Source organism: Bifidobacterium choerinum (assembly GCF_000741135.1).
Taxonomy (GTDB): Bacteria; Actinomycetota; Actinomycetes; order Actinomycetales; family Bifidobacteriaceae; genus Bifidobacterium; species Bifidobacterium choerinum.
Genome location: NZ_JGYU01000002.1, coordinates 403,700 through 501,879 on the forward strand (window position 1 = coordinate 403,700; position 98,180 = coordinate 501,879).

The 98,180-nt window shown below is 67.5% G+C and carries 72 protein-coding genes, 1 other RNA gene and 6 pseudogenes; 24 read left to right on the forward strand and 55 right to left on the reverse strand.

The annotated features are described in order from the left end of the window. Positions 1 to 62: 62 nt before the first annotated feature. The 6 genes from BCHO_RS02650 to dtd all read left to right on the forward strand — a co-directional run bounded on the left by BCHO_RS02650 (position 63) and on the right by dtd (position 6,192). Positions 63 to 1,646, forward strand: a complete 1,584-nt coding sequence (locus tag BCHO_RS02650; RefSeq protein WP_024540607.1) for an aminopeptidase P family protein — start codon at positions 63 to 65, stop codon at positions 1,644 to 1,646. Next, on the forward strand, positions 1,643 to 2,170 hold the full coding sequence (locus BCHO_RS02655; protein WP_024540608.1) for an NUDIX hydrolase: 528 nt from the start codon (positions 1,643 to 1,645) through the stop codon (positions 2,168 to 2,170). Before BCHO_RS02650 ends, BCHO_RS02655 begins: the two co-directional genes overlap by 4 nt. A gap of 356 nt (positions 2,171 to 2,526) precedes the next feature. Beyond that, positions 2,527 to 3,126 carry an NAD(P)H-binding protein gene (locus BCHO_RS02660; RefSeq protein ID WP_335617956.1) on the forward strand — a complete coding sequence of 200 codons (600 nt, stop codon included), beginning with the start codon at positions 2,527 to 2,529 and terminating at the stop codon, positions 3,124 to 3,126. A gap of 251 nt (positions 3,127 to 3,377) precedes the next feature. After that, positions 3,378 to 4,601 (forward strand): ROK family transcriptional regulator, encoded by a 1,224-nt coding sequence (locus BCHO_RS02665; protein ID WP_024540609.1) that lies wholly within the window; start codon positions 3,378 to 3,380, stop codon positions 4,599 to 4,601. Between the two features lie 102 nt (positions 4,602 to 4,703). Further along, positions 4,704 to 5,603 carry a carbohydrate kinase family protein gene (locus BCHO_RS02670; protein ID WP_024540610.1) on the forward strand — a complete coding sequence of 300 codons (900 nt, stop codon included), beginning with the start codon at positions 4,704 to 4,706 and terminating at the stop codon, positions 5,601 to 5,603. A gap of 109 nt (positions 5,604 to 5,712) precedes the next feature. Further along, positions 5,713 to 6,192, forward strand: coding sequence for a D-aminoacyl-tRNA deacylase (dtd, locus tag BCHO_RS02675; RefSeq protein WP_024540611.1), 480 nt, complete (start codon positions 5,713 to 5,715; stop codon positions 6,190 to 6,192). A gap of 333 nt (positions 6,193 to 6,525) precedes the next feature. On the opposite strand, the gene BCHO_RS08720 is transcribed toward dtd, so the two are convergent. The 5 genes and pseudogenes from BCHO_RS08720 to BCHO_RS02700 all read right to left on the reverse strand — a co-directional run bounded on the left by BCHO_RS08720 (position 6,526) and on the right by BCHO_RS02700 (position 14,973). Then, on the reverse strand, positions 6,526 to 7,203 hold the full coding sequence (locus BCHO_RS08720; RefSeq protein ID WP_157775254.1) for a DUF4190 domain-containing protein: 678 nt from the start codon (positions 7,201 to 7,203) through the stop codon (positions 6,526 to 6,528). 168 nt (positions 7,204 to 7,371) lie between these two features. Further along, positions 7,372 to 8,550, reverse strand: coding sequence for a DUF3322 and DUF2220 domain-containing protein (locus tag BCHO_RS02685; RefSeq protein WP_024540613.1), 1,179 nt, complete (start codon positions 8,548 to 8,550; stop codon positions 7,372 to 7,374). Beyond that, the gene (locus BCHO_RS02690) at positions 8,550 to 12,125 is read right to left on the reverse strand and encodes an ATP-binding protein (RefSeq protein ID WP_024540614.1); all 3,576 of its coding nucleotides are present in this window, start codon (positions 12,123 to 12,125) and stop codon (positions 8,550 to 8,552) included. Before BCHO_RS02690 ends, BCHO_RS02685 begins: the two co-directional genes overlap by 1 nt. Before the next feature lie 449 nt (positions 12,126 to 12,574). Next, positions 12,575 to 13,330: pseudogene (locus BCHO_RS09520) on the reverse strand (DUF4194 domain-containing protein); the annotation flags it as partial. 86 nt (positions 13,331 to 13,416) lie between these two features. Continuing rightward, entirely contained in the window at positions 13,417 to 14,973 is a 1,557-nt protein-coding gene (locus BCHO_RS02700; protein ID WP_024540616.1) for a DUF3375 domain-containing protein, read from the reverse strand. Positions 14,974 to 15,154: 181 nt separating this feature from the next. On the opposite strand from BCHO_RS02700, the gene BCHO_RS02705 reads away from it, so the two are divergent. Next, positions 15,155 to 15,517, forward strand: a complete 363-nt coding sequence (locus BCHO_RS02705) for a DUF488 domain-containing protein (protein ID WP_024540617.1) — start codon at positions 15,155 to 15,157, stop codon at positions 15,515 to 15,517. A gap of 18 nt (positions 15,518 to 15,535) precedes the next feature. On the opposite strand, the gene BCHO_RS08725 is transcribed toward BCHO_RS02705, so the two are convergent. The 5 genes from BCHO_RS08725 to BCHO_RS09525 form a co-directional block, all read right to left on the reverse strand. Further along, a complete protein-coding gene (locus BCHO_RS08725; RefSeq protein ID WP_024540618.1) occupies positions 15,536 to 16,168 on the reverse strand; it encodes an HAD family hydrolase in 633 nt (210 codons plus the stop codon). Between the two features lie 44 nt (positions 16,169 to 16,212). Then, positions 16,213 to 16,704: a DUF4186 family protein gene (locus BCHO_RS02720; RefSeq protein ID WP_162146635.1), complete on the reverse strand. Its 492-nt coding sequence runs from the start codon at positions 16,702 to 16,704 to the stop codon at positions 16,213 to 16,215. A 501-nt stretch (positions 16,705 to 17,205) separates the two neighbouring features. Next, the gene (locus BCHO_RS02725; RefSeq protein WP_024540620.1) at positions 17,206 to 17,517 is read right to left on the reverse strand and encodes a hypothetical protein; all 312 of its coding nucleotides are present in this window, start codon (positions 17,515 to 17,517) and stop codon (positions 17,206 to 17,208) included. Continuing rightward, entirely contained in the window at positions 17,508 to 19,457 is a 1,950-nt protein-coding gene (locus BCHO_RS08730) for a nitrilase-related carbon-nitrogen hydrolase (RefSeq protein WP_051354849.1), read from the reverse strand. Before BCHO_RS08730 ends, BCHO_RS02725 begins: the two co-directional genes overlap by 10 nt. A 21-nt stretch (positions 19,458 to 19,478) precedes the next feature. Further along, positions 19,479 to 19,907: a carbon-nitrogen hydrolase family protein gene (locus BCHO_RS09525; RefSeq protein ID WP_237743019.1), complete on the reverse strand. Its 429-nt coding sequence runs from the start codon at positions 19,905 to 19,907 to the stop codon at positions 19,479 to 19,481. Positions 19,908 to 20,412: 505 nt separating this feature from the next. On the opposite strand from BCHO_RS09525, the gene BCHO_RS02735 reads away from it, so the two are divergent. The 3 genes and pseudogenes from BCHO_RS02735 to BCHO_RS02745 all read left to right on the forward strand — a co-directional run bounded on the left by BCHO_RS02735 (position 20,413) and on the right by BCHO_RS02745 (position 23,461). Continuing rightward, entirely contained in the window at positions 20,413 to 20,841 is a 429-nt protein-coding gene (locus BCHO_RS02735; protein ID WP_024540621.1) for a hypothetical protein, read from the forward strand. A gap of 62 nt (positions 20,842 to 20,903) precedes the next feature. Next, positions 20,904 to 22,980, forward strand: a pseudogene (locus tag BCHO_RS02740) (beta-galactosidase). A gap of 49 nt (positions 22,981 to 23,029) precedes the next feature. Next, positions 23,030 to 23,461: a PH domain-containing protein gene (locus tag BCHO_RS02745; RefSeq protein WP_024540622.1), complete on the forward strand. Its 432-nt coding sequence runs from the start codon at positions 23,030 to 23,032 to the stop codon at positions 23,459 to 23,461. Between the two features lie 67 nt (positions 23,462 to 23,528). Here BCHO_RS02745 and BCHO_RS08980 read toward each other — a convergent pair. The 16 genes and pseudogenes from BCHO_RS08980 to mraZ form a co-directional block, all read right to left on the reverse strand. Then, positions 23,529 to 23,912: pseudogene (locus BCHO_RS08980) on the reverse strand (ATP-binding cassette domain-containing protein); the annotation flags it as partial. A gap of 329 nt (positions 23,913 to 24,241) precedes the next feature. Continuing rightward, positions 24,242 to 25,345: an ABC transporter permease gene (locus tag BCHO_RS02755; protein ID WP_024540624.1), complete on the reverse strand. Its 1,104-nt coding sequence runs from the start codon at positions 25,343 to 25,345 to the stop codon at positions 24,242 to 24,244. 119 nt (positions 25,346 to 25,464) lie between these two features. Next, on the reverse strand, positions 25,465 to 27,081 hold the full coding sequence (locus BCHO_RS02760) for an ABC transporter substrate-binding protein (RefSeq protein WP_160271600.1): 1,617 nt from the start codon (positions 27,079 to 27,081) through the stop codon (positions 25,465 to 25,467). 369 nt (positions 27,082 to 27,450) lie between these two features. Further along, positions 27,451 to 27,853, reverse strand: a transfer-messenger RNA (tmRNA) gene (gene ssrA, locus BCHO_RS08985). 608 nt (positions 27,854 to 28,461) lie between these two features. Further along, positions 28,462 to 29,664, reverse strand: coding sequence for a cell division protein FtsQ/DivIB (locus BCHO_RS08990; protein WP_237743020.1), 1,203 nt, complete (start codon positions 29,662 to 29,664; stop codon positions 28,462 to 28,464). A gap of 335 nt (positions 29,665 to 29,999) precedes the next feature. Beyond that, positions 30,000 to 31,574, reverse strand: a complete 1,575-nt coding sequence (gene murC / locus BCHO_RS02775; protein ID WP_024540626.1) for a UDP-N-acetylmuramate--L-alanine ligase — start codon at positions 31,572 to 31,574, stop codon at positions 30,000 to 30,002. A 72-nt stretch (positions 31,575 to 31,646) separates the two neighbouring features. Further along, positions 31,647 to 32,853: pseudogene (gene murG / locus BCHO_RS02780) on the reverse strand (undecaprenyldiphospho-muramoylpentapeptide beta-N-acetylglucosaminyltransferase). A gap of 55 nt (positions 32,854 to 32,908) precedes the next feature. After that, the gene (locus tag BCHO_RS02785) at positions 32,909 to 34,054 is read right to left on the reverse strand and encodes an FtsW/RodA/SpoVE family cell cycle protein (RefSeq protein WP_081707924.1); all 1,146 of its coding nucleotides are present in this window, start codon (positions 34,052 to 34,054) and stop codon (positions 32,909 to 32,911) included. 184 nt (positions 34,055 to 34,238) lie between these two features. Continuing rightward, positions 34,239 to 35,678: a UDP-N-acetylmuramoyl-L-alanine--D-glutamate ligase gene (gene murD / locus BCHO_RS02790; protein WP_024540629.1), complete on the reverse strand. Its 1,440-nt coding sequence runs from the start codon at positions 35,676 to 35,678 to the stop codon at positions 34,239 to 34,241. Positions 35,679 to 35,790: 112 nt separating this feature from the next. Next, entirely contained in the window at positions 35,791 to 36,897 is a 1,107-nt protein-coding gene (gene mraY, locus BCHO_RS02795; RefSeq protein ID WP_024540630.1) for a phospho-N-acetylmuramoyl-pentapeptide-transferase, read from the reverse strand. Positions 36,898 to 36,943: 46 nt separating this feature from the next. Then, on the reverse strand, positions 36,944 to 38,431 hold the full coding sequence (locus BCHO_RS02800; RefSeq protein WP_024540631.1) for a UDP-N-acetylmuramoyl-tripeptide--D-alanyl-D-alanine ligase: 1,488 nt from the start codon (positions 38,429 to 38,431) through the stop codon (positions 36,944 to 36,946). A gap of 62 nt (positions 38,432 to 38,493) precedes the next feature. Then, complete coding sequence (locus BCHO_RS02805; RefSeq protein ID WP_024540632.1) at positions 38,494 to 39,369, reverse strand: hypothetical protein; 876 nt, start codon at positions 39,367 to 39,369, stop codon at positions 38,494 to 38,496. Positions 39,370 to 39,409: 40 nt separating this feature from the next. Further along, positions 39,410 to 41,209, reverse strand: coding sequence for a peptidoglycan D,D-transpeptidase FtsI family protein (locus tag BCHO_RS02810; protein WP_024540633.1), 1,800 nt, complete (start codon positions 41,207 to 41,209; stop codon positions 39,410 to 39,412). A gap of 6 nt (positions 41,210 to 41,215) precedes the next feature. Beyond that, on the reverse strand, positions 41,216 to 41,680 hold the full coding sequence (gene ftsL, locus BCHO_RS02815; RefSeq protein WP_024540634.1) for a cell division protein FtsL: 465 nt from the start codon (positions 41,678 to 41,680) through the stop codon (positions 41,216 to 41,218). A gap of 2 nt (positions 41,681 to 41,682) precedes the next feature. After that, positions 41,683 to 42,768 carry a 16S rRNA (cytosine(1402)-N(4))-methyltransferase RsmH gene (rsmH, locus tag BCHO_RS02820; protein WP_024540635.1) on the reverse strand — a complete coding sequence of 362 codons (1,086 nt, stop codon included), beginning with the start codon at positions 42,766 to 42,768 and terminating at the stop codon, positions 41,683 to 41,685. 8 nt (positions 42,769 to 42,776) lie between these two features. Further along, complete coding sequence (gene mraZ, locus BCHO_RS02825) at positions 42,777 to 43,298, reverse strand: division/cell wall cluster transcriptional repressor MraZ (RefSeq protein WP_024540636.1); 522 nt, start codon at positions 43,296 to 43,298, stop codon at positions 42,777 to 42,779. A 228-nt stretch (positions 43,299 to 43,526) separates the two neighbouring features. Here mraZ and BCHO_RS02830 point away from each other — a divergent pair, with 228 nt between their 5' ends. Together BCHO_RS02830 and serA are read left to right on the forward strand one after the other, a co-directional pair. Beyond that, positions 43,527 to 45,773, forward strand: coding sequence for a HelD family protein (locus BCHO_RS02830; RefSeq protein ID WP_024540637.1), 2,247 nt, complete (start codon positions 43,527 to 43,529; stop codon positions 45,771 to 45,773). A gap of 10 nt (positions 45,774 to 45,783) precedes the next feature. Beyond that, on the forward strand, positions 45,784 to 46,986 hold the full coding sequence (gene serA / locus BCHO_RS02835) for a phosphoglycerate dehydrogenase (protein WP_024540638.1): 1,203 nt from the start codon (positions 45,784 to 45,786) through the stop codon (positions 46,984 to 46,986). A gap of 113 nt (positions 46,987 to 47,099) precedes the next feature. Here the strand turns inward: serA and nrdR are convergent, their stop codons facing one another. Continuing rightward, positions 47,100 to 47,546: a transcriptional regulator NrdR gene (gene nrdR / locus BCHO_RS02840; RefSeq protein ID WP_024540639.1), complete on the reverse strand. Its 447-nt coding sequence runs from the start codon at positions 47,544 to 47,546 to the stop codon at positions 47,100 to 47,102. 1,127 nt (positions 47,547 to 48,673) lie between these two features. Here nrdR and BCHO_RS09175 point away from each other — a divergent pair. After that, entirely contained in the window at positions 48,674 to 48,961 is a 288-nt protein-coding gene (locus BCHO_RS09175; RefSeq protein WP_152595895.1) for a hypothetical protein, read from the forward strand. A gap of 63 nt (positions 48,962 to 49,024) precedes the next feature. Here the strand turns inward: BCHO_RS09175 and BCHO_RS02850 are convergent, their stop codons facing one another. Further along, entirely contained in the window at positions 49,025 to 49,483 is a 459-nt protein-coding gene (locus BCHO_RS02850) for a LysM peptidoglycan-binding domain-containing protein (protein ID WP_160271594.1), read from the reverse strand. Between the two features lie 140 nt (positions 49,484 to 49,623). Between BCHO_RS02850 and lexA the strand changes: the two genes are divergently transcribed. After that, positions 49,624 to 50,316 carry a transcriptional repressor LexA gene (lexA, locus tag BCHO_RS02855; protein ID WP_024540642.1) on the forward strand — a complete coding sequence of 231 codons (693 nt, stop codon included), beginning with the start codon at positions 49,624 to 49,626 and terminating at the stop codon, positions 50,314 to 50,316. 32 nt (positions 50,317 to 50,348) lie between these two features. Here lexA and BCHO_RS02860 read toward each other — a convergent pair whose 3' ends face one another. From BCHO_RS02860 to hflX, 3 genes are all read right to left on the reverse strand, one after another. Next, the gene (locus BCHO_RS02860; RefSeq protein WP_024540643.1) at positions 50,349 to 51,290 is read right to left on the reverse strand and encodes a cation diffusion facilitator family transporter; all 942 of its coding nucleotides are present in this window, start codon (positions 51,288 to 51,290) and stop codon (positions 50,349 to 50,351) included. 261 nt (positions 51,291 to 51,551) lie between these two features. After that, a complete protein-coding gene (locus BCHO_RS02865; protein ID WP_024540644.1) occupies positions 51,552 to 52,514 on the reverse strand; it encodes an L-lactate dehydrogenase in 963 nt (320 codons plus the stop codon). A gap of 266 nt (positions 52,515 to 52,780) precedes the next feature. After that, positions 52,781 to 54,274 (reverse strand): GTPase HflX, encoded by a 1,494-nt coding sequence (gene hflX, locus BCHO_RS02870; RefSeq protein ID WP_024540645.1) that lies wholly within the window; start codon positions 54,272 to 54,274, stop codon positions 52,781 to 52,783. 102 nt (positions 54,275 to 54,376) lie between these two features. Between hflX and BCHO_RS02875 the strand changes: the two genes are divergently transcribed. The 3 genes from BCHO_RS02875 to BCHO_RS02885 all read left to right on the forward strand — a co-directional run bounded on the left by BCHO_RS02875 (position 54,377) and on the right by BCHO_RS02885 (position 60,467). Then, complete coding sequence (locus BCHO_RS02875) at positions 54,377 to 55,009, forward strand: class I SAM-dependent methyltransferase (protein WP_029675373.1); 633 nt, start codon at positions 54,377 to 54,379, stop codon at positions 55,007 to 55,009. Positions 55,010 to 55,195: 186 nt separating this feature from the next. Then, positions 55,196 to 59,233 (forward strand): ATP-dependent RNA helicase HrpA, encoded by a 4,038-nt coding sequence (hrpA, locus tag BCHO_RS02880; protein WP_024540647.1) that lies wholly within the window; start codon positions 55,196 to 55,198, stop codon positions 59,231 to 59,233. Positions 59,234 to 59,651: 418 nt separating this feature from the next. Beyond that, positions 59,652 to 60,467, forward strand: coding sequence for a hypothetical protein (locus BCHO_RS02885; protein ID WP_024540648.1), 816 nt, complete (start codon positions 59,652 to 59,654; stop codon positions 60,465 to 60,467). 188 nt (positions 60,468 to 60,655) lie between these two features. Here the strand turns inward: BCHO_RS02885 and glnA are convergent, their stop codons facing one another. Then, a complete protein-coding gene (gene glnA, locus BCHO_RS02890; protein ID WP_024540649.1) occupies positions 60,656 to 61,993 on the reverse strand; it encodes a type I glutamate--ammonia ligase in 1,338 nt (445 codons plus the stop codon). 182 nt (positions 61,994 to 62,175) lie between these two features. Between glnA and BCHO_RS02895 the strand changes: the two genes are divergently transcribed. Beyond that, on the forward strand, positions 62,176 to 63,633 hold the full coding sequence (locus BCHO_RS02895; RefSeq protein WP_420306366.1) for a DUF2252 domain-containing protein: 1,458 nt from the start codon (positions 62,176 to 62,178) through the stop codon (positions 63,631 to 63,633). A gap of 85 nt (positions 63,634 to 63,718) precedes the next feature. Here BCHO_RS02895 and priA read toward each other — a convergent pair. From priA to BCHO_RS02970, 15 genes and pseudogenes are all read right to left on the reverse strand, one after another. Continuing rightward, positions 63,719 to 64,451: pseudogene (priA, locus tag BCHO_RS02900) on the reverse strand (bifunctional 1-(5-phosphoribosyl)-5-((5-phosphoribosylamino)methylideneamino)imidazole-4-carboxamide isomerase/phosphoribosylanthranilate isomerase PriA). 69 nt (positions 64,452 to 64,520) lie between these two features. Then, positions 64,521 to 65,168, reverse strand: a complete 648-nt coding sequence (hisH, locus tag BCHO_RS02905) for an imidazole glycerol phosphate synthase subunit HisH (RefSeq protein WP_024540652.1) — start codon at positions 65,166 to 65,168, stop codon at positions 64,521 to 64,523. A 53-nt stretch (positions 65,169 to 65,221) separates the two neighbouring features. Then, positions 65,222 to 65,923, reverse strand: coding sequence for a hypothetical protein (locus tag BCHO_RS02910; RefSeq protein ID WP_024540653.1), 702 nt, complete (start codon positions 65,921 to 65,923; stop codon positions 65,222 to 65,224). After that, the gene (gene hisB / locus BCHO_RS02915) at positions 65,923 to 66,522 is read right to left on the reverse strand and encodes an imidazoleglycerol-phosphate dehydratase HisB (RefSeq protein ID WP_024540654.1); all 600 of its coding nucleotides are present in this window, start codon (positions 66,520 to 66,522) and stop codon (positions 65,923 to 65,925) included. Before hisB ends, BCHO_RS02910 begins: the two co-directional genes overlap by 1 nt. Positions 66,523 to 66,588: 66 nt before the next feature. After that, positions 66,589 to 67,770: a histidinol-phosphate transaminase gene (locus BCHO_RS02920; RefSeq protein WP_024540655.1), complete on the reverse strand. Its 1,182-nt coding sequence runs from the start codon at positions 67,768 to 67,770 to the stop codon at positions 66,589 to 66,591. Beyond that, positions 67,767 to 69,167, reverse strand: coding sequence for a histidinol dehydrogenase (gene hisD / locus BCHO_RS02925; protein ID WP_033491412.1), 1,401 nt, complete (start codon positions 69,165 to 69,167; stop codon positions 67,767 to 67,769). The genes BCHO_RS02920 and hisD overlap by 4 nt, the downstream gene beginning before the upstream one ends. A gap of 111 nt (positions 69,168 to 69,278) precedes the next feature. After that, a complete protein-coding gene (gene dnaE / locus BCHO_RS02930) occupies positions 69,279 to 72,842 on the reverse strand; it encodes a DNA polymerase III subunit alpha (protein WP_024540657.1) in 3,564 nt (1,187 codons plus the stop codon). Between the two features lie 115 nt (positions 72,843 to 72,957). Next, positions 72,958 to 73,899 (reverse strand): RluA family pseudouridine synthase, encoded by a 942-nt coding sequence (locus BCHO_RS02935; protein ID WP_024540658.1) that lies wholly within the window; start codon positions 73,897 to 73,899, stop codon positions 72,958 to 72,960. Continuing rightward, complete coding sequence (locus tag BCHO_RS02940) at positions 73,893 to 74,420, reverse strand: signal peptidase II (RefSeq protein ID WP_024540659.1); 528 nt, start codon at positions 74,418 to 74,420, stop codon at positions 73,893 to 73,895. Before BCHO_RS02940 ends, BCHO_RS02935 begins: the two co-directional genes overlap by 7 nt. Before the next feature lie 53 nt (positions 74,421 to 74,473). Then, positions 74,474 to 76,021 (reverse strand): DivIVA domain-containing protein, encoded by a 1,548-nt coding sequence (locus BCHO_RS02945; protein WP_024540660.1) that lies wholly within the window; start codon positions 76,019 to 76,021, stop codon positions 74,474 to 74,476. Between the two features lie 132 nt (positions 76,022 to 76,153). Continuing rightward, positions 76,154 to 76,444, reverse strand: coding sequence for a YggT family protein (locus BCHO_RS02950; RefSeq protein ID WP_024540661.1), 291 nt, complete (start codon positions 76,442 to 76,444; stop codon positions 76,154 to 76,156). Positions 76,445 to 76,497: 53 nt separating this feature from the next. Further along, positions 76,498 to 76,968, reverse strand: coding sequence for a cell division protein SepF (locus BCHO_RS02955; RefSeq protein WP_024540662.1), 471 nt, complete (start codon positions 76,966 to 76,968; stop codon positions 76,498 to 76,500). 31 nt (positions 76,969 to 76,999) lie between these two features. Further along, complete coding sequence (gene ftsZ, locus BCHO_RS02960) at positions 77,000 to 78,274, reverse strand: cell division protein FtsZ (protein WP_024540663.1); 1,275 nt, start codon at positions 78,272 to 78,274, stop codon at positions 77,000 to 77,002. A 165-nt stretch (positions 78,275 to 78,439) separates the two neighbouring features. Then, on the reverse strand, positions 78,440 to 79,681 hold the full coding sequence (gene dusB / locus BCHO_RS02965; RefSeq protein ID WP_081707919.1) for a tRNA dihydrouridine synthase DusB: 1,242 nt from the start codon (positions 79,679 to 79,681) through the stop codon (positions 78,440 to 78,442). Positions 79,682 to 79,896: 215 nt separating this feature from the next. Then, positions 79,897 to 81,372, reverse strand: a complete 1,476-nt coding sequence (locus tag BCHO_RS02970) for a glycine--tRNA ligase (protein WP_024540665.1) — start codon at positions 81,370 to 81,372, stop codon at positions 79,897 to 79,899. Between the two features lie 220 nt (positions 81,373 to 81,592). Here BCHO_RS02970 and thiM point away from each other — a divergent pair, with 220 nt between their 5' ends. The 3 genes and pseudogenes from thiM to BCHO_RS02985 all read left to right on the forward strand — a co-directional run bounded on the left by thiM (position 81,593) and on the right by BCHO_RS02985 (position 84,447). Beyond that, positions 81,593 to 82,486, forward strand: a complete 894-nt coding sequence (gene thiM / locus BCHO_RS02975) for a hydroxyethylthiazole kinase (RefSeq protein WP_024540666.1) — start codon at positions 81,593 to 81,595, stop codon at positions 82,484 to 82,486. Positions 82,487 to 82,509: 23 nt separating this feature from the next. Then, positions 82,510 to 83,928 (forward strand): annotated as a pseudogene (gene thiD / locus BCHO_RS02980) (bifunctional hydroxymethylpyrimidine kinase/phosphomethylpyrimidine kinase); the annotation flags it as partial. A 138-nt stretch (positions 83,929 to 84,066) separates the two neighbouring features. Beyond that, entirely contained in the window at positions 84,067 to 84,447 is a 381-nt protein-coding gene (locus BCHO_RS02985) for a thiamine-binding protein (RefSeq protein WP_024540668.1), read from the forward strand. Between the two features lie 96 nt (positions 84,448 to 84,543). Here BCHO_RS02985 and BCHO_RS02990 read toward each other — a convergent pair whose 3' ends face one another. The 3 genes from BCHO_RS02990 to BCHO_RS03000 all read right to left on the reverse strand — a co-directional run bounded on the left by BCHO_RS02990 (position 84,544) and on the right by BCHO_RS03000 (position 88,907). Continuing rightward, a complete protein-coding gene (locus BCHO_RS02990; RefSeq protein ID WP_024540669.1) occupies positions 84,544 to 86,124 on the reverse strand; it encodes a glycoside hydrolase family 32 protein in 1,581 nt (526 codons plus the stop codon). Positions 86,125 to 86,197: 73 nt separating this feature from the next. Further along, the gene (locus tag BCHO_RS02995) at positions 86,198 to 87,529 is read right to left on the reverse strand and encodes an MFS transporter (RefSeq protein ID WP_029675376.1); all 1,332 of its coding nucleotides are present in this window, start codon (positions 87,527 to 87,529) and stop codon (positions 86,198 to 86,200) included. A 280-nt stretch (positions 87,530 to 87,809) separates the two neighbouring features. Next, positions 87,810 to 88,907: a LacI family DNA-binding transcriptional regulator gene (locus BCHO_RS03000; RefSeq protein ID WP_024540671.1), complete on the reverse strand. Its 1,098-nt coding sequence runs from the start codon at positions 88,905 to 88,907 to the stop codon at positions 87,810 to 87,812. A gap of 245 nt (positions 88,908 to 89,152) precedes the next feature. Here BCHO_RS03000 and BCHO_RS03005 point away from each other — a divergent pair, with 245 nt between their 5' ends. From BCHO_RS03005 to BCHO_RS03015, 3 genes are all read left to right on the forward strand, one after another. After that, the gene (locus tag BCHO_RS03005) at positions 89,153 to 89,971 is read left to right on the forward strand and encodes an ABC transporter permease (RefSeq protein ID WP_024540672.1); all 819 of its coding nucleotides are present in this window, start codon (positions 89,153 to 89,155) and stop codon (positions 89,969 to 89,971) included. 115 nt (positions 89,972 to 90,086) lie between these two features. Continuing rightward, a complete protein-coding gene (locus BCHO_RS03010; RefSeq protein WP_024540673.1) occupies positions 90,087 to 91,190 on the forward strand; it encodes an ABC transporter substrate-binding protein in 1,104 nt (367 codons plus the stop codon). A 39-nt stretch (positions 91,191 to 91,229) separates the two neighbouring features. Then, positions 91,230 to 92,495 (forward strand): nucleoside hydrolase, encoded by a 1,266-nt coding sequence (locus BCHO_RS03015; RefSeq protein ID WP_024540674.1) that lies wholly within the window; start codon positions 91,230 to 91,232, stop codon positions 92,493 to 92,495. Between the two features lie 22 nt (positions 92,496 to 92,517). Here BCHO_RS03015 and BCHO_RS03020 read toward each other — a convergent pair whose 3' ends face one another. From BCHO_RS03020 to BCHO_RS03040, 5 genes are all read right to left on the reverse strand, one after another. Then, positions 92,518 to 93,312: an isoprenyl transferase gene (locus BCHO_RS03020; RefSeq protein WP_024540675.1), complete on the reverse strand. Its 795-nt coding sequence runs from the start codon at positions 93,310 to 93,312 to the stop codon at positions 92,518 to 92,520. Between the two features lie 4 nt (positions 93,313 to 93,316). Further along, positions 93,317 to 94,036: a DNA repair protein RecO gene (gene recO, locus BCHO_RS03025; protein ID WP_024540676.1), complete on the reverse strand. Its 720-nt coding sequence runs from the start codon at positions 94,034 to 94,036 to the stop codon at positions 93,317 to 93,319. A gap of 97 nt (positions 94,037 to 94,133) precedes the next feature. Beyond that, the gene (locus tag BCHO_RS03030) at positions 94,134 to 95,756 is read right to left on the reverse strand and encodes an alpha/beta hydrolase family protein (protein WP_024540677.1); all 1,623 of its coding nucleotides are present in this window, start codon (positions 95,754 to 95,756) and stop codon (positions 94,134 to 94,136) included. 92 nt (positions 95,757 to 95,848) lie between these two features. Then, positions 95,849 to 97,048: a flavodoxin-dependent (E)-4-hydroxy-3-methylbut-2-enyl-diphosphate synthase gene (gene ispG, locus BCHO_RS03035; protein WP_024540678.1), complete on the reverse strand. Its 1,200-nt coding sequence runs from the start codon at positions 97,046 to 97,048 to the stop codon at positions 95,849 to 95,851. A gap of 149 nt (positions 97,049 to 97,197) precedes the next feature. Then, positions 97,198 to 98,180, reverse strand: a 983-nt coding sequence (locus tag BCHO_RS03040; protein WP_034256147.1) for a 1-deoxy-D-xylulose-5-phosphate reductoisomerase, incomplete at its 5' end; no start/stop codon positions are given.

A 98,180-nucleotide genomic window follows, 5' to 3' on the forward strand; every position in this document is an offset into this window, starting at 1 on the left:
TCGGACGACTACGATGTGGGGCGAGGACGACAACATTCGCGAACTTCGCAGAAAGGACCGATATGAGCGAAGTGATCACCGACCAGGACAAGGCATACGAGGCGTGCGAGCAGGCCGCCGCACCCGGCGACGACCAGCCGATGGGAGACCGCGTCAACAACCGTTCGCTGCGTCCGCGCTCCGAGGCGTTCGTCGAGTTCATGAGCAGCGGCTGGGACGACAACGAGCCGAAGATCGAACGTCTCGAATCCGCCGCGTACATCCCGGCGCGTCTGCAGGCGCTGAGCGAGGCGTTCCCCGGCGAACGCCTCGTGATCCCGGCCGGCCAGCCGAAGGTGCGCAACAACGACTGCGATTACGCATTCCGCCCGGATTCGGCGTTCTCGTACTACACCGGTCTCGGCCAGGACTACGAGGCGGGCGCCGTGCTCGTGCTCGATCCGAACGCCGACGGCACGCACACGCCGATGCTGTTCGTGGCGCCCCGCGCCGACCACTACACGCAGGACTTCTTCAAGGACCCGCACTACGGCGAGTACTGGGTGGGCCCGCGCGCGGGATTGAAGGAACTCGAGGCGATGACCGGCATCGAGACGCATGACATCGCACAGCTGGCCGACATGCTCGGCAAGGACGTCGGCGACGAGGCCGGCGCCGTTCAGCTGCGCGTGATCCGCGAGACCGACCCGCAGATCACGGCGACGGTGAACGGGCTGCGCGCCGAGCACGGCTTCCCCGACGAAGCCGACAACACGGTGCGCGACGACAAGCTGCACGAGTTCGCCTCCGAGGCGCGCATGGAGAAGGACGACTTCGAGGTGCGCGAGATCCGCCGCGCCGTCGACGCGACGAAGCACGGCTTCGACAACATCCTGCGCAAGCTGCCGGGCGCGCTCGGCAAGCCGCGTTCCGAACGCATCCTCGAAGGCGCGTTCAATGCGATCTCGCGCGAGGAGGGCAACGAGGTCGGTTACGACACGATCATCGCCTCCGGCGCGCATGCGCCGATCCTGCACTGGATCCGCAACACCGGCACCGTCAACGCCGGCGAGCTGCTGCTCATCGACGCCGGCGTCGAGGTCGACTCCCTGTACACGGCCGACATCACGCGCACGTTCCCGACGAACGGCAAGTTCACCGATTTCCAGAAGAAGCTGTACCAGGCCGTGCTCGACTCGCAGCAGGCCGGCTTCGAGGCCGCGAAGCCGGGTGCGACCTATTCGGACATCCACCACGCCTGCATGCGCGTCATCGCCGAACGGCTGCATGACTGGGGCATCCTGCCGGTGGACGTCGAGGAGAGCCTGTCGCCCGAAGGCCAGCAGCACCGCCGTTGGCTCGCCTGCGGCGTCGCCCACCATCTCGGCCTCGACGTGCACGACTGCGCGCAGGCCCGCTACGAGTCGTATCAGGGCGCGAAGATCACGCCGGGCATGGTGTTCACGATCGAGCCGGGACTCTACTTCCGCGAGGACGACCTGATGATCCCGCCGGAGTACCGCGGCATCGGCATCCGCATCGAAGATGACGTGCTGATGACCGAGGACGGCCCCGAATGGATCTCCGCCGGCATCCCGAAGCAGATCGACGACGTCGAGGCGTGGATGGCGCAGATGGCCGCCGAAGGCGCGAAGGACGCTCGATGACGACGCCCGGGTTCATCCTCGAGCTGCGCGAGCACATCGGCCACGCGCCGCTGTGGCTGATGGGCGTCTCCGCGTACATCGTCGACGACAGCGGCCTGCTGCTGCTCGAGCAGCGTGCGGACACCGGCAAGTGGGCGCTCGTCTCCGGCATCATCGAGCCCGGCGAGCAGCCCGCGGACACCGTCGCGCGCGAGACGAAGGAGGAGACCGGCATCGACGTCATCGTCACCGACCTCGTCGCCGTCAAGGCCGACGACCGCGTCATCACCTACGCCAACGGAGACCGGACGCAGTATCTCGACCATCTGTTCGTCGCCGAGATCGACCCCGACGGCCGCAGCGAACCGCATGTCGCCGACGACGAGTCGCTGTCGGTCGGCTGGTTCGACCCCGACGAGCTGCCCGAACCGATGACGGCGAGCTCGCGCGAGCGCATCGCGGCCGCACGCGACTTCCTGCGTCGCCGCGACGACGGCGACGCCCGTGCACAGTTCACGTTCCGCGGCACGGCGATCCACCGCTGAGCGGCGCACCGCCCATCACCCGAGGGCAGGAACCGGGGATACGCATCGATATTCCCGGTTCCTCCCCTCGGCATAACCGACCGCGTGTTCTTCGGACATCGCGCACATAACGCCCCGGTTTCGCCGGAGCGAATGAGCCGAGAGCAAGCACGACGCCGGCGGCGGCGAATCTTCCTATGATGAACGGCGCAAGGCGCAGGCGCCCCTGGGGGCCTGCGCCGCACGGGCGCCCGGACGGGGCGTCCCACCAACAACCGAGGTGAGCACATATGAAGATCACGATTCTGGGAGCGAGCGGACGCATTGCGCGTCTCGCCGAGCGGATGCTGCTCAAGTAGGGCGACGTCGACCTGACGCTGTTCATCCATCGCGACAACGAGCTCGGCGCCGACATCCTCGACGATGAACATGTGACCGTCGTCACCGGCGACGCGAAGTCCGAGGCCGACGTGGCGCAGGCGATCGAAGGCGCCGACGCCGTCTACGCGAATCTGTCCGGCGGACGCGGCAGCAGCGAGGACATCATCCCGATGGCGCAGGCGACGGTGGCCGCGATGGACAAGGCCGGCGTCAGGCGCCTGATCTGGATCTCGTCGCTCGGCATCTACGGCGAGGTGCCCGGCGAGTTCGGCGCATGGAACACGAAGGTGCTCGGCGACTATCTGACCAACTACCGCAAGGCCGCCGACGTCATCGAGGCGAGCGACCTCGAGTACACGATCATCCGTCCGGCATGGCTGACCGACAACGACGAGGTGGACTTCGAGGTCACCGAGAAGGGCGAGCTGTTCCGCGGCACCGAGGTGTCGCGCAAGTCCGTCGCGAGCGAGGTCGTCAGGCTGCTGCTCCATCCGGGCGAGGAGCTTCGCTCCTCGATCGGCCTTGACAAGCCGGGCACCGAAGGCGACCGCCCGTCGTGGATGCTGTCGGATTCGACCGAGCATCTGTCCGAGTAGTCCGGACATCCCACGCGAATCCATGCGGTTCGCGCGATTCGTTCCTCCGATCATCCTCCGGCGGAAGAAAACGGCCGGTGTCACGTCATGCGCAATGCGGGCGTGACGCCGGCCGTTTTCATGCCTTCCCGACTTCGGCGTGTCGATTTGCCATCATGAGTTAACGACGTTAACATTTAACGCAGTTAATCAATCAATGCCCGCGACTACGGCAGCCACGGGGACTCGATGCATGGACACAGGGAGGTGTGATGGCGGACGAACAAACCAGCCAGTCGGAATACAACCGTTCACGCGTCATGCGCTTCCTGTACGGCAACGGCGTCTCCTCGCGCGCGCAGATCGCGAAGGCGCTCGGGCTGACGCCGGCCGCGATCACGAAGATCACGGCGAAGCTCATCGAGGAGGGCCTCATCGCCGAGACCGGCGAGATCGAAGGCGCGCGCAACCGCCGTTCAATCGGACTGCGGATCGACCCGGAACGCTTCCACGTCATCGGCGTCAAGTTCGCGCGCAGCCTCATCCAGGTCGGCCTGTTCGACCTTGCCGGCGATGCGCAGCAGATCTGGGTGGACATAACGACCGACCATCCGTCGATCGACGATGCGATCGCCTCGCTCAAAGCGCGCATCGACCGAATCATGGCGCGTTTCGGCACCGTCGTCGCGATCGGCATGGCCGTGCCCGGACCTTACCTGCGCGACGACGGGCATACGGCCGTCGTCTCGTCGATGCAGCAGTGGCGCGACGTCGACTTCCCCGCCGAGTTCGCCGATGCCTTCGACGTGCCGGTGTTCATCGAGCAGGACGCGCGCGCAGGCGCGCTCGCACAGCAGCTGTTCGGCGACGACGGCGCGCAGGACGACCTCGCCTACTATCTGATCGGCGAGGGCGTCGGCCTCGGCGTCATCGAACGCGGACACACGATCGACGGCACGCGCGGCACCGCCACCGAGATCGGCCACGTGAGCATCGACGTCAACGGCAGGCGCTGCGACTGCGGCAACCACGGCTGCCTCGAGCGCTACTGCTCGGCCGTCGCGATACACGAGGCGCTCGACGCGACGCTCGACGAGGACGGCGGCATCGTCGCGGACTCCGACCGGATGACGCACATCGAGGCGTGCGAGGCGCTGTTCGCGCTCGCAGCGCACGGCGACGCGCGCGCACTCGAACTCGTGCGCCATGTCGGCACCTACGTCGGCTACGGGCTCGTCACGATCATCAACGCCTTCAATCCGCGGCGCATCATCATCGGCGACATCGTCGCGCACGCCGGCGTACCGCTGCTCGACGCGGCGATGCATGTCGTCGAAAACCGTGTGCTCCCCGAACTTGCCGCGACGACGACGGTCACCCTGTCCGACCTGCCGACCGACGCCGCCGTCACCGGTGCGGCGGCCGTCGCGATCACCGCGTTCCTCGACCAGCCGTCGCGCTTCGCCGACGTCGCGCGGCGAAGACGCGGGGACTGACGCGGACGCACCGATCGGCCGATTCAACCAACCGACCAACTCAACCAACCAACCAATCTCCAACCAAACCAACATCAACCAACAGCAGAAAGAAGGGTCATCATGGCCAAGCCAATCGTCGTCTCCCTCGGTGAGCTCCTGTGGGACATGTTCCCCACCGGCAAGCGCGCGGGCGGCGCGCCGGTCAACTTCGCCTACCATGCGATGATGAACGGCGCCGAAGCGTACTCGATCAGCGCGGTCGGCGAGGACGACCTCGGCGACGAGCTCGCGATCGCCGCCGAGAAGTCCGGCATCCACGCCGTCCTGCAGCGCAACGCCTGGCCGACCGGCACCGTCGAGGTCGCGCTCAAGAACGGCATCCCCGAGTACACGATCGTCGAGAACGTCGCCTGGGACCACATCTCCTATACGCGTCAGCTCATCGACATCGTCGAGCAGGCCGATGCCGTGTGCTTCGGCACACTCGCGCTGCGCTCCCCCGAATCGCATGACACGATCATCGAGCTGCTCAAGCACACGAAGGAAGGCGCGCTCAAGTTCTTCGACATCAACCTGCGCGGCGACATGTATTCGAAGGAGCTCATCGAGGAGATGCTCGGCTACGCGAACGTCTTCAAGATCAACGACGAGGAACTGCTGCTGCTGCGCGGCATGTTCGGCATCGAGAACACCTCCGACGAGGAGGCCTGCAAGTGGTTCATCGACCAGTACGACCTGCGCTACCTGATCCTGACCGGCGGCGCGACGTTCTCGACGATCATGTCTAACGACGGCGAGATCTCGACGCTGAACACGCCGCGCGTGACCGTCGTCGACACGGTCGGCGCCGGCGACTCGTTCTCCGGCACCTTCACCGGCCGCATCCTCTCGGGCGAGTCACTCGGTCTGGCGCACCGCGCCGCCGTCAACACGGCCGCGTTCGTGTGCACGCAGGAAGGCGCATGGCCGACCTACCCGGCGACGATGCCCGACTACCTCAGGGACATCCTCGGCCAGTGAACCGTCCGCGTGCATCGCGTGCGACGTACTCTCATCCGCACGATGGCGTCCGCGGCACCTCCGGCCGCGGACGCCATCGTCGTTCCGCAACGCGCGCTACAGTGCAGGCATGCGCGTTGTACTGCAGAGAACGAGTCGGGCGGCCGTGACCGTGACCGACGAGACGACCGGCGAACTCGACCCGACCTTCCCCGAACAGCAGATCGGCGTCGGCTACATGCTGCTCGTCGGCGTCGGCGATGCGGACGGCGAACGGCAGGTCGCATGGCTCGCCCATAAGATCGCGAGCCTGCGCGTCTTCGAGGACGAGGACGGCAAAATGAACCGTTCGATCCACGACGTCGGCGGCGCGATCCTGTCGATCTCGCAGTTCACGCTCTACGGCAACGTGCGCAAGGGCAACCGTCCGAGCTTCGTCACCGCCGGCGCGCCCGAACACGCCGAGCGCGTCTGGCTCGCGTTCAACGACGCGCTGCGCGCGCAGGGACTCGACGTGAAGACCGGCCGCTTCGGCGCGCATATGAACGTCTCACTGACGAACGACGGCCCCGTCACGATCCTCTTCGACACCGAGGAACTCGGCATCTGATGCAATTCGGGCGGCGACCGTCGCCGGTTGCCGCCCGAATTCCCGTACTTCTTCCCGCGGTCGCCCGCGGGAACGCGGATGCCCGCCATTGTACACCGTCGCAGCCCCGTATGCGTCCCAGACAGCGCACGCATGCGCAATCCAGAACGCTGCCTCGCACTTCAGCGTCCCACGCAGCGTACACATGCGCAGACCGTGACACGTTCCGGCACCTCAGCGTCCCACATTGCGTACGCATACGCTGTGCGGCACGCAATCACGCACTTCAGCGTCCCACACAGCGTACACATGCGCAGACCGTGACGCACACAGCGCGACGCATGACGCGGCGAATCACATCAGGGCGTTCATCATATGCTGCAGCATGCCGGTGCTCAGCATCATGAACGACATAAGGAACGACAGCACGCTGATGATGATGCCGGCGATCGCGAATCCGCGGCCGCGCTTGCCGGTGCGCTGCACGTTCACGAGTCCGACGATCGAGAAGATGAGGCCGAACAGCGGAATGATCAGCGACATCACGAATCCGGCGATGCACATGCCGTCGTAGCCGTTGCCCTCCGGCGTCCCGGTGCGCTGCTCGTACTCCTGGTAGCGCTGGCGGTTCGTGCCGTACGGATTCAGCTGCCCGTAGTAACCGCCGGGCTGCTGCTGGCCGTAGGGCGCGCCCTGTTGCTGCCCGTAAGGGTTGTCGCCCGACGGGTACCGCATGCCGGGATACGGCGCCGACGGGTACGCTCCCGGCTGTCCAGGCTGGCCGAATTGTCCGGGCTGCGCCGACATGTCCGGCTGCGGTTCGTCCGGTTTGCCGAAGGGATAGCGTTCGTCGTCGCTCATCCCCGGATCGGCGTAGGCGCCGTATTCCGGCTGTCCCTGCGCGCTCGTCATGCCGGCTGCATCGCCCGCATCCGCGTTGTTCGTCTGCTGTCCGTTCGCCGCATCGCCGTAGGGGAGCTGGGCGTCGCCGCCCGCCACGTCCATCGGCGTGGGTTCGTTCTCGTTTGCCATATCCCCCATCCTAGAGGACCGCCGCGAATCCGATGACATGCCGTACGAATCCCGTGCACGACCCGCACAATCCGTCGATTCCGCGCAATCCGCCGTTCCGCACGATTCACTCATAGCCCGCGCCTCCGTCGAGCGCGGCGGTCCGCGGCGGGCAGCCCTCTCCGACGTTTACCAGCCAATCGCCCGCAGCGCGGCGACGGCGTGCGCGATCGGGATGCGCTCCTGCTCGATGCGCGGCACCTGCGACTCCCCCGCTGCACACAATGTGCGATACAGCGCGTATTCGTCGTCATCGAGCCGCATCGCCGTGCGCGCAAGCGGCTCATGCGCGCCGATCATGTGGCTGCGCGCGTCGAGCCTCGTGCCAAAGCGCATGAAGCGCATATAGGTTGCCCGATCCATCAGGATGCTCGTGCAGTCGATACCCGATGCGCGCACGGCCGAGAGGATCTCGAAGCCGGCCGCGTCGACATCGCCCCAGTAGACGACGTCGCAGTCGGCGAGGAACGGCAGCAGCCGCGCGACGCGCGTCGCCGCGAAGCCGGAGCCGAACACGCACACCGCGCCGACGAAGGCCGGCATCGCCTGATAGGTGTCCTTGTTCTCGACGATGATCGCGCGTCGCACCGGCCGTTCCGGCTCGTGCTGCGGCGTCACGGCGATGCGGTCGGGGTCGCCGGCCGCCGCCGGGTCGAGATGGCGATAGCGCAGCTCCTCGGGACGTTCGCGCAGCGGCAGCGCGTCGACGCCGAGCACCGTGCAGATCGCCGACCGCCGCTGCGAGCGCGCGCCGCCGAGCCATTTCGCCGAGAATCCCTCAAGCGGCACCTCGCGCGCCGTCATCGCCGCGATGTCGCCGCGATGCGCGCCGAACCATGCGGCCGCCGCCGTGAACAACGCGAAATCGACGTCCGTCTCGTCACGCAGCCGACGCACCGCCGGCATCGCGACCTCCGGCGTCACGCCGCACGTCTCCTCGAGCTGCGCCGCGCGTGCGAGCGTCCGTTCGCGTTCGCGACGCAGCCGATGACCGGCGATCGCGAGTGCGACGCGCTCGTCCGGCACGGTGACATGGTCGACGAGCATGACGCGCGCGCCGACCCGGCGCGCCGTGCACGTCACACCGCAGCCGTGGCGCGCCGCGAAGTCCTTGAGCGCGTTGTTCGCGTCGTGCACGGCGTTGACGTCGGCGAGGAGCTCCGATTCCTTCGGCCAATGCACCGCCTTCGTGCGCGGCCACGGGTCGTCGGCGGCGAACATCTCGCGTTCGACGATCCCCGCGACCCATGCGCGCAGCTCGTCGGGCGTCGCCGTGCCCCGCGGATGCGCGACGCGCGCGGCGCCCACTACGCGTCGTCCCCGTCGTGTGCGGCGGCAGCGTCGGCATCGTCGACTTCGGCGGCAGCAACGTCGTGCGCGACCGTCTCGCCATCGCCGCCGCTGCCGTCGTCACTGTCGCCATCGCCGCCGTTGCCGTCGCCGTCGATGCGCGCGATCTCGAGCACGGTGCGGCCACTGTCCGGGTCCTTCCGCGCGACGACGACCTTCGACGCCGATCCCATGATCTCGTTCGTCTTCGATTCGGGCGCCGAGACGATGACCTGGAATCCGAGGCCGGGCAGCACGCTCAGCGCGCGGCGTGTGTACTGGCCGTCGGCCTTGATGAGCGCCTCGTCGAGGAAGACGGTCGCGTAGGACGGCTTCGTCGCGTTGTCGTTGGCGAGCAGATACATCAGCGCCGCGCCGTAGGCGAAGGACGTGAGCTCCTGCAGATAGCCGCCGGAGCCGCCGCCGGTCGAGTTGATGTGCTCGATCTGGCCGTCGGGGTGCGCGACCGATCCGAAGAAGCGCGAACGGCGGCGCGGGTCGAGGTTCGTGTTGCCGCGTCCGACGCCGGCGTAGTCGTCGAAGCTGCCCTTGAGCTGCGCGATGAACGACGCGCATCCGGTGAACAGCCGCTTGCAGCGTTCGACGTCGCGGCTGCCGCTTTCGCGGAACGCGCTCATCTGCTCGACCTGCCTGCCAAGTGCGGCGATGAACGCGGCGTCCGGGTTGCGCACCTGCACGACGATCGACAGCCTGCCGCGCCGCGCGCCGAAGGGATAGCGTTCGAGCAGCCGGTTGATCTTGTTGGTCTGCTCGCGGATGCGCTGCGTGTCGACCTTGAGCATCTGCTGCAGCTCGGCGAGGTCCTGATAGATCTTGTTGAGCGAGTTGAAGTATTCGACGTGCACCGCCTCGTCGCTGATCATGTTCGGCTTGAGCTCGTCGAGGTCGTGCATGAAGTACTGCGCGTTCTCGACGTCGGCGTCGATGCGCGTATCGCCGGCCGCGTACTGGTCGAGGTAGGCGCGCATGCTCGCCTCGCACGAGCGGCGGCGGGCGTCGCGCTGCCCGGCTAGTTCGCCGAGCCTGGCGCGCACGCCGTCGGCGACCGACGTCTTGAGTTCCATGAATCGCCGCGCCGACGTCGCGTTCGCGCGTGCATGGCCGCCGTGCGAGCCGTTCGCCTGGTCGTCGAGGGCGAGCAGACGGCGCACGCGTTCGCCCGCCTCCTTCGTGCCATCGCCGAAATAGGCGAGGTAGCAGCGTTCGAGCAGCGTCGCGCACGCCTCGTCGACGGCCGGGGCGTCGCTCCCCCGCTGCCTGCGGTCGGCGATCCACTGGCGTGACGTGGCGAGCGCCGCCTGCGCGCATCGCCGGTCGTCCTCGGCGCCGTATGCGGCGGCGCGCGCCGCCGCGAGCTCCTTGTTGGCGGCGCCGAGCGCTGCGCTGATCTGCGCGATCTGAGGGTCGCTCTTCAGTTCGTCGATCCTCGCGAGCAGCTCCTCAATCCGCAGCTGCACGCCGTTCGCGTCGACGTCCTGCCAGTCGTAGTCGCGCAGTCGTTCGGCGAGCGCGTGGGCGGCGTCGAGTCCGCGCGCCTCGGCGTCGAGTTCCCCGACGCGGGCATCCGCGTGCGCGAGCGCGTCGCCGGCCTGCACGATCTCATGGCGCAGTTCGGCGAGGTAGCGTTCGGTGACGAATCCGATGACCGCCGCCATGCCCTTCGTGCCGTGGCTGCCACGCCGGCCGTCCTTGATCTGGCCGTCGCGCTGCACCTGGCGTCCGTCCTCGTCGAGGTCGTCGATAGCCTCGACGCAGCGCGCGTCGGTGCGCGGGTCGGCGACGCGCCGGCGCACCCATGCGGCGAACGGCGACTCGTCGTTGAACGTGAGTCTGCCGGAGAGCCAGCCTTCGCGCGGCGCGGCGTCCGCGTCGTCGTCGACGTCGACGAACTGCCAGTTGCGCCGCGGCATCGCCTCGCGCGGGATCGTCGAGACCTTCGCCGCGAAGCCGTCCTCGTGGCGGCGGTCGACGAGCAGGATCGGCGCGATCGACGCGTAGACGACGTTCATCGCGGCACGCCAGTCCTCGGCGTCGTCGGCGACGTCCATCAGCTCGGCCACGTACGGCAGTTCGGACACCTTGAGTCCGGTGGCGCGCGCGATCATCGCACGCGTCTCGTCCATCTCCTTCGTGATGCGCGTGCGCGAGCGTTCCTTGCGCGTGTAGTCCCTGTTGAGCTCGTCGAGCCGTCCCTGCGCCTGCTTGTGCGCGTCGAAGGCCTCGTACTGCCGCCGTTTGAGCGTCTCGCGGCACGTCTCGTATTCGCGGTCGCGCGCCATGTAGTCGTCGGCGAGCCGCCGCCATTCGTCGCCCGTCGCGGGCAGCTTCTCGCCGGCCTTCGTGAAGTACGGCGCGAGCCTCTCGGCGCGTTCGACGACGCGTCCCATGTCCTGCTTCGCCTGCGCGAGGTCGTGTTCGAGCCCTTCGATCTCGTCGCCGCCGGAACCGTTGAGCTGACGGGTGAGCGAGGCGACCTCGTCCTCGAGCCGCGCGACGCGTGCCTGCGTCGTGTCGACGGCTTCGGCGCTGCGTTCGGCGAGGGCCTCGTGCGCCGGCAACACGTCGACGACGTCCTGCGTCAGGCGCATGTCGAGCCACTGCGCGCGCAGATCGGCGGCCTCGTCGCGTTCCGGGTCGATCGCGCGCAATGCGCGCACGCCGGAGTCGGCGGCCTCGTACTGGTCGTATTCGTCGACGATCGCCTCGAGCTGGCGCACGCGCGTGCGATTGCGTTCCATGCTCGAGAAGTTCTGCGCGTACTGCTCGTAGTCGTCGACGGCGTCGCGGCCGGAGCGGATCGCGCGCGGCTCGTCGAGCACGCCCTTGCGGAAGATGTCGTCGAGCTGCGACGGCGCGTCCGACGCCTGCATGCGGTGCAGCAACCTGCACGCGGCCTCGGTCAGCCCGAAGCGTTTCCAGACGTCCTCGTGGAACTGCCGGGCGGAATTGTAGGCGACGATGCCCGGATAGAGCTGCCTGAGCATCGGGATCGTGAACTTCTCATCGCGCCGCGCATCGAGCAGTCCCGGGTCGATCGGCGCCTCGCGCACGGCGTACAGCTTCGTCATCGACTCCGACGCGCCATCCGCCGGCAGCCACATGAACTTCGCGATCCACAGCGAGCCGCTGTTCGCCGTGTCCTCGTATTCGTCGACGATCGCGCCCCAGACGGCATAGGGGTCGCCGTTCGCGTCGTGTCCGCGCAGATACAGCGGCTCGTCATGGCCGTTGTTGTTGCGGATGCCGCGCAGGCCGAGCAGGTACGAATAGTCGGAACGGTCGGAGCGGCCGGCGTTCGACGCCTTGTTGAACGCCGCGTTCGCTGGGTACAGCAGCGAGACCTGCGCGTCGACGAGCGTCGACTTGCCCGATTCGCTCTGTCCGGTCAGCAGCGTCACCGTGCCGTCCTCGGCCATCGACGGCCGGAAGATGTGGCGGCCGTCGTACGACCCCCAGTTGACGAGCTGGCGTTCCTTGAGCATCCAATGCCTCGGCAGCAGCTCGATCGGCGAGTACAGGTCATCGGTCGTCATGTTCAAAACAGCACCTCCTCCGTCATGTCGCTCCCGTCGTTTGCGGATTTGCCGTCGCCGGCGGCGGTTCCTCCATCCGCTCCGCCGCCGGCGTCGGAGTCGTCGTCCGCAACGACGATGTCCGCGGCGCCGTCGTCCGCAGTGGTTTCCGCGGTCGTCTCATTGTCGGCTGCGGCATCGTCGATCTCGTCATCGCCGATCTCGGCCGTGCCGATGGCGATGCCGCCGGCGCCGGCCGCGCCGGTCGTATCATCGTCCTCATCGTCCTCGCCGCGCTCGTCGAGTGCGACGTCGGACGCGCCGATGATACCGAGGATGTCACCGAAATTGCCGTCGGCGTCCACGTAATCCGCATGCGACGACGCCCGCGACGCGCGCGTCGCGGCCATGTCGGCGACCATGTCCGGCGCCGCGGCTTGCGCGTCGACATGTCCGTCGCCGCCGACGTCAACGGCGTCGCGGTCGGCGTCGCCGTTGACGGCACCGCCATCCGCGTCGCCGTGTCCATCCACGCCATCGCCGTGTTCGTCGTCCAGGCCGAGCCAACGGTTGATGCGATCGGCGTTGAGCACGACCGGCACGAGCTTCGTAATCACGTACATCGCGTCGTCGTCGCCGTCCTCGAGGAACCCGTAGGTGCGCATCGCGCCGATGAGCCGGTCGGCGCGCTGCACGACCGCCTCCTCGCTGTTGCGGCCGGCGAAGGGACCGCCGCCGACGCTCAGCGCCTGCACGATCTCCTCACGCGAGACGATCCACGAGGCCGCGTCGACGCCCACGTTCTCGTATTCGAGCACCTTGCGGCGCAGCATCGCGACGACGACGGCCTCCTCGGCGCTGAGCGTCACGCGCGTCTTGAGCGAGCGCAGCCCGTATTCGTCGGCGCGGATAGGCTCGGCGTACATGACCTCGTAGTATTCGTCGACGACCGGCACGAGCATGTCGTTGTTGAGCGAACGGCGCACGTCGTCCATGTAGTCGCGCGCCTGCCGGTACAGGTCGCCGCTGATCGCGCGGTTGCGCTTGAGCGCGATCGCCGCCTCGCGCGCCGGCGCCGGCATGTCGCCGATGTCGCCGTCGAACAGCGCGTGCACGTTCGCGAGGTCGGCGACGCCGGCCCCGTCCTCGACCCCCTCACGCCAGTCGTCGCCGCTCGCCGCGGAGACGACGCCGGCGTCCGTGTCGGCATCGTTCGGCTTCGTCATCGTCCTGCCACCTTTCCGTCCATCATCGTCGGCCCTGTCAGCCGACCTTTCGTCGTATCGGTCATCGTCGTTCATGTCGCCGCCCATCATGCCGTCCGCCCGCGCACAGCCGCCGTCATCGGCGCCGCGGCCGTCTCCTTGAGGAATTCGTCGAGCGCCCCGCACGGCACGAGCAGCGCGCGCGTGCGCCAGCGGCGCTCCCGACCGTCGGAGCCGACGCAGCACCATACATGCTCGCCGACGCCATCGGACTTCGTCGCGTCGTCGTCGCCGCCGAAGTAGCTGAGGAAGCCGACGACCTCGCTTTCCCTGCGCTCGTCGGCGGGCAGCGCGTTGAAGCTCGCCGCCATGTCCACGTCGTCGCCGCGGCGCACCGGATTCGCGGCGATGAGGCCGACCATGTGGCGCACGCGCGGGCCGCCGGCCGCGACGATTGCGGCCAGGTCGGCGGCGGGCGCGACCGTCGTCTCGGCGAGCGCGGGCGCGACGACGCGCGCCGGCGTCTGCCTCGGGCGGCGGCGCAGCGTCGGCAGCGACGCCTCGGCGATGCCGGCGTCGAAACGGCGTTTCGATTTCGTGCGAGCCTCGTCGCTCAGCCGGGTGAACAGTTTCGCGAGGCTGCGCGACATCGTGCGGAACTGCATGTCGGTCTGCTGGCGCACGATCAGGCGGATGCTTTCGTCGGTGACGCGGATCTGGCGGCGCACGTCGTCGATACCGCGGTAGATGTCGTCGAATTCGCGGTTGACGACGCTCATCAGGTCGTCGGCCTCGCCGTGCAGCCATTCGCTGTTCGAGATGTCCTGCAACGCCTCGTTGAGTTCGGCGCGGCTCTCCGGCGCGTACATCACCTGGAACGCGTCGTTGAAACGGCGACCCTCGTCGCTGAGGTTGTAGATGCGGCCGAACTGCTCATGGTAGAACGTGAGCATCTCGTCGCCGCTCATCGTGCCGTCGTCGATGCGACGGCGCAGCGCGTCGCCGCTGTCGCGTTCGGCGATGACGAGCTCGCGCAGGTCCACCGGCACGCCGCGCAACGTGTTGTAGACGACGTTGATGATGTCGGAGACCTGTTCGCGCGTCGGACGGTCCTCGATGCCGTGCGCCCTGAGCTCGTCGATCTGCCGCTGGCGCTGCGCGATCTCATGCTCCAGCAGCTCGATGCGCTCGCCGACGTTCACGGTGAGCTGCTTGCGCGCGTTCTCGATCTCCATGATGATCGAGTTGACCTGCGCGCCGGACATCGAGACGGTGCGCTGCTGCAGCGTCGCGAGCGCCTCGATCGCACGGTGCGCGCGCTGCGTGAGCCGGCACATGATGCGGTGCTGGCGGCGGTCCAGCGAGTCGGCGATCCACGCGTAGTCGCCGGCGTCCTCGGATTTGAGCTCCTTGAGGATGCGGCGGGCGGCCATCATGTCGTCCTCGCCTTCGCGCGGCGCGTATTCGCCGGCGGTGGCCAGCTCGCCGATCGCCTCGCGCATCCGCGACAGCAGACGTTCCTGCGGCACTTCAGCGGTCAGCGGGTCGAAGCAGGAGCGCAGCATCGCGATGTAGACGTCCGCGTACTTATGCAGCAGCATGCGCAGCACGCCGGTCTCGTACACCGGCCGCAGCTGCGCGAGCTCGGTCCTCACATCCGCCATCGGCCGCCTTTCTCGAGTCGTCCCGTCCGCCCGTTCACCTGCGGGCGTACCGCCTTCCATTGTAGCGAAACGGCGATGCGCGGTCCGTGGCGGCGTTGGAATACGGGAGAGGGGGGTGGGCCGTTGCGTGGCAGGCGAACATCGGTTGCGCGGCCGGATGCGGTTCCTAGACTGGGTGGGTATGACTGAACTGACGATCAAGCGCGCATATGCGCCGGCAGATGAGAACGACGGCTTTCGGATCCTCGTGGACCGGCTGTGGCCGCGCGGCATGTCCAAGGAACGCGAGCATCTCGACCTGTGGATGAAGCAGATCGCGCCGAGCGCCGAGCTGCGCAAGGCGTGGAACCACGATCCGAACCGGATTCTCGAGTTCGCGGAAAGCTACCGGCGCGAGCTCGACGAGAACCCGGCGGTCGAGGAGCTCGAGCAAATCATCCGCGACCATCCGAAGGTCACGCTCGTCTACGGCGCGCGCGACCCCGACGTCAACCACGCCCGCCTGCTGCGCGACTACCTCGAGGAGCGCATGGCCGCAGAGTAGGCGGTTGAGACGGGTTTCCTACGCCAGTCCCACGAATCCCCCTGTTCGTCCCTTCCCCGTCTGTGCGAGGAATCGGGCGGTGTCACCGGCAGTCAGCCCGGCGTGCGCGAGGGCGTCGGCACGGGAGGGGTCGGCAGTGACGAATGTGGTGGAGGCGGGATCGAGTTCGAAGGCGGTGATGGTCTCCTCGGGCGTCAGGCGGCCGTCGATCGTGCCGTCGAGCAGGCTCAGCCAGGGGTATTTCGCATGCATGAGGTCGACGGCGCGGCCTGAGCAGTTCGCGAAACCGTACAGACGCACGCCGGCGCGGTGCAGTTCGCGAAGCCGCGTCGGGACGCCTTCGGGCATGTCGTAGAAGCCCAATGTGCGGTTCTCGAGCAGCAGCCGCATGATCCAGCCGACGGCTGGGCCATGTTCGAGTGAGTATGCGTCGATGATCCGCTTGTCGTCCCAGCCTTCGATGGCACGGCGGCGATAGTAGTCGTAGCCGTGCGGATCGTCGGGATCGAAGAACATCGCGGTCACGCCGTCCGGATAGAACATGCCGACGATGCGTTCGGGACGCCAATCGACAAGCGCGCCGAAGTAATCGAAGACGACGGCCGTGAGTGGAGGTTCACGAAGTTCGCTGTGCTGGGATTCGTTGGACACAACCGTCATCGTAGCAGCGGCATGGCGCACCGGTCGGGCACGAATCAGAACAGCGGCTCCATCGTCGCGGTCGGCGTCGCCTTCTGCTGCGGCGGCGCAGCGGTTTTCTCGGTCTCGATCGGCAGTTCCGGCTGCGCGGGATGGTCGCGCAGGTCACGGTCGATCCACGCCATGACGAGCGCGGCGAGACGGTTCACTTCGGCATCGGTGAGCGCGCGGCCTTTGGGGATGTGGTGCCAGCGCATGATGCAGCCGCGGCAGCAGGTGGCCGTCGCATGCTGCGCCGTGAACACCGGATGGCCTTTCCACGGTGTCTGCTTGCCGTCCTTGAGCGGATGGGCGGCGCCGATGCGAGCGCGCAGCATCTCATGGGCGTGGCGGTAGATCGTCGCTCTGCCCTTCGCGCGCGCATAGGCGCGGTCGGCGTCGGCCAGCCGGAACTTCGCGCGGAACGGCGAACCGGACAGTCGTTGCAGCATCCACGCGATCCACTGCGCTTCCTCGACGGGTTCGGGCGTCGTTCCCTCGACCGGCATGTCATGTCCCATAGGTCCTCAAGCGTAGTCCGTTAGCCGGGGCAGACAAGCGACCGCAACGCGACATACGCCCCGCAACGCGGACACGTCTCCTGCGATTCCCCTGCCCTCATACGGACCTCCTCCACTGCTCGACGCGCCTTGCATCTTACCGGCGACTTCGTCGTATCGTCCTCTTTTTCTACCCCAATCGCGTATCCCCCAAGGCATTCCGGAGCCCTATCTGCGATTGTGGGGTGGGTATCCCCGGACACCGCCCTTCCTGAAGACCCAATCTGTGCGGTTAGCGCACAAAACCGATAAGAGCCGAACAGAACGGTAGGTATTCTCAAGGAGCACCCACCCCACAATCGCAGATACGCCCTGACCCATCCCCCAGCGGAGTGACAACGATGGGCATGCACGGACGGCAGGAACCGGTTTCCGGAAACATCATCCTGGAGACCGGTCCCTGCCGTCAGTCGCCGATGCGCCTTCCGCACCTCAGCCATCAAGCGCCTTTCAGCCTCGTTGCGTGCGACGTCGGATCATCAACAGCGTCACGCCGGCGCCGGAGGCGGCGAGCGCGAGCGCCGCGACGGCCCCGGCCGACGAGCCGGTGTAGGACAGCAGCGCCTGCGTCGCGTCACCATCCCACGCGGCGGTGGCCGCATCGTTCGAGCCCATGCCGTCGGCGCCCGGCTTATCGGAAGTGGCGGGCCGGTCCGACGTCGTCGCGCCGTCGTCCGGATCCTTGACGGGATTCTTGGCTTCCGCGTTGTCCGTGCCGTCGGCCGGCCCGTCGCCGGGCTCCGGCTCTGCGCCTACCGGCACGAGCGCGGCATAGTCCGATCGAGCATGTCCTTCGCCGCGGTCACGAGCGGCTGCTGCTCGGCGCTGAACGTCGTGTTGTCCGCGAGCGCCTGCGCCGTGAGCAACGCGTCGGCGAGCGCGGCCACCGACTCCTCGGTGTAGGAGGGGTTCGCACCGTCGGCTGCGTCCATGACCTCCCGGGCCTTCATGATCGGTTCGGCAAGTGCGCTGACGTCGAGCGCGCCGCCGGCCGTGTACATCGGCGTGTAGCCGTCGATCGTGCGCGCCGCGAGCGCGTCGTACATCTTCGAGTACAGCCTCGCCTGGGAGTTCGTGATGCGGAAGCCGGCGCTCCTGAGGTTCATCGTGCGCGTTTCGAGGTTGTCGGGATCGTAGAGGCCCTCGCCGAACGCCCAGTCCTTCGTGATCTGCGGCGTCGCGCCGCCGCCGGTGCCGGAGGTGTCGGGCGCCGAACCGGTCGCGTAGTCGAACGGCGTGCCGTCCTTGCCGTTCCATGCGGTGATGATCAGGCTCGTCGAGCGGAACGCGTCGCGTCCGACGCCCATGTAGTTGTAACCCTTGATCTCCTTGCCGGAGCTGACCGTGTCGCCGTCCGCGTCGACCGAATAAATCGGCTTGCCGTCCGCATCGAGCGGATAACCGTCCTGCCCCCACAGGTTCGCGGTGACGGCGGCGAGGCCGTCGCGGTCGGTGTAGCTGCCGATGCGCGATTCGCGGTACCACGGGTCGCCCGTCGTGGCGGTCGGGTGGATGAGCAGTTCGGCGCCGCTCGCCGCGTAGTAGCGGCCGAGTTCGGGATAGAAGTGGCCGTCGCGGCAGATGCTGACGCCGGCCTTGAGCGCGCCGCCGTCGGCTCCGGTGAGCTCGGGCATCTCGAAGATGAGCGGCGTGTTCCCCGGCACCAACCAGACCTTCTCCTCCTGTCCGGCGCGGTGCATCTTCTGGAACGATTCGGTGTGGCCGTCCGGGAAGGCGACGGCGGCCGAATTGTAGACCTTCCGCACGCCGTCGGCGTCGACGATCGGTCCGCCGTCGGGCATTTCCGGCAGGCCGAACACGATGTACATGCCGAGCCGCTTCGCCGTGTCCGCCATCGCCTTCACCGACGCGGCGCGCGTGGCGTCGCCGTCGGCGCCCTTGACCTTTTCGGCGAGCAGCACCTGCATGTAGTCGTCGCTTGCCGCGAGCGCGCGGTTGACGTCGGCGTTCACGCTGTGCGCGTCCGCATCGCCCTTCGGATCGGTGCTGTCGTAACCGGTGAGCACGGTCTCCGGGAACACGAGCAGGTCGACGTCGTCGGCCGCGGCCTGTTCGGCGTAGCGGACCATCATGTCGACGTTCGCCTGCTTGTCCGCCCATACGCCGGCGACGTTGGCGACGGCGACGCGCGGACCGTCCGCCGAACCGTAGCGGTTGTTGAGCGACATGTCCGATTCCTGCCTGTCGGCGAGTTCGGCGTACCACTTGGCGTAGTAGTCGGGATGGAAGTCGTTGGCGACGCGCGTCGTCGACGGATAACTCACCCGCAGGTCCTTCGTATTCGACAATGCGCCTTCGGTGCCGACGACGAGCGTGCCGTCGGCGTTCTGTCCCGCAGAGTAGTCGGCGGAGCCGCGCACGATGACGCTGCCGCCCGGGAAGTCGCAGGGTTGTTTGCCGTCCTTGTCCGCGCATCCGTCGGCGCCGACGAGGTCGGCGGAGGCGATGGCAAGGCCGTCGCGCGACGCTATCGATTCGAGGCGGTTGCGGTAGTACCATTCCCATCCCTTGCCGTCCTTGACGCCGTCGCCGTCGATGTCGCGGTAGCTGCGGGAGGTCGCGGTCGGATTGATGAGGATGCCCGCGCCCTGCGCGGCGTAGTAGCGTTCGATCTCCGGATTCGCGTAGGTGTCGTAGCAGATGCTCAAGCCGGCGAGCCCCCATTCGGTCTGCAGCAGCACCGACGTCGTGCCCGGGGTCGCTCACGACCCTTCGACCGGCGCGATCTTCTGGTAGCTGATGACCTTGCCGTCCGGGGATGCGGCGAACGCGGAGTTGTATGCGTGCTCGGCATCGCCCGGGATGCGTTCGGACGTGCCGAAGATGACCCACATGCCGGTTGCGGCGGCCTTGTCGGCGAGCTCGCGGGTGATCGGACTGGAGATCGTCTCGGCCTGGGACACGGCCATCCTGTATGCGGCCGATTCCGGGTCGCTCGACGAGACGTAGCCGGTGAGCGCCATCTCCGGGAACACGATCATCCTGACGCCGGCGGCGTGCGCCTCGTCGATGTACCTGAGCATGCTCGCCTTGTTCGTCTCCTTGTCTCCCCACGTCGGGTGGAAGTTGACGACGCTCAGCGCGCCTGCGGGGATGACGCCGTTCGTCACGACGCTCGGCGCCGTAGCCACGGCCGTGCTGGAGGTGGTGTCGGCGAACGCGGCGGGACGCCGAACGCGCCGAACGACGCGCACATCGCCATCGCACCGACGCCCGCCGCCATGCGCCGCCATATCGCAGCGCGGCGGACGCCGCCGTCGGAACGCATCGGATTCGCGGTCTTGCCATGCACAAGCATACGGTTGCCTCTCTCTTCACGTCCGCACCGAAACGACTTCGCTCAACGGACCCCATCTACGACATGCCGGAAACGGCCATGGGTGAGCTGCGGACGACGACCACGCTAGGGACGCCGGGTTTCGCGCAGCCGACCGTCAGGTTTCCGTCGCGCTCCCTCGCGGTTACGAAACGGTTTCGACGGCCGTCGACCATTTGCCGGCGCACATCGTTTGGAAACATCGATGCTGGTATCGCGCGCGGCCGCGCGGGCGGGCATGGTTCGGCGCGGCGCATCGGTGTATCGTGGTGCGCAGGTGCGTGTCCCCGCGCGCCCGACGTCACATGGAAGGACTGACTATGACGCGACTGACGGACATGCTCGATGATTTCAAGAAGGACGACTGCCTGACGTCGCTGGCCTACGCGGGCGCACGCGCTTGGGATCTCGTCAAGCTCAACGTCTCGCTCAGGGCCTATGACGGCGGCGGCACGATCGTCTTCACGCAGAAGGGCGACGAGATGCCCGACGCCGACGTGCATGCGCTGCTCGAAAGCGAGGTCCCCTATCTGGTCATGTTCGTCTCGAAGCCGTGGCTCAAGGCGTACGTGCGCACGCGCTACGCGAACGACGCGAGCGTCTTCCGCTGGGACGTCGTCGGCCCCGAAGGCGGCGACGTCAAGGACGAGGCCGTGCAGCGCGCGGCCGCCGTCACCTTGCCCGGCCTGCTCTACGCGACCTTCGGCTATTCGCCGCAGTACTACGAGACGAACGGCTACCAGATCTGACGCCGTCGCGCGCGGCGCCCGCCGACTCATATCTCACGCATCCCCACGAAACGAAGCCCCGCATGACCGACATCCCCGCACGCCGTCCCCACCGCTGGCCGCAGCCGCTCGCCGGCCATGGTCCCGCGATCTGGTACGGCGCCGACTACAACCCCGACCAGTGGCCCGAAGAGTTCTGGGACGAGGACGTGCGCCTGATGACGAAGGCCGGCGTCAACATCGTCTCCCCTCGCGATCTTCTCGTGGGGCAACATCGAGGTCGCCGACGGCCGTTTCGAATTCGACTGGCTCGACCGCATCATCGACAAGCTCTTCGACGCCGGCATCGCCGTCGACCTCGCGTCGGCGACCGCCTCGCCGCCGATGTGGCTGACGCAGGCGCACCCGGAGGTGCTGCCGCGCGATGAACGCGGCGACGTCGTCTGGCCGGGCGCACGCCAGCATTGGCGTGCCACGAGCCCGGTCTTCCGCGAGCACGCGCTGCGGCTGTGCCGCGCGATGACCGAGCATTACCGCGGCCATCCGGCGATCGTCTCATGGCATGTCGGCAACGAGTACGGCTGCCACAACCGCTTCGACTATTCCGACGACGCGATGCATGCGTTCCAGGACTGGTGCCGTGAGCGCTACGGCACGATCGACGCCGTCAACGAGGCGTGGGGCACGAGCTTCTGGTCGCAGCGGCTGACGGATTTCGGCCAGATCCTGCCGCCGCGCTTCATCGGCGAGGGCAACTTCCCGAATCCCGGCCGTCTGCTCGACTTCAAGCGCTTCTCCTCCGACATGCTCAAGCGCTTCTACTGCGCGGAACGCGACGTGCTCGCCGAGATCACACCGGACATCCCGATCACGACGAATTTCATGATCAGCGCGAACCAGAGCGCCCTCGACTACGACGACTGGGCGCGCGAGGTCGATTTCGTCTCGAACGACCACTATTTCACGCCCGGCGCGCAGCATATCGACGAACTCGCCTATTCGGGCTCGCTCGTCGGCGGCTTCGCGCGCAGGCGACCGTGGTTCCTGATGGAGCAGTCGACGTCGGCCGTCAACTGGCGCGGCGTGAACCCGCGCAAGCAGCCGGGCGAGCTGATCCGCGACTCGCTGCTGCACACGGCGATGGGCGCGGACGCGATCTGCTACTTCCAGTGGCGGCAGTCGCGCGCCGGCGCCGAGAAGTTCCATTCGGCGATGCTGCCGGCCGCCGGCGAGGATTCGCGGATCTTCTACGACGTGTGCGAGCTCGGCGCCGATCTGCGCGCGCTCGCGCAGGCCGGCGTCCTCGGCTCGCGACTGCGTCGTTCGTCGGTCGCGATCGTCTACGACGTGCAGTCGCAGTGGGCGAGCGAGCATCCGACGACGCCGTCGCGGGACGTGCGCGAATGGACGGAGCCGCTCGACTGGTTCGTCGCGTTCGCCGAGCACGACGTCACCACCGACGTGACGCCGGTGCATACGACGTGGGACGACTACGGCACCATCGTCATCCCCTGCGTCTACCTGTTCGACGAGGATGTCGCCGACCGTCTGCGCAAGCATGTGCGCGGCGGCGTACGCGCAATCGTCACCTACTACAGCGCGATCGCCGACATGAACGACCGTCTGTTCCTCGGCGGCTGGCCAGGGCTGATCGGCGACGTCGTCGGCGTGCGCGTCGAGGAGCACTGCCCTCTCACGTCGATGTATCCGGGCGCGCTCGACCATCTCGACCTGAGCAACGGCGCATGCGCGCATGACCTCGCCGACGTCGTCACGTCCGTCGACGATGACACGCAGGTGCTCGCGACGTTCACGGCGCCGCCGACGAGTGGCACGGACGGCCTGCCCGCGCTGACCGCGCACCGTTACGGCGACGGCACGGCCGCCTACGTCGTCGCAGGCAAGCTCGGCGCCGACGGCATCGCGCGCAGCCTGCCGTGTCTCTTCGACGCGCTCGGGCTGCCGCTCGCCGACGACGACGCCGCGGGCGACGTGCTGCGCGTCGTGCGCGAGCATGAGGACGGCGCGGTCTTCGAATTCCTGTTCAATAGACGCGACCACGACGTGGCCGTCCCCGACATCGACGGCGACGTCATCATCATGTCGCACGCGACGCGAACGACGCTCGCGCCCACCGGCGCCATCGTCGTTCGACGGTGAGCGCCGGGGCGCGGATTGACGAAACAATCGACCATCATATGAGGTGACCATGGGACTTTTCAATGCATTCGCCGGTAATCTGCAGCAGGTCAGCAACGACCAGCTCATGCAGCAGTACGGACCGTTCCTGTTCAGCGGCGAGCAGATCACGAACGGGTATCAGCTGATCCGTGACGCCGTCGTGTTCACGAACATGCGCATCATCTTCATCGACAAACAGGGCGCAACCGGCGCGAAGGCCCGCTACAAGACGATCCATCTCGACTCGATCGTCGACGTGGAGGTGGAGACGGCCGGCGCGATCGCCGACGACAGCGAGATCAACATCACGTATCTCAAGGACGTCTACCAGCGCAAGACCGGCGCTGAGACGCTCGGCGAGGTCACGTTCGAGTTCCCGCGCAAGTTCGACATCGCGCCGGTCTACCGCTATCTGGGCGAGCTGGCGATGGCGAACCGGCAGCGCATCAACGCGAAGTGAGCAAAGCCGTCCGCGCGGCGCAGATGGCGACCCCGATGAACGGGTGCTCGTGCCGCGCGGACCGAGCTCACGCCTCCTTGGCGAGCAGCGCGCGCAGCTCCTCGCGGTGCACGGCCTGCTCACGCGGATCGAGCACCGGCAGCGAGGCCAGCAGCTTCTTCGTGTATGGATCGGACGGGTGGCGCATGATCTGCGATGCATCGCCGTGCTCGACGATGCGTCCCTTGTGCATGACCATGATGCGGTCGGCGAGCATGTCGACGACGGCGAGGTCATGGGTGACGAACAGGCATGCGAAGCCAATCTCCGCCTGCAGCACCTTGAACAGTTCGAGCACCTTCGCCTGCACCGAGACGTCCAATGCGGAGGTGGGCTCGTCGGCGATGAGCAGGCTCGGCTTCAACGCGATCGCGCGCGCGAGCGATGCGCGCTGACGCTGGCCGCCGGAGATCATAATCGCCATCAGGATCGCCAGCAGCAGCGACGGGAACGAATAGACCGCGCCGGCGATGACGACGAGCACACGGTCGATCCAGCCGCCGAAATAACCCGAGACGAGACCAAGGAACACGCCGGCGAAGATCGACAGCAGCACGGCCACAATCAGGAAGAATGCCGTCAGGACGAGGCCGGTGACGAGCATGCCCTTCTGCCAGCCGACGGCGATCTTCAGGTCACGCACGACCGGCAGCTTCGCAAACCAGGATTTCGGGGGTTCGACGTTGAGCTTCTCCAGACGCGTGTCCCCCGGCACGCCGACTTTCAGTTCCGTGCTCTCGCTCATGTCCAGTACCTCACTCGCGGATCAATCAACGCGCTGATCACGTCGACGATGAAATTGACGACGGAGACGATGATCGCGATCAGGATGACGATGCCCTGCACCGCGACGAAATCGCGCGCCTTGAGATAGTTGGAGAGCATGAAGCCCAGTCCCTTCCATTCGAAGGTCGTCTCGGTGAGCACGGCGCCGGCGAGCAGCAGCGCGATCTGCATGCCCATGACCGTGATGATCGGGATGAGCGCCGGTCGCCACGCATGCTTGGACATCAGGCGTTTCTCACTGACGCCGCGGGAACGGGCCGCATCGATGTAGCCGGCGTTGAAAGTGGAGATGACGTTCGTGCGCACAAGCCGGATGAAGACGCCAGCCGTCAGCAGACCGAGCGCAAGCGCCGGCAGCACCGCATGCCTGAGGACGTCACCGAGTACCTTCATGTCGCCGAGCTGCAGCGCGTCGACGATGTACAGGCCAGTGGGCGAGACGAGTCGGGAGAACTGCATCTCCGACTGCAGCGACGAGCGACCGGAACTCGGCAGGATGCCGAGGCCGACGGAGAACACGAGCTTGAGCACAAGGCCGAGAAAGAACACCGGCGTCGCGTAGCACAGGATCGCGAACAGGCGGATGCCGGCGTCCTGCGCGCGGTCGCGGTGTCTGGCGGCGATGCGTCCGAAGCCGATGCCGACGAGCAATGCGACGACGAGCGATAGCAGCGCGAGCTCGAGCGTGGCGGCACCGTATCGTGTCAGCACCGAGATGACCGGTTGGTTGTCGGTGAGCGTACGACCGAGGTCACCGTGCAGCAGACCGCCGAGGTAATCGAAGTACTGTACGAGGAGCGGACGGTCGTAGCCGGCCTCGTGGATGCGACGCTGCAGCTCCTCGGGTGTGAGTCGTCCGCCCATGGCGGCCGAGATCGGGTCGCCGGTAGCACGCATGACGAAGAACACGATCGTGACGAGAATGAATACGGTGGGAATGATGAGCAGGAAACGACCGAGGATGAAACGGAAGAATCCTGCGGAAAGTCTGTTCTTATGCGCGCTGACGGTCGGCTTCGACGAGGTGGAATCGGCCGGCGATGCTGTTGCTTGGGACACCGGAGCTCCTTGGTGCTTATGGATATGGGGAATGCGCGGCCTAGGGCGCCGCGGGAACGCAGAGGGTCGACCTGATGCGTTCCCATGGGGACGCATCAGGTCGACGACGGTGCGTTGTCTCAGTTCTTGATGACCGAGGCGTAGCGGAAGCGGAACGAAGGGTCGAGCACGACACCGGAAATGTTGCTGCCGGTGACAGCCACCTGATTGCCCTGCAGCATCGGCAGCGTCGAAAGATCGTCCGTCTCGGTCTTCTGGATGTCCTTGAGCATCTGCTCGCGCTTGGCCGCGTCCTTCTCGCCGGCTTGCGCGACGATGGCATCGTTGACGTCCTTGTTGGCGTAGCCGTTGTTGACGAAGTTGCCGTCGCGGAAGAACGGGGACAGATAGTTGTCCGGATCAGAATAGTCCGGGAACCAGCCGAGCTGGTAGACCGGATAGCTGCCGTCGGATTCGTCGGTGACGACGCGTTCCTTGTTGTACTGCGTCCATTCGGTTTGCTGCAGATCCACCTTGAACAGGCCATCGGATTCGAGCTGGCTCTCGATCGCCGCATATTCGTCGGCGGAGCTCGAACCGTAGTGGTTGCCGTTGTACTGGAGCTTGAGGTCGACCGGAAGGCTCACGCCGGCGTCCGCGAGGGGTCTTCTTGGCCTTGGCCGTATCCGGCTTGCCGTCCTTCGTGTACGCCTTGAGCGTGTCCTCATGGCCGGAGAGTCCGTCCGGGATGAACGAATACACGTGCCCTTGTAGACCTTCTCGGAGAGCTCGTCGCGGTCGATGAGGCTCGCCACCGCCTGACGCACGGCCTTCGCCTTGTCCGCGTCGGCGTCCTTCTGCGATTCGCCGTAGGGCTGCAGCTTGAAGTTGAAGGCGAGCATGCGCACTTCGCCACCGGGTCCCTTGACGACCTTCACCTTGTCGTTCTTGCCGAGATCCTCAATGTCGGTCGGCGACAGCGAACGGTACGCGACATCGACCTGCCCCTGCTCGACCGCCATCTTGAGGTTCGACACGTCGGCGAAGTACTTCACCTGCACGCCGGAGTTCTTCACTGGCGTCAAGCCTTGGTAATTGGCGTTCTTCGCGTAGCTGACGGCCTCGTTGAGCTTGAACGAGTCAATTTGGTACGGGCCTGCGAAAGCCTTGCCGTTCACGATTGCGTCCGCATCGGTGACCTTGTCCGTGTCGAACACCTCCTCGTCGACGATCGGACCGGCCGGCGAGCTCATGACCTGCTTGAGTGTGACGTCGAACGGCACCTTCGCGTTGAAGACAACGGTCGTGTCATCCGGCGTCTCGATGGAATCGATGTTGGCGAGCAGCGAGCTCGGACCATTCGGATCGTTGATCGTGTTGATGCGGTCGTAGGAGAACTTCACATCCTTCGCGTCGAGCGTGTGGCCGTTCGCAAACTTGAGTCCTTCCTTGATCTTGACGGTGAACTGCTTGCCATCATCGCTCCATGTGCCGTCGTCCGTCGCAATGTCCGGGGACAGCTCCGACGTGTTGTAGTCCTGCGCGTACAGGAACGGGAACACCTGGATCTGCACGGCGTACGAACCGTTGTCGTATGATCCTGCGGGATCGAGCGAGGTCACCTTGTCGGTGGCGCCCACCAGCACGGTGTTCTCGTTGGCGGCGTCGGCCACGTCATCCTTCACGCCTCCGCATGCGCTCACCGAGGCGAGCGCCGCCACGGCTGCCGCGGCTGCGATGATCTTCTTTGCGTTCACAGTGCACCTTCGCTCTGTGCGTTTTGCCCCGCTCTCTTCGGGGCATCGTTCACAGCACATTGTTAGTTTCATGCATTACCGGCACGTTTCATCTCAGCATCCGACCAACGCGAACGCACGGTGATTATCCTCAAAACCTTTGCGGTTCCAGCGATTGGCGGCGTCTGCATCCAGAGTCACATGCTGAGACCGTTCTCCGTGCCGCCCGTATGGCGCGTGTTCGGCTTGGATGATCTGCGGTCCGCCGTGACCACATCCTGCCCACATCTCGCGCTGGAATACGCCGGATTCGGTCAGGCCACCCATGCCCGACATGTCCGGAACACGCCGCAGATACAAGAAAACCCGCCGTTTCCGGCGGGTTTTCATTCGTGGAGCCGCGGGGAATTGAACCCCGGTCCGGTGACCGTACCCTCGTACTTCTACGTGCGTAGTCTGCTGACCACTGGGGTGGTTTTTCGGCCCCCATCAATGTCGCAGACGACTGATGGCGAGCCTAGCCACAGTCAAAGTCCCTACGTCACCCTGCGGTTCAGTGACGTAGGCAAGTCCTCTAACGACGCCCGACCTCTTCCCGAAGACCCGGAAGAGCGGACGGAGCCACGCTCGCTGGATTAGATCTGATTACGTTTAAAATCAGGCAGCGAGAGCGAACTCAGTGCGGTTAGATTTAGCACTTAATTTAAATTGCAGAGCACATCACGAGCGGACTCTACATTCTCGGCACGCTTCTCCGAAGCGAACAGATCACCGTCGAAACCATATCGGCCCCTTTTGAATTATCAAGCCCCGGCGATGAGACCTTACGGCCTTCTCGAACCGGACTTCTCAATATAACACGACCGCCCCGAATCGGCAAGCCCCGCGATGCCGTCAGCGCAATCCGCTCCTGTTCAGCCGTCCCTCCTCGTCGCTTGTCCGTGTCCGCATATGCGATTCCCCCGGAGCTCGAAACCGTTTCGATTACCATCAGTTCCATAACCGGTCGCCAGTCGCATCAGCTCAGCATCCCCATCTGCGGAAATCGGCGCAAAATCGATGTTCTAAGTACACGATAAGGTGCATACGCACCCTGAGGAGACTCGAAAACGCGCCTCATCCACGTCCAACGCCCCTTCCAGCGCCTTGCACACACTCAGCAACGTGCACGTCTCCCCCAACGTCCCAATCCGCACACCTATGCGCCATCCGTGACGCATGCAGCTTTCCCGGCATCACATTCTGCGTACGCCTACGCAGCCCGGGTCGCGCACACGCTTCCCAGCGTCTCGCGCCGCGTGCGTATACGCAATCCGGGTCGCGCACACGCGCTCCAACGTCCCGCCCCGCGTACGCATACGCAGCACGCACGCAGCACGCACGCAGCACGCACGCGCCCCGCTACTTGATGATCGGACGGTTCGGGGCGGAGACGTTGATCTGCTTCTTGTCGCCGATCACCTTCGGGTCGTTCATGACCTTGTCGGCGATCGCCATCTTGAGCTTGAGGTCGGTGTCGTCGCCCCAGACGACGGTGATGCCGTTCGCGAAGGTCGTCGTGATCGAATCCTGCGTCGGCGCGCTCACGGCGGTGACGTCCTTGCGCCACCCTTCGGGGAACGCGTCGAGGATGACGACGGCCGAACGCAGCGCGCGGCTGCTGACGGCGCCGTCGACCGACGTCACGTCGATGACGGGGATGCCCTTCGCCGACTTCGCGTCGACGGCGTTGAGCACGCGCGCCTTATTGTCGACGGCCGTGAGCGTGTCGGCGCCCTTGACGCGCAGCATCGCCGCCGGCCGCTGCGCCTCGACGTGCACGTCGAACCCGTTCGGGAAGCGCTTCGTCGCCTGCGCCGACGAGACGCCCGGGATCTGCGAGAGCTGCTCCTCGACGGCCGCGTCGGAGACGAGCAGCAGCGACTTGCCCGCCTGTCCGCGCGCGATCGCCATGATCTGCTGGTCGCTCACCCATTGGTTCGCGCCGGACACGCTGATCTTGTCCTGGTTGAGCCGCAGCACCGGCGAGAAGAACAGCAGCCAGACGATGGCCGCGACGACGGCGATCGCGCCGACGGCCGCCGCGACATGCGTCACCGTCTGCCGCAGGTTCGCGCGGCGGCGTTCCTTCTGCCGTTTCGTGAAGTCGACGACCTTCGGACGCGTCGCCACGCCGACGGTGCCGGCGGTCTGTCTGAGCGTCTTCGCGACGATGTCCTCGCTGCGCATGTTGTTCGCGTCGACGAAGGATCCCGGTTCGCTGCGGCTAATCGGTTCGTCGATGATGCGCGTGCGGCGCACCTGGTTCGTCTGCCTGCCGCGCTTCGGCAGCAGGTCGCGCATCCGCGCGACGAACGACGGTCCACCGGACTTCGTCTTCCCTGGCGTCTTCGCTGCCGGACGCATCGCGACCGCGTTCTTCTTCGACGACGAAGACGCCGACTTGCCCGACGACACGGTGCGCGCGCCGTCATGCCGCGCGCCCGCGTTCGATGCGACGCGCGGACGCGACGACGTCGTCTCGAGCGGGAAGCGATGCTCCCCCGTCGGCGGCGACGCCGCGGCGCGACGCCGCCCGGACGCCGACGACGCTTTCGGTTTCACGGACCGTTTCACATCGCCGGTGCGCTGCGACGCCGAAGCGGAGGCAGTGCCTGCCGCCGACCTACGGACGCGGCCGTGCTGTGACGTGTCCGCCGTCCCGTCCCGATGCGACGAAATCGTCCGTCCGCGTCGACCGCCGTCTGATGCGCCGTGGGCGCCGTCATGCGAGCCGCCCGCGCCCGACGAGATGGTCCGGCCGCCGCGGGTCATGCGCGGCTCGCCGGCGCCGCCGCCCGACGCCTTCCTGCGTGTGCCGCCGCCGGCGCCCCCGCCGACGTTCTTGCCGCCGCCGCGCGAGCCGGCCGCACCCGATGATCTGACGCTGCGCCCGGCCATCAGTCGTCCTTGCCGGCGTGCGCCTCGAGCACATGCGCGATGACCGGCGCCATCTTCGTGACGTCGCCGGCGCCGACCGTGAAGATCACGTCGCCGGGCTTCGCGCGCATCGCGATCATCTGCGCCGCCGTCTCCATACGTTCCTCGACGTCGATCGACGCATCGTCGCCGGCCTCGTCGGCGATCGTCGACGCGTCCACGTCCGGGAAGTCCTGCTGCTTCTCGCGCGCCGGGAACACGCCGGTGACGATGACGTCGTCCGCCTTGGCGAGCGCGTCGGCGAACTCCCTCGCGAAGAACTTCGTGCGGGAGAACAGATGCGGCTGGAAGAGCACATGGATCGTCGCGCCCGGGTAGCGTCGGCGCGCCGCGTCGAGCAGCGCGCCGATCTCGGTCGGATGGTGCGCATAGTCGTCGACGACGGTCACGCCGTTCGCCGTCGCGCGGATCTGGAAGCGGCGCGCGGCGCCGCGGAAGGTCGAGACGGCCTGCGCGGCGACGTGCGGGTCCATGCCAAGCAGCGTCGCAGCGACGATCGCCGCCGTCGCGTTCCTCGCGTTGTGCAGTCCCGGCACGGCGAGCGTCACCGGCACCCGCACAACCGTCCCGTCGTCGCCGGCGGCGTCCGTCCGTCCTTCGGCGACGCTCGCCGGCATCTCGAGCATGAAGCTTTCGGCGCCGTCGCCGGCATGCTCGCGCTCGGCGGCGATGTGCACGTAGCGTGCGCCGTTGAGTTCGCCGACGTCCTCGCGCGGCGTCGTGCCGTAGGCGATCGCATGCGCCGCGCTCGTCGCGTCGAGCCGACGGAGCACGGCGAGCGCGCTCGCGTCGTCGGTGCACACGACGATCGCGCCGCGCGCGTGTCCGAGGTGGTCGACGAAGGCGGCGCGGTAGGTGTCGGCGTCGCCGTAGTGGTCGAGATGGTCGGGTTCGGCGTTCGTGACGATCGCGATCTGCGGCGTGTACTTCGCGAAGCTGCCGTCGGATTCGTCGGCTTCGGCGACGAGCACGTCGCCTTCGCCGGCGTGGCCGCCGTCGATCGTCGTGCCGTCGGGTCCCTGAATCGATCCGCCGATCGCGTAGCTCGGGTCGGCGAGCGCGCCGTCGCCGGCGTGCGTGAGGATGTGCGCGAGCATCGAGCTCGTCGTCGTCTTGCCGTGCGCGCCGGCGACGGTGACGGCGCGGCGGCCGTGCATGAGCAGCGCGAGGATGTCGCTGCGGTGCACGATCCGCGAACCTTGCGCGGCGGCGGCGACGATCTCCGGGTTATCCGCCTTGATCGCGCTCGAGTAGACGACGACCTGCGCGTCGCGCACGTTATCCGCCTGCTGGCCGATGCGCACCGGGATGCCGAGCGCGGCGAGACGCTCGGTCTTCGCGCCCTGCTGCATGTCCGAACCGTCGACGTCGACGCCCTGCTGGTGCAGCATCTCGGCGAGGACGGACATGCCGGCGCCGCCGATGCCGATGAAATGCGTCCGTCCGAGGTCGGCCACCTGCGCCGTCGGCGCGAAACGCGCGGCCGTCGGGTCGAGGTCGGTAGGCTGCGGGGTCTGCGGGGTCTGTTCGTTCACTGGGAAACACGCTCCTATTCGTTGTGATGGATGATGCCGTGTCGTGCGATGCGGATGATGCCGTGCGGGTGCCTATGCGGCGTCGGCCTGCACGTCGGCGATGTCGAGGATATGGCTCGCCATGCGATCGGCGGCGTCGCGGATGCCGTAGCGCCATGCGCGCTCGCCGTAGCCGCGCAGCGTCGCCGGGTCGGCGAGCAGCGCCGGGATGTGCTCCTCGACCCATGTCGTCGTGAAGTCGTGATCGTCGACGAGCAGGCCGCCGCCGGCGTCGACGACCGGTTTCGCGTTGAAGCGCTGTTCGCCGTTGCCGATTGGCAGCGGCACGTAGACGGCGGGCAGTCCGAGCGCCGTCAGCTCGCTCACCGTGCCCGCGCCGGAGCGGCAGATGACGAGGTCGGCGCAGGCGAAGGCCTTGTCGATCCGTTCGAGGTACTGCGCGACGTGGTAGTCGCGTCCCGGCTGCGAGTCCTCGCCGAGTCCGGTGAGCACCTGCGCACCGGCCGACTGCACGACGCGGTCGCGCACCTCGTCGATCTTGCCTTTGCCGGTCAGGTGGACGATCTGCGCGTGCCGCACGAGCGTGCCGGCGGTGCCGGCGACGGCGCGGTTGAGGTTCGCCGCGCCGAGCGAGCCGCCGGTGACGACGATGACGGGGGCGCTCGGGGTCGAGGCCGAGCTCGCGCGCGTTGCATTCGCGGGCGCCGGCGCGGTCGTGCCGCAGCTGTTCGGCGAGCGCGGCGATCGCCGGGCGCAGCGGCAGGCCGACGCGTTCGACGCTGCCGTCCTTCGCCGGCTTGAGTCCGGTGCCGTCGTAGGCGGTGCCGATGAACTGCGCCCAGCGCGAGCCGAGCTTGTTCGCCATGCCGGCGCGCGCGTTCTGCTCGTGGATGACGATGGGGACGCCGAGCTTGTGCGCGGCCGCGTACGCCGGCGCCGACGCGTAACCGCCGAAGCCGACGACGACCTGCGAGCCCTGCGTGCCGATGAGTTCCCTGACCTTCGCCGTCTCGCGGCGCCATTTCGCCGGGAACTGGAACATGTACGCGCCGGGTCGGCGCGGGAACGGCACCTTCTCGATCGTCGCGAGACGGTAGCCGGCGGCCGGCACGAGGTCGGCCTCGAGGCCTTTCTCGGTGCCGAGCGCGATGATGTCCGCGTCCGGCTCCCTGCGGCGGATCGCGTCGGCGACCGCCAGCAACGGGTTGACATGGCCGGCGGTGCCGCCGCCGGCGAGGATGATGCGATGCGGCGTCGCCGCGCTCTTCGTGCTGCTCATATTGCCTTCGTTCCTGCCTTCGTTCATGCCTTCACTGTAGTCGACGCGCCCGAGCTCAGGCCTTCGCCCGCTCGGCGCGGATCTGCGGCTGGCTGCGCATCGCGTTCATGCACACGCCGGCCGCCGCCAGGCACATGATCAGCGACGTGCCGCCCGCCGAGACGAAGGGCATCGGCAGTCCCATGACCGGCAGCAGGCCGAGCACGACGGCGATGTTGACCAATGCCTGGCCGACGATCCAGATCGTCATGCACATGATGAGCGACGACGCGAACCTGTTCGGCGTCTTCACGGCCACGACGAGCATGCACCAGCCGATGACGACGAACAGCAGCAGCACGAGCAGGCCGCCGACGAAGCCGAGCTCCTCGCAGATGATCGCGTAGATGAAGTCGTTGTGCGCGGCCGGCAGATAGTTCCATTTCTCGCGCGAGTTGCCGATGCCGACGCCGAACATGCCGCCGGAGGCGATCGCGTAGCGCGCGTGCGTCGACTGGTAGCACACGGTCTGCGCGCCGTCCTCGCAGCCGCGGTAGGTTGCGAGGATGCGGTTCATGCGGTTGGAGCTCGTCACGACGAACACGGTGATGAACGCGAGCGCGACGAGGCCGCCGGCGACGAGCCATTTCTTCGGGAAGTCGCTCGTCGCGAAGGCGACGAGGCCGATGAACACGAGGATCATGCAGGTGCCGAGGTCCTTGCCGCAGATGACGAGGCCGACGGCGGCGACGAACAACGCGAGCGGCAGCAGGTAGTCCTTCAGCGTCGGCTGCCTGCCGCTCCTGCGGTGGATGGCCCGCACGCGCTGCAGCGCGAGCGGCAGCACGATGCACAGCATGAGCTTGAGCGATTCGGCCGGCTGCAGCTGGATCGGGCCGAGCTTGATCCATCCGCGGTTGCCGTACACCTCGACGCCGAACGGCGAGAACGTGAGCAGCTGCATCACCATGCAGACCCCGTACAGCCCATACATGAACCTGGGCGTCTCGAAGACTCTCAGCGGCAGGAACCGGCCTATGGCCATGAACACGAAGCCGATGAGCGCGAAGACCATCTGGCTGACGAACTGCGCCCACGGCGAGGCGCCGGCGGCGACCATCGTGACCGACGAGCTCGAGAACACCATGACAAGGCCGAAGAACGTCAGCGCGAGCACACTCGCGAAGAAGCCGTGGTAGCACCACAGCGGGTTGAGGAACATGCGCCAGCCGCGGTACTGGGCGAAGTCGAGCGACTCGTCCCTGTTCTTGCCCGATGTGGCGCGGCGCGGCTGCACGCCGCCGTCGCGCGCCGTGGCCTGCGAGCGTTTGCGTACCGCGTACTGCCGGCGCGGCGCCTCGATCGCGCCGTTCGACGACGTCGTGCGCGGCTTGCGCCGCTTGCGTTCAGTCTCGGCCATACTCGCTCACCCACCGCCGTGCCTCGTCGGCGAAACGGTCGCCGCGTTGCGCGTAGGAGCGGAACTGGTCCATCGACGCGCAGGCGGGCGCGAGCAGCACGACGTCGCCGCCCTGCGCCATCGACGCGGCTGCCGTGACGGCGTGCGCCATGACGTCGTCGGCATCCTTCGGGTCGATGACGGCGACCGGCAGGTCGGGCGCGTTTGTGCGCAGCGCGTCGAGCATCGGCCGCTGGTCGACGCCGATGACGACGGCTCCCCTGAGCCGGTCGCGCATGTCGGCGACGAGCTGTTCGAAACGACCGCCCTTCGCCAGGCCGCCGGCGATCCACACGACGCTGCCCGGCGCGAAGCTGCTCAGCGAGGCGCGCGCCGCATGCGCGTTCGTCGCCTTCGAATCGTCGACGAAGCGGATCGCGGAGCCGTCGGGCAGCGTCAGCCGGGCGACCTCCTCGATGCGGTGGCCGCCGGGCCTGAAGCGCTTGAGCGCGTCGAGTGCGACGTCGACGTCGACGTCCATCGCCGTCACGAGGATGAGCGCGGTGAGCGCGTCGGCGACCAGATGCGGGTAGAGCGTGCCGTCCGGCTCCATCAGGTGCGGGAAGTCGGCGAGCGCGGCGAGGCGGTGCTCGACGCCGACCGGCATGCCGGTGACGCCGGCCATGTCGACGATCCAGCCGTCCTTGACGCCGATCTGGCCGGCGACCGGTTCGGCGAGCGTGAAGCCGACGGCGACGCATCCTTCGGCCGTCTTCGCCTCGCGCGCCAGTTCGCTGACGCGTTCGTCCTGCGCGTTGTAGGCGATGACGCGGCGCGCGCCGTCGAAGACCTTCGACTTGTCCTCGGCGTAGGCCTCGATGCCGCCGTGCCAGTCAAGGTGGTCGGCGGCGATGTTCGTGATCGCGGCGCCGGCGAGCGCGAGCGAATACGTGAAGTGCAGCTGGAACGAGCTCAGTTCGACGCACAGCACGTCGTTGTCCGGGTCGAGCGCGGCATGCGAGACGGCCTTGCCGATGTTGCCGACGGCCGGCGCCGTCAGACCGCATGCGGTGAGCATCGCCGAGGTCATCTCGGTCGTGCTCGTCTTGCCGTTCGTGCCGGTGATGCCGATCCACGGCGCGGGGAGGCCGGTGCGCGCGTTGTCCACGCGCATGAGCCAGGCGAGCTCGACCTCGCTGATGACCGGAATGCCGCGGCGGCGCGCCTCGAGGATGAACGGCGTGCGCGGGTTGAACACCGGAGACGTGCAGACGAGGTCGACGCGGTCCCACGGGATGTCGTCGAAGGAGTTGAGGTCGGCGTCCTCCTTGTGCTCGTCGACGCCGATGACCTCCTTGGCGCGCGGGCGCAGGATGTCCACGATGCTGCGTCCGGAGATGCCGAGTCCGGCCACCACCACCGTCATATGTTCAAGATCGAGTTCCATTGTTGCTGTCCTTCCGTCCCGTGGCACGGATCGTCCCGGGTCCGCGTCGCGCATGCATGCCGCCGGTGATGGCGCGCGCCCGCCGGCGGCGTGCGGACGCGCGTGGCCGCCGTCAGGCGTGCCACAGGCCCGAGCGGGCCACCCAGTCGCCGTAGAAGATGACGAGGCCGACCATGACGAACATGAGCTCGACCATCCAGAAGCGCACGACGACCTTGCTTTCGGTCCATCCCTCGAGTTCGAAGTGGTGGTGGATCGGCGCCATCTTGAACACGCGCCTGCCGGTCGCCTTGAAGTAGCCGACTTGGATGACGTCGCTCATCGCCTCGATGACGAACAGGCCGCCGATGATGATCGCGAGGAACTCGGTGTGCGTCTCGATCGACAGCGCCGCGAACAGGCCGCCGAGCGCGAGCGAGCCGGTGTCGCCCATGAAGATCGACGCCGGATTGCAGTTGTACCACAGGAAGCCGAGGCACGCCATCGCCGCGCAGCAGGCGATGATCGCCAGGTCAAGCGGGTCGGAGACGGCGTAGGCGAAGCCGGAGTGGCCGGCGCCGGCCAGATGGTAGCTCTCCCAGATCGCGATGATCGCATAGCCGACGAAGGCGACCATCGACGAGCCCGCGCACAGGCCGTCGAGGCCGTCGGAGAGGTTGACGGCGTTCGTCCACGCGGCCATCAGGAAGTTGACCCAGATGACGAAGAGGATGATCGCGAGCGCGCGGCCCGCGAAGTCGAAGCTGACGAAGGGCTTCTCAATGAAGCTCATGCCGGCCTGCGCGCTCGGGAACCCGGACTTCGTCGGCAATACGAGCGCAAGCACGGCGAACAACGTCGCGAAGATGATCTGGCCGAGGAACTTGCCGCCGACGGTCAGACCCTCGTTCTGCTTCTTGCGCACCTTCGCGAAGTCGTCGATGAAGCCGAGCAGGCCCATCGACGCCATCGCGAACAATGCGAGGACGGCCGACCAGGACGGCACGACGCCGTGGCAGCAGTAGCGGTACAGCGCGCTCGCGCCCCAGCCGAGCAGCACGGCGAGCACGATGACGACGCCGCCGAGCGTCGGCGTGCCGCGCTTGACGAGATGCGACTGCGGGCCGTCCTGGCGGATGTACTGCCCGTAGTTGAGCCTGTGCACGATGCGGATGAGCAGCGGCGTGCCGACCATCGTCACGATCAGCGAGACCAAGATGCCAATGATGAGTGCGATCACCTGAGGTTCTCCATTCGGTTGCGTGGTTGCCGTGGGTTGCGTGGCCTCACTGCGCGCCGCCAGTCCAGCGCGTCGCGAGCGCGCTCAGTCCGGAGGCGTGGGAGCCTTTGAGCAGCACGACCATGTCGGCGTGCGCGGCGTTGAATCGGCGCACCGCCTCGTCGGCGTCGTCGGTGTTCGTGACGGCGGCGACGGGGTTCGCATCGCCGTCGCCGAACGCCTCGCGCGCGCCGTCGGCGATTGCCTGCGCCAATGCGTTGAGATGCTCGTCGCCGGCCGCGCCGACCGCGACGACGGCGTCGGCGCCGGCCTTCGCCGCGTAGGCGCCGACATCGTGGTGCGCGCGCGCCTCGTCGGCGCCGAGCTCGAGCATCGCGCCGAGCACGGCGACGCGGAACGGCTGCGCGTCCTCCTTGGCGCGCCATGCGGCGAGGCCGTCGAGTCCGGCGCGCATCGAGTCGGGGTTCGCGTTGAACGAGTCGTCGATGAGCGTGAAGCGCTCGCCGTCGCGTTCGACCTCGCTCACGGCCATGCGGTGCGGGCTGACGGACGTGACGTGGGAGAGCACGTCGGCGATCCGTTCGAGCGGCATCCCCTCGAGGCGCGCGACGGCGGCCGCGGCGAGCGCGTTCATGACGTTGTGCGCGCCGCCGATGCCGAGCGTGACGCGCTGTTCGACGCCGCCGTCGTCGACGATCGTGAACACCGGACGTCCCAGATCGTCGAGCGTGACGTCGTCGGCGGCAACGTAGCCGTCCTCGTCGTGCGCCTGCGCGTGTTCGAGGCCGAACCAGACGACTCTGCCGGGCGCGATCGGGCTCATCGCGGCGACGCGCGGGTCGTCGGCGTTGAGCACGCTGACGCCGTCGTCGAGCAGGCCGCGCACGATCTCGCTCTTCGCCTGCGCGATGTGCTCGACCGAGCCGAACTCGCCGAGGTGGGCGACGCCGACCTTGAGCACGACGGCGACGTCCGGCGGCGCTATCGTCGTCAGATGCGCGATCTCGCCCAGATGGTTCGCACCCATCTCAGCGATCAGATAGCGCGTGCCGTCGCCGACCTCGAGCGCCGTCAGCGGCAGTCCGATCTCGTTGTTGAACGAGCCGACCGGCGCGACGGTCGGCCCGAGCGTCGACAGCAGCGCCTTGAGCAGGTCCTTCGTCGTCGTCTTACCGACCGATCCGGTGATGCCGACGACGGTGAACGGCTCACGGCTTTCGCGGCGCAGCCGCAGATTGGCCTTGGCGAGCAGTCCGAGAGCCTCGACGGTGTCCTTGACGACGATCTGCGGACACGGCGCGTCCGTGATCTCGTGGTCGACGATCGCGCCGAGCGCGCCCTGTTCGCCGATCGAGCTGACAAAATCATGGCCGTCGACGTGCTCGCCGGCGATCGCGACGAACAGCGAGCCGGCGCGTACCTTCCTCGAATCGGTGACGACGTCGGCCACGACCCGTTCGGCCGTCGCGTCGTCCGCGTTGATCAGGCGGCCGTCGACCGTCCGGGCCGCCTGGGCCAGCATCATCCTCATCATCGTGTGTCTCTCCTTATGTCCTGTTTCGTCTTCCGTCCCTGGTGGGTCTCTTCCCGCGGCGCTCAGCGCAGCTCCTTGGACACGCGCAGCGCGTTGCGGATGTTCGTCTTGCGCACGCCGGCGGCGAGCGTCATCGCGATCGCGAGCGACAGCGCGCGCGCATGGCCGTCGCCGAAGTCGGCCTGCTCGGCCATCGCGTCGGTCTCCGCGTCGCGCTGCGCCAGATGCGTGTTCGCGTCGAGCGTGCAGCCGTACTGCTCGCCCACGTGCGCGATCATCTCGTCGACGTGGCCGCCGGCGTCGTCGTAGCCGAGCACGTCGACGCCGACCGATTCGAGCGCGCCGGGGGCGATCGTGCGGGCGTTGAGCGCGAGGATGATCGCGGCGGCGCCGTCCTCGACGCACACCGAGAAGACGCGCTGCATCGCGAAGGCGTCGACCGGGTAGCTCAGGTCGAGGAAGCGTTCGAGCGACTGCGAGTCGCCTTCGCACACGGTGCCGACCGGGTTGCCGAGCATGTGCAGGAACTGCGCGAGCACGTCGACGTCCTCGCGCACGCGGTCGACGTCGCTGCCGGCGATTGCGAAGACGGCGATCGACTCGGACGGCCTGCCGGCGATCGAGGCGGCGAGCTCGCCGATCTGGCGCGGCGACGGGTCGGCGAACAGCACCGGCACCTGCGGGTCGTCGACGGCGTTGCGCATCGACGTCGGCAGCATGACGGCGTAGGCGCCGCGGCGCACGGCGAGCGCGATCCGGCCCTTGTCGATGCGGATGCCGGGCATGTACAGCGCGCCCGGCGTGACCGAGTCGACGTCGTTGGCGAGCGACGTGACGGTCACGTCGCGCGCGAAGTCCGGCACGAGCTCGTAGCCGTAGCGGTCCTGCAGCATGCCGAGCGTCAGGCGCTGGGACGTCGTTTCGTTGATTGCGCTCATCGTTGCTTCCTTTTCTTGTGCCTACCCGTATCCCGCGCGCTCACCATTCCACCGGGATGGCGTCCTTGCGCGGCTGCGAGTTCGGCACCTCGTACTTCTGCATCAGGAACTTGCCGATCTCGGCGAAGACCGGGCCCGCCGTCAGGCCGCCGTAGGCGCCCTCCGGGTCCTTGAGGATGACGGTGATGACGAAGCGCGGGTCGTCGGCCGGGATGATGCCCGCGTAGTCGCTGATCAGCGACGAGAGCCTGCCGTCGGCGCCGGCGACCTCGGCGGTGCCGGACTTCGAGGCGACGCGGTAGCCGTCGACGCCGGCGAAGCCTTGCGACGCGTAGTGCTCGGAGACCGATTCCATCGCGTTGAGCACCTGCTTGGAGACCGCCTCGTCGATGACGCGCGTCGACTCGCCGGTCTCGCTCCCGCGCGTCCTGCCGTCGGCGCCGGTGACCGATTTGATGATCGACTGCGGCTTCCTGACGCCGTTGTTCGCGATGACACCCACGGCGTTCGTCAGCTGCAGCGCGTTGACGGTGTAGCCCTGACCGAACAATACGGTGTTGCGCGTGCGGCCGTCCCACTGCGAGGCCTGCGCGAGCAGGCCCTGCGACTCGCCCGGCAGCCCCAGCCCGGTCGGCTGTCCGATGCCGAAGCGGCGCAGGTAGTCGTAGCGCTTGTCGTCGCTGAGGTTCTCGGAGGCGAGGATCGTGCCGATGTTCGACGACTGCTCGAGGATGCCGGCCATCGTCCACCGCTCGTCGCCGTGCTCGAAGGAGTCCTTGTACTTCTGTCCGTCGAGCGTGAGCGTGCCGGGCACCGTGAACCGGTCGCCCATCGTGTGCAGGCCCTCCTGGATGACGCCGGACATCGTGAACACCTTGCCGATCGAGCCGGGTTCGAAGGTCTCGTTGACCGAACGCGCGACGCTGAGCTTCGCCTCGTCGCTGCCGGCCTTGACGTCGTCGGTGTCGGCGAGCGCGACGATCTGCCCGTTGCGCACGTTCTGCACGACGGCGATGCCCCATCCGGCCTTGTACTTCTCCTTGCTCTGCCTGAGGATCTGCTCGACGCCCCACTGCACGTCGCGGTCGATCGTCAGCTGCACGTCGGCGCCGTCGACGGCGGGCTTCGATTCGGTCATCGTGCCGGGGATCTGCTCGCCGCCGTTGCCCTGCTGGTAGATCTCGTAGCCGTCGGTGCCGGTGAGCGCCTTGTCCTCGAGCTGTTCGACGCCGGCGACGCCCTTTCCCTCGTCGTCGACGCCGCCGAGGAAGACGCCGAGCAGCGAGCCGTTCGAGTAGACGCGTTCGGAGCTCAGCTCGCCGTAGACGATGCCGCCCAGATGCAGCGCGGCGATCTTGCGCCTGACCTCGGGCGTCACGTCCTTCTTGAGCACCGCGTATTGGCCGGTGCCGGCGAGCTTGCCGCCGATCTCGGCGGCGCTCATGTCGAGCAGCGGCGCGAGCAGCTGCGCGACGGCGGCGACGCCGGTCGTCTTGAGCGGCTTGCCGTCGAGCTGCTGGCAGTAGTCCTTCGTACGCGGCGTGCAGTCGAGCGGCGTGAAGTCCTGCGCGGCTTCCGGGTTGCCGACGATCGTGTAGCGTTCAACGCTCTGCGCGAGCACGACGCCGTTGGCGTCCATGATCCTGCCGCGCTTGGCGCCGAGCGTGACCTGCACGGTGCGTGCGCGCGTGGCCGCCTGCGCGGTGCGCGCGCCCTCGACGAGCTGGAGCACGCCGAGCTGCACGAGGCACGCCGAGGCGAGCAACGCGAGCACGACGCCGAGGATGACGGCGCTGCGCATCGGCTTCGCGAGCGCCTTGAACGAACGGATGGGATGCATCATGGCTTAGTGGGTGCCTTCCTGTGACGGGGTGTAGCCTTCAAGGTCGATCGACAGCGAGCCTTGCGCGGGGACCATCTTCATCTTCTGCGCGCGCTCGGGCAATGTGGCCTCGAGCTGCGAGAGCTTCGTCTGGTCCTCCTCGACGTCCTGCTGCAGCATCGTGATGTGCTGCTCGATCGTGGAGGCCTCGAAGGAGTTCGAGCTCATCTGCGTGCGCAGCAGCAGCGCGCCGAGCAGGCACGCGCCGAGGAACAGCACGGCGACGACGATGTGCACGGCCGGCGAGCGGCGCGTGCGCGTCCAGTCGAGCAGCCGCTGCATGCCACGGCTGACCTTCGACGACGAGGCGCGGCGGTTCTCGACGACGTGCAGCTGCGGGCGCTTCCGGACATGGCCGACAGCCGGCTCCTGGCCCTGGCGTCCGGCCGGCGCCGCCGACGAACGCGATGAACGCATTGACGATCCCATGGTCATCCCCTCGCCTTCGTGCGGTGGCCGCGGCGGCCGTGGGCGCCATGTGCGCCGTGCGGTCCGCGGCCGTCGCGGACGTCGTCGTCGCCCCGCGCCTGTTCGGCGAAGCGACGGCGCCAGCGTTCGGGCAGCGGCCTGATCAGCTCGACGCCGCGCAGACGCACCGAGGCGGCGCGCGGGTTGCGCTCGCGCTCGGCGGCGTCGGCCATGACGGCGCCCTTCGTGACGGCCTTGAAGAACGGCTGCATGTCGTCGGGGACGACCGGCATGCCGGCGGGGACGTCGGCGTGCAGGCCCTGGTTCATGAAGGTCTTGACGGTGCGGTCCTCGAGCGAATGGTACGACTCGACGACGAGGCGGCCGCCGACGGCAAGGCGGTTCGCGATCTGCGGCAACGTGCGCGCGAGCTTGTCGAGCTCGCCGTTGACCTCGATGCGCAACGCCTGGAAGACGCGCTTGGCCGGGTTGCCGCTCGCGCGGTGCGCCTGCGGGATCACGGCGTCGACGAGCGCGTTGAGCTGCGCCGAGGTCTCGAGCGGCCCGCGTTCGCGCACGGCGACGATGCGGCGCGCGATCTGGCGCGCGAAGCGCTCCTCGCCGTACTCCTTGAAGATATGGGCGAGCGCGCGCTCGTCGTAGTCGGCGAGCACGTCGCGCGCCGTCAGCGGCTGCGTCACGTCCATGCGCATGTCGAGCGGCGCGTCATGGGAATAGGAGAAGCCGCGCTCGCGTTCGTCGATCTGCAGGCTCGACAGGCCCAGGTCCATGAACACGGCGTCGACCCGGGCGACGTCCATGTCCGCGAGGACCTCGTCGAAGGCGTCGAAGGCGGCGTGCACCGGCGTGAAGCGGTCGGCCAGGCCTTCGGAGGCGATGCGCGCGCCCGCCATCGCGAGCGCCTCGGCGTCGCGATCGATGCCGATGAGCCGCGCCTCGGGGTTCGCCTTGAGGAACGCGATCGCGTGGCCGGCCAGGCCGAGCGTGCAGTCGACGGCGATCGAGCCGGGGGCGGCGAGCGCCGGCGAGACGAGCTCGACGCAGTCGCGCAGCAGCACCGGCTGGTGGATATGTGCGTAATCGGTCAAATCGGTCATCAGAACTCCATGTCCGGGAGCACGTCGTCGGTGATGTCGGCGTATCCCTGTTCGTTCTGCGCGAGATAGTCGTCCCACGCGTCGGCGTTCCAGATCTCGGCGCGCGTGCCGACGCCGATGACGACGATGCGCTCGCCCAGGCCGGCGTAGTCGCGCAGCATCGGCGGCACGCTGATGCGTCCCTGCCGGTCGATCTGCGTGTCGACGGCGCCGGACAGGAAGATGCGCAGGTACTGGCGCGCGGCGCGATCGCCCATCGACGTGCGCTGGATGCGGGCGGCGATGCGGCGGAACTCGCGGCGTGGCAGAATCGTCACGCAGCGTTCCTGACCGCGCGCGAGCACCATGCCCTCCCCCAGCTGCGTACGCATTTTCGCAGGCAACGCGACCCTTCCTTTGGCATCGATCTTCGGCGTGTAGGTTCCAAGCAGCAGCGGCGCGTCGCCGAACGGCCCGAAGGCCGCCTCGGCCGGCGCGTCGGTCGTCTCGTGCGTGGGGTGCGCGTCGGTGTGATCCGTCATCGCTCACCTCCGCACGCTCTCGACCGGACTCCGACCACTTGCTCAGACCACCACTCTACCCCACTGTTCCCCTAAACTCCCCACCGCGCGGCTAAACACGCCGTGAGCGTGACCCACGCCCCCGTTTCGTGCACGAAATCCGCACATCGCGCCCGTCGACGCGGCGCTGTTGCGCGTGTTTGCTACACTTGTACGGCTTAACTTTCCATCGAGGGGACGCACAAGAGCATGTCACAGTATTCATCGCAGCTGGAAGAGGAACAGGGAGCCGTCGACCGCGCCTACGGGCGTCTCGACGACCTGCGCGCGCAGGTGCGCAAGCGCCTGAGCGACGTGCGCGCGGCAGGGTCGCACGGCTCGCCGACGCAGCGCACCGAACGCGACTCCTTCGCGACGATGTACGAGGACCGCCTCGCGCAGCTGCGCGCCGTCGAGGACCGCCTCGTCTTCGGCCGCCTCGACGACACGGCCGGCCGCCGCCGCTACATCGGGCGCATCGGCCTGTCGGACGCCGACCACGAGCCGATCCTCACCGACTGGCGCGCCGAGGCGGCGCGGCCGTTCTACGAGGCGACGCCGTCGCATCACGGCGACATCGTCATGCGCCGCCACATCACGCTGCACTTCCGCGACGTCGTCGGCATCGAGGACGAGGTGCTCGACGTGCACTCCGAACACGTCAACGCCGCCTCCGAACAGGGCACGCTCACCGGCGAGGGCGCGCTGCTCGCCTCGCTCGGCTCGCGGCGCACCGGCAAGATGACCGACATCGTCGCGACGATCCAGGCCGAGCAGGACCGCATCATCCGCGCCGACATGCGCGGCGCGCTCGTCGTGCAGGGCGGCCCCGGCACCGGCAAGACGGCCGTCGCGCTGCACCGCGCCGCCTACCTGCTGTACACGCACCGCCGTCGTCTCGAACGTTCCGGCGTGCTCGTCGTCGGCCCGAGCGAGGACTTCCTGCACTACATCGACCAGGTGCTGCCGTCGCTGGGCGAGACCGGCGTCGTCAGCCGCACGATCGGCGAGCTCGTCCCCGGCGTCGTCGCCGAACGCGAGGACGAGCCGCACGTCGCGCGCCTCAAGGGGCAGCGCCGCATGGCGCAGATGGTCGCGAACGCCGTCGCCGCGCGCGAGCGCGTGCCCTCGAAGCTGCCGACAATCACCGTCAACGGCGTCAGCGTGACGATGCGCGCCGGAGACATCGAACAGGCGATCGCCGACGCGCGCCGCACGCGCCAGCCGCACAACAAGGCGCGCGAGACCTTCGTCACGTCGATGCTTGAGGCGATGCGCACGCGCGTCGCCGAACAGCTCGACTACACGCCCGACGCCGCCGAGATGGGCGACATCCTCGCGCAGCTGCGCATGAACGACCGTCTGCGCGTCACGCTCAACCTCGCGTGGCTGCCGATGAACGGCGCGTGGATGATCGACCAGATGTTCTCGAAGCCGGTGCAGATCCGCCGCTTCGCGCCGTGGCTGACCGACGAGCAGGTGCGGATGCTCACGCGCGAGCCGGGCGCGCCGCTGACGCGTTCGGACATCCCGCTGCTCGACGAGGCGCTCGAGCTGCTCGGCCCCGACCCGCACGAGGCCGCCCGGCGCGCCGCGCGCGACGCCCGGCGCGCCGAGGAGGAGCAGTACGCGCGCGACACGCTCGCGCAGGCCGGCATCGGCTCGGGCATCGTCACGTCGAAAATGCTCGCCGACGAGATGAGCGCCGACGACGTCGAGCTCGTCGCGACGCGCGCCGCCGCCGACCGCGAATGGACCTACGGCCACGTCGTCGTCGACGAGGCGCAGGAGCTCACGCCGATGGACTGGCGGATGCTGATGCGCCGCTGCCCGTCGCGCTCGTTCACGATCGTCGGCGACGTCGCCCAGACCTCGGCGCTCGGCGGCACGCGCGACTGGACGAAGTCGATGAACGCGCTGTTCGGCCCGAAGAACTGGGACCTCAAGGAACTGACGATCAACTACCGCAACCCGCGCGAGGTCTCCGACCTCGCGTCCGATTTCGCCCAGGGCGAAGGCCTGTACATCTCGACGGTCAAGGCGATCCGCTCGGTGCCCGACGCCGTCGAGCGCGCCGCCTTCGCCGACCGCGAGACGCTCTACCGCGCCGTCGGCGAACGGGTGCGCGCGCTCGCCGACGAGTTCGTCGATGACGGCGGCAGCGGACGCGTCGCCGTCATCACGCCTGACGAGATCGCCGACGCCGTGCACGCCGCCGTCGCCGACGGGCTGGACGCCCGTCCCGGTCTCGTCGACGACGAGGTCGTCGTCGTCGGCACGCAGGCGGTCAAGGGCCTCGAATACGACGCGGTCGTCGTCGTCGAGCCCGGCGCGATCGCCCAGGAGGCGCCGTCGCGGCTGAGCGCGGCGGCCGACCTGTACGTCGCGCTGACGCGTCCGACGCAGCGTCTGCTTATACTACGGACAAACGATGATGAAACGCTGCTCAACCTCTAAGGTGGATTCCATGCCGAAAGCACTGTTACTGGAAAACATCCATCCGCTCGCCGCGCAGGCGCTGCGCGACCATGGCTTCGAAGTCGAGACGATGAAGGGCGCCCTCTCCGAGGACGAGCTCATCGACGCGCTCGACGGCGTCGACCTGCTCGGCATCCGATCCAAGACGACGGTGACGAGGCGCGTGCTCGACGCGCGCCCGACGCTGACGGCCATCGGATGCTTCTGCATCGGCACGAACCAGGTCGACCTTGCCGCCGCGGCGAAGGCCGGCGTCGCCGTGTTCAACGCGCCGTATTCGAACACGCGTTCCGTCGTCGAGCTCGTCGTCTGCGACATCATCTGCCTGATGCGCCGCATCCCCGCGCACACGCACCATATGAAGCACGGCCTGTGGGACAAGTCGGCCGCCGGCTCGCACGAGGTGCGCGGCAAGACGCTCGGCATCATCGGCTACGGCAACATCGGCTCGCAGCTGTCGGTGCTCGCCGAGGCGCTCGGCATGCACGTGCTGTTCTACGACATCGAGGAGAAGCTCGCCCTCGGCAACGCCGAACGCTGCGAGACGCTCGACGAGCTGCTCGAACGCTCCGACGCCGTCACGATCCATGTGGACGGCAGGAAGACGAACGTCGGCTTCTTCGGCGAGGACCAGTTCGCGCACATGAAGCAGGACGCGATCTTCATCAACTGCTCGCGCGGCTTCGTCGTCGACCTCGATGCGCTCAAGCGCCATCTCGACTGCGGCCACCTGTCCGGCGCGGCAATCGACGTGTTCCAGACCGAGCCGAAGAAGAGCGGCGACGAGTTCCATACGGTGCTCGCCGACGAGGACAACATGATCCTCACGCCGCACATCGGCGGTTCGACGCTCGAAGCGCAGGAGTCGATCGGCCAGTTCGTCTCCCAGCGTCTCGAGGACTACTGGACGAAGGCGTCGACGATGCTGTCGGTCAACCTGCCGCAGATCACGACCGGCCCATGCAAGGGCGCGGCACGCATCGCGCATCTGCACGACAACCTGCCGGGCATCCTCGCCGCCGTCAACCATGTGCTCGGCGAACAGGACATCAACATCTCGGCGCAGGCGCTCGGCACCGAAGGCGAGATCGGCTACGTCGTCACCGACGTCGCGACGGTCCCCGACGAGCAGGCGCTCGACGCGCTCGCCGCGATCCCCGGCACGATCCGCATGCGCGTCCTCGAGCACTGACGGACGCCGCACGCGCGCTTGTCATACAGGAAACACAGACATACGGAAGGAGGCCGCATGGTCGTCGCCCGGCGGACGGTCGCCGTCATCAGTGCACCGTCGCCGGCACATGGTCACTCCGCCTCGCGCAGATCGTCGATCGCGCGCTGGAAGTCATTGAGGTCCTCGAAGTTCTGGTAGACGCTCGCGAAGCGCAGATACGCCACCTCGTCGAGCTCGCGCAGCGGCTTGAGGATCGCCTTGCCGACCTGTTCGGACGGCACTTCGGCGATGCCCTGCGCGCGCAGGCTCTCCTCGACCTTCTGGCCAAGCTGCTTGAGGTCGTCCTCGTTGATCGGCCGGCCCTGGCAGGCCTTGCGCACGCCGGCGACGACCTTGTTGCGGTCGAACTGCTCGACGTTGCCCGAGCGTTTCCTCACGAGCAGCGTCGCCGTCTCGACGGTGCTGAAGCGGCGCCCGCATTTGGGGCATTCGCGCCGTCGCCGGATCGAATGGCCGTCGTCGCTGATGCGCGTGTCGATCACCTTGGTATCGGGGTTCTGGCAGAAAGGACAATACATATCTGCAACAATAGCGGCAAGCGCTCCCTTTGCGCCCGACCGCGCGCCGCCGCGCACGCCGACTCCTGCATGCGATATGAGATGAAGGTTTCGTTTCTCCTTCCCCACACACTTGTCGAGATCGGGTCCATACGCAGTTTTCCACATTAATCAGCGACGCCGAATCATACACGTATATCACGGAATCTGTGTCATTCATATCGAAGAGACGATTGGATTACAAAGACCTCAGATTCTGAATGAGATTCTTTGCCACATGCTCTCCATCTTGCGGCACGCAACATAGAAGCCTCGCTGGTTAAAATATAATCAAGAAAAGCAAAGAAGCGAAAGGGGAGGGAAGATTGCGTCATCCTATTTCACATGAGCAGCTATACACGGATTATGGCTCAATACTCACCATTGCACAGATCATTACCATTCTAGGCATTCTCAGCTTCGGCGCGGTAGAGACATACATGGCTTATCGATTCTTCAGTTCGCATATCGAGCAGAGCTCAGGTCTGGCTATGGTATGGATTCGCCTCGCCCTCTACCCGATTTTCACCCTAATCGTCGCCGCCGTGCTCCAACTCACGAAAGAACCCTGGAAATGAAAAAGAAAATTATCACTTTCATAGTGTAATCCTGACAATTCTCGCCAGTCCGTTCGTCCCCGTATCCGCCAACGCATCCGACGTAGGCGCCTCCACATCCGCGAGCACACTGAAAACCCTACAAGTTTCCCAAGTGACATCACGAGCACCTCAGACAGCATCGATCCACCTCCTGCACCAATAATCGAGCTGCCGGAGAACCAGAAAAGCACAATTGAAGAGCTCTCAACTTCACGTGCCGCCATGAGCGTCGCCTAATGCGGATCTACGCATTAGGCGACGGCGGTTTCTCCTCATTAAACAACGCCGGCCACGCTTGGATATCCATTACCAATTACAACGGATCCCCCCCCTTGAAAATAGGAGGATTGACCGTAGCCGACGGCAAATCCATCACCGTAGGCACATGGGGCAACACAAACCCTCACAGGACTTTGGCACAACGCAGAAGGATACGCGCAGAGCACCGGCGTGTGCTGGGGAGATGCTGTTTCTATCCAAAGACCCCTGAGACAGGAAGATCTCACCATCGTGAATCAGAACATCACCGCGCATACAACATGGGGATTAGTCAACAACAACTGTTCGACTTTCGCATCACTTATTTGGAATTCAGTCGCCACTGAAGACGAAAAAGTCGATGCGGGAATGCTCAACATGCCAGGCAACCTTGTCGGCAGCATAAAGAAGGTGGGAGCAAACGTCAGTTGGTCTCTATACGCCGAAGGCTACCGAGTGCCTTTCGATTATCCGACATACTACGGAAATCCACCCATACGCAAGAATCCGACTTTTGACAATTCCTCCTCAAGCTCCTGAGTAACTCCAAGTCCCGGACAGCCAAGCTCGATGGCCGTGCGCGCATCGTCGCGACGGTCATCGTCACATGCCCATCGGCAGGACGAGGTGCTGGCCGGGGCTGAGCGCGGCCGAGTCCAGGTCGTTCAGCGCCATCAGTTCGGCCACGCCGTCCTGCGCGTTCGCATAGCCGCACCAACGCGCGATCGACCACAACGTGTCGCCGGAGCGCACCGTATAGTGCACGACGGCGGCATCGGCGGCATCGGAAGCCGTCGCCTGCGTTCCGGCGGCTGCAGGCGAGCGCCCGCCGGACCAGGCGCCGCTGCCCCACAGCGCGAAGGACGTCGCGCACGCCAGCAGCACGATGACGAGCATGCGCATATGGCGCGCGAACCAGCCGCGCACCGGCGCCGCGACGGCGTGCTCGCCGCTGCGCAGACGGATGCGATCCGCCCGTTCGGGCGCCGGCACATCGAGGACCACGCAGCTTCGGCCCATGTCACAGCCGGTCGCCATCGTCCGCATCCCACGAGTCTCCATACGAGCCACCTTTCGAACATCTGTTCTCTCCGTGGCTTCGATGTTCGCACGGATGTTCGATTTCGTCAAGCCGGATTCGAACATCTGTTTGATTTCCTCGGCGTTTCGCGGTATCGTGGCTAGCAACGAAAGGACATGCCATGCACAGCACCGAACCACAGCGGGAGCAGACGGGCAACGCCGGCCCGCAGGAGCCACTCACCGAACGCCAACGGCGCGTGTACGACGCGATCCGCGACCTGATCTCCCGTCAGGGATTCGCGCCTTCGCTGCGCGAGATCGGCCAGGCCGCGGGACTCAAGAGCACGTCGTCGGTCCAGCATCAGCTGCAGGTGCTCGAACTCAAGGGCTACATCCGCCGCGACGCAAACAAGGGCCGCGCGATCGAGATCATCGGGCCGCAGGACGTGCCGGTCTCCTTCGGCGCCGAGCTGCAGCCCGAGGGCGACGCCTATCTGGCCTCGCGCGACGTGCCGCTCGTCGGCGCGATCGCCGCCGGCACACCGATCACGGCCGAGCAGCATGTCGAGGACGTCATGCGCCTACCGGTGCGGCTCACCGGCACCGGCAACCTGTTCATGCTCGAGGTGCACGGCGATTCGATGATCGACGCCGCGATCTGCGACGGCGACTTCGTCGTCGTCCGCGAGCAGCAGGACGCCGAGAATGGCGACATCGTCGCCGCCCTGCTCGGCGACGAGGCGACCGTCAAGACCTTCCGCCAGGAGCACGGCCACATCTGGCTCATCCCCCACAACCCGAACTATTCGCCGATCGACGGCACGCACGCCCAGATCATGGGCAAGGTCGTCACTGTGCTGCGCAGGCTGTAGCCGCGTCCCCGCCGGTCACGATCCACGCCGATTCACGAATGGATGCGCGAGGCGCTTTCGTTCGTGTAGCCCTCCGGTTCGAGCTGGAAGGTCGTGTGCGGGATCGAGACCGGGAAATGCTCGCGCAGGCAGTCCTGCATCCGGTGCAGCACCTCGCCGGCCTGCTCCATCGTCATGTCGCGGTCGACGACGACGTGCGCGGTGAGGATCGGCATGCCGGTCGCGACGACGCTCGCATGCAGGTCGTGCACGGCGATCACATGCGGCACCTGCTGCAGATGCTCGCGTACCTTGTCCAGGTCGAGCCCTTCGGGCGTCTCCTCGAGCAGCACGCGCATCGCGTCGCGCACGAGGATGAAGGCGCGCGGGATCATCAGCAGCGCGATGAACGCGCCGGCGATCGCGTCGAAGCCGTCCCAGCCGGTCGTCATCATGACGACGGCCGAGACGATGACGGCCACCGAGCCGAGCGCGTCGTTGCACACCTCGAGGAACGCGGCGCGCATGTTCATGTTGTCGCCCGACCGTGCGCGCAGCACGAGGATCGAGCCGACGTTCGCGGCCAGGCCGAGGATGCCGAAGAACAGCAGCAGCCGCACGTCGTGGATCGTGTCCGATTCAGCGCCGAACAGACGCATGCCGGCCTCGACGAGCGCATACAGGCCGACGAACAGCAGCAGCACGCCACCGCCGGCGGCCGTGATGACCTCGAGGCGCGCCCATCCCCATGTGCGCGCGTTGTTCGGCCGGCGGCGCATCAGATAGGCGGTGAGCGTCGACGCGGCGAGCACCGAGACGTCGGTCATCATATGGCCGGCGTCGACGAGCAGCGCGAGCGAGCCGGTGACGACGGCGCCGACGACCTCGGCCACGAAGATCGTGCCGGTCAGGATCAATGTCGTCGTCAGTCTGCCGGCATGGTCCATCCCCTTGCCCGCCATGTCCGTGTCCGTGTGTGTGTGCGTGCGCGCCATGTCATCTCCCTGTCGTCTTCCATCCTCGATGCCGATCCGGCGCGCCGGATCGGCCCTTGCCGTCCGGCGCCGCCGCTGTTGCACATCCTAGGACGCCGTCCCCGGCGTGGCAATAGCCGAGGATGCGGGCGGCGCGTTGGCGGAGCGGCCCTTCCGCCCCACAACGCCGAGGGTCGGCCTTCCGATCGATCGCTCGATCGGAAGGCCGACCCTCGAAAGCCGTCATTCGCGGATCCATACGGATCCGCCGTCATGGCCGGATCAGAAGCCGAACTGCGCGGCCGTCTCCTTGAGCGTCTCGGCGGAGCGCTTGAGCTCGGCGAGCTCATGCTCGGAGACCGGCGTGTTGATGCGCGAGTTCACGCCGTTGCGGTTGAGCAGCGTCGGCACCGACATGCACACGTCGGAGATGCCGTGGAAGTTGGTCAGCAGCGAGGACACCGGCAGGATGCGGTTCGAGTCCTTGAGGATCGCGTCGACGATGTCGACGCCGGACATCGCGATCGCGTAGTTCGTCGCGCCCTTGCCGTTGATGATCTTGTACGCGGCGTTCTTGACCTCCTGATGGATCTGCTCGCGCATCGCGGCGTCGAGCGGGGCGTGGCCCGGCAGCGGCTGCCAGTCGCACATCGGGACGCCACCGATCGTCGCCGAGGCCCACAGCGGGACCTCGGAGTCGCCGTGCTCGCCGGCGATATAGGCGTGGACGTTCTTGACGTTGACGCCGGTCTGCTGCGCGATCAGGAAGCGCAGACGCGCGGAATCGAGGTTCGTGCCCGAGCCGAAGATCTGGTTCGACGGCAGGCCCGAGAGCTTCATCGAGACATGGGTGACGACGTCGACCGGGTTCGTGATGAGCATGTAGATCGCATTCGGGGCGACCTTGACCATGTTCGGGATGATCGACTTCATGATGTTGATCGTCGCGCCAGCCAGGTCGAGGCGGGACTGGCCCGGCTTCTGGCGTGCGCCTGCGGTGATGACGACCATGTCCGCGTCGCGGCAGATCTCCGGATCGTCGGAGCCGTCGATCGAGACGGTCGGGAAGAAACTCGAGCCGTGCTGCATGTCGAGCACCTCGGCCTCGACGCGCTCCTTGGCGATGTCCTGCAGGACGATCTCGCGGGCGATGCCGCGCTCGGCGGCGGCGAAGGCGAGTGTGGAGCCGACGGCTCCTGCGCCGACGATCGCGAGCTTTGTGGGCTTAATGGGTGAATCCACCATGATAAAACCTCTCAATAATAATCACCGACGATCCGCTTGTGGCGGATGCGTACTTCATTCGCTGTTCACTGTATCAGACGGGTCCCGTGTTCACGGTTCGAAAAAAACGGTGCCGGGGCCGCTCCCCCGCTGCTTTCGTACCCCGATGCCGACAGCGCCGTCGGCGACCTTCGGGGCTTCCATCATGGCTATACGAGATCCCCGGCCGCGCAAACGTGTGCAGCCGGGGATCGTTGCGTGTCGTCGGCGGCCGCCGACGCGCGCCGTCAGTCCCCGTCGACGGCCTGGTCCATGACCTGCGCGGCGAGATGCTCGTCGACGTCCGCCTGCAGCATGACGCCGTCGTCGCGGTATTCGACCGATTCGACGTTGCCGTATTCGCGGATCCTCGACAACAGCGAACCGGCCGCGTACGGCAGCAGCGCCTCGACGTGCACGTTCGGCTTCGGCAGCATCCCCTCGACGTGCGCGCGCAGCGCGTCGACGCCGTCGCCGCTCGCCGACGAGACGAGGAACGCGTCCGGCGCGAGGCGGTGCAGCCGTTCGCGCGTCACGTCGTCGATGAGGTCGGTCTTGTTGAACACGGTGACGACCGGCAACCGCTCGACGCCGTCGATCGTACGCAGCACCTCGTTGACGGCGTCGATCTGCCCGAAGGGGTCGGGATGCGACGCGTCGACGACGTGGACGATGAGGTCGGCGTCGGCGATCTCCTCGAGCGTCGACTTGAAGGCTTCGACGAGCTGCGTCGGCAGCCGGCGCACGAAGCCGACCGTGTCGACGTATGCGTACAGGCGCCCGTCCTTCGCGCGCGCACGGCGCACGGCCGTGTCAAGCGTCGCGAACAATGCGTTCTCGACGAGCTCGTCGGAGCCGGTGAGCCTGTTCGTCAGCGACGACTTGCCGGCGTTCGTGTAGCCGACGACGGCGATCGTCGGCAGTCCGTACTTGCGCCTCGAGCCGCGCTTGACCTCGCGCGACGGCGCCATCTGCGCGATCTGGCGGCGCAGATGCGCGATGCGCGTGCGGATGACGCGGCGGTCGAGCTCGATCTTCGTCTCGCCCGGGCCGCGCGAGCCGATGCCGCCGTCGGCGCCGGCGGCGCGTCCGCCGGCCTGGCGCGACAGCGCCGCGCCCCAGCCGCGCAGTCGCGGCAGCATGTACTGCAGCTGCGCGAGCTCGACCTGCGCCTTGCCTTCGCGCGACGTCGCGTGCTGCGCGAAGATGTCGAGGATGACGGCCGTCCTGTCGACGACCTTGACCTTCGTCGCGTCCTCGAGCGCGCGACGCTGGCTCGGCGGCAGGTCGTCGTCGACGATGATCGTGTCGGCCTCGTTGACCGCGACGATGTCGGCGATCTGCTTGGCCTTGCCTGCGCCCACATAGGTGGCCGGGTCGGGACGCGAACGCTGCTGCAGCACGGCGTCGCACACGACGGCGCCGGCCGTCTGCGCGAGCGCGGCGAGCTCGCGCATCGATTCCTCGGCCTCGCGCTGCGTGCCGGTGCGCGCCGACCAGACGCCGACGAGCACGACGCGTTCGAGGCGCACCTTGCGGTATTCGACTTCGGTGACGTCCTCGAGCTCGCCGAGGCCGATGACGTGCTTGAGTTCGTTGCGCGATTCCCTTTCGCGCCAGATTTCGCTTTCGGCGCCGTCCGCATGCCCCTCCTCGAGCAGCACGTCGGACTGGTCAGCGAGCACGTCACGGCCCGCCTGCGGCCCGAAGGCCGCCTTGTCTTCGTCGTCGAAGGTGTTCAATGTGGTCAAATACTACCTCGTCCTTGCTTGGAAACTTACTGAGCCCTGATTATCATCGGATAAGCAGACATGCCAGTATACAGCAGAGCGAAGCGGAGCACCATGGCGCACATCGAATCCCCACAGGTGAACGAACAGTACTTCTCGGCCGCGCCGTCGTCGAAGGACGTGCGGCGCGAGATGCGGGTGACGCTGCGCGGCCATGACGTCCGCGTCGAGACGTCGAACGGCGTCTTCTCGGCGCACCGCGTCGACCTCGGCACGTCGGTGCTGCTGCGCCACGCGCCGCAGCCGCCCGCACACGGCGACTTCCTCGACATCGGCTGCGGATGGGGCGCGATCAGCCTCGCGCTCGCGCTCGAGTCCCCCGAGGCCGAGGTCTACGCAATCGACGTCAACGAACGCGCGATCGAACTGACCGAGCGCAACGCCGAGCTCAACGGCTGCACGAACATCCACGTCGGCGAGGCCGACGACGTGCCCGACGGGCTCGAGTTCGAGCTCATCTGGTCGAACCCGCCGATCCGCATCGGCAAGGAGGAGCTGCACACGCTGCTGATGACATGGCTGCCCCGGCTGGCCGCCGACGGCCACGCCTATCTCGTCGTGCAGAGGAACCTCGGCTCCGATTCGCTGATGCGCTGGCTCGCCGACGCGCTGTCCGACGCCTACACGGTCGGCAAGTACGCCAGCTCGAAGGGCTACCGCGTCATCGAGGTGCACCGCCTGCCCTGACGGCATTACGCGGCGCATGGACGGCAACGCGGACGGAGGCCGCACGCCGCAGGGGCATCGCGTGCGGATCGCCGCGGATGCCCTCCCCCGCCCATGCGGTCGCATCGGCGCCACGGCGATACGCCGACGGGAACACATCAGTAATTCAGCATTCAGTACCACGGAAAGCACAACGCACAGCATCATATGAAATTCTCATATCCAGAAGAACTGCCGGTCAGCGGCGCGCGTGACGCGATCGCCGAAGCCGTGCGCCACGCGCAGGTCGTCATCGTCTCCGGCCAGACCGGCTCGGGCAAGACGACGCAGCTGCCGAAGATCCTGCTCGAACTCGGCCGCGGCGCGCACGGCCGTCAGATCGTGCACACGCAGCCGCGTCGTCTCGCGGCGCGCACCGTCGCCGAACGCATCGCGAGCGAGCTTGGCGTGCATCTGGGCGACGAGGTCGGCTACCAGGTGCGCTTCACCGACGAGTCGTCGCCGAAGACGCGGCTGCGCGTCGTCACCGACGGCATCCTGCTCGCGCAGATCCAGCGCGACCCGAAGCTCACACGCTACGACACGATCGTCATCGACGAGGCGCACGAGCGCACGCTCAACATCGACTTCCTGCTCGGCTATCTGACGGCGCTGCTGCCCGAACGGCCCGACCTCAAGCTCATCATCACGTCGGCGACAATCGATTCGGTCAAGTTCCAGAAGCATTTCGAGGACGCGCTGAAGAAGCCGGTGCCGGTCATCGAGGTCTCCGGACGCACCTATCCGGTAACGATCTGCTACGAGCCGCTCGGCGGCGCGCCGGCGCTGATGAGCCATGTGCCCGGCTTCGCCGACGTCCATATGGACGCGGCCGGCGGCGAACGCGACGCCGACGCCGACGTGCCGACCGCCGTCGCGCGCGCCTGCGTCGAACTCGTGACGGTCTCGGCGCACGACCGCGGCCCGCGCGACATCCTCGTGTTCGCGGCCGGCGAGCGCGACATCCGCGACTATGAGCAGGCGATCCGCCATGCCTTCGGCCCGCGCTGCGCCGACATGCGCCGCCCGGACGCGATCGAGATCGTGCCGCTGTTCGCGCGCCTGAGCGCGAAGGACCAGCATCGCGTCTTCGAATCGCACAGCCACCAGCGCATCGTCATCGCGACGAACGTCGCCGAGACGTCGCTGACGGTGCCGGGCATCCGTTACGTCGTCGACCCCGGCCTCGCGCGCATCTCTCGCTATTCGAAGAGCGCGAAGGTGCAGCGTCTGCCGATCGAGCCGATCTCGCAGGCGAGCGCCGACCAGCGTTCGGGCCGATGCGGCCGCATCGCCGACGGCATCGCGATCCGCCTGTATTCCGCCGAGGACTACGAGAGCCGCCCGCGATTCACCGAACCGGAGATCCTGCGCACGTCGCTCGGCGCCGTCGTATTGCACATGCTGTCGGTCGGCGTCGCGCACACGGCGCGCGACATCACCGACTTCGGCTTCATCGACCCGCCGGACATGAAATCGGTCTCCGACGGCATCAACGAGCTGACCGAGCTGCAGGCGATCTCGCGCACGCGCGGCGACATCCGCCTGACGCACACCGGCCGCCAGCTCGCGCGCATCCCGATCGACGTGCGTCTGGGACGCATGCTCATCGAGGCGGCGCGTTCGACGACGCCGAACACGCTCGCCGCGCTCATCGTCGTCGTCGCGTTCCTGAGCCTGCAGGATCCGCGCGAACGTCCCGAGGAGGCGCGCGAGGAGGCCGACCGCATCCACAACCGCTACGCCGACCCGACGAGCGACTTCCTGACGGCGCTCAACATCTGGGATCGTGCGTTCGGCGCCGACGGCGAACGCAGCGGCAACGCGCTGCGCCGCCTGTGCAAGCACGAGTTCCTCCACTATCTGCGCATGCGCCAGTGGCGCGACCTCGTCACGCAGCTGCGCGAACTGTGCCGCGAGCTCAAGTTCAAGGTCGGCGAGCCGATCCCGGTCTCACGCCCCGACGAGGCGGTGCGCGCACTGCCAATCAACCAGCAGGCCGCGCATGCGCTGTGCTGCTCGTGGGACGGCCAGGGCATCCACCGCGCGATGCTCGCCGGCCTGCTGTCGATGATCGGCATGCAGGTCGTGCGCGAGCCGAAGGCCTCCGACTACGCGAACCTCAAGGGCGCCGCGCGCGCACGTGCGCTCAAACGTGCCCAGAAGATGGCGAAGAACGACTATCAGGGCGCGCGCGGCACGCATTTCGCGCTGTTTCCGGCCTCGGCCGTCGCCAAGTCGACGCCGCCGTGGGTCATGAGCACCGAACTCGTCGAGACGAGCCGGCTGTGGGCGCGCTACAGCGCGCAGATCGACCCGGCGTGGGCCGAGCCGCTCGCCAAGGGGCTGACGCGCACGACCTACGCGCAGCCGCATTGGTCGGCGTCGCGCGGCAGCGCCGTCGCCGAGGCGAAAGTGCTGCTCTACGGCCTGCCGATCGTGCAGGGCCGTCAGGTGCAGTGGGGGCGCATCAACCCGCTCGAGGCGCGCGACTTCCTGATCCGCCAGGGTCTCGTTGAAGGCGAGATCCAGCAGCGTTTCGCCTACGACGGATTCGTCGAGCGCAACCGGCAGATCGTCGCCGACGCGCAGGACGATGCGAGCCGCACGCGCCAGCTCGCGCAGAGCGTCAACGACGAGGACCTCTTCGACTTCTACAACGCGTCGATCCCGCAGGACGTGACGAGCGTCGCCGACCTGGGCAAATGGTGGAGGGCCGAACACGAGACCAATCCGCATCTGCTCGACTTCGACCCGTCGAAGGTCGAGCATCTGCTCGACGCCGAATCCTACGATCCGGGCGACTTCCCCGACCATTGGGTCACCGTCGGCTCCGACGGCCGCGCGATCGAGCTGCGACTGAGCTACGTCTACGACACGAACGACGAGGCCGACGGCGTCAGCGTCCACATCCCGATGACGGCGCTGTCGCGCGTCTCGCCCGAGGAGTTCAGCTGGAACGTGCCCGGTCTGCGCCGCGAACTCATCGTCGCGCTCATCAAGGCGCTGCCGAAGACGCTGCGCGTGCAGTTCGTGCCCGCGCCGGACACGGCCGCGAAGATCGACGACTGGATCGGCGCGCACTACCCCGAGCAGCCGGGCTCCGGCACATGCGAACGGCCGGCCGAGGCCCCCGACGGCCAGTGGCCCGACTTCCTCCATGTGTTCACGAAGGCGGCGATCGCCGTCGTCGGCGCGCAGATCCATCCCGAGGTCCTCGACGATCTCGCCGCAAAGCTGCCTCCGTATCTGCGCATGACCTTCGTCATCGAGCAGCCGATGCCGCGCCCGAAGCACGGACGGCGACGCGAGCGCGTCATGCCGAAGGTCGTCGCGAGCGGCAAGTCGCTCGCCGAGCTGCAGCGCCGCTTCGCCGCCGAGGCGCAGGTCTCGGCGCGGCAGGTCGTCAAGCGTCAGGCCCAGCAGGCCGCCGACGCCGGCGCGATCGTCAAGCAGGCGGACCTGCTGCGCAACGCCGGCGCCACGACGCGTTCGCGCGAGCAGATGCTGTGGGACGGCGCGCTCGACCGTCTGCGGCTGCCGGCAGAACGCATCTCGTCGCGCTGGCTCGGCGCCGAGGCGCTGCGCCTGGCGGCCGCGCCCTACGACGACACGAAGCAGCTCGTCGAGGACCTGCAGCGCGCCGCCGTCAAGCGGCTGCTGCCGGACATCGGCGAGCTCAAGGACGACGCGGCGCTTGCGCAGGCCGTCGCCGGCGTCGAACAGGTCTACGAGGACACCGTCTACGCCGTCGCGAAGGACGTCGTCGCGATCCTCGAACAGTACGCGAAGGTCGACAAGGCGGTGAGCGGGCCGGCGGACCTGCCGATGCTGTCGGTGCTCCAGTCGATCCGCGAGCACATCGCGACGCTCGTCAACCCCGGGTTCATCGGACGCACGCCGCCGCTCGCGCTGCCGAGGATCGGCGTCTATCTGCGCGCCGACCTGATGCGGCTCGACAAGGCGAAGGCCGACAAGAACCGCGACGTGCGCTGGGCGTGGCAGGCCGACGAGGCGAAACAGCTCGTCGACGACGCGACGGCCAAGGCGGACGCGATGCCCGCCGGCGCCGCGCGCGACGAGGCCCAGGCGAAGGCGACGCGCGCACGGTGGCTGCTCGAGGAATTCTGCGTCTCGCTGTGGGCGCAGGAGCTCGGCACGAACCAGCCGGTGAGCATGCAGCGCATCGCGAAGGCGCTGCGCTGAGCGGCGGCGGAAAGGAAGGACGATGGCAGCATCGAAGGGCACGCCGAAGCAGGGACCGCACAAGCCGCGGCGCACGAGGCCGTCGCAGCCGACGTCGGGATCGACGCGTCCGGCGGCGCAGCGCAGGACGAAGCCGGCGAAGCCGGGATCGGCGGCGGCGAAGGGCGGCGGCGCCGCGGCGAAATCGTCGTCGGCGAAGAAGACGTCGGCGGCGAAGCAATCGTCCGCGAAGTCCGCCGCGGCGAAGTCCACGTCGATTAGGCGGAAGCCGGCGAAGAAACCGTCGGCGAAGCGGACGCCGCGGGCCGGCACCTTCGCGGCGCGCATCGCCGACCGTCGTCAGCTGTCGCGCGCGCAGCGCTCCTTGGCGCGGCTCACCGCGCGCTGGAAGGGCGGATCGGTCGTCGAACGCGTGGCGATGGCGACGGTCGGCGTGCTCGCGGCCGCCGTCGCGATCGCGCTCGTCGTCGCCGTCGTCCATGTCGTCTCCGGACGCGTCGAGCTGTCCGAGGCGAAGGCGAGGCAGGTCGAGCTCACCGAGACCTACGACTTCGACCCCGGCGACATCATCTCGGACGAGCAGTTCTTCGACGGCGACGCGATGGACGAGGCGCAGGTGCAGGCCTTCCTCGACGAGCAGGGCGCCGCATGCACGAAGGACTCGTGCCTGCGCGCGCGGCGATTCAAGGTCGAGCGGCGCGCGGCGAACGACTATTGCCGCGAATATCCGGGCGCGAGGCACGGACAGTCGGCGGCCGCGATCATCACGGCGGCGTCGAAGGCCTGCGACGTCTCGCCGAAGGTGCTGCTCACAATGCTGCAGAAGGAGCAGCAGCTCGTCACCGAGACGAATCCGAAGGACTTCCAGTTCAGGTCGGCGATGGGACTGAGCTGCCCCGACGACGACCACTGCGACCCCGAATACGCCGGCTTCTTCAGGCAGGTCTTCGGCTCGGCGGAACGCTACCAGTACTACGTGCACCATGAGGACCGCTACGACTTCCACGCCGGGCGGCTCAACTTCGTCCGCTTCAGCCCGGACGTCTCGTGCGGCGGCGCGAACGTGTACATCGAGAACAAGGCGACGGCGCTGCTGTACATCTACACGCCCTACCAGCCGAACGACGCGGCGCTCGCCGCCGGCGCAGGCGAGGGCGACGCCTGCTCGACCTACGGCAACCGCAACTTCTCGATCATCTACTCGAACTGGTTCGGCGACCCAAGAAAGGCATAGTGAACGGCCGCCGGCGGCAGTATGTGGGTATATCCACGCACAGAAGACCACGGATGACGGCTCAAACGGCATTCCATTGGGTGAGCTTACGCACAGCATGCCGTAGCGGCATGCAAAAAGCGGCGGTCCGTGACCGGTCATAGAAGACCCGGCACGGACCGCCGCAATGCATCGGCGGCGGGCGTCGATCAGAGCTTCGCGAGGTACTTGCGCAGCTCGAACGGCGTCACCTGGCTGCGGTACTCCTCCCACTCCTTGCGCTTGTTGCGGATGAAGTACTCGAAGGCGTGTTCGCCGAGCACGTCGGCCACGAAATCGGACTTCTCCATGATGCGCAGCGCCTCATCGAGCGATTCGGGCAGCGGCTGGATGCCCATCGCCTGACGTTCGGCGTCGGTGAGCTCCCAGACGTCGTCGCTCGTCGGCTCGCCGAGTTGCATCTTCTTCTCGATGCCGTCGAGGCCGGCGGCGAGCAGCACCGAATACGCCAGATACGGGTTCGCGCCCGGGTCGAGCGCACGGAACTCGATGCGCGCCGAATTGCCCTTGCCCGGCTTGTACTGCGGGATGCGCAGTAGTGCGGAGCGGTTGTTGTGGCCCCAGCAGATGTAGCTCGGCGCCTCGTTGCCGCCCCACAGGCGCTTGTACGAGTTGACGAACTGGTCGGTGACCGCGCAGATCTCGGCCGCATGGTGCAGGATGCCGGCGGCGAACTGGCGCGCCGTCAGCGACATGTTGAACTCCTGGCCCGCCTCGTAGAATGCGTTCGTGTCGCCTTCGAACAGGCTCAGATGCGTGTGCATGCCCGAGCCCGGCGCGTCGGCGAGCGGCTTGGGCATGAAGCTCGCATGGATGCCGCGTTCAAGCGAGATCTCCTTGACGACGGTGCGGAACGTCATGATGTTGTCGGCGATCGTCAGCGCGTCCGCATAGCGCAGGTCGATCTCGTTCTGACCCGGACCTGCCTCATGGTGCGAGTACTCGACCGAGATGCCCATCTGCTCGAGCATGTTCACGGTCGCGCGGCGGAAGTCCATGCCGGGGCTGCGCGGCACATGGTCGAAGTAGCCGCCCTGATCGATCGGCACCGGTGTGAGCGACCAGTCGTCCTGCTTCTCGAACAGGTAGAACTCGATCTCCGGGTGCACATAGAACGTGAAGCCCTTCTCCTTCGCCTTCGACAGCGCACGCTTGAGCACATGCCGCGGATCGGCGAGCGACGGCTCGCCCTCCGGCGAGAGGATGTCGCAGAACATGCGCGCCGTGCCCTGCGGGCCGCCGCGCCACGGCAGGATCTGGAAGGTGCTCGGATCGGGCTTGACGATCATGTCGTCCTCGGAGACGCGCGTCATGCCCTCGATCGCCGAACCGTCGAACCCGATGCCCTCCTCGAACGCGGCCTCCAGCTCCGCAGGCGCGATCGCGACCGATTTGAGCGTTCCCAACACGTCCGTGAACCACAGGCGAATGAAACGTACATCGCGCTCTTCCACGGTCCTGAGCGCGAACTCTTGCTGTTTGTCCATGCCGTTCATCGTTCCATGCCGATGTTACGGCAGATGTTAACAATCATATGGCGGACGGACGCGCCGACGGGCGCGAGGCGGATGTGCGGCGCGGCCACCGTGGGCGCCTCACTCCCCCGCCACCGACGCGTCGCATGGTCGCCGCGCGCCCGGCGGCGCGCCTGCGCGCTATCGTTGCGGGTATGACGCATATGAACGGAAACATCGTCGTATCCAGCCCCGACGACCCGGTCGTCGACATCACCACATGGCGGCAGTCGCCGACGCCGCGCTCGCGTGCGCGCGCCGGCATCGAGGCGCGCCAGAAGGCGCCGCTCGACGCGCACGCCGTGTGGAAGGTCGTCAAGGGACGGCGCGACGTCATCGGTCTGCTCGAGGAGCAGTCGAAGACGCGTCTGCGCAGCCTCATCCCGCTGCGCTACCACCGGATGAGCGATTCGGCGTTCACGTTCTACCGCGGCACCGCGCTCATCATGGCGAACGACCTCGCGCGCACGCCGGTCACCGGCATCCCTGTGCAGGCCGTCGGCGACGCGCACATCGGCAACTTCGGCATCTTCTATTCGCCGACGATGCATCTCGTCTTCGACATCAACGACTTCGACGAGACGACGACCGGACCGTGGGAGTGGGACATCAAACGCCTCGCCGTCTCCATCGAGATCTGCGGACGCGCGAACGACATCTATTCGAAGGACCGCCACAAGGCGGTGCGCGACTGTGTGAAGACCTACCGCGACTACATCGACCAGTTCTCGAAGATGCGCTACCTCGACATGTGGTACGACCATCTCGACATCGAGAACACGCTCGACCAGTTCGAGTCGTCGGCGCACGGCAAACGCAACCGCACATTGCGCGCGGCCGTCATGAAGGCGAAGTCGAAGGATTCGGCGAGCGCGACGGCGAAACTCACCTATCTCGACGGCGACCGTCTGCGATTCCGTTCGATGCCGCCCGAGCTCGTGCCGATCAACGAACTCGAAGGCTACGACGACATCGACGCGCTGCAGCAGCGCCTCGACCAGCTGTTCGCGTCCTACCACGATTCGCTGTACGAGGACCGCCGCCATGTGCTCAGCCAGTACCACTACCAGGACACGGCGCGCAAGGTCGTCGGCGTCGGTTCGGTCGGCACGCGCGCGTGGGTGTCGGTGCTCACCGGCCGCGACATCGACGATCCGCTGATGCTGCAGATGAAGGAGGCCACCGATTCCGTACTCGAGCGTTTCGTCGGCCGCTCGCGCTACCCGTCGCACGGCGAGCGCGTCGTGCAGGGCCAGAAGCTGATCCAGACGACGGCCGACATCATGCTCGGCTGGACGAAGTTCGTCGCCAACGACGGCAACCCGCGCGACTACTATGTGCGCCAGCTGTGGAACGGCAAGGGTTCGATCGACATCAACCATCTGAACGCCGTGTCACTGAACGACCTCGGCCGCATGTGCGCGTGGTGCCTCGCGCACGCGCACGCGCGCAGCGGCGACAGCATCGCGATCGCGAACTATCTGGGCGGCACCGACGCCTTCGACGTCGCGATGACGAGCTTCGCCGACTCCTACGCCGACCAGAACGAGGAGGACTACCGCGTCTTCAAGCAGATGATCAAGGACGGCGAGCTGCCCTGCGCGAAGGACTGACGTCGTACATATATATAAGCGTCGGCGGCCGGCTGCGGAAACGATCCCCCGCAGCCGGCCGCCGACGCCTGCATATGGCTTCGCGTCACTCGCCGTTCGCGACGGCGAGCGCCTCCTGAAGCGTGAAAGCACCAGCGTAGAGCGACTTGCCGAGGATCGCCGAGTCGACGCCACAGTCGGCGAGCGCGGCGATCGCGCGCAGGTCGTCGAGCCTGGCGATGCCGCCCGAGGCGGTCACCTTCGCGTCGGTGCGTCCGCCGACCTCGCGCAGCAGGTCGATGTTCGGGCCGCTCATCATGCCGTCGCGTGTCACGTCGGTGACGACGTAGCGCGAGCAGCCGGCGTCGTCGAGGAACTTCATCGTCTCGAAGAGGTCGCCGCCCTCCTTGACCCAGCCGCGCGCGGCGAGCGTGTGGCCGCGCACGTCGAGGCCGACGGCGACGCGGTCGCCGAACTCGGCGATGACGCGTGCCGTCCAGTCGGGGTTCTCGAGCGCGGCCGTGCCGATGTTGACGCGCGCGCGCGCCGGCGTCGAGCGCGGCGCGCAGCGAGTCGTCGTCGCGCACGCCGCCGGACATCTCGATGTTGACGCGGTCGCCGAGCTCGTGGACGATCGCGCGCAGCTGCGCGCGGTTGTCGCCGGTGCCGAAGGCGGCGTCGAGGTCGACGAGATGGATCCACTGCGCGCCGGCGTCCACCCAGGTGCGGGCGGCCTCGAGCGGCGAGCCGTAGTCAGTCTCGGATCCGGATTCGCCCTGACGCAGGCGCACGGCCTTGCCGTCGCGCACGTCGACGGCGGGAAGAAGGGTCAATGGCATGGGTTTGCTTCCTTCGAATCGATTGGTCGGATGGTTGTCGGGGATGATGGTCGGCGCGGGGCCGTCAGGTCACAGCACGGCCGCCCAGTTGCGCAGCAGCTTGGCGCCGGCCTGCGCCGACTTCTCGGGATGGAACTGCGTGACGAACAGCGGGCCGTGCTCGTAGGCGGCGACGAAGCGGTCGCGGCCGTAGTCGCACCAGGCGACGCGTTCGGGGCTGTCGGCGAAGTCGATCATGTATTCGCTCGTGTCGACCGGACGCACCTCGTGCGCCGCGTAGGAGTGCACGTAGTAGAAACGTTCGTCCTCGATGCCGTCGAGCAGGATCGAGTCGACCGGCGCGTCGACGGTGTCCCAGCCCATATGCGGCACGACGTCGGCGTCGATCTTCGTGACGGAGCCGCCGATCAGGCCGAGGCCCTCGCTCTCCTCGCCGTGCTCGTCGCCCTCCTCGAACATGATCTGCTCGCCGACGCACACGCCGAGCACCGGGCGTTCGGCGCGCAGCCGGTCGTAGATGACACGGTCGCCGCTGACCTTGCGCAGTCCCTCCATGCATGCGCCGAACGCGCCGACACCGGGCACGACGAGGCCGTCCGCCTCGAGCGCCTGCCGGTAGTTCGAGGTCAGCGTCACGTCGAGCCCCTGGTCGGCGAGCGCACGCACCATCGAGCGCACGTTGCCGAATCCGTAATCGAAAACGACCACCGTCTTCATGTTGATTTGTCTGCCTTCCGCTGTTCGGATGTTCTTGTTCGTGGATGCCGCGCTCAGCGCCGTCCGCCGTCGCCGTCGCCGTCGTCGGACGGCATCGGATGGGCGCGCATGAAGGAGCGGATGCGCCGTTCGGCGTCCCGTTTCGTCGCGATAGACGCCGTGTCGACGGTCTCGCCGGCCTGCGCCTCGATGCCGGCGACGTCGACGAGGCCGATCATGTAGTCCTCGACGAAGGGCGCGAGCGTCGGGAACACGAAGGGCGGCGGGATCTGCTCGACCGCCTCGCCATCCGCGTAGACGGACGCCTCGATCTTGTCGGCGCGGTTGACGACGAGCAGCGCGTCCATGCCGGAGATGACGGTCGTCAGGTCGTGGGCGGCCGTCTCCGGCGCGTTGCCTTCAAGGTCACGCAGGATCGCGACGGCGCCGTAGCTGTCGTCGACGCACAGCGCATCGACGTCGGCGAGGCGGCAGATCGCGGCGAAGAGCTCGGCGCTCGCCAGATGCGAGCACAGCACCGCGCATTTCGCCTTGTTGCCGAGGATGCCCTGCAGCTCGTCCTCGAAGTCGGCGCCGAGAATGCCGTCGCCGGCGTCGCCGTCCGTGTGCGGCTGCGCGGCGCCGGCGTGCGTTTCGGCGTCGGCGAACTCCTTTTCGAATCCTTCGAGCGCGGCCTCGAGGTCGGCGTCGTCGAAGTGGGCGTCGTCGGGGTCGAAGCCGTCGCCGTCCTTGGCCTTGCCATCGTCCGCGGCCATCACAGCGCGCCCTTCGTGCTCGGGATGCCGTCGACGCGCGGGTCCGGCTCAATCGCGAAGCGCAGCGCGCGCGCGAAGGCCTTGAACTCGGCTTCGGCGATGTGGTGCGGGTCACGGCCGGCGATGAGCTGCAGATGCAGGCAGATGTCGGCGTGGAACGCGATCGACTCCATGACGTGGCGCACGAGCGAGCCGGTGAAGTGGCCGCCGATCATCGCGTACTGGAAGCCCTCCGGCTCGCCGGTGCACACGCAGTACGGGCGTCCGGAGACATCGACGACGGCCTTCGCGAGCGCCTCGTCGAGCGGCACCGTCGCGTCAGCGAAGCGGCGGATGCCGCGCTTGTCGCCGAGCGCCTGCTTGAGCGCCTCGCCGAAGACGATCGCCGTGTCCTCGACGGTGTGGTGCGCGTCGATGTCGGTGTCGCCGTGCGCGTCGATCCTCAGATCGATGAGCGAGTGCTTGCCGAGCGCCGTCATCATATGGTTGTAGAACGGCACCGACGTGTTGATCTCGGTCTTGCCGGTGCCGTCGAGGTCGAGGCTCAGTTCGACCCTCGATTCGCTCGTTTCACGCACGATCGTCGCGGTACGTGCCATCGTCGCGTTCCTCCTGCCTGTATTCTGTGCTGTTGATGTTGTCGATGCTGTCTGTCTGGCGGACGGTCACTGCCGTGCCGCCGCGCGCGTCTCGACGACGCGCATCGATTCGACGAGGGCCTTGCGGAAGACCTTCATCTCCTCGTCGGTGCCCATGCACACGCGCATCCAGCCTTCGGGGCCGACGACGCGGATGAGCACGCCGCGCTTGAGCATCTCGTCGAAGATCGCGCCGCGGTCGTCGAAATGGCCGCCGAACATCAGGAAGTTCGACTGCGACGGCGCCACCTCGACCGGCTTGCCGGCGTAGGTCTGCTCTTTGAGCCATGCGGCCGTCGCCTCGCGCGTGGCGCGCAGATGGCCGACCTGCGACAGCTGCTCGTCGGTGTGGTCGAAGCCCGCGAGGGCTGCGGCCTGTGTGACGGCGGACAGATGGTACGGCATGCGCACGATGCGCAGGCAGTCGATGATGCCCTTGTTCGCGGCGATGTAGCCGACGCGCGCGCCGGCGAAGGCGAAGGCCTTGCTCATCGTGCGGCTCACGGCGAGGTTCGCGTAGGTGCCGACGAGCGTCGTCGCCGACGGCATGCCCGGGTCGCGGAACTCGATGTAGGCCTCGTCGACGACGACGATCGGGTGCACGCCGTCGGCGGCACCGGCGACGCGCGCGTTCTGGCAGTGGTCGAGGATGCGCTCGAGGTCGGGCATCGGCAGCGGCGTGCCGGTCGGGTTGTTCGGGCTCGTCAGCACGACCATCGACGGTTCGAGCGCGTCGATCGCAGCGATCGTCGCGTCGACGTCGAGTGTGAAGTCGGCGCGGCGCGGCGCCGTGTTCCACGTCGTGAACGTGTCGCGCGCGTACTCCGGGTACATCGAATAGGTCGGGTCGCAGCCGAGCGCGTTGCGTCCCGGGCCGCCGAAGGCCTGGAACAGCTGCAGCATGATCTCGTTCGAGCCGTTCGCACCCCACACCTCGTCGGTCGTCAGCTCGGCCTGCGACTCCTTCGCCAGATAGTCGACGAAGGCCTGCCGCAGCTCCTTGTGCTCACGGTCGGGATAGCGGTTGAGGTCGGCGGCCGCCTCGCGCACGCGCTTCTCGATGCTGCGCACGACGGCGTGGCTCGGCGGATACGGGTTCTCGTTGACGTTGAGGCACACCGGCACGTCGAGCTGCGGGGCGCCGTAGGGTTCCTCGCCGATCAGGTCGTTGCGCAGCGGCAGGCTCGCAGGGATCGTCCCCTCGCTCATCGAAGGCCCGCCTCCTTCTCCTGGTCCTTGAGCGTCGTCTTGTCATACGGATCGGCGACGAAACGGCTCAGCACGCTTTCGCCGTGCGCCGGCAGGTCCTCGGAGACGGCGAAGGCGTTGACGCGCGAGGCGAGCTCCTTGAGGCCCTGCTCGTCGTATTCGATGACCTCGACCGGCTTCATGAAGGTGTGCACGCCGAGGCCGGCGGCGAAGCGCGCCGTGCCGGAGGTCGGCAGCACATGGTTCGAACCGGACATGTAGTCGCCGAGCGGCACCGGCGAATATGGGCCGCGGAAGATCGCGCCGGCGTTGCGGATCCTCGCGATGACGGCGTCCGGGTCGGCGGTCTGCACTTCGAGGTGTTCGGCGGCGTAGGCGTTCGCGGCGTCGATCGACTGGTCGAGCGAATCGGTCAGGATGATGCCGGACTGGCGGCCGGAAAGCGACGTGGCGACGCGTTCGGCGTGCTCGGTGCGCGGCACGCGCCTGAGCAGCGAGGCCTGCACGGCGTCGGCGAGCTCGGGGCTGTCGGTGATGAGCACGGAGCCGGCGAGCTCGTCGTGCTCAGCCTGGCCGATGAGGTCGGCGGCGACCCATTCGGGGTTCGCGTCCTTGTCGGCGATGATCGCGATCTCGGTCGGGCCGGCGACGGCGTCGATGCCGACGATGCCGGAGACGAGACGCTTGGCCGTGGCGACGAAGATGTTGCCCGGGCCGGTGATCTTGTCGACCGGCTCGCACAGCACCGGATTCGTCGGGTCGTCGACGTCGGTCGCGCCGTACGCGAACATCGCGATCGCCTGGGCGCCGCCGACCGCGTAGACCTCGTCGACGCCGAGCATCGCGCAGGTCGCGAGGATCGTCTTGTTCGGCCAACCGTCCGGATCGTTGCGGTTCGGCGGCGTCGCGATCGCGAGCGATTCGACGCCGGCGGCCTGCGCCGGGACGGCGTTCATGATGACCGAGCTCGGGTAGACGGCCTTGCCGCCGGGCACGTACAGGCCGACGCGCTGCACCGGGATCCAGCGTTCGGCGACGCGGGCGCCGTCGGCGAGGTCGGTGTGGAAGTCCTCGGGGACCTGGTTCTTCGCGACGGCGCGGGCACGACGGATCGACTCCTCGATCGCGGCGCGCACTTCGGGGTCGAGCTCGGCGACGGCGGCATCCATGACGTCGGTCGGCACGCGCAGCGACTTCGGTACGACGTGGTCGAACTTCTCGGCGTATTCGCGCAGCGCCTTCGCCCCGTGCGCCTTGACGTTGTCGAGGATCGGCTGGACGAGCTCGGTGGCCTCGTCGGTGCCCATCTCGGCACGCGGCATCGCCTCGAGCATCTGGGCACGGTTGAGTTCTTTTCCGCGCAGATCAATGATGCGCATGTAGTTTTCTTCGCTCATAAGCCACTATCGTAACAACGGCCTGTCACGAGCATGATTCGCGCGCCGCCATGTCTCACGATGTGACTACCGTTCCCGCCGCCGCCCGCGGAAGGCGGCGGCACGCGGCGCTCACGCGGACATCAGCGCCGCCGGGCCGAAGATGATCTTGACGTCGGCGAACAGGCTCGTGTCGCGCGTGACGCGGAAGCGGTCGCCCATCGTCAGCACCTGCGCGTCGCCGCGGTCGTCGAAAACGACGAGCTTGACCTCGCAGTAGCCGGGATGGTTCGACAGCACGGCGCCGAGCTGCTCGAGGCGGTCGCGCTGCAGCGCGCCGGCCGGCAGCGCGATGAGCACCGGACGCGAGTCCTCCGCCTCGAGCGACGGCACCTGCATCTCGGTGGCGCGCAATGTGACGGTCTCGTCGCGCACCTCGACCATGCCGCGCATCTGCACAACGGTGTCGACGGCGAGTTCGGCGGCCGCCGATTCGTAGACCTTGCCGAAGAGCATGCACTGGATCGAGCTCTCCATGTCCTCGATCGTCACGATCGCCCACGGGTTGCCCTTCTTCGACATGCGCCGGTCGACGTTCGTGATCAGGCCCGCGACAGTGACCTGCGTGCGTTCGGGCATCGTCGGCGCGCGGTCGATCAGATGCGCGATCGACATCTCGCGCAGCGCCGTCAGGATGCTCTGCATGCCCGAGAGCGGGTGGTCGGAGACGTACAGGCCGAGCATGTCGCGCTCGTACTGCAGCTTCGTCTTCTTGTCCCATTCCTCGATGTCGGGGACCGTGACGGTCGCGTCGCCGAGCAGCGACGGATCGTCGTCCTCGCCGCCGTCGAGGTCTGCGAACAGGTCGAACTGGCCGTTCGCCTGCCGGCGCTTGAGGTCGATGACCGAGTCGATCGCGGCCTCGTGGATCGTGCACAGCGCGCGGCGGTTCGGGTTGACCGAGTCGAAGGCGCCGCCCTTGATCAACGATTCGACGAGGCGCTTGTTGAGCGCGGCGAGCGGCGCACGGCGGATATAGTCCATGAAGTCGACGTACTTGCCGCGCGGGCCGTTGCGTTCGGCGATGATCTCCTTGACGGCCGTTTCGCCGACGTTCCTGATCGCGCCGAGGCCGAAGCGCACGACGTCGCCGACGGCCGAGTATTCGAACACCGATTCGTTGATGTCCGGCAGCAGCACCTTGATGCCCATGCGCCGCGCCTCGCCGAGGTACAGCGCCGTCTTGTCCTTGTTGCTCACGGCGCCCTGCAGCAGCGCGGCCATGAACTCGACCGGGTAGTGCGTCTTCAAGTACGCGGTCCAGTACGAGATCAGGCCGTAGGCGGCCGAATGCGCCTTGTTGAACGCGTAGCCCGAGAACGGCACGAGCACGTCCCAGACGGCCTGCGCGGCCTCCTCGGAATAGCCGTGCTCCTTCATGCCCTCGAAGAACGGCACTTTCTCCTTGGCCAGCACCTCGGGCTTCTTCTTGCCCATCGCGCGTCGCAGCACGTCCGCCTTACCGAGCGAGTAGCCGGCCAGGATGCGCGCCGCCGACTGCACCTGCTCCTGGTAGACGATCAGGCCGTAGGTCTCGTCGAGCACCTCCTTGAGCGGCTCGGCGAGCTCCGGATGGATCGGCTCGATCTTCTGCTGCCCGTTCTTGCGCTTGGCGTAGTTCGTGTGCGAGTTCATATCCATCGGACCCGGGCGGTACAGCGCGATCAGTGCCGAGATGTCGTTGAAGTTGTCCGGCTTGAGCTGCTTGAGCAGTGCGCGCATGCCGTCCGAATCGAGCTGGAAGACGCCGAGCGTGTCGCCGCGCGACAGCAGCTCGTAGGTCTCCTTGTCGTCGAGCGGGATCTTCGTGTAGTCGATCGGCTCCTTGCCGTTGGCCGCGATGTTCTTCAGCGTGTCGCTGATCACCGTGAGGTTGGACAGGCCGAGGAAGTCCATCTTCACGAGGCCCAGCGTCTCGCAGGTGTGGTACTCGAAGGTCGTCGTGATCGTGCCGTCGGTGCGTTCCAGCAGCGGCGACGTGTCGGTGATCGGCGCCGAGCCCATGATCGTCGCGCACGCGTGCACGCCCGTCTGGCGGATCAGGCCCTCGAGGCCCATCGCCTTCTTGGTGATCGCCTTGGCGTCCGGATCGGATTCGCACAGCTCGCGGTATTCGCGCGCCTCGGCGTAGCGCTTCGACTTCGGGTCGAAGATGTCGTGCACCGAGATGTCCTTGCCGCCGGTGGCAGCCGGCGGCAGCGCCTTCGTGACCTTCTCGCCCATCGCGAACTCGTAGCCCATGATGCGCGCCGAGTCCTTGATCGCCTGCTTCGTCTTGATCGTGCCGTAGATCACGCACTGCGCGACCTTGTCGTGCCCGTATTTCTCGCCGCAGTACTCGATCACCTTCAGACGGCCCTCCGGGTCGAAGTCGACGTCGATATCCGGCAGGCTCACGCGTTCGGGGTTGAGGAACCGTTCGAAGATCAGGCCGTGCTCGAGCGGGTCGAGCTCGGTGATGCCCATCGCGTAGGCGACCATCGAGCCTGCGGCCGAACCACGACCCGGACCGACCATGATGTCATGGTCCTTCGCCCACTGGATGTAGTCGGCCACGACGAGGAAGTAGCCCGGGAACTGCATCTGGCAGATCACGCCGCATTCGTAGTCGGCCTGCGCGAGCACGCGCGCCGGCACATTGCCGTCGTAGCGCCGCTCGAGGCCCTCCTCGACCTTCTTGAGGAACAGCGAGGTCTCGTCCCAGCCCTCCGGGCACGGGAACTTCGGCATGAACGCGCCGTCCTCGTGGTCGTCGAACATCACGTTGCAGCGTTCGGCCACCTCGAGCGTGTTGTCGCAGGCCTGCGGCAGGTCATGGAACAATGCGCGCATCTGCTCGGCCGTGCGCAGGTAGTAGCCTTCGCCGTCGAACTTGAAGCGGTCGGGGTCGTCGAGCCGCGAGCCGGAGTTGATGCACAGCATCGCGTCCTGCGTGGCCGCGTCCTTCTCGAGCACGTAGTGCGAGTCGTTCGTCGCGAGCAGCGGCGCGTCGAGCCGGCGCGCGATCTCGAGCAGGTCCTCAGTGACCTTGTGCTCGATCTCGATGTTGTGGTCCATCAGCTCGATGAAGAAGTTGTCCCTGCCGTAGATGTCCTGCAGCTCGCCGGCGGCGCGCAGCGCCTCGTCGAACTGTCCGAGGCGCAGACGCGTCTGGATGATGCCCGACGGGCAGCCGGAGCCGCAGATGACGCCCTTACTGTAGGTGGCCAGCACGTCCTTGTCCATGCGCGGGTAGCGCATGACGCGGCCCTCGAGGTTGGCGACCGACGACGCCTTCGTCAGGTTGACGAGGCCCTCGTCGTTCTCGGCCCACAGCGTCAGGTGGGTGATCAGGCCGCCGCCGGAGACATCGTCGCGCTTCTGGTCCTCGGTGCCCCAATGCACGCGGGTCTTGTCGCCGCGAGCCGTTTCCGGCGTCACATACGCCTCGATGCCGATGATCGGCTTGACGCCCTGGCCGATCGCCGTGCTCCACATCTCATAGGCGCCGTGCATGTTGCCGTGGTCGGTGATGCCGACGGCCGGCATCCCCAACTCCTTGGCGCGCGCGACGAGATCGGGGATCTTCGAGGCGCCGTCGAGCAGCGAATAATGCGTGTGGTTGTGCAGATGGACGAAGTTCGCGGATTGAGCCATATCCACCAATCTAGCGAACTTCGGTGACGCGTCTCAAGGGTCTGTGAGGCAATTCACCGTCCCTGCACGCGACACTCCGCGACACTCCGGAACGCCCCCGTGCAGGGCCTCTCGCTCAGTCTCCCTCGGCCTCGGCATGGCGTGCGCGCAGCACGTCGAGCGCATGCTCGAGATCGGCCGGATAGTGCGAGGTGACGACGGTGTTCAGATGCGTGCGCGGGTGGCGGAACTCGAGCTGCATCGCGTGCAGCCACTGGCGTTCGAGCCCGAGCTCGGCCGAGAGCTTCGGGTTCGCCCCGTACATCGCGTCGCCGACGAGCGGATGGCCGATCGACGAGAAGTGCACGCGGATCTGGTGGGTGCGCCCGGTCTCGAGGTTGATCTTCGCGAGCGTCGCCTCGCCGAAGCGTTCGAGCACGTCCCAGTGCGTGACCGCGTCCTTGCCGCCCGGCGTCACGCAGAAGCGGAAGTCGGAGACCTTCGCACGCCCGATCGGCGCCTCGATCGTGGCCTTGTCCTCCTTGAGGTTGCCCTGGGCGACTGCATGGTAGGTCTTGATGACCTCGTGCTCGGAGAACTGCCGGCGCATCTCCTTGTACGCGAGGTCGGACTTGCACACGAGCATGAGCCCCGACGTGCCGACGTCGAGTCGCGAGACGATGCCCTGGCGTCCCGGCACGCCGAGCGCCGTGATCCGCACGCCGCGCTTGAGCAGCGAGCCGAGCACGGTCGGCCCGGCCCAGCCGACCGATGCGTGCGCCGCGACGCCGACCGGCTTGTCCACGACGACGATGTCCTCGTCCTCGTAGACGATCGGCATGCCCTCGGCGATCGGTTCGGGCGCGCGCTGCTCGTCGACGAGGTCGAATTCGACGAGATCGCCGTCCTGCAACGTCGCCGACTTGCTGCCGTGCTCCCCCTGGCGCCCTGCGATGCGCGCCTGGTCGGTCTCGATCAGATCGGCCGCCTTCGCGCGCGAGATGCCGAGCATCTTCGCGACGGCGACGTCGAAGCGCCGGCCGATCAGCGTGTCCGGCGCCGGCACGACCTTCAGCATGTCCCTGCGTCCTTTCCCTTTCCCTGCGAGGCCACGTCGTCCTTGCCGTCGCCGATCTTGCCGCCGTCCATGCGGAACGGCACGTTGCACAGGATCAGCACGACGATGCCGAAGCCGGCGACCATCAGGAAGACGTCCGCGACGTTGCCGACCGACCATCCGTAGTCGAGGAAATCGACGACGCGGCCGTTGAGGAAGCCGTCGGCGTGGACGACGCGGTCGATGAGGTTGCCGAACGCGCCGGCGAAGGCCAGCGCAAGGAACACCGTCCACGCCATCGACCGCGTGCGCAGCCCGAGCACGAGCAGTACGGCGCAGGCGACGACGGCCAGCAGCGCGATGAGCCACGTCATGTTCGACCCCATGCCGAGCGAGGCGCCGGGGTTGTGCACGAGCGTGAACCTGAGCAAACCGGGGATGACGACGACGGATTCGCCGTCGGCGAGCCGCGCCTGCGCGATCCACTTCGTCAGCTGGTCGACGACGATGGCGATGATGGCGATACACGCAAAGACGGCCACGCGGATACGCGGCCGTCTTTGCTCGCTGTTCGACTGATGGGTCACTGCGTCCCTCAGTTGTTCTTGTCCATGCTGTTGTAGTTGTTCGTGTCCGAAACCTGCGCCTGCAGCTGGGTGAGGAACTCGGTCAGGCGTGCGCGGTACTCGGTCTCGAACTGCTTGAGGCCCTGGATGTTGCCTTCGATGACCTTCGACTGCGTCTCGAGGTTCGTGCGCACCTGCGTCGCGTAGTCGTCGGCCGCCGTGCGGGTCTTCTCGTCGTAGGCCTGGGCACGCTGCTGCACTTCCTTCTCGTACTCGTCGAGTTCGGCGTGGCGGTCGACGACGTACTGGTCGGCCTCGCTCTTCTTCTGCTGGGCGTAGGTGTTGCCTTCGTCCTGCTTCTTCTGGGCGTATTCGTCGGCCTCGTTCGCCTTCGCGTCGGCGTAGGTGTTCGCCTCGTTCGTCTTCGTTTCCGCGTAGTTGTTGGCCTCCGCGGTCTTGTCGGCGACGTACTGGTCGGCTTCGGTGTGCTTGTTCTGCATGTAGGTGTCGGCGTCCTGACGCGTCTTCGCGCTGTACTCGTCGGCCTCGGTGCGCGTCTTCGTCGAGTAGGCCTCGGCCTGCTCGTGCACGCTCTGGCCGTAGGCGTCGGCGTCGTCGCGCGTGCGCTTGCTGTAGGCGTCCGCCTCATCGTGGACGCGCTTGTTGTAGTCGTCGGCCTCGGTGCGCGTGCGGTTCGAATAGTCGTTGGCCTTGCCGATGAGCTCCTCGTACTTGCGCTGGCTCTGCTCGGTGATTTCCTTCGCCGTGGCCTTGCCCTTGTCGACGTACTGGTCGTGCAGCTGCATCGCGAGCGTGAGCATCGCTGTCGCGCGCTCCGGCTCGCTGTTGGCGGCCGCCGCGGCGCTCTTGATCTTCTGCAGGCTGCCGGTCTCGGTGTTCGGCTCGACCTTGGCGACCTGGTCGCGCAGCTGCTCCTCGCGCTGCTTCGACTCCTCGAGCTGCTTGCTGAGCTCGGCGATCTGCGCGTCCTGCTGCTGCGCGCGGATCGTCTGCTGATGCGCGGTGGACAGCTCGCGACGCAGGTTCTCGCTGTCGGCGCGGAACTGGTCGCGCTGCTTGGTGACCTCGGCGAGCTGCGCCGCCAGATCCGGCTGCTCGGAGTTCTGCGCGGCCTGCGCGGTGAGCTGGTCGATCTGTGCGCTCAGACGCTCGACCTGGGCCTTGAGCTGCTCGTTCTGCGAGGCGAGCGTGCGGTTCGTGTCCTCGGCCTCGGCGAGCTTGCCCTGCGCGGCCTGCACGGCCTGATTGGCCTGCGCGATCTGCGCCTGCGCCTGCTCGCCGGCGCCCTGGGCGGCCGCGGCGCGCAGCGACTGGTTCTCGTTCTGCAGCTGCTGGACCTGGTTCGTCAGATCGGAGATCTTCGTGTTGAGTTCGGAAACGTCCGGGCCGAGCGCTTGGGTCGACTGGCTGCCGGCGACGGCCTGCTTGCCCAAAGCTTCGACGGTCTCGGTGACCTGATCGAGGAAGTCGTCGACCTCGTCAACGTCATACCCTTCTTTGAAGCGCACCGTCTGGAAGGTGTGCTCCCTAATATCCTTAGGCGTCAAAAGAGCCATATATCTTGCACCTCGCTTTGGGTTACCACCCGGCTTAGTTGGACTTATTTGTTGATGCTAGCACGGGTTGCGTGCAAACAATCACGTTTCTGCGTATTTCCCGCTGTTCGGACGCCGCCGTCCACGCCCTTCTCAGATGAGCACGCGCAGCACGATGAGCGCGAAATACAGCACGAGGAAGCTCGTGTCGAAGGAGACCGGACCCATCGGGATCGGCCTGATGTAGCGGCGCAGCCACCGCAGCGGCGGCTCGGTGAGCGCGTAGACGATCGTCACGAGCGTCGACGCGAAGCCGCGCGGCCGCCATCCGCGCGCCAATACGAAGACCCAGTCAAGGATCATGCGCGCGAACAATACGAGCATATAGGCGTCGATGAGCCAATCGACGAGCCTGAACACCATCGTCATCAACGTCGAAAGCATGCCTCTCCCCTATCTTCCTCTTCCGGGCATGCCCGCGCCGGGTCCTGCCCCGCTCACTGCGCGAACAGGTCGTGCGTCGCGTTCTGCTCGGCGTCCTCGGCGACGATGTCGACGCGCGCCGGGCTCAGCAGGAACACGCGCGGCGTGACACGCTCGATCGATCCGGACACGCCGAAGACGACGCCCGACGAGAAGTCGACGATGCGGTAGGCGACGGCCTCGGAGACGCCGGTGAGGTTGAGCACGACCGGCACGCCGTCGCGCAGCGCGCGGCCGACGAGCTGCGCGTCCTCGTACGAATGCGGATGGATCGTCGTGATGCGGCTGACGCGCCCCTGGAACGGGACGGCCGGCTTGCGCGCGGCGGCCGGCTGCGCGGTCGCGGCCGGCATCGGCGTCACCGAACGGTCGGAGTCGAAGGACGAGGCCGGTTCGTCCTCCTCCTCGTCGAATTCGGCGTCATCGTCCTCGGCGACGTCGCTCATGCCGAGATACGACATCGTCTGCTTGAGAAAGCCGGGCATTGGTGTTTCCTTTCTGGCTCTCGCGGTTCATTCAGCGCAGGAAATCCGGGATGTCGAGATCGCCCGAATCGTTCTGCGAGTACTGGTCCGGCGTGGTGCTCGGATCGAAGATCGGCGTGGCCGGCGTGTCCGGCACGACCGGCGTGACCGGCTGCTCCGGCTCGACCTTCGTCTGGAAGATCGGAGTCGCGTTCGGTGCCGGAGACGTCATGATCCGCGGCAGGCCGCCCGCGTGCTCGGCCGGCTTGGCCGGCTCCGCGTGCTGCGGCGAGGGGAGGTTGATGTCCGGCGCGGCGTAGACGTCCGATGCGGCGGCGCCCTGCGCGGCCTTGCCGGTGCTCTCGTGCTTCGAGTCGAAGCCGGCGGCGATGACGGTGACGCGGATCTCGTCGCCGTAGGCGTCGTCGAGCGCCAGACCCCAGATGATCTGCGCCTCCGGATGCGCGGAGCGGCGCACGAGCTCGGTCGCGGCGTAGGCCTCCTGCAGCTTGAGGTCGGTCGACGCGGCGATGTTGATGAGCACGCCGTTCGCGCCGTCGATGCTCTCCTCGAGCAGCGGCGAGCTGATCGCGATCTCGGCGGCCTGCGTCGCGCGGTCGTCGCCCCGCGCCGAGCCGATGCCGAACATCGCGGTGCCCGAGTCGCGCAGGATCGACGTCACGTCGGAGAAGTCGACGTGGATGTACGAGTTCATCGTGATCAGGTCGGTGATGCCCTGCACGCCGGCGAGCAGCGCCGTGTCGGCGGTCTTGAACGCGTCGACGATGCCGATCGAACGGTCGGCGAGCTCGAGCAGGCGGTCGTTCGGGATGACGATGAGGGCATCGACCTCCTTGCGCAGGTTGTCGATGCCGAGCGCGGCCGACGCGGCGCGCTGCGGACCCTCGAAAGAGAACGGACGGGTGACGACCGCGATCGTCAGCGCGCCCTGCTGGCGCGCGGCGCGCGCGACGAGCGGGCTCGCGCCGGTGCCGGTGCCGCCGCCCTCGCCTGCGGTGACGAAGACCATGTCGGCGCCCTTGACGGCCTCCTCGATGTCGGACTGGTGGTCCTGCGCCGCCTTCGCGCCCTTCTCGGGATCGGCGCCGGCGCCCAGGCCGCGGCTCGAGGCGTCGGAGAGCGAGATCTTGACGTCGGCGTCCGAACGCATCAGGTCCTTCGCGTCGGTGTTGATCGCGACGAACTCGACGTTCTGCAGGCCTTCGGCGATCATGCGGTTGACGGCGTTGCCGCCGGCTCCACCCACGCCGACGACTTTGATGTTGGTTTTGTCGTTGAAATTGTCATTCTGGGCAATCTCGCTCACGATGTTCTCCTGTCACTTACGATACTGGTCTCTACTGTATCGCAAACCGCTCGATATTCCGCGCCCGACAAGTCGCCATGTGAAACGCTTCATGGAATACCACGCGATTGCTCTCGTTTTTTCCTTATTGCATTGCCGCCGGCCGTTTTTGCGACGGACCGGCGACTAATATCCGGCATCCATCGGGTCGTCGCCGAACAGACGCTCGCGCTCCTCACGCGTCGTATGCCGGGAATCCAACCATCCGTAGGGAAGATGCACCTTTTTCGCAAAGCGAACACGGCCTCGTGGCTTGTCGACGACGCGCGCCGGGATCCGCGCATCCGGGTCGAGCGTCGCGACGAGGCGGCGCACGTCGTCGAGCCCCTCGCATTCCATGAACGCGCGGCGCATCCTCCCTCCGACCGGGAATCCCTTGAGATACCAGGCCACGTGCTTGCGCAGGTCGTGCACGGCCATGCGTTCGTCGCCGTCGTAGAAGCGCGTGAGCAGTTCGGCGTGGCGCACGATGATCGCACCGACCTCGCCGAGCGTCGGGTCGGCGCGTTCGTCGCTGCCGGCGAAGGCGTGGCGGATGTCGGCGAAGATCCACGGGCGGCCCTGGCAGCCGCGTCCGATCGCGACGCCGGCGCAGCCGGTCTCGTTGACCATGCGCACGGCATCGTCGGCGCCCCAGATGTCGCCGTTGCCGAAGACCGGGATGCCGAGTTCGGCGACGAGTTCGCCGATCCGTGACCAGTCGGAGTGGCCGCCGTAGTACTCGGCGGTCGTGCGCGCATGCAGCGTGACGGCCGCGCAGCCCTCCTCCTGCGCGATGTGCCCCGCCTCGTGGAAGGTCACATGCTCGTCGTCGATGCCGACGCGGAACTTCGCGGTGACCGGGATGCCGGCCGGCTCGCACACATGCACGACGCGGCGGACGATGTCGGCGAACAGGTCAGTCTTCCACGGCAGCGCGGAGCCGCCGCCGCGGCGCGTGACCTTCGGCACCGGGCATCCGAAGTTGAGGTCGACATGGTCGGCCATGTGCTCGTCGACGACGATGCGCGCCGCCTGCTCGACGATCGACGGGTTGACGCCATACAGCTGCAGCGAGCGCGGCCCCTCCTGCGGCGCGAAGCGGCACAGCCGCAGCGCCTTCGGGTTGCGCGCCACGAGCGCGCGCGCCGTGATCATCTCGGCGACGTACAGGCCGTCGGGGCCATATTCCTCGCACAGGACGCGGAACGGCCAGTTCGTCACGCCGGCCATCGGCGAAAGCATGACGGGCGTCGGCACGTCGATCGGCCCGAGCCGCAGCGGATCGAGGGCGTGCTCGAGCCGTACGGGCGCAGGGTCGACGCTCGGGTCGAGCTCCGGCACATCGGCCTCGAAGGCCGTCAGCGGTGGTTCCTGTGAAGCGGTCATGGTTCCTTGCTCGGACATCGGCGGATGGATAAACGGATGGCAGCGGACACGATAGGGCATCGCGCTGAAAGATTCCTGACAAAATGCCTGCCGGACCCCGGGGTCCGGCAGGCATCGGTCGCGGCGCAGGCCTTCAGACGGCGGTCAGGCCACGCTCGGCGTACTGAGTTCAGCCCTCCCGGGCAGCACTCAGTACAGGCCTCCGGGCTGCGCTATCAGTACAGGCCTCCGGCCTGGGCGATGTGGACGCTGTCGGGCCACGCCTCGCCGCCCATCTCGACCGGCTTCATCGGCACGCGCGTGCGCTTGTCGTTGATGCGCGCGGCCACGTAGTCGGCGACCTGCGTCAGTGCGACGCGCTCCTGGCGCATCGAGTCGCGCTCGCGGATCGTCACGGCCTGATCGTCGAGCGTGTCGAAGTCGACGGTGATGCACAGCGGCGTGCCGATCTCGTCCTGACGGCGGTAGCGGCGTCCGATCGCGCCGGACTCGTCGTAGTCGATCATCCAGTCGTTGAGACGCAGATCGGAGGCGAGGTCCTGCGCGATCTTCTGCAGATCGGGCTTCTTGCTCAGCGGCAGCACGGCGGCCTTCATCGGCGCGAGGCGCGGGTCGAGGCGCAGCACGGTGCGCTTGTCGACGCCGCCCTTCGTGTTCGGCGCCTCGTCGACGTCGTAGGCGTCGACAAGGAAGGCCATCAGCGAGCGTGACAGGCCGGCCGCCGGCTCGATGACGTACGGGATGTACTTCTCGCCGGTCGCCTGGTTGAAGTAGCTCAGGTCCTCGCCGGAATGCTCGGAATGCGCGCCGAGGTCGAAGTCGGTGCGGTTCGCGATGCCCTCGAGCTCGCCCCAGTCGGAGCCCTGGAAGCCGAAGCGGTACTCGATGTCGACGGTGCGCTTCGAATAGTGCGCGAGCTTCTCCTTCGGATGCTCGTAGTGGCGCAGGTTCTCCGGCTTGACGCCGAGGTCGAGGTACCACTGCGTGCGCGCGTCGATCCAGTACTGCTGCCACGCCTCGTCGGTGCCCGGCTCGACGAAGAACTCCATCTCCATCTGCTCGAACTCGCGCGTGCGGAAGATGAAGTTGCCCGGCGTGATCTCGTTGCGGAAGCTCTTGCCGGTGTTCGCGATGCCGAACGGCGGCTTCGAACGCGAGCTCGTCATGACGTTCTTGAAGTCGACGAAGATGCCCTGCGCCGTCTCCGGACGCAGGTAGTGCAGCGAGTTGTCGTCCTCGACCGGTCCCAGATGCGTGCGCAGCATCATGTTGAAGTCGCGCGGCTCGGTCCAGTTGCCGCGGGTGCCGCAGTCGGGGCACACGATGTCCTTGAGGCCGTTCGGCGGCATCTGGTCGTCGTGCTTCTCGGCGTAGGACTCCTCGAGCTTGTCGGCGCGGTGGCGCTTGTGGCAGGTGAGGCATTCGATGAGCGGGTCGTTGAAGACCGAGACGTGACCGGAGGCGACCCAGACGGCCGACGGCAGGATGATCGACGTGTCGACGCCGACGACGTCGGGGCGCGTGACGACCATCGCGCGCCACCATTCGCGCTTGATGTTGTCCTTGAGCGCCACGCCGAGCGGACCGTAGTCCCATGCGGAGCGCGTGCCGCCGTAGATTTCGCCTGCCGGGAATACGAAGCCGCGACGCTTGGCGAGGGAGACGACTTCATCAAGTTTGGAATTAGCCACAATGCACCTTCTGGTTTGAACGGTTTGGGGACTTACGTCAACGTCCGCATCCTACCGTCATATCGTGACACGCCGCGGCCGGCGCGGCACTGTCCCAAGCCGCCGATACGTTCGTGATGTGCAGGGGAACTTCCGCATGGGAACGTGCGGGAAGTTGAGAGAGGCCACGCGCCTGACCCTTTGAACCTGTTTGGGTAACGCCATCGTAGGGAGTCAACATATGTCCAAGGCAACGACAGCCGACCATCACGATCTCGCAGCCGACGACGCGCTGCGCATGTCGATCCGCCGGGCCGTGCTCGACGTGCGCGCACGCACGCCGCTCGCGCAGTCCTTCACGAACTTCGTCACGATCAACCTTGTCGCGAACGCGCAGCTCGCCGCAGGCGGCACCGCCGCGATGAGCTACCTGCCCGACGACGTCATCGACATCGCCGCGATGTGCGGCGCCACCTACATCAACGTCGGCACGCTGCTGCCGTTCTACAAGGACGCGCTCGGCGAGATCACGGCCTCGCTGCACGAGGCCGGCCACCGCTGGGTGCTCGACCCGGTCGCCGCCGGACTCGGCGCGACGCGCACGGCGATCCTCAAGGCGATGCGCGACACGCCGCCGTCGCTCGTGCGCGCGAACGCGTCCGAGGTCATCGCGCTCGACGCGCTGTGGGGGCTGTCCGACGGCTCCGACGTGACCGACGGCCCGGCCGGCGTCGAGTCGACCGACGACGTCGACACCGCGCTCGGCGCCGCGAAGCGCGTCGCGAAACATCTGCGCGCGGGCGACCCCGACGGCCTCGGCGCCGTCGCCGTCTCCGGCGAGACCGACCTCGTCACCGACGGCGAACGGGTGTTCCGTCTGCCCGGCGGCGACATGATGATGACGAAGATCACCGGCGCCGGCTGCGCGCTCGGCGGCGTGGCCGCCACCTATCTGTGCGTCGCGGAGCCGCTCGTCGCGGCGCTCGCCGCATCCCTGCTGTTCGACCGCGCCGGGGAGCGCGCGGCGGCCGAGTCCCACGGACCCGGCTCGTTCCAGACCGAGTTCCTCGACGCCCTATGGGCAATCGACGCCGACACCGTGTCGACGTCCACGATTCTGGAGGCGAATCGATGACCGCTGCATTCCCGTATCCATCCATGCGCAGGTCCTTCGACCTGCGGTTCTACTTCGTCATCGGCCCCGACGACTGCAAGGGGCGCACGCTCCTCGACGTCGTCTCGAAGGCGCTCGACGGCGGCGCGAGCTTCGTCCAGCTGCGCGCGAAGCACGCCGATGTCGCCGACATCGTCTCGATGGCCGCCGACATCGCCGAGGAGATCCGCGGCCACCATCTCGACGACCGCGTCGCCTTCGTCATCGACGACCGCGTCGACGCCGCGATCGAGGCGCGCCACCGCGGCATCAAGGTCGACGGCGTCCACATCGGCCAGGACGACCTCTCCCCCGAGGAGGCGCGGCGCCTGCTCGGCAACGACGCGATCGTCGGCCTGTCGGCGAACACGCCCGAGCAGGTCGAGGCCGCGAACGCGCTGCCGGCCGGTACGATCGACTACATCGGCGCCGGCCCGCTGCACGCGACGGCGACGAAGCCCGAGGCGGGCGTCGCCGGCAAGGCCAAGACGCTCGACGCCGAGCAGATCAACGCGCTGTGCGACAAGAGCCTCTACCCGCTCGTCGTCGGCGGCGGCGTGCACGTCGACGACGTGCCGATGCTCGCCGACACCTACGCCGACGGCTGGTTCGTCGTCTCGGCGATCGCCGCGGCCGACGACCCCGAGGTCGCCACGCAACGGCTCGTCGACGCGTGGACGGCCGTGCGCGGCGACGCGCGCCACGGCTACGAGGAGACGGTCGGCACGCCGGTGAAGCTGCCGGCAGTGCTGTCGATCGCGACGACCGACTCCTCCGGCGGCGCGGGCATCGCCGCCGACCTCAAGACGATGCTCGCCAACGACGTCTACGGCGAATGCGTCATTGCCGGCATCACCGCGCAGAACACGACCGGAGTGCAGGCGATCGCGTCGGTCGACGCGGCGCTCATCGGAGCGCAGATCGACTCGGTCTTCGACGACATCCGCCCGACGGCCGTCAAGATCGGCGTCGTCGTCGGCCGCGAGGCGATCGAGACGGTCGCCGCGAAGCTGCGCGCGCACGGCGCGAAACATGTCGTCGTCGACCCGGTCATGGTCGCGACGAGCGGCTCGTCGCTCGCCGACGACGAATCGGTCGTCACGATGACGCGCGAGCTGTTCCCGCTCGCCGAGGTCATCACGCCGAACATCCCGGAGACGTCCACGCTCGTCGGCGAGGCGATCGACGGCCGCGACGCGATGGAGCGCGCCGCGCGCACGCTCGCCGAACGCTACGGCTGCGCGGCGCTCGTCAAGGGCGGCCACGGCACGAACGACGCGAGCGACGTGCTCGTCTGGCCCGGCGGCGACGTGCGCTGGTTCGAGGGCGAGCGCATCGCGAACACGAACACGCACGGCACCGGCTGCACGTTGTCGTCGGCGATCGCCTCGCGGCTCGCACTCGGCGACACGCTCGGCGACGCCGTCGCGAACGCGAAGGCGTATCTGGGCGGCGCGCTGCGCGCACAGCTCGACCTCGGCGCGGCGCCGGCCCGATGGACCACGGCTGGGCGCGCCACTGAGCGCATATCCCCGACCATCACCAACGCGAAAGGAACCGCCATGCCACAGACGCCGGACCGCAACGCCGTCCGCCAGCAGGTGCCGACCGACAAGGACGGCAAGCCGATCATCAACACCGTCGCCGCCGTCGCGATCGCGCCGAGCGGCGTCGGCGCCGAGCTGAGCGAGTACGTCTCGCAGGCCGTCGCCGTCATCCGCGACTCGGGGCTGCCGAACGAGACGAACGCGATGTTCACGAACATCGAGGGCGATCTCGACGACGTGCTGCGCGTCGTGCGCGACGCGACGATGAAGCTCGCCGAGCAGGGCTACCGCACCGGCGTGAGCCTCAAGCTCGACATCCGCCCCGGATTCAGCGGGCAGATGGCCGAGAAGCCGGCGCTCGTCGACGAGATCATCGCGGCCGGCCAGAACGACTGAGCGCGCGGATACGCCGCGCAGCCGCAGCGGACGCGGTGAAGCCCCGGGGATGACGGTCCGTCATCCCCGGGGCTTCACATATCGTCGCCGGCCGGATCAGTCGAGGCCGATCGACGCGAGCGTGTGCATCGTCAGATCGTTGAGATGCGCCGCGCCGGATTCGCTGACGAGTCCGATCGCGCGCGGCCCCTCGGACGGGAACGAGTACGAGCTCATCGCGTGCTTGCCGCCGTTGACGTAGACCTCGACGCAGCCGCGGTCGACGAAGACGCGCAGGTCGAGCGTGCCGGAGGCGAGCTCGCCTTCGGACAGCGGCGCGACGCGGTAGCCGCGGTCGCCGTTGGCGACGTTCTGGCGGTCGATGATGACGCCGCCGATCTGCGCATCGTAGACGACCGCCGTGTAGTGGCCGTCGCCGGTCATGTGCACGTGCAGCCCGGCGCGTTCGGCGTCGGTGCGCGCGAGGTCGATGCTCATCTCGATCTCGACGGCGCCGCCGTCGTCCTCGACGACCGTCGCGCATTCGTTGACGCCCAGGTCGAGCGGGCCGAGGCCGATCGTGCCGGCGCGCAGGCCGCGCATCTCGGCGACCGGCGCGGTGACGAGGTCGCCGTCGGCGTCCATCGTGATCTCGCGCGGCAGCGTGAGGTTGCCGCACCAGCCGTCCTCCTCCATCGGGATCGGCGCGACGAAGGGGCTCATCCAGCCGACCATGATCTGCCGTCCGTCGGCGTGGAAGGACTGCGGCGCATAGAAGTTGTGCCCCTCGTCCCACAGGCGGAACTCCGTCTCGGGCTCGAAGGCCTCCCCCGGGCGCCAGGCGCCGATCATGTAGCCGGCGTTGTTGACGTTGCGGTTCATGAAGCCGGACGGCTTCGCGCCCATCGCCGAGAAGCCGATGACCCACTTCTCGTCGCCTGCGGCGTCGCGGATCGGGAAGAAGTCGGGGCATTCGAGCATGAAGACATCCGGGTCCGGATGCTCGAACAGCACGCGCTCGAAGCTCCAGTGCGTCATGTCGTCGGAGGTGTACAGCCACATCTGGCCGCGGTGCTCCTTCGACGAGACGCCGAAGGTCATGTACCATGTGTCGCCGGTCTTCCACACCTTCGGGTCGCGGAAGTGGTGGTCGATCTCGTCGGTCGGGCAGTCGATGATCATGCCCTGCTTCGTGAACGTCGTCATGTCGTCGTCGTCCGGCCTCGCGAGCATCTGCACCTGCCAGTCGCCGCCGGTGTTGTCCTTGCCGTTGGCCCAGCGGTGGCCGGTGTAGTATATCCACGGCCTGCCGTCGTCGCCGATGACGGCCGAGCCGGAGAAGACGCCGTGGCGTTCCTGCTCGAGGCTCGGCGCGAAGGCGATCGGCTCGCGGCGCCAGTGCAGCATGTCCGGTGACGAGACGTGGCCCCAGTGCATCGGACCCCACTGCGTGCCGTAGGGGTGCAGCTGGTAGAACACGTGCCAGCGGCCGTCGTAGCGGCACAGGCCGTTCGGATCGTTGATCCAGCCGCCGTTCGAGGCGATGTGGAACTTCGGGTACCAGCGGTCGTTGCGCGTCGCGGCGAGCGCGGCGACGCCGGCTTCGGCGAGCCTGAGCTGCTCGGCGTGGTCGGCGATCGGCGTGAGCTGCGGATCGGCGGACGTCGCGGCGGATGGCGTGAAGGTTGCGTTGGTCATGATGGGTCTTTCTCTCGTGCGTTCACTCGGAACGCGCTATCGGAAACTATCGGGAACGGGTCTGGCCGGGAGGTCACATGTCCTCGGAGTCGGCGGACAGCACGGCCTCGTCGGCCGCGAGCGACGGCGTCTTCTTCGAGTCGCGGATGAACGGGTCGCCGTCGACCTGCTCGTCGTCGCGCTTGATGACGAAGAACCCGTAGATCGTCGCCGCCAGCACGATGCCGGAGATCGACAGGAACGTCGCGCGGTCGCCCATGCGGTCGTGCAGCATGCCGAGCGGCGTCGAGAAGACGACCTGGCCGATCTGCGAGGCGATCTGGAAGCCGACCATGTACAGCGTCGCCGAGAGCTTCGGGTTGAAGTGGAGCGTGAAGTAGCGGAAGGCCGGCAGGCAGAACAGCGGCACTTCGATCGCGTGGAACATCTTGACGATCGAGACCGCGACCGGGTCGTGGAAGACGCCGCACAGGCCGATGCGCAGGAACATGACGGTCGAGCCGAGCAGCAGCGCGTTGCGCACGCCGATCTTGCGCATGATGATCGGCACGACGCCCATCATCGCCGATTCGCAGAACACCTGCACCGAGTTGAGCGTGCCGTAGACGGCGTTGCCGGTCGCCTCGCTCGGGAACAGCGACGCGTAGTAGGTCGGGAACATCTGCTGGTCGAAGACCGTGTAGAACGTGTTCGTCAGCAGCATGAAGACGATGAGCACCCACAGCGCCGGCATCTTCAGGACGTGCGCCATCTCCTTGAGCGTCGGGTTCGACGGCGCGGCGTTCGGGTCGGCGGCCTCCTTGAGCGCCTCGCGCTGCTCGGCCGGGTACCACGTCAGGTACACGATGAGCATGCCGACGCCGAAGGCGGAGCCGATCCAGAAGTTGATCATCGGGTTGACGTTGAACACGAAGCCGGCGACGAGCGCGACGATCGCGTAGCCGAAGGAGCCCCAGGCGCGCGACTGGCCGTATTCGAAGCCGAAGCGGCGGCTGTAGCGTTCGGCCACGGCCTCGATGAGCGAGCAGCCCGCCATGAATCCGGCCGACAGCACGATCGAGCCGATGAACGCGGCCGCCATCATGTTCGTCTTCATCAGCGGCGCGTAGATGAACTGCACGAAGGGGCCGACGAGCGCGGCGATGACCGAGATGACGATGACGAGCCGGCGCTTCAATCCGAGGTTGTCCTGGATGAGCCCGTAGCAGAACATGAGCACGAGCGTGGCGAGCGAGTTGATCGAGTAGATCGTGCCGACCTCGGCGCCGTTGAGTCCCATCGAGTTGAGCCAGCGCTGGAAGAACGACCACCAGATGCCCCACGAGCAGAAGAACAGGAAGATGCCCGTCGAGCTTTGCAGATAGGAGGGGTTCCTCCACACCTTCGCGGTTGTTGATGTTGCCATGATGAACCTCGTTGTCAGGGCTTGGGAAAGCCGTATGCATGACGCCCGGGCCCGCCCGTGCGGCGGCCCCGGGCGGCCCGCTTCCGCGGATCCGCCGTATGGGCATCACTCCCGTCGGCTGTGTCGTTCGTGATGTCCGGATGGCTTCATCATAGTTCGTCAATCGATTGACGTCAAACGATTGACGAACGTCGACACAACGACGTCGAAGCATTGAAGCACATAACGTCAATCGTTTGACGGATTTTGGGGGCATCGTCGATGGCGCGGACGGGCGTCGTCACGGCGTGTCGCGCCGAGCGGCGGACGTCGGGCACCGGCGCGCCGCCCAGCGCGCGCCGCGCACCGACGCCTTCTCGATGAGCGTGCAGTGCACCTTCGCCGGAGCCGGCGTGTCGAGCAGCGGCATGACGGCCGTCGTGCGCGGCCATGTCGATTCGTTGATCGCCCGCCCCTCGATCCACGCGACGAGGCGGTTCGCGGCCCAGTATCCCATCTCGTAGTGCGGCAGCTCGATCGTCGTCAGCTGCGGCTCGAGCGTCTCGGCGAAGACTCGGTGGTTGTCGACGCCGACGACCGAGACGTCGTCGCCGATCGCCAGTCCCCTGCGCGCGGCGGCCTCGTAGACGTACCAGGCGCGTGCGTCGTTGAAGCAGAAGAAGCCGTCGGGCCGTTCGGCGTCGAACAGCTCCTCGACGGCGCGCAACGCGGGGCCGTTGTTGAGCACGTCGCGGCGCAGCCGTTCGTCGACGTCGATCCCGTGGTCGACAAGCGCCTGCCGGTATCCTTCGAGACGCCCGGTCTGCGCGATCATCGGCTCGGCGCAGCCGACGTAGGCGATGCGCCGGCAGCCGGCGTCGATGAGCCGCGTCGTCGCGTCGTAGCCGATGCGGAACTCGTCCGGCTCGATCGACGGGAAGCGGTGCGCGGCGTCGGTCGCGTCGACGAGCACGAGCGGCAAGCGCGTCAGTGACCGCGGCACGTCGACGACGCGGTTCGACATCGCCGAATAGAGGAAGCCGTCGACGCCGTAGCGGCGCAGCGCGTCGACCTCGCCGTCGATCGCCTGCGCGTCGTCGCCGCTGACGGTGAGCAGCACGTAGCCGAGCGCGCTGAGCGCGTCCTGCGCGCCCTGGATCATGCCGCCCGCGTACGGCGTCGTCGCGACCTCGACGCTGATGAAGCCGACGATGTGCGTGCGGCTCGTGCGCAGCGAGCGCGCGAGCGCGTTCGGCTGGTAGCCCATCGCGTCGGCCGCCTCGCGCACGCGCCGCGCGACCTGCGGCTTGACGCGGCCGCCGTCCCTGCCGTTGAGCACGAGCGAGACCGTGGAGACCGAGACCCCGACGCGCTGTGCGATCTGCTTCATCGTCGTCATATCTCCACGATAATTGCCGCGCGGATAATCGCCACGCCCGTCGTCGCCGCCGTCGCCTGCGGGCGCCGCCGAACGCGCCGATGCCCACACCGTGGACTACACTGACGTATCCGTTACGATACGTTGCGTCCGCCGCCAGCCGGCGGGCGATTACCTTTTCTGGTCGTGCGGCGGTGGACTCCTCACCTTGCCACAGCAAGCCGGCGGCCTTCCAGCGCGCACGGCGCGCAGAAAGCAAGGTGCCCATGGCCTTCCCAGATCGTCGACATGAACCCGTCCGCCACGAATCCCCGACGCTGCGCGCGCTGCGCCGGCACTGGCCGACGGCGGCCGTCGTCGTCGCGATCCTCGCGATCTGGCAGATCTGGGTCGACGCCGCCCATCCCCCGGTCACGGCGATCGCCTCGCCGAGCCGGATCGTCGTCGCGGCGGCGCAGGCGTGGCCGACGCTGTGGCCGGCGACGCTCGTCACCTTCGCCGAGGGCGTGTGCGGCTTCCTGATCGCCTGCATCATCGGCGTGCTGCTCGGCGTCGGCATCCACTGCTCGCGCACGGCGTACGCGGCGCTGTTCCCGCTGCTCGCGGCCGCGCAGACATTGCCGCTCATCTCGATCGCGCCGCTGTTCCTCATCTGGTTCGGCTTCGAGCCGGTCGGCAAGGTCGTCATCGTCGCCGTGTTCGCGCTCTTCCCGATCGTCGTGCAGACGATGCGCGGCCTCGAGGCGGTGCCCGCCTTCTACGACGACGTCGCGACGACCTGCGGCGCGTCGCGCGCATGGACGCTGTTTCACGTCGACCTGCGCGTCGCGGCGCGCCAGATCTTCGGCGGCGTGCGCGTCGCCGCCGCCTACGTCTTCGCGACGGCGGCGACCGCCGAGTACCTCGGCGCGCGCCGCGGCCTCGGCATCTGGCTGCAGGCCGCCTACAACTCGTTCCAGACGCCGCTGATCTTCGCGGCGACCTTCGTCATCATCGTCATGACGGCGCTGCTGCTGCTCGCCGTGCACGCCGTCGAACGGCTGACGATCGGCGCACCCGGCGACGACGAGGACCCGGACGCGTAAGCAGCCGCGCTCCCCGGCGCCGCCATCGCCGGCCATTTCGACCTCCCCATCCTCATCCCCGTCATCCGTCGCCGATCCCCATCGCCGACCCGTCATCAGTTGTCAGGAGAGACTCATGACCTTCCGCCGATTCCTCACGCGCGCCGCCGCGGCAGCCGCCGCGCTGTGCTCCGTCCTCGCCTTCGCCGCATGCGGCGCCGACCGCCACGCCGGCGTCGATGGCCTGCGCCACGTCACGTTCATGCTGTCGTGGGCGCCCGACACGAACCACATCGGCGTCTACGTCGCCCGCAACAAGGGCTACTACCGGGACGCCGGCCTCGACGTCGACATCGTCGCCGTCGCGCAGTCCGGCGCCGAACAGGCCGTCAACAACGGCGTCGCCGACTTCGCGCTGTCGAACCTGACGAACGTCGGCGTCTACGCGACGAAGGGCGCGCAGCTCAAGCAGGTCATGCAGGTGCAGCAGAAAACGAGCGCGATCTGGTGCGCGCTCGCGTCGAACAAGGCGATCGAGCGTCCGCGCGACTTCGACGGCAGGACCTTCGCGACCTTCGGCTCGAGCGAATCGGACGCCGTCGTGCGCCGCATGATCGAGACCGACGGCGGCAAAGGCGATTTCGACAAGGTCACGGTCGGCACGTCGACCTTCGCGACGCTCGCGTCGGGACGCGCCGACTTCGGCGGCTTCTACGCCACCTGGGAGGGCGTGCAGGCGAAGATGAACGGTCCCGAGCTGCGCTGCTTCACCGAACCCGACTACGGCGTGCCCGGCAACGCCGACTCGATCGGCATCATCACGAGCGACCGTCTCGTCGACGACGACCCCGAACTCGTGCGCGCCTTCGTCCAGGCTACGCAGCGCGGCTACCGCTACGCCTACGAACACGGCGACGAAGCCGCCTCCATCCTCGTGCACGACGCGCCCGAGGCGAACCTCGACGAGGCCTTCGTCGCCGAATCGATGCGGACGATCGTCGACGGCCAGTACTGGGGCGACCGCAAGCAGATCGACGACGGCGACTTCGTCCTCGGCTCGATCGACTACGACGGCACGCAGCGCTACTTCGACTTCCTCGCCGAATCGGACGCCTACGCCGACGCGAACGGCCGCGTCGTGCACGAGGCGCCGCGCTCGCACGACCTCGCGACCGACGAGTTCCTCGCAGGCGGCGCGCGGACGCGGCACACAACACACAGTGAAATCCACACACAGTGAAATCACGCGCAGTGAAACCATTCGTGAAACAATGACCGTATGACCTCTTCATCGCATTTCGTCCTGAGCATGGACACCGGCGTCGACGACGCGCTCGCGCTCGCCTACCTGATCGCCTCCGGCGCGCATATCGTCGGCATCAGCGCGACCTATGGCAACGTATTGCAGCAGCAGGCGGCGCGCAACACGCGCGTCATGCTCGACGTGCTCGGCCACGCCGACGTGCCGGTCGCCGACGGCGCACGCCACCCGTCGTGGGCGCCGCTGTTCGTCGCCGACGCCGGCTGCGCGCGCTTCCACGGCCGCAACGGCCTGGCCGACCTGCGCATCGGCACGTCGGCGACGCCCAAGGAACGCCCCGGGCGTGTCATCGCCTCGTCCGCCGACGGCATCGTCACGTTGTCGACGGCGGACGTCAGGAACCACATCCGGCAGGGCCACGCGATCTCGGTCGGCGGCTACCCGGTCGGCGACCCGCACGCCGAACTGCCGACGATCCCCGAGTTCTTCGCACGCGCCGGCCTCGCGACGTCGGAGAAGCTCGGCTTCCCCGACGAGGACTGCGCGACGATGACCGACGGCGCGCGGCTCATCGTCGACGCCGCGCGACGCTACGGCCATGACCTGACGATCGTCGCGACCGGTCCGCTCACCGACGTCGACGTCGCGCTGCGCGCCGACCCGGCCACCGTGCGCCGCGCGCGCATCGTCTTCATGGGCGGCGCGCTTACGCAGGAGGGCAACTGCTACGACCTCGTCTGCGAGACGAACGTCCTGCAGGATCCCGAAGCGGCCGACCGCGTGCTGCGCGCGCACGCCGACACGACGATGGTCGGCCTCGACGTCACACACCGCTGCCTGCTCGGCCCGGCTGACGTAGCCCGGTGGCTCTCCGTCGTCGGCGAAGGCAACGGCAATGACGGCGACGATGCCGCCAACGGCGACGCGGGCAGGGCGGGCATGCGCAGCCAGCGCCACGTCGCGTTCCTGCTCGCGAGCCTCGCGAACTTCTCGATCCGCGCGAACCGCGCGAGCGACCCGATCTTCGCCGCCGGCATGCCGCTGCACGATCCGCTCGCCGCGGCCGTCGCGCTCGACCCGACGCTCGTGACGACCTTCGCCCTGCCGATGATCGTCGAGACGCGCACCGGCGACGGCGTCGGCGTGCGCGGCCGCACAATCGGAGACCCGCGCGCCGCGCTCGATGACGCGACGGATACGCATGTCGCGCTCGGCGTCGACGGCGCCGGATTCGTGCGCCGCTTCACCGACACGATCGCCGGCTTCCTCGCCTCGCTCGGCTAACGGGCCGCGATGGCGGCTGCGCTCACGCCTGCTTGACGCCGCCGAATCGGCGATCGCGGTGGATGTAGCGGTCGATCGAGCCCCACAGCACCTCGCGGCCGCAGTCGGGGAACAGCTCGGGCACGAAGTCGAGTTCGGCGTAGGCGGCCTCCCATGGCAGGAAGTTGCTCGTGCGCTGCTCGCCGGAGGTGCGGATGACGAGGTCGCAGTCCGGGATGTCCGGGTTGTACAGATGCTCGGCGACCATCTTCTCGGTGACACGATCGCCCTTGATGCGTCCCTCGCGCACCTCGCGCGCGATCGCCGCGGCGGCGTCGGCGATCTCGGCGCGGCCGCCGTAGTTGATGCAGAAGACGACGTCGATGACCTTGTTGTGCTTCGTGCGCTCCATCGCCGATTCGAGTTCGTCGATGACCGACTTCCACAGCTTCGGGCGGCGTCCCGACCAGCGCACGCGCACGCCCCATTCGTCCATCTGCGCGACGCGGCGGCGGATGATGTCGCGCGAGAAGCCCATCAGGAAGCGCACCTCCTGTGGCGAGCGCTTCCAGTTCTCGGTCGAGAACGTGTACAGGCTCAGATAACGCACGCCGGCCTCGATCGCGCCGGCGATCGTGTCGAAGACGACCGGCTCGGCGGCCTGATGGCCTTCGGTGCGGATCAGGCCGCGCTGCTGCGCCCACCTTCCGTTGCCGTCCATGATGACGCCCACATGGCGCGGCACCTTGTTCTTCGGGAAGTCCGGCACGATCGTCGGATCGGAGAAGGGCGCAGCCGGGACGTTGAGGGATGTGTAGTCGACGCAGTCAAAAGCCATACGTTCAATCTAGCAAGCGCATCGAACGAATCGGCCGTTCGAGATAGTACTGTGCCCATTCCTCGACGGCACGCGAGGTGCATGGGTCGAGCCGCGTGCCGTCGAGCGCCTTCCAGTCGCCGTCGGCGAGCGCGCGAAGCTGGCGCAGCGTGAACGGGTCGACCGGTTTCGCCTCGGGCGTATGGTCGGCCTGGCACATGACGCCGCCGGCGGCCGCCGACAGATGCGTGAGCCGGTCGGTGCGTCCGCACACGACGCACGAGTCGAGCCGCTGTCGCCAGCCGGCGAGCGCGAGCGCGCGCAGCACATAGGATTCGGCGGTCATCTGCGCGTCGTGGCGGCCCTGCGCGAGCGCGTTGAGCGCGCCGACGAGCAGCCGGTACTGCGCCGGCGCCGGCTCGTGCTCGCTCGTGACGAGGTCGTTGAGCGTCTCGACGATGACGTTCGCGGCGCGGTACGCCTCGTAGTCGGCGCCGATCGGGGCGGCGTAGGCGGCGATCGACTCGGCCTGGCTGATCGTGTCGAAGGTGCGCCCCTCGCCCAGCAGCAGATCGACGCGCATGAACGGTTCGACGCGGCCGCCGAAGCGCGACTTCGTGCGGCGCACGCCCTTCGCGACGGCGCGCACCTTGCCATGGCCGCGCGTGAACAGCGTGATGATGCGGTCGGCCTCGCCGAGCTTCGTCGTCCTGAGCACGACGCCTTCGTCACGGTACAGCGCCACGCGCCGCTCCTTTCTCACATCGTCACATCGGAAAGCACAACAAACGAAAGCACGACGGACATCGTACGGCCGTGCCGGCGCCGCATCGGCGTCCGGATCAGAACAGGAACAGGCCCCAGAACGAGAAGCTCAGCAGGATGAGCAGCATCGTGAAGGCGACGGTCCAGAACAGGACGCGCCCGAGCCTCGTCGTCGCGACGACCGGCTGCGCGCCGCTCGTGATCTGTCTGAGCGCGCCGCGGCGCATCGGCCACTGCAGCACGCCGCGTACCGACAGCGATTCGATGATGCCGGCGAAGACGCGCGACCATGCCCACAGCAGCACGATGCACACGATCTGGATGAACGGCCAGCTCCAGTACATCATGCCGCTGTTGTCGGGCGGCGCGCTGCCCCACGCCATGTGCACGACGGCGAGGACGACCTCGGCGAAGCCGCCGAGGAACACGAACAGCGCGACGAGCGTCACGATCGTGAGCATGAGCAGCGCGCCGCCGAAGCGTTCGCGGAAGCCGAGCGCGGGGCCGAGCCCCTTGCTGCGGTTGCGGATGTGCATGACGAGCGCGACGAGCGCGAGCACGAGCGAGACGAGCATCATGACGGCCATCAGCGCGAGCACGATCGTGCCGTAGATGGTCATGACGCGGTGGCCGTGCAGGCCGCGCGGCACCGGGATCGACTGGTAGAGCGGCGTGCCGGCGATATGCTCGCTCGTCTGTTTCAGGCCGCGCGACGTGCCGACGGCCCACGAGACCATGTCGTCGACGTAGTCGTCGGCGAACGGTGTGCCGCTCATCGACTCGTCGCCCAGGCGCAGCACATGGTTCGCGATCGGATAGCTGCGCAGCGAGACGTCCCAGTTGCCGGCGCGGTGCGCGAGCGCGAGGATCTCCTTGAATCCCTGCACCTGCGCCGTCATGACGTCCTTCGAGCCGTAGGCGACCATCGTCGGCACCGAGTATGCCTTCGGCGTCGACGTGTGGATGTCGATGTTGTCCAGATGGAACATCGCCAGGTCGAAGGAGAACACGCGCCGCACGATCGACTGGTAGCCGTCGTTCGCGCCGGCGAGCGCGAAGTTCTGCACGGCGAGGAACGCGAGCGAGTGGCGCGGCGAGAACACCATCGGCGACAGCAGGATCTGGAATGCGATGCCCTCGTCGAGGTCGAGCAGGTACGACGAGATCCACGTCGCCTCGCTCGTCGCGTAGATGCCGACCTTGTGCTCGTCGACGGCGTCCATGCCGCGCAGAATGTCGATGACCTGATCGTAGATGACGGCGGAGCCCTGATAGTCGCGGTTGAGGTCGGTCGTCGACCACACCGGCTTGTCGAGGACGGCGGTGACGAAGCCGGCGGACGCCATGCTCGTGGCGATGTCGCCGAAGGAGTTGTCGCAGGTGCCGTAGCCGGCGCCGTGCATGAACACCATGCCGGGCAGTCCCTTCGACGGCGCGCCCTCGGGCATGCGTATCAGGACGCGGATCTTCTGGATCTCGCCGTTCGACGGCCGTTTCGCGTCGATCGTCAGGTACTGCTTGCGCACCTTGTAGGTGCCGTTGCCGGGCAGCCGCTCCTTCGTGTCGAAGGTGACGGCCGTGTCCGGCGTGAGCGTCGCGAAGCTCATCGCGCGCGGCTCGTCCTCGACCGGGATCCTCGTGTTCGTCGAGACGGTCACAAGGATGCCGAGCAGGATGATGAAGATCGGCAGCGTGACCATGAGCCGCTTCGTGCGGCTGAACCCGGTGGGGCGCTGCTCCTGGGTCTCGTCGCCGTGCCGTCCGCTGTCCGTCACGTCACCGTCCTTTCCGCTCACTCGTCCTCGCCGTGTCCCTCGCCGACGACCGGGATGACGACGGGGCCCGTCGCCGACGCCGTGTCGACGCCGTCGGCCTGCATCTGCTCGGCGATGGCGTTCGCGTGCTTGAGCAGCGTCTCGACGATGCGGTCCTCGGGGACCGTCTCGACGACCTTGCCCTTGATGAAGATCTGTCCCTTGCCGTTGCCGGAGGCGACGCCGAGGTCGGCCTCGCGCGCCTCGCCGGGGCCGTTGACGATGCAGCCCATGACGGCGACGCGGATCGGCGCCGTGACGTCCTTGAGCCCCTCGGTGACGGCGTTCGCGAGCTGGATGACGTCGACCTGCGCGCGTCCGCAGCTCGGGCAGCTGATGATGTCGAACTTGCGTGCGCGCAGTCCGAGGTATTCGAGGATCTTGCAGCCGACCTTGACCTCCTCGACCGGAGGCGCGGACAGCGAGACGCGGATCGTGTCGCCGATGCCTTCGGCGAGCAATGCGCCGAAGGCGAGGCATGACTTGATTGTGCCCTGCCAGGCCGGTCCGGCCTCGGTGACGCCCAGATGCAGCGGCCAGTCGCCCTGCTGCGCGAGCAGACGGTAGGTCTCGACCATCGTGACCGGGTCGTGGTGCTTGACCGAGATCTTGAAGTCGTGGAAGCCGACGTCCTCGAACATGCGCGCCTCCTTGAGCGCGGAGGCGACGAGCGCCTCCGGCGTCGGGCCGCCGTAGCGTTCGTAGAGCGCCTTGTCGAGCGAGCCGGCGTTGACGCCGATGCGCAGCGAGATGCCGGCGTCGGTCGCGGCACGGCAGATTGCCGGGCCGACCTCGTCGAACTTGCGGATGTTGCCGGGGTTGACTCGCACGGCCGCGCAGCCGGCGTCGATCGCCTCGAACACGTAGTTGCTCTGGAAATGGATGTCGGCGATGACCGGGATCGGCGACTTCGCGACGATCTTCGGCAGCGCGTCGGCGTCCTCCTGCGTCGGCACGGCGACGCGCACGATGTCGCAGCCGGCGGCCGTCAGTTCGGCGATCTGCTGCAGCGTCGCGCCGACGTCGGCGGTCCTCGTGTTCGTCATCGACTGCACCGAGATCGGCGCGCCGCCGCCGACCGGGACCGGCCCGACCATGATGCGGCGCGACTTGCGCCTCGGGTGCAGCGGGCTTTCGCTGATCGCCTGTTCCCCGGTTTTGCGGAACGGTTTGTCCATCGTCAATCCATCCATTCGTTCGTTCAGACAACCATGATGCTGGCTATGCCGCCTGCGGGCGGCGAATCCATCACAGGATACACCAGCGCGTCAACGCCGCGCCCATGTCCGCACCCGCGGACGCGGGCCGCACATGGACGCGACGGCCCTCAGCGCGCGGCGATGATCGCGTCGGCGCGTGCGCGCGCCTCGTGCTCGCAGGCGAGCATGTCGTCGACCGATGTGAAGCGCGGCGCGCCGCGCAGTTCGCCGTCCATCGCGTCAAGCACCCGCCCGACGGTGTCGACGATGCCCAGATACGGCAATCGGCGGTCGAGGAACGCATGCACGGCCTGCTCGTTCGCCGCGTTGAGCACGGCCGTGTGCTTCTCCGAGGCGTTCAGGCAGCGGCGCGCGAGGTCGACGGCCGGGAAGGCCTCGTCGTCAAGCGGCTCGAAGGTCCAGCTGGCGGCCGTGCTCCAGTCGCAGGCCGCGGCGACGTCGTCGAGACGGTCGGGCGCGGACAGGCCGAGCGCGATCGGCAGCCGCATGTCGGGCGGCGAGGCCTGGCAGATCGTCGCGCCGTCGCGGAACTCGACCATCGAATGGACGATCGACTGCGGATGGACGGTGACGGCGATGCGTTCGGGAGGGATGTCGAACAGGCGGCTCGCCTCGATGACCTCGAGTCCCTTGTTCATCAGCGTCGACGAGTTGATCGTGACGACCGGACCCATATGCCAGGTGGGATGGTTGAGCGCCTGCTCGGGCGTGATGTCCCGCATCCGTTCGCGCGTCCGGCCACGGAACGGGCCGCCCGACGCGGTCACGACGAGGCGGGAGACCTCGGCGTGCGTGCCGGAGCGCAGCGACTGCCAGATCGCCGAATGCTCGGAGTCGACCGGATTGATCTGGTCGGGGCGCGTCTGCGCGTCGAAGAGCAGATGGCCGCCGGCGACGACCGACTCCTTGTTCGCGAGCGCGAGCTGCGAGCCGGCCCTGAGCGCGGCGATCGACGGCGTCAGGCCGATCGATCCGGTGATGCCGTTGAGCACGACGTCGGCGCCGCTTGCGGCGATCGCGTCGACCTCGTCGTGCCCGGCACGCACATGCACGCCGCGCGCGCCGCGCGCGTCAAGCGCCTCGCGCAGCG

Coding starts and splice junctions, on each gene's coding strand:
- BCHO_RS02650 (WP_024540607.1), top strand. CDS start 63: ATGAGCGAAGTGATCACCGACCAGGACAAGGCATACGAGGCGTGCGAG.
- BCHO_RS02655 (WP_024540608.1), top strand. CDS start 1,643: ATGACGACGCCCGGGTTCATCCTCGAGCTGCGCGAGCACATCGGCCAC.
- BCHO_RS02665 (WP_024540609.1), top strand. CDS start 3,378: ATGGCGGACGAACAAACCAGCCAGTCGGAATACAACCGTTCACGCGTC.
- BCHO_RS02670 (WP_024540610.1), top strand. CDS start 4,704: ATGGCCAAGCCAATCGTCGTCTCCCTCGGTGAGCTCCTGTGGGACATG.
- dtd (WP_024540611.1), top strand. CDS start 5,713: ATGCGCGTTGTACTGCAGAGAACGAGTCGGGCGGCCGTGACCGTGACC.
- BCHO_RS08720 (WP_157775254.1), bottom strand. CDS start 7,203: ATGGCAAACGAGAACGAACCCACGCCGATGGACGTGGCGGGCGGCGAC.
- BCHO_RS02690 (WP_024540614.1), bottom strand. CDS start 12,125: ATGACGACCGATGACCTGTACTCGCCGATCGAGCTGCTGCCGAGGCAT.
- BCHO_RS02700 (WP_024540616.1), bottom strand. CDS start 14,973: ATGGCGGATGTGAGGACCGAGCTCGCGCAGCTGCGGCCGGTGTACGAG.
- BCHO_RS02705 (WP_024540617.1), top strand. CDS start 15,155: ATGACTGAACTGACGATCAAGCGCGCATATGCGCCGGCAGATGAGAAC.
- BCHO_RS02720 (WP_162146635.1), bottom strand. CDS start 16,704: ATGCCGGTCGAGGGAACGACGCCCGAACCCGTCGAGGAAGCGCAGTGG.
- BCHO_RS02735 (WP_024540621.1), top strand. CDS start 20,413: ATGACGCGACTGACGGACATGCTCGATGATTTCAAGAAGGACGACTGC.
- BCHO_RS02745 (WP_024540622.1), top strand. CDS start 23,030: ATGGGACTTTTCAATGCATTCGCCGGTAATCTGCAGCAGGTCAGCAAC.
- BCHO_RS02785 (WP_081707924.1), bottom strand. CDS start 34,054: ATGTTCCTCAACCCGCTGTGGTGCTACCACGGCTTCTTCGCGAGTGTG.
- murD (WP_024540629.1), bottom strand. CDS start 35,678: ATGGAACTCGATCTTGAACATATGACGGTGGTGGTGGCCGGACTCGGC.
- BCHO_RS02800 (WP_024540631.1), bottom strand. CDS start 38,431: ATGATGAGGATGATGCTGGCCCAGGCGGCCCGGACGGTCGACGGCCGC.
- BCHO_RS02805 (WP_024540632.1), bottom strand. CDS start 39,369: ATGAGCGCAATCAACGAAACGACGTCCCAGCGCCTGACGCTCGGCATG.
- BCHO_RS02810 (WP_024540633.1), bottom strand. CDS start 41,209: ATGCATCCCATCCGTTCGTTCAAGGCGCTCGCGAAGCCGATGCGCAGC.
- ftsL (WP_024540634.1), bottom strand. CDS start 41,680: ATGGGATCGTCAATGCGTTCATCGCGTTCGTCGGCGGCGCCGGCCGGA.
- mraZ (WP_024540636.1), bottom strand. CDS start 43,298: ATGACGGATCACACCGACGCGCACCCCACGCACGAGACGACCGACGCG.
- BCHO_RS02830 (WP_024540637.1), top strand. CDS start 43,527: ATGTCACAGTATTCATCGCAGCTGGAAGAGGAACAGGGAGCCGTCGAC.
- serA (WP_024540638.1), top strand. CDS start 45,784: ATGCCGAAAGCACTGTTACTGGAAAACATCCATCCGCTCGCCGCGCAG.
- nrdR (WP_024540639.1), bottom strand. CDS start 47,546: ATGTATTGTCCTTTCTGCCAGAACCCCGATACCAAGGTGATCGACACG.
- BCHO_RS02850 (WP_160271594.1), bottom strand. CDS start 49,483: ATGGAGACTCGTGGGATGCGGACGATGGCGACCGGCTGTGACATGGGC.
- lexA (WP_024540642.1), top strand. CDS start 49,624: ATGCACAGCACCGAACCACAGCGGGAGCAGACGGGCAACGCCGGCCCG.
- BCHO_RS02860 (WP_024540643.1), bottom strand. CDS start 51,290: ATGGCGCGCACGCACACACACACGGACACGGACATGGCGGGCAAGGGG.
- BCHO_RS02865 (WP_024540644.1), bottom strand. CDS start 52,514: ATGGTGGATTCACCCATTAAGCCCACAAAGCTCGCGATCGTCGGCGCA.
- BCHO_RS02875 (WP_029675373.1), top strand. CDS start 54,377: ATGGCGCACATCGAATCCCCACAGGTGAACGAACAGTACTTCTCGGCC.
- hrpA (WP_024540647.1), top strand. CDS start 55,196: ATGAAATTCTCATATCCAGAAGAACTGCCGGTCAGCGGCGCGCGTGAC.
- BCHO_RS02885 (WP_024540648.1), top strand. CDS start 59,652: ATGGCGACGGTCGGCGTGCTCGCGGCCGCCGTCGCGATCGCGCTCGTC.
- glnA (WP_024540649.1), bottom strand. CDS start 61,993: ATGGACAAACAGCAAGAGTTCGCGCTCAGGACCGTGGAAGAGCGCGAT.
- BCHO_RS02895 (WP_420306366.1), top strand. CDS start 62,176: ATGACGCATATGAACGGAAACATCGTCGTATCCAGCCCCGACGACCCG.
- hisH (WP_024540652.1), bottom strand. CDS start 65,168: ATGAAGACGGTGGTCGTTTTCGATTACGGATTCGGCAACGTGCGCTCG.
- BCHO_RS02910 (WP_024540653.1), bottom strand. CDS start 65,923: ATGGCCGCGGACGATGGCAAGGCCAAGGACGGCGACGGCTTCGACCCC.
- hisB (WP_024540654.1), bottom strand. CDS start 66,522: ATGGCACGTACCGCGACGATCGTGCGTGAAACGAGCGAATCGAGGGTC.
- BCHO_RS02920 (WP_024540655.1), bottom strand. CDS start 67,770: ATGAGCGAGGGGACGATCCCTGCGAGCCTGCCGCTGCGCAACGACCTG.
- hisD (WP_033491412.1), bottom strand. CDS start 69,167: ATGAGCGAAGAAAACTACATGCGCATCATTGATCTGCGCGGAAAAGAA.
- dnaE (WP_024540657.1), bottom strand. CDS start 72,842: ATGGCTCAATCCGCGAACTTCGTCCATCTGCACAACCACACGCATTAT.
- BCHO_RS02935 (WP_024540658.1), bottom strand. CDS start 73,899: ATGCTGAAGGTCGTGCCGGCGCCGGACACGCTGATCGGCCGGCGCTTC.
- BCHO_RS02945 (WP_024540660.1), bottom strand. CDS start 76,021: ATGGCTCTTTTGACGCCTAAGGATATTAGGGAGCACACCTTCCAGACG.
- BCHO_RS02950 (WP_024540661.1), bottom strand. CDS start 76,444: ATGCTTTCGACGTTGATGACGATGGTGTTCAGGCTCGTCGATTGGCTC.
- BCHO_RS02955 (WP_024540662.1), bottom strand. CDS start 76,968: ATGCCCGGCTTTCTCAAGCAGACGATGTCGTATCTCGGCATGAGCGAC.
- dusB (WP_081707919.1), bottom strand. CDS start 79,681: ATGACCGCTTCACAGGAACCACCGCTGACGGCCTTCGAGGCCGATGTG.
- thiM (WP_024540666.1), top strand. CDS start 81,593: ATGTCCAAGGCAACGACAGCCGACCATCACGATCTCGCAGCCGACGAC.
- BCHO_RS02985 (WP_024540668.1), top strand. CDS start 84,067: ATGCCACAGACGCCGGACCGCAACGCCGTCCGCCAGCAGGTGCCGACC.
- BCHO_RS02990 (WP_024540669.1), bottom strand. CDS start 86,124: ATGACCAACGCAACCTTCACGCCATCCGCCGCGACGTCCGCCGATCCG.
- BCHO_RS02995 (WP_029675376.1), bottom strand. CDS start 87,529: ATGGCAACATCAACAACCGCGAAGGTGTGGAGGAACCCCTCCTATCTG.
- BCHO_RS03000 (WP_024540671.1), bottom strand. CDS start 88,907: ATGACGACGATGAAGCAGATCGCACAGCGCGTCGGGGTCTCGGTCTCC.
- BCHO_RS03005 (WP_024540672.1), top strand. CDS start 89,153: ATGGCCTTCCCAGATCGTCGACATGAACCCGTCCGCCACGAATCCCCG.
- BCHO_RS03010 (WP_024540673.1), top strand. CDS start 90,087: ATGACCTTCCGCCGATTCCTCACGCGCGCCGCCGCGGCAGCCGCCGCG.
- BCHO_RS03015 (WP_024540674.1), top strand. CDS start 91,230: ATGACCTCTTCATCGCATTTCGTCCTGAGCATGGACACCGGCGTCGAC.
- BCHO_RS03020 (WP_024540675.1), bottom strand. CDS start 93,312: ATGGCTTTTGACTGCGTCGACTACACATCCCTCAACGTCCCGGCTGCG.
- BCHO_RS03030 (WP_024540677.1), bottom strand. CDS start 95,756: ATGGTCACGCTGCCGATCTTCATCATCCTGCTCGGCATCCTTGTGACC.
- ispG (WP_024540678.1), bottom strand. CDS start 97,048: ATGGACAAACCGTTCCGCAAAACCGGGGAACAGGCGATCAGCGAAAGC.